Source organism: Kitasatospora sp. NPDC051914 (genome assembly GCF_040680995.1).
In the GTDB taxonomy this organism is placed as follows: domain Bacteria; phylum Actinomycetota; class Actinomycetes; order Streptomycetales; family Streptomycetaceae; genus Kitasatospora.
Map to the genome: position 1 here is coordinate 1 of NZ_JBFAXX010000009.1, position 115,343 is coordinate 115,343.

At 72.8% G+C, this 115,343-nt stretch carries 96 protein-coding genes, 3 tRNA genes and 3 pseudogenes (1 of these 102 running past the window's edge); 60 read left to right on the forward strand and 42 right to left on the reverse strand.

All coding sequences use genetic code 11. The features are described 5' to 3' along the window. Positions 1–140: 140 nt before the first annotated feature. From AB0M03_RS08260 to AB0M03_RS08270, 3 genes are all read right to left on the reverse strand, one after another. On the reverse strand, positions 141–1,019 hold the full coding sequence (locus AB0M03_RS08260) for a sigma-70 family RNA polymerase sigma factor (RefSeq protein ID WP_363489779.1): 879 nt from the start codon (positions 1,017–1,019) through the stop codon (positions 141–143). Between the two features lie 160 nt (positions 1,020–1,179). Further along, positions 1,180–3,078: an ABC transporter ATP-binding protein gene (locus tag AB0M03_RS08265; protein ID WP_363490044.1), complete on the reverse strand. Its 1,899-nt coding sequence runs from the start codon at positions 3,076–3,078 to the stop codon at positions 1,180–1,182. An 80-nt stretch (positions 3,079–3,158) separates the two neighbouring features. Next, on the reverse strand, positions 3,159–4,892 hold the full coding sequence (locus AB0M03_RS08270) for an ABC transporter ATP-binding protein (protein ID WP_363489781.1): 1,734 nt from the start codon (positions 4,890–4,892) through the stop codon (positions 3,159–3,161). 282 nt (positions 4,893–5,174) lie between these two features. On the opposite strand from AB0M03_RS08270, the gene AB0M03_RS08275 reads away from it, so the two are divergent. Both AB0M03_RS08275 and hemW read left to right on the forward strand, forming a co-directional pair. After that, positions 5,175–7,073, forward strand: a complete 1,899-nt coding sequence (locus AB0M03_RS08275; RefSeq protein ID WP_363489783.1) for an AMP-dependent synthetase/ligase — start codon at positions 5,175–5,177, stop codon at positions 7,071–7,073. A gap of 57 nt (positions 7,074–7,130) precedes the next feature. Further along, the gene (gene hemW, locus AB0M03_RS08280; protein ID WP_363489785.1) at positions 7,131–8,360 is read left to right on the forward strand and encodes a radical SAM family heme chaperone HemW; all 1,230 of its coding nucleotides are present in this window, start codon (positions 7,131–7,133) and stop codon (positions 8,358–8,360) included. Between the two features lie 56 nt (positions 8,361–8,416). Here hemW and AB0M03_RS08285 read toward each other — a convergent pair whose 3' ends face one another. The 3 genes from AB0M03_RS08285 to htpX all read right to left on the reverse strand — a co-directional run bounded on the left by AB0M03_RS08285 (position 8,417) and on the right by htpX (position 10,842). Further along, a complete protein-coding gene (locus tag AB0M03_RS08285; RefSeq protein WP_363489787.1) occupies positions 8,417–9,244 on the reverse strand; it encodes a DUF3097 domain-containing protein in 828 nt (275 codons plus the stop codon). Between the two features lie 73 nt (positions 9,245–9,317). Then, positions 9,318–9,902, reverse strand: a complete 585-nt coding sequence (locus AB0M03_RS08290) for a hypothetical protein (RefSeq protein WP_363489789.1) — start codon at positions 9,900–9,902, stop codon at positions 9,318–9,320. Positions 9,903–9,921: 19 nt separating this feature from the next. Next, on the reverse strand, positions 9,922–10,842 hold the full coding sequence (gene htpX / locus AB0M03_RS08295; protein ID WP_363489791.1) for a zinc metalloprotease HtpX: 921 nt from the start codon (positions 10,840–10,842) through the stop codon (positions 9,922–9,924). Between the two features lie 258 nt (positions 10,843–11,100). Between htpX and hrcA the strand changes: the two genes are divergently transcribed. The 18 genes and pseudogenes from hrcA to AB0M03_RS08385 all read left to right on the forward strand — a co-directional run bounded on the left by hrcA (position 11,101) and on the right by AB0M03_RS08385 (position 29,065). Next, a complete protein-coding gene (gene hrcA, locus AB0M03_RS08300) occupies positions 11,101–12,141 on the forward strand; it encodes a heat-inducible transcriptional repressor HrcA (RefSeq protein WP_363490046.1) in 1,041 nt (346 codons plus the stop codon). Between the two features lie 72 nt (positions 12,142–12,213). After that, positions 12,214–13,353, forward strand: coding sequence for a molecular chaperone DnaJ (gene dnaJ / locus AB0M03_RS08305; protein WP_363489793.1), 1,140 nt, complete (start codon positions 12,214–12,216; stop codon positions 13,351–13,353). Between the two features lie 50 nt (positions 13,354–13,403). Further along, positions 13,404–14,153: a 16S rRNA (uracil(1498)-N(3))-methyltransferase gene (locus AB0M03_RS08310; RefSeq protein WP_363489795.1), complete on the forward strand. Its 750-nt coding sequence runs from the start codon at positions 13,404–13,406 to the stop codon at positions 14,151–14,153. A 104-nt stretch (positions 14,154–14,257) separates the two neighbouring features. Further along, on the forward strand, positions 14,258–17,497 hold the full coding sequence (locus AB0M03_RS08315; RefSeq protein ID WP_363489797.1) for a PDZ domain-containing protein: 3,240 nt from the start codon (positions 14,258–14,260) through the stop codon (positions 17,495–17,497). Between the two features lie 136 nt (positions 17,498–17,633). After that, positions 17,634–17,993 carry a histidine triad nucleotide-binding protein gene (locus tag AB0M03_RS08320; protein ID WP_363489799.1) on the forward strand — a complete coding sequence of 120 codons (360 nt, stop codon included), beginning with the start codon at positions 17,634–17,636 and terminating at the stop codon, positions 17,991–17,993. A gap of 1 nt (position 17,994) precedes the next feature. Further along, a complete protein-coding gene (locus tag AB0M03_RS08325; protein ID WP_363489801.1) occupies positions 17,995–18,915 on the forward strand; it encodes a ribonuclease Z in 921 nt (306 codons plus the stop codon). Between the two features lie 304 nt (positions 18,916–19,219). Continuing rightward, positions 19,220–20,233 (forward strand): PhoH family protein, encoded by a 1,014-nt coding sequence (locus AB0M03_RS08330; protein ID WP_363490048.1) that lies wholly within the window; start codon positions 19,220–19,222, stop codon positions 20,231–20,233. Between the two features lie 14 nt (positions 20,234–20,247). Continuing rightward, the gene (gene ybeY / locus AB0M03_RS08335) at positions 20,248–20,742 is read left to right on the forward strand and encodes an rRNA maturation RNase YbeY (RefSeq protein ID WP_095874941.1); all 495 of its coding nucleotides are present in this window, start codon (positions 20,248–20,250) and stop codon (positions 20,740–20,742) included. Between the two features lie 12 nt (positions 20,743–20,754). Continuing rightward, on the forward strand, positions 20,755–22,083 hold the full coding sequence (locus tag AB0M03_RS08340; protein ID WP_363489803.1) for a hemolysin family protein: 1,329 nt from the start codon (positions 20,755–20,757) through the stop codon (positions 22,081–22,083). A 129-nt stretch (positions 22,084–22,212) separates the two neighbouring features. Continuing rightward, a complete protein-coding gene (locus AB0M03_RS08345) occupies positions 22,213–22,449 on the forward strand; it encodes a hypothetical protein (protein WP_363489805.1) in 237 nt (78 codons plus the stop codon). 19 nt (positions 22,450–22,468) lie between these two features. Continuing rightward, on the forward strand, positions 22,469–23,005 hold the full coding sequence (locus tag AB0M03_RS08350) for a DUF4383 domain-containing protein (RefSeq protein WP_363489807.1): 537 nt from the start codon (positions 22,469–22,471) through the stop codon (positions 23,003–23,005). A 145-nt stretch (positions 23,006–23,150) separates the two neighbouring features. Continuing rightward, on the forward strand, positions 23,151–24,149 hold the full coding sequence (locus AB0M03_RS08355) for an aldo/keto reductase (protein ID WP_363490050.1): 999 nt from the start codon (positions 23,151–23,153) through the stop codon (positions 24,147–24,149). Positions 24,150–24,220: 71 nt separating this feature from the next. After that, the gene (locus tag AB0M03_RS08360) at positions 24,221–24,574 is read left to right on the forward strand and encodes a cytidine deaminase (RefSeq protein ID WP_363489809.1); all 354 of its coding nucleotides are present in this window, start codon (positions 24,221–24,223) and stop codon (positions 24,572–24,574) included. Between the two features lie 126 nt (positions 24,575–24,700). Continuing rightward, entirely contained in the window at positions 24,701–24,856 is a 156-nt protein-coding gene (locus tag AB0M03_RS08365; RefSeq protein WP_363489811.1) for a hypothetical protein, read from the forward strand. A gap of 56 nt (positions 24,857–24,912) precedes the next feature. Next, the gene (gene era, locus AB0M03_RS08370; protein ID WP_363489813.1) at positions 24,913–25,842 is read left to right on the forward strand and encodes a GTPase Era; all 930 of its coding nucleotides are present in this window, start codon (positions 24,913–24,915) and stop codon (positions 25,840–25,842) included. 639 nt (positions 25,843–26,481) lie between these two features. Continuing rightward, positions 26,482–26,844: pseudogene (locus AB0M03_RS08375) on the forward strand (ATP-binding cassette domain-containing protein); the annotation flags it as partial. A 68-nt stretch (positions 26,845–26,912) separates the two neighbouring features. Next, entirely contained in the window at positions 26,913–28,391 is a 1,479-nt protein-coding gene (locus AB0M03_RS08380; RefSeq protein ID WP_363489815.1) for an insulinase family protein, read from the forward strand. Between the two features lie 98 nt (positions 28,392–28,489). Then, positions 28,490–29,065: a hypothetical protein gene (locus AB0M03_RS08385; protein ID WP_363489817.1), complete on the forward strand. Its 576-nt coding sequence runs from the start codon at positions 28,490–28,492 to the stop codon at positions 29,063–29,065. Positions 29,066–29,124: 59 nt separating this feature from the next. On the opposite strand, the gene AB0M03_RS08390 is transcribed toward AB0M03_RS08385, so the two are convergent. Further along, entirely contained in the window at positions 29,125–29,391 is a 267-nt protein-coding gene (locus tag AB0M03_RS08390; RefSeq protein WP_363489819.1) for a protealysin inhibitor emfourin, read from the reverse strand. A 62-nt stretch (positions 29,392–29,453) separates the two neighbouring features. Then, positions 29,454–30,482, reverse strand: a complete 1,029-nt coding sequence (locus AB0M03_RS08395) for a M4 family metallopeptidase (RefSeq protein ID WP_363489821.1) — start codon at positions 30,480–30,482, stop codon at positions 29,454–29,456. A 311-nt stretch (positions 30,483–30,793) separates the two neighbouring features. Between AB0M03_RS08395 and leuA the strand changes: the two genes are divergently transcribed. From leuA to AB0M03_RS08415, 4 genes are all read left to right on the forward strand, one after another. After that, positions 30,794–32,575, forward strand: a complete 1,782-nt coding sequence (gene leuA, locus AB0M03_RS08400) for a 2-isopropylmalate synthase (RefSeq protein WP_363489823.1) — start codon at positions 30,794–30,796, stop codon at positions 32,573–32,575. Positions 32,576–32,836: 261 nt separating this feature from the next. Continuing rightward, positions 32,837–33,514 carry a TerB family tellurite resistance protein gene (locus AB0M03_RS08405; RefSeq protein WP_363489825.1) on the forward strand — a complete coding sequence of 226 codons (678 nt, stop codon included), beginning with the start codon at positions 32,837–32,839 and terminating at the stop codon, positions 33,512–33,514. Between the two features lie 275 nt (positions 33,515–33,789). Next, entirely contained in the window at positions 33,790–34,536 is a 747-nt protein-coding gene (recO, locus tag AB0M03_RS08410; protein ID WP_363489827.1) for a DNA repair protein RecO, read from the forward strand. 2 nt (positions 34,537–34,538) lie between these two features. Next, a complete protein-coding gene (locus AB0M03_RS08415; RefSeq protein WP_363489829.1) occupies positions 34,539–35,384 on the forward strand; it encodes an isoprenyl transferase in 846 nt (281 codons plus the stop codon). Positions 35,385–35,480: 96 nt separating this feature from the next. Here the strand turns inward: AB0M03_RS08415 and AB0M03_RS08420 are convergent, their stop codons facing one another. From AB0M03_RS08420 to AB0M03_RS08435, 4 genes are read right to left on the reverse strand one after another with little or no spacing between them, the layout of a single operon-like run. Further along, complete coding sequence (locus AB0M03_RS08420) at positions 35,481–35,891, reverse strand: transcriptional repressor (protein ID WP_363489831.1); 411 nt, start codon at positions 35,889–35,891, stop codon at positions 35,481–35,483. 35 nt (positions 35,892–35,926) lie between these two features. After that, complete coding sequence (locus AB0M03_RS08425; protein ID WP_363490052.1) at positions 35,927–36,910, reverse strand: metal ABC transporter permease; 984 nt, start codon at positions 36,908–36,910, stop codon at positions 35,927–35,929. Continuing rightward, the gene (locus AB0M03_RS08430; protein ID WP_363489833.1) at positions 36,910–37,755 is read right to left on the reverse strand and encodes a metal ABC transporter ATP-binding protein; all 846 of its coding nucleotides are present in this window, start codon (positions 37,753–37,755) and stop codon (positions 36,910–36,912) included. The genes AB0M03_RS08425 and AB0M03_RS08430 overlap by 1 nt, the downstream gene beginning before the upstream one ends. 13 nt (positions 37,756–37,768) lie before the next feature. Next, on the reverse strand, positions 37,769–38,788 hold the full coding sequence (locus tag AB0M03_RS08435; protein ID WP_363489835.1) for a metal ABC transporter substrate-binding protein: 1,020 nt from the start codon (positions 38,786–38,788) through the stop codon (positions 37,769–37,771). Between the two features lie 318 nt (positions 38,789–39,106). On the opposite strand from AB0M03_RS08435, the gene AB0M03_RS08440 reads away from it, so the two are divergent. Beyond that, entirely contained in the window at positions 39,107–40,489 is a 1,383-nt protein-coding gene (locus AB0M03_RS08440; protein WP_363489837.1) for a glycine--tRNA ligase, read from the forward strand. A 131-nt stretch (positions 40,490–40,620) separates the two neighbouring features. Here AB0M03_RS08440 and AB0M03_RS08445 read toward each other — a convergent pair whose 3' ends face one another. The 3 genes from AB0M03_RS08445 to AB0M03_RS08455 form a co-directional block, all read right to left on the reverse strand. Then, the gene (locus tag AB0M03_RS08445) at positions 40,621–41,469 is read right to left on the reverse strand and encodes a hypothetical protein (protein ID WP_363489839.1); all 849 of its coding nucleotides are present in this window, start codon (positions 41,467–41,469) and stop codon (positions 40,621–40,623) included. Between the two features lie 1,045 nt (positions 41,470–42,514). Beyond that, positions 42,515–43,093, reverse strand: coding sequence for an NADAR family protein (locus AB0M03_RS08450; protein ID WP_363489841.1), 579 nt, complete (start codon positions 43,091–43,093; stop codon positions 42,515–42,517). A 124-nt stretch (positions 43,094–43,217) separates the two neighbouring features. Then, positions 43,218–44,657, reverse strand: coding sequence for an MFS transporter (locus AB0M03_RS08455; protein WP_363489843.1), 1,440 nt, complete (start codon positions 44,655–44,657; stop codon positions 43,218–43,220). Between the two features lie 366 nt (positions 44,658–45,023). Here AB0M03_RS08455 and AB0M03_RS08460 point away from each other — a divergent pair, with 366 nt between their 5' ends. The 8 genes and pseudogenes from AB0M03_RS08460 to AB0M03_RS08495 all read left to right on the forward strand — a co-directional run. Next, positions 45,024–45,866, forward strand: coding sequence for a helix-turn-helix transcriptional regulator (locus tag AB0M03_RS08460; protein ID WP_363489845.1), 843 nt, complete (start codon positions 45,024–45,026; stop codon positions 45,864–45,866). A gap of 1,244 nt (positions 45,867–47,110) precedes the next feature. Next, positions 47,111–48,334, forward strand: a complete 1,224-nt coding sequence (locus AB0M03_RS08465) for a sensor histidine kinase (RefSeq protein WP_363489847.1) — start codon at positions 47,111–47,113, stop codon at positions 48,332–48,334. Continuing rightward, positions 48,322–48,966 carry a response regulator transcription factor gene (locus AB0M03_RS08470; protein ID WP_363489849.1) on the forward strand — a complete coding sequence of 215 codons (645 nt, stop codon included), beginning with the start codon at positions 48,322–48,324 and terminating at the stop codon, positions 48,964–48,966. The genes AB0M03_RS08465 and AB0M03_RS08470 overlap by 13 nt, the downstream gene beginning before the upstream one ends. Position 48,967: 1 nt before the next feature. After that, entirely contained in the window at positions 48,968–49,903 is a 936-nt protein-coding gene (locus tag AB0M03_RS08475; protein ID WP_363489851.1) for a DUF4097 family beta strand repeat-containing protein, read from the forward strand. A 321-nt stretch (positions 49,904–50,224) separates the two neighbouring features. Further along, positions 50,225–51,331, forward strand: a complete 1,107-nt coding sequence (dusB, locus tag AB0M03_RS08480; protein WP_363490054.1) for a tRNA dihydrouridine synthase DusB — start codon at positions 50,225–50,227, stop codon at positions 51,329–51,331. Positions 51,332–51,895: 564 nt separating this feature from the next. After that, positions 51,896–54,604, forward strand: coding sequence for a pyruvate, phosphate dikinase (gene ppdK, locus AB0M03_RS08485; protein ID WP_363489853.1), 2,709 nt, complete (start codon positions 51,896–51,898; stop codon positions 54,602–54,604). A 335-nt stretch (positions 54,605–54,939) separates the two neighbouring features. Then, positions 54,940–55,479, forward strand: coding sequence for a ribonuclease domain-containing protein (locus tag AB0M03_RS08490; RefSeq protein ID WP_363489855.1), 540 nt, complete (start codon positions 54,940–54,942; stop codon positions 55,477–55,479). Positions 55,480–55,579: 100 nt separating this feature from the next. After that, a pseudogene (locus tag AB0M03_RS08495) lies at positions 55,580–56,512 on the forward strand (ADP-ribosylglycohydrolase family protein); the annotation flags it as partial. A gap of 394 nt (positions 56,513–56,906) precedes the next feature. On the opposite strand, the gene AB0M03_RS08500 reads toward AB0M03_RS08495, so the two are convergent. Further along, positions 56,907–58,211 carry a C2 family cysteine protease gene (locus AB0M03_RS08500; RefSeq protein ID WP_363489857.1) on the reverse strand — a complete coding sequence of 435 codons (1,305 nt, stop codon included), beginning with the start codon at positions 58,209–58,211 and terminating at the stop codon, positions 56,907–56,909. Positions 58,212–58,443: 232 nt separating this feature from the next. Here AB0M03_RS08500 and AB0M03_RS08505 point away from each other — a divergent pair, with 232 nt between their 5' ends. Next, entirely contained in the window at positions 58,444–59,130 is a 687-nt protein-coding gene (locus tag AB0M03_RS08505; protein ID WP_363489859.1) for an MOSC domain-containing protein, read from the forward strand. An 85-nt stretch (positions 59,131–59,215) separates the two neighbouring features. Here the strand turns inward: AB0M03_RS08505 and AB0M03_RS08510 are convergent, their stop codons facing one another. Then, positions 59,216–59,935 (reverse strand): GNAT family protein, encoded by a 720-nt coding sequence (locus AB0M03_RS08510; protein WP_363489861.1) that lies wholly within the window; start codon positions 59,933–59,935, stop codon positions 59,216–59,218. A gap of 692 nt (positions 59,936–60,627) precedes the next feature. On the opposite strand from AB0M03_RS08510, the gene AB0M03_RS08515 reads away from it, so the two are divergent. Together AB0M03_RS08515 and AB0M03_RS08520 are read left to right on the forward strand one after the other, a co-directional pair. After that, positions 60,628–61,572, forward strand: coding sequence for a PAC2 family protein (locus AB0M03_RS08515; protein WP_363489863.1), 945 nt, complete (start codon positions 60,628–60,630; stop codon positions 61,570–61,572). 166 nt (positions 61,573–61,738) lie between these two features. Beyond that, the gene (locus AB0M03_RS08520) at positions 61,739–62,722 is read left to right on the forward strand and encodes an SGNH/GDSL hydrolase family protein (RefSeq protein WP_363489865.1); all 984 of its coding nucleotides are present in this window, start codon (positions 61,739–61,741) and stop codon (positions 62,720–62,722) included. Positions 62,723–62,899: 177 nt separating this feature from the next. On the opposite strand, the gene nirD is transcribed toward AB0M03_RS08520, so the two are convergent. The 5 genes from nirD to AB0M03_RS08545 all read right to left on the reverse strand — a co-directional run bounded on the left by nirD (position 62,900) and on the right by AB0M03_RS08545 (position 71,245). Beyond that, complete coding sequence (gene nirD, locus AB0M03_RS08525; RefSeq protein ID WP_363489867.1) at positions 62,900–63,253, reverse strand: nitrite reductase small subunit NirD; 354 nt, start codon at positions 63,251–63,253, stop codon at positions 62,900–62,902. Continuing rightward, positions 63,250–65,871, reverse strand: coding sequence for a nitrite reductase large subunit NirB (gene nirB, locus AB0M03_RS08530; protein ID WP_363489869.1), 2,622 nt, complete (start codon positions 65,869–65,871; stop codon positions 63,250–63,252). The genes nirD and nirB overlap by 4 nt, the downstream gene beginning before the upstream one ends. Then, positions 65,868–67,187, reverse strand: coding sequence for an FAD-dependent oxidoreductase (locus AB0M03_RS08535; protein WP_363489871.1), 1,320 nt, complete (start codon positions 67,185–67,187; stop codon positions 65,868–65,870). Before AB0M03_RS08535 ends, nirB begins: the two co-directional genes overlap by 4 nt. A gap of 103 nt (positions 67,188–67,290) precedes the next feature. Further along, positions 67,291–69,057 (reverse strand): ABC transporter ATP-binding protein, encoded by a 1,767-nt coding sequence (locus tag AB0M03_RS08540; RefSeq protein WP_363489873.1) that lies wholly within the window; start codon positions 69,055–69,057, stop codon positions 67,291–67,293. 106 nt (positions 69,058–69,163) lie between these two features. Then, positions 69,164–71,245, reverse strand: a complete 2,082-nt coding sequence (locus AB0M03_RS08545) for a molybdopterin oxidoreductase family protein (RefSeq protein ID WP_363489875.1) — start codon at positions 71,243–71,245, stop codon at positions 69,164–69,166. 203 nt (positions 71,246–71,448) lie between these two features. On the opposite strand from AB0M03_RS08545, the gene AB0M03_RS08550 reads away from it, so the two are divergent. After that, positions 71,449–72,258 (forward strand): CbiX/SirB N-terminal domain-containing protein, encoded by an 810-nt coding sequence (locus AB0M03_RS08550; protein ID WP_363490056.1) that lies wholly within the window; start codon positions 71,449–71,451, stop codon positions 72,256–72,258. 153 nt (positions 72,259–72,411) lie between these two features. Here AB0M03_RS08550 and AB0M03_RS08555 read toward each other — a convergent pair. Further along, positions 72,412–73,614: pseudogene (locus AB0M03_RS08555) on the reverse strand (MFS transporter); the annotation flags it as partial. Continuing rightward, entirely contained in the window at positions 73,611–74,192 is a 582-nt protein-coding gene (locus AB0M03_RS08560; RefSeq protein ID WP_363489877.1) for a helix-turn-helix domain-containing protein, read from the reverse strand. The pseudogene AB0M03_RS08555 and the gene AB0M03_RS08560, both read right to left, overlap by 4 nt. A 93-nt stretch (positions 74,193–74,285) precedes the next feature. Between AB0M03_RS08560 and AB0M03_RS08565 the strand changes: the two genes are divergently transcribed. The 4 genes from AB0M03_RS08565 to AB0M03_RS08580 all read left to right on the forward strand — a co-directional run bounded on the left by AB0M03_RS08565 (position 74,286) and on the right by AB0M03_RS08580 (position 79,297). After that, positions 74,286–74,687 carry a hypothetical protein gene (locus AB0M03_RS08565; RefSeq protein ID WP_363489879.1) on the forward strand — a complete coding sequence of 134 codons (402 nt, stop codon included), beginning with the start codon at positions 74,286–74,288 and terminating at the stop codon, positions 74,685–74,687. A 48-nt stretch (positions 74,688–74,735) separates the two neighbouring features. Next, complete coding sequence (locus AB0M03_RS08570; protein ID WP_363489881.1) at positions 74,736–76,016, forward strand: deoxyguanosinetriphosphate triphosphohydrolase; 1,281 nt, start codon at positions 74,736–74,738, stop codon at positions 76,014–76,016. Between the two features lie 36 nt (positions 76,017–76,052). Beyond that, a complete protein-coding gene (dnaG, locus tag AB0M03_RS08575; protein ID WP_363489883.1) occupies positions 76,053–77,963 on the forward strand; it encodes a DNA primase in 1,911 nt (636 codons plus the stop codon). A 239-nt stretch (positions 77,964–78,202) separates the two neighbouring features. Beyond that, on the forward strand, positions 78,203–79,297 hold the full coding sequence (locus tag AB0M03_RS08580; protein WP_363490058.1) for an RNA polymerase sigma factor: 1,095 nt from the start codon (positions 78,203–78,205) through the stop codon (positions 79,295–79,297). A gap of 15 nt (positions 79,298–79,312) precedes the next feature. Here AB0M03_RS08580 and AB0M03_RS08585 read toward each other — a convergent pair whose 3' ends face one another. After that, entirely contained in the window at positions 79,313–80,746 is a 1,434-nt protein-coding gene (locus AB0M03_RS08585) for an FGGY family carbohydrate kinase (RefSeq protein ID WP_363489885.1), read from the reverse strand. 113 nt (positions 80,747–80,859) lie between these two features. Then, complete coding sequence (locus AB0M03_RS08590; RefSeq protein ID WP_363489887.1) at positions 80,860–81,153, reverse strand: hypothetical protein; 294 nt, start codon at positions 81,151–81,153, stop codon at positions 80,860–80,862. Between the two features lie 289 nt (positions 81,154–81,442). On the opposite strand from AB0M03_RS08590, the gene AB0M03_RS08595 reads away from it, so the two are divergent. After that, positions 81,443–81,515, forward strand: a tRNA-Asn gene (locus AB0M03_RS08595). Positions 81,516–81,561: 46 nt separating this feature from the next. Then, a tRNA-Asn gene (locus tag AB0M03_RS08600) sits at positions 81,562–81,634 on the forward strand. A 90-nt stretch (positions 81,635–81,724) separates the two neighbouring features. Here AB0M03_RS08600 and AB0M03_RS08605 read toward each other — a convergent pair. Further along, positions 81,725–82,465: a trypsin-like peptidase domain-containing protein gene (locus AB0M03_RS08605; RefSeq protein ID WP_363489889.1), complete on the reverse strand. Its 741-nt coding sequence runs from the start codon at positions 82,463–82,465 to the stop codon at positions 81,725–81,727. A 258-nt stretch (positions 82,466–82,723) separates the two neighbouring features. Here AB0M03_RS08605 and AB0M03_RS08610 point away from each other — a divergent pair. After that, a tRNA-Ile gene (locus tag AB0M03_RS08610) sits at positions 82,724–82,797 on the forward strand. A gap of 170 nt (positions 82,798–82,967) precedes the next feature. Here the strand turns inward: AB0M03_RS08610 and AB0M03_RS08615 are convergent. Continuing rightward, the gene (locus tag AB0M03_RS08615) at positions 82,968–83,795 is read right to left on the reverse strand and encodes a polysaccharide deacetylase family protein (RefSeq protein WP_363489891.1); all 828 of its coding nucleotides are present in this window, start codon (positions 83,793–83,795) and stop codon (positions 82,968–82,970) included. A gap of 282 nt (positions 83,796–84,077) precedes the next feature. Between AB0M03_RS08615 and AB0M03_RS08620 the strand changes: the two genes are divergently transcribed. From AB0M03_RS08620 to AB0M03_RS08630, 3 genes are all read left to right on the forward strand, one after another. Next, the gene (locus AB0M03_RS08620) at positions 84,078–84,542 is read left to right on the forward strand and encodes a hypothetical protein (RefSeq protein ID WP_363489893.1); all 465 of its coding nucleotides are present in this window, start codon (positions 84,078–84,080) and stop codon (positions 84,540–84,542) included. A gap of 141 nt (positions 84,543–84,683) precedes the next feature. Continuing rightward, positions 84,684–85,388, forward strand: coding sequence for a class F sortase (locus AB0M03_RS08625; protein WP_363489895.1), 705 nt, complete (start codon positions 84,684–84,686; stop codon positions 85,386–85,388). A gap of 33 nt (positions 85,389–85,421) precedes the next feature. Beyond that, complete coding sequence (locus AB0M03_RS08630; RefSeq protein WP_363489897.1) at positions 85,422–86,330, forward strand: pyridoxal-phosphate dependent enzyme; 909 nt, start codon at positions 85,422–85,424, stop codon at positions 86,328–86,330. On the opposite strand, the gene AB0M03_RS08635 is transcribed toward AB0M03_RS08630, so the two are convergent. Together AB0M03_RS08635 and AB0M03_RS08640 are read right to left on the reverse strand one after the other, a co-directional pair. Beyond that, entirely contained in the window at positions 86,317–87,855 is a 1,539-nt protein-coding gene (locus tag AB0M03_RS08635) for an LCP family protein (protein WP_363489899.1), read from the reverse strand. The two genes, AB0M03_RS08630 and AB0M03_RS08635, sit on opposite strands and share 14 nt — an antisense overlap. A 175-nt stretch (positions 87,856–88,030) precedes the next feature. Next, complete coding sequence (locus AB0M03_RS08640) at positions 88,031–88,477, reverse strand: MarR family transcriptional regulator (protein WP_363489901.1); 447 nt, start codon at positions 88,475–88,477, stop codon at positions 88,031–88,033. A gap of 101 nt (positions 88,478–88,578) precedes the next feature. Here AB0M03_RS08640 and AB0M03_RS08645 point away from each other — a divergent pair, with 101 nt between their 5' ends. Together AB0M03_RS08645 and AB0M03_RS08650 are read left to right on the forward strand one after the other, a co-directional pair. Continuing rightward, positions 88,579–89,598, forward strand: a complete 1,020-nt coding sequence (locus AB0M03_RS08645) for an NADP-dependent oxidoreductase (RefSeq protein ID WP_363489903.1) — start codon at positions 88,579–88,581, stop codon at positions 89,596–89,598. 354 nt (positions 89,599–89,952) lie between these two features. Next, complete coding sequence (locus tag AB0M03_RS08650; RefSeq protein ID WP_363490060.1) at positions 89,953–90,447, forward strand: DUF3145 domain-containing protein; 495 nt, start codon at positions 89,953–89,955, stop codon at positions 90,445–90,447. A gap of 128 nt (positions 90,448–90,575) precedes the next feature. Here AB0M03_RS08650 and fabF read toward each other — a convergent pair whose 3' ends face one another. From fabF to AB0M03_RS08675, 5 genes are all read right to left on the reverse strand, one after another. Further along, positions 90,576–91,844 carry a beta-ketoacyl-ACP synthase II gene (gene fabF / locus AB0M03_RS08655; protein WP_363489905.1) on the reverse strand — a complete coding sequence of 423 codons (1,269 nt, stop codon included), beginning with the start codon at positions 91,842–91,844 and terminating at the stop codon, positions 90,576–90,578. 116 nt (positions 91,845–91,960) lie between these two features. Next, positions 91,961–92,203, reverse strand: coding sequence for an acyl carrier protein (locus tag AB0M03_RS08660; protein ID WP_095874994.1), 243 nt, complete (start codon positions 92,201–92,203; stop codon positions 91,961–91,963). Positions 92,204–92,278: 75 nt separating this feature from the next. Continuing rightward, positions 92,279–93,310: a beta-ketoacyl-ACP synthase III gene (locus AB0M03_RS08665; protein WP_363489908.1), complete on the reverse strand. Its 1,032-nt coding sequence runs from the start codon at positions 93,308–93,310 to the stop codon at positions 92,279–92,281. Next, on the reverse strand, positions 93,307–94,248 hold the full coding sequence (locus AB0M03_RS08670; RefSeq protein WP_363489910.1) for an ACP S-malonyltransferase: 942 nt from the start codon (positions 94,246–94,248) through the stop codon (positions 93,307–93,309). The genes AB0M03_RS08665 and AB0M03_RS08670 overlap by 4 nt, the downstream gene beginning before the upstream one ends. 90 nt (positions 94,249–94,338) lie before the next feature. Then, complete coding sequence (locus AB0M03_RS08675) at positions 94,339–95,535, reverse strand: helix-turn-helix domain-containing protein (protein WP_363490062.1); 1,197 nt, start codon at positions 95,533–95,535, stop codon at positions 94,339–94,341. 238 nt (positions 95,536–95,773) lie between these two features. Between AB0M03_RS08675 and AB0M03_RS08680 the strand changes: the two genes are divergently transcribed. Beyond that, the gene (locus AB0M03_RS08680) at positions 95,774–96,550 is read left to right on the forward strand and encodes a pirin family protein (protein WP_363489912.1); all 777 of its coding nucleotides are present in this window, start codon (positions 95,774–95,776) and stop codon (positions 96,548–96,550) included. Positions 96,551–96,616: 66 nt separating this feature from the next. Here AB0M03_RS08680 and AB0M03_RS08685 read toward each other — a convergent pair whose 3' ends face one another. Further along, positions 96,617–97,450, reverse strand: coding sequence for a serine hydrolase domain-containing protein (locus AB0M03_RS08685; protein WP_363489914.1), 834 nt, complete (start codon positions 97,448–97,450; stop codon positions 96,617–96,619). 172 nt (positions 97,451–97,622) lie between these two features. On the opposite strand from AB0M03_RS08685, the gene AB0M03_RS08690 reads away from it, so the two are divergent. Next, positions 97,623–98,087 (forward strand): MerR family transcriptional regulator, encoded by a 465-nt coding sequence (locus tag AB0M03_RS08690; RefSeq protein ID WP_363490064.1) that lies wholly within the window; start codon positions 97,623–97,625, stop codon positions 98,085–98,087. Next, positions 98,084–99,088: an aldo/keto reductase gene (locus AB0M03_RS08695; RefSeq protein WP_363489916.1), complete on the forward strand. Its 1,005-nt coding sequence runs from the start codon at positions 98,084–98,086 to the stop codon at positions 99,086–99,088. The genes AB0M03_RS08690 and AB0M03_RS08695 overlap by 4 nt, the downstream gene beginning before the upstream one ends. Before the next feature lie 61 nt (positions 99,089–99,149). Here AB0M03_RS08695 and AB0M03_RS08700 read toward each other — a convergent pair whose 3' ends face one another. Continuing rightward, positions 99,150–99,728, reverse strand: a complete 579-nt coding sequence (locus AB0M03_RS08700) for a TIGR03086 family metal-binding protein (protein ID WP_363489918.1) — start codon at positions 99,726–99,728, stop codon at positions 99,150–99,152. A gap of 88 nt (positions 99,729–99,816) precedes the next feature. On the opposite strand from AB0M03_RS08700, the gene AB0M03_RS08705 reads away from it, so the two are divergent. Beyond that, positions 99,817–100,809, forward strand: coding sequence for a YafY family protein (locus tag AB0M03_RS08705; protein WP_363489920.1), 993 nt, complete (start codon positions 99,817–99,819; stop codon positions 100,807–100,809). Here the strand turns inward: AB0M03_RS08705 and AB0M03_RS08710 are convergent. The 3 genes from AB0M03_RS08710 to AB0M03_RS08720 form a co-directional block, all read right to left on the reverse strand. After that, positions 100,790–101,971, reverse strand: a complete 1,182-nt coding sequence (locus AB0M03_RS08710; protein ID WP_363489922.1) for an alpha/beta hydrolase — start codon at positions 101,969–101,971, stop codon at positions 100,790–100,792. The genes AB0M03_RS08705 and AB0M03_RS08710 overlap by 20 nt on opposite strands. 153 nt (positions 101,972–102,124) lie before the next feature. Beyond that, positions 102,125–102,475, reverse strand: a complete 351-nt coding sequence (locus tag AB0M03_RS08715) for an MmcQ/YjbR family DNA-binding protein (RefSeq protein WP_363489924.1) — start codon at positions 102,473–102,475, stop codon at positions 102,125–102,127. Positions 102,476–102,536: 61 nt separating this feature from the next. Then, complete coding sequence (locus AB0M03_RS08720; RefSeq protein WP_363489926.1) at positions 102,537–103,229, reverse strand: TetR family transcriptional regulator; 693 nt, start codon at positions 103,227–103,229, stop codon at positions 102,537–102,539. Positions 103,230–103,440: 211 nt separating this feature from the next. Between AB0M03_RS08720 and AB0M03_RS08725 the strand changes: the two genes are divergently transcribed. Together AB0M03_RS08725 and AB0M03_RS08730 are read left to right on the forward strand one after the other, a co-directional pair. Beyond that, entirely contained in the window at positions 103,441–105,054 is a 1,614-nt protein-coding gene (locus AB0M03_RS08725; RefSeq protein ID WP_363489928.1) for an MFS transporter, read from the forward strand. Positions 105,055–105,242: 188 nt separating this feature from the next. Further along, positions 105,243–107,249 carry a serine/threonine-protein kinase gene (locus AB0M03_RS08730; protein WP_363489930.1) on the forward strand — a complete coding sequence of 669 codons (2,007 nt, stop codon included), beginning with the start codon at positions 105,243–105,245 and terminating at the stop codon, positions 107,247–107,249. A gap of 66 nt (positions 107,250–107,315) precedes the next feature. Here AB0M03_RS08730 and aceE read toward each other — a convergent pair whose 3' ends face one another. Continuing rightward, positions 107,316–110,066 carry a pyruvate dehydrogenase (acetyl-transferring), homodimeric type gene (aceE, locus tag AB0M03_RS08735; RefSeq protein WP_363489932.1) on the reverse strand — a complete coding sequence of 917 codons (2,751 nt, stop codon included), beginning with the start codon at positions 110,064–110,066 and terminating at the stop codon, positions 107,316–107,318. 522 nt (positions 110,067–110,588) lie between these two features. Here aceE and AB0M03_RS08740 point away from each other — a divergent pair. From AB0M03_RS08740 to AB0M03_RS08760, 5 genes are all read left to right on the forward strand, one after another. Further along, entirely contained in the window at positions 110,589–111,026 is a 438-nt protein-coding gene (locus AB0M03_RS08740; RefSeq protein ID WP_363489934.1) for a DUF3052 domain-containing protein, read from the forward strand. Between the two features lie 235 nt (positions 111,027–111,261). Beyond that, positions 111,262–111,720 carry a peroxiredoxin gene (locus AB0M03_RS08745; RefSeq protein WP_363489936.1) on the forward strand — a complete coding sequence of 153 codons (459 nt, stop codon included), beginning with the start codon at positions 111,262–111,264 and terminating at the stop codon, positions 111,718–111,720. A gap of 183 nt (positions 111,721–111,903) precedes the next feature. Further along, the gene (locus AB0M03_RS08750; protein ID WP_363489938.1) at positions 111,904–112,479 is read left to right on the forward strand and encodes a TerD family protein; all 576 of its coding nucleotides are present in this window, start codon (positions 111,904–111,906) and stop codon (positions 112,477–112,479) included. A gap of 242 nt (positions 112,480–112,721) precedes the next feature. Then, a complete protein-coding gene (locus AB0M03_RS08755) occupies positions 112,722–113,297 on the forward strand; it encodes a TerD family protein (RefSeq protein WP_363489940.1) in 576 nt (191 codons plus the stop codon). Positions 113,298–113,351: 54 nt separating this feature from the next. Next, complete coding sequence (locus tag AB0M03_RS08760; protein WP_363489942.1) at positions 113,352–114,446, forward strand: DUF475 domain-containing protein; 1,095 nt, start codon at positions 113,352–113,354, stop codon at positions 114,444–114,446. Positions 114,447–114,531: 85 nt separating this feature from the next. On the opposite strand, the gene AB0M03_RS08765 is transcribed toward AB0M03_RS08760, so the two are convergent. Beyond that, on the reverse strand, positions 114,532–115,343 hold the 3' portion of the coding sequence (locus tag AB0M03_RS08765) for a DUF2637 domain-containing protein (protein ID WP_363489944.1). The gene runs 253 nt beyond the window's last position; 812 of the gene's 1,065 nt are visible here — the last part of the coding sequence; the start codon falls outside the window, past its right edge — the gene reads right to left on this strand; its stop codon occupies positions 114,532–114,534.

The window sequence follows — 115,343 nt, forward strand, 5'->3', positions numbered from 1 at the left end:
CTAACCGGATTGACAATCCGCTCCGGGGTTGTTTAATAGGATAAGTAATCCGCTTAGCGCCGGGAGAACCCGTGGATCACGCCGATCCGCCGTTCCCGTCCGCGGGCCGTTTCCGTCCGCGGGTCGGGTCCTGCCGGGGCTCAGTGCACGTGGGTGAGCTTCTCCGGGTTGACGACCACGTACGTCTCGGTGATCAGACCGTCGACCACCGTGAAGGCCACCACGCCGCCGACCACCCCCGGCGAGGAGTACACGACCATGCCGGGCTCGCCGTTGACCGTGGCGAGGACGATCGAGCTCTCCGGCGTGAACCACTTGGCCACCAGCCCGACCACCAGCCGGGAGACCTTGTCGGCGCCGACGATCGGCCGCACCCCGGCGGTGACCACGCCGCCGCCGTCCGAGTGCCAGACCACGTCCGGGTCGAGCACCGCCAGCAGCGCCTGGAGGTCGCCGCCCGCGGTGGCCGCGGCGAAGGCGCTCACCGCCTGCCGGTGCTCGGCCGGGTCGACGGTGCCCCGCCGGCTGCCCTCGCGCACCCGCCTGCGGGCCCGGGAGGCGAGCTGCCGGGCGGCCTCCGGGCTGCGCTCCAGGGTCGCGGCGATCTCGTCGAAGCCGACCGCGAAGACGTCGTGCAGCACGAAGGCGGCGCGTTCGGCCGGGCTCAGCTGTTCCATCACCGTCAGCACCGCCATCGACACCGACTCGCCGAGCTCCGCGAGTTCGGCGGGGGTGGGCTCCTCGGCGACCACCGGCTCGGGCAGCCACTCGCCGTAGTACTCCTCGCGCCTGACCCGGGCCGAGCCGAGCTGGTCGTAGCAGAGCCGGGTCACCACGGTGGTCAGGAACGCGCGGGGCTCCTCCACCCGGGAACGGTCCGCGGCCTGCCAGCGCAGCCACGCTTCCTGCAGCACGTCCTCGGCGTCGGCCACCGAGCCGAGCAACCGGTAGGCGACGGCACCCAGATAGCGCCGATAGGTCTCGAACGGGTCGGCGAGCGCCGCATCGGTGTCGGTCACCCCGCCACGCTAGCGCGGCCGTCCCGGGCCCGGTGCGTACACCACCCCGTGCACACCGGCCCTTGCCCGCACCGGGCACGAACGCCGAGGGGGAGGCCCGGTGCACCGGACCTCCCCCTCGTGGCACGTCCGCCGACGCGGGCGGCGCGACGACGCCGTATCAGTCGACCTCGGCGACCGCCTCGGCGAACTGCGCCTGGTAGAGGCGCGCGTACGCGCCCTCGGCGGCGATCAGCTCGTCGTGCGAGCCCTGCTCGACGATGGAGCCGTTCTCCATCACCAGGATCACGTCGGCGTCCCGGATGGTGGAGAGCCGGTGCGCGATCACGAAGCTGGTGCGGCCCGTCCGCAGCCGGGCCATCGCCTTCTGGATCAGCACCTCGGTGCGGGTGTCGACGGAGCTGGTCGCCTCGTCCAGCACCAGGATCGACGGCTGGGCGAGGAACGCCCGGGCGATGGTGATCAGCTGTTTCTCGCCGGCGCTGACACCGGTGCCCTCGTCGTCGATGACGGTGTCGTAGCCGTCCGGCAGGGTGCGCACGAAGCGGTCCACGTGGGCGGCCTTCGCGGCCTCGACCACCTGCTCGCGGGTGGCGCCGTCGGCGCCGTACGCGATGTTGTCGGCGATGGTGCCGCCGAACAGCCAGGTGTCCTGGAGCACCATGCCGATGCCGGAGCGGAGCTCCTCGCGGGACATCGCGGCGATGTCCACCCCGTCCAGGGTGATCCGGCCGCCGCTGACCTCGTAGAACCGCATCAGCAGGTTGACCAGGGTGGTCTTGCCGGCGCCGGTCGGGCCGACGATCGCGACCGTGTGGCCCGGCTCGACCTTCAGCGACAGGCTGTCGATGAGCGGCTTCTCCGGCTCGTACCGGAAGGAGACGTCCTCGAAGGCGACCCGGCCGGCCAGCTCGGCGGGGCGCTCCGGCATGGCCGGCTCCGGGGTCTGCTCGGGGGCGTCGAGCAGTTCGAAGAGGCGCTCGGCGGAGGCCACGCCGGACTGCACCAGGTTGGACATCGAGGCGACCTGGGTGAGTGGCTGGCTGAACTGGCGGGAGTACTGGATGAACGCCTGCACGTCGCCGATGGACAGCGCGCCGCTCGCCACCCGCAGACCGCCGACGACCGCGACCAGCACGTAGTTCAGGTTGCCGATCAGCATCATCGCGGGCTGGATGATGCCGGAGATGAACTGCGCCCGGTAGCTGGAGGCGTACAGCGCCTCGTTCTCCTTGCGGAAGATCTCCGCGGCCTCCTGCTGGCGGCCGAAGACCTTCACCAGGGTGTGACCGGTGTACATCTCCTCGATGTGCGCGTTCAGCGCGCCGGTGCTCTTCCACTGGGTGACGAACTGCGGCTGCGCCCGCTTGCCGACCTTGGCCGCCACGACCACGGACAGCGGCACCGAGATCAGCGCGATCACGGCCAGCAGCGGCGAGATCCAGAACATCATGCCGAGCACGCCGACGATGGTGAGCAGGGAGTTCACCACCTGGCCGGTGGTCTGCTGCATGGACTGGCCGATGTTGTCGATGTCGTTGGTGACCCGGCTGAGCACCTCGCCGCGCGGCTGGCGGTCGAAGTAGCTGAGCGGCAGCCGGGCGATCTTGGACTCGACGTCCTGGCGCAGCCGGTAGACGGCGCGCTGGATGGCGGTGGTGGCCAGCCGGCCCTGGGCGATGCCGAAGACGGCGGAGACCGCGTAGATCGCCAGGACCCAGAGCAGGACGGTGCCGATGGCGTTGAAGTCCATGCCCTGGCCGGGGGTGAAGGGCACGGCGGAGAGCATGTCGGCGATGCCGCCCTTGCCGTCCAGGCGCAGGCCCTCCAGCGCCTGTTCCTTGCTGATGCCGGCCGGGGCCTGGGCGCCGACCACGCCGGCGAAGATCAGGTCGGTGGCGTGGCCGAGCACGTACGGGCCGGCGACCGCGCAGCCGATGCTGACGGCGCCGAGGGCGAGCACGCCGTAGAGCAGGGTGCGCTCGGGGCGGAGCAGGCCGAGCAGCCGCTTGCCGGAGCCCTTGAAGTCCATGGACTTCTCCGCGCCCTGGCCGCCCATGAAGCGGCCGGGGCCGGCCGGGCCGCGCCGGGCGGCGGCCTCCTGCGAGGCGCTGCGCTGGGCCTTGGGGCCGGGGGTGGTCACGCCGCCTCCTGTTCGGTGAGCTGGGAGAGGACGATCTCCCGGTAGGTCGGGTTGCCGGCCATCAGCTCGTGGTGGGTGCCGCTGCCGACGACGGCGCCCTCGTCGAGCACGATGATCCGGTCGGCGTCGCGGATGGTGGAGACTCGCTGGGCGACGATGACGACGGTGGCGTCCGCGGTCTCGGCGGCCAGAGCCCGGCGCAGCCTGGCGTCGGTGGCGTAGTCGAGGGCGGAGAAGGAGTCGTCGAAGAGGTAGATCTCCGGCTTGCGGACGAGGGCCCGGGCGATCGCCAGGCGCTGGCGCTGGCCGCCGGAGACGTTGGCGCCGCCCTGGGAGATCGGGGCGTCCAGGCCCTCGGGGAACATCTCGACGAACTCCTTGGCCTGGGCGGTGGCCAGGGCCTGCCAGAGCTCGTCGTCGGTGGCCTCGGGCCGGCCGTGGCGCAGATTGCTGGCGACGGTGCCGGAGAACAGGTAGGGCTTCTGCGGGACGACGCCGACCGCCTCGGAGAGCCGCGCCGGGTCGATCTCGCGGACGTCCACGCCGTTGACCAGCACCTGGCCGCCGGTGGCGTCGAACAGCCGGGGGACGAGCCCGAGCAGGGTGGACTTGCCGGAGCCGGTGGAGCCGATGATCGCGGTGGTCTCGCCGGGGCGGGCGAGGATGTCGATGCCGCGGAGCACCGGGGCCTCGGCGCCGGGGTAGCGGAACTCGACGTCGCGCAGCTCCAGCCGGCCGCGGCCGTCGAGCTCGGTGACCGGCACGGCGGGGGCGGCCAGGCTGGGCTCGGTGGTGAGCACTTCCTGGATGCGCTCGGCGCAGACCTCGGCGCGCGGCACCATCATGAACATGAAGGTGGCCATCATGACGCTCATGAGGATCTGCATCAGGTAGGACAGGAAGGCGGTCAGGGCGCCGATCTGCATCTCGCCGCTGTCGATCCGGTGGGCGCCGAACCAGAGCACCGCGACGCTGGAGACGTTCACCACCGACATCACGGCGGGGAACATGAACGCCATCAGGCGGCCGACCCGCAGCGAGACGTCGGCGAGGTCCTGGTTGGCGCCGGCGAAGCGGTCCTGCTCGTGGCCGTCCTTGACGAAGGCCCGGATGACCCGGATACCGGTGATCTGCTCGCGCAGGATGCGGTTGACGCCGTCGATGCGCTCCTGCATGCCGCGGAACAGCGGGCGCAGCCGGCGGACCAGCAGCACGACGACGATGCCGAGCAGCGGTACCACGGCGAGCAGCAGGGCGGAGAGCGGGACGTCCTGGTTGAGGGCCATCAGTATGCCGCCGACGCACATGATGGGTGCTGCCACCATCAGGGTGAACGCCATCAGCACCAGCATCTGGACCTGCTGGACGTCGTTGGTCGTGCGGGTGATCAGGGAGGGCGCGCCGAACTGGCCGAGCTCCCGCGCGGAGAAGCTCTGCACCCGGTCGAAGACGGTGGCGCGGATGTCGCGGCCGACCCCCATGGCGGTGCGGGCGCCGTAGTAGACGGCGATGATCGAGCAGACGGCCTGGGCGAGCGAGACGACGATCATCACGCCGCCGATCCGCAGGATGTAGCCGGTGTCGCCCTTGATCACGCCGTTGTCGATGATGTCGGCGTTCAGCGTGGGCAGGTACAGGGCTCCGAGGGTGGAAACGAGCTGGAGGAGCACCAGCAGCAGGATCGGTTGGCGGTAGGGCCATAGGTGGGCCCTCAAGAGTCTGATCAGCACCGTGACACTCTCGTCCTCGACGCGGATGCGCGCATCCTCATTTAGGTCTACTCGCGACTGGGTATTTCGTGCTAGGACCGCCCTTATCGCCGGGGCGGACCGCGTCTGCACTGCAGGTCCGAAGGTGTGCCAGCTGTCCCGACCCCCTTACGGAACGGCCGCTCACGCCCTAGGCTGCTGCCTGGTTTCTTGTTACTTGCTGGTTAACAAGGCGGGCCGGTTCGGCTGCCCCCACGGCCGCCCGTCCCTCACCCTCGGCCACCCGCCCCCCGGAGGTCCTCGTTGAGTTCCGCGCAGTCCATGATCGAGCGGCGTCCGCCCTCTGTGGCCCACCTCTTCCTCAGCAGGGTAAAGGCCACACCCGACGGTGAGGCGTACCGCTACCCGGTGCCGGTCGACGAGCACGCCGCGGACGGTGCGCCCGGCGCAGAGCAGTGGCGCTCACTCACCTGGGCGCAGACCGCGGAGCGGGTCAGAGCAGTGGCGGCAGGCCTGATGTCGCTGGGTATCGAGTCCGAGGACTGCGTCGCGATCTCCTCGACCACCCGGGTCGAGTGGATCATCGCGGACCTCGGGAACATGTGCGCCGGTGCTGCCACCACCACCGTGTACCCCAGCACCAACGCCGACGAAACGGCGTTCATCCTCCGCAACTCGGCCAGTCGGGCGATGTTCGCCGAGAACGAGAAGCAGCTCGCCAAGGCGGTCGAGGAGAAGGCCCAGCTGCCCGAGCTGGAGACGGTGATCCTCTTCGACGCCCCGGCCGGCACCCCGGAGACCGCCGGACTGACCGTCATCACCCTGGCGGAGCTGGAGGAGCGCGGCGCGGCCTACCTCGTCGACCACCCGGACGCCGTCGAGAAGGCCGTCGACGCCCTGGAGCCCGAGCAGCTCGCCACCCTCATCTACACCTCCGGCACCACCGGCCGCCCCAAGGGCGTGCGCCTGGTGCACGACTGCTGGGCGTACGAGGGCCTGGCCCAGGAGCAGAGCGGGCTGCTGCGCTCCGACGACGTGCAGTTCATGTGGCTGCCGCTGTCGCACGTCTTCGGCAAGACGCTGATCTCCGGCCAGATCGCCACCGGCCACGTGATGGCCGTGGACGGCCGGGTCGACCGGATCATCCACAACCTGCCCGCGATCCGGCCCACCCTGATGGCCTCCGCCCCGCGCATCTTCGAGAAGGTCTACAACGGCATCGCCGGCAAGGCCCGCGCCGAGGGCGGCGCCAAGTACAAGATCTTCATGTGGGCCGCCAAGGTCGCCCGCGACTACGCGCGCACCACCCAGGCCAACCAGATCGCCACCGGCAGGGCCACCGCCCCGTTCGGGCTGACCCTGCAGCACAAGGTCGCCGACAAGCTGGTGTACGCCAAGATCCGCGCCGCGTTCGGCGGCCGGATGCGCGGCTCGGTCTCCGGCAGCGCCGCGCTCGCCCCCGAGATCGGCTTCTTCTTCATGGGCGCCGGCGTGCCGATCCTGGAGGGCTACGGCCTCTCCGAGACCTCGGCCGGTTCCACCGTCAACCGGGACGGCGCGACGCGCGTCGGCACGGTCGGCCTGCCGCTGCCCGGCACCGAGGTCCGGATCGCCGAGGACGGCGAGATCCTGCTCCGCGGCCCCGGCGTCATGCGCGGCTACCACCAGCTGCCCGAGCAGACCGCCGAGGTGCTGGAGCCGGACGGCTGGCTCCACACCGGCGACATCGGCGAGCTCGACAAGGACGGCTACCTGCGGATCACCGACCGCAAGAAGGACATGTTCAAGACCTCCGGCGGCAAGTACGTCGCGCCGAGCGAGGTCGAGGGCAAGTTCAAGGCGGTCTGCCCGTTCGTCAGCAACGTCCTGGTCATCGGCAACCAGCGCAACTTCTGTACCGCGCTGATCGGCCTCGACGAGACGGTCATCATGCCGTGGGCCGCCGAGCACGGCCTGGCCGGCAAGTCCTACGCCGAGGTGGTCGCCGCACCGGAGACCAACGAGCTGATCAACGGGTTCGTCCAGCGCCTCAACGGCGAGCTCCAGCGCTGGCAGACGATCAAGAAGTTCACCCTGCTGCCGCGCGACCTCGACGTCGAGCACGGCGAGCTGACCCCGAGCCTCAAGATCAAGCGCCCGGTGGTCGAGCGCGAGTACGCCGACGCCATCACCGAGATGTACGCCGGCTCCAACGAGGCCTGACACCCGCCGTCCCGTACGGCTCCGGGGCAACCCGGGCCGTACGGGACAATGGGGGGTATGCCCTCCGCTCTCCCCGACGGCGAACCGGTGCCGTCCGACGGCTCCCTGCCCGCGCACGCCCTCACCGGGCTCGGCAGCCGGCCGTTCGGCTTCTACCTGCACGTGCCGTACTGCGCCAGCCGCTGCGGCTACTGCGACTTCAACACCTACACCGCCACCGAGTTGCGCTCCTCCGGCGCGGTCGCCTCGCAGGAGACCTACGCCGACAACGTGATCGCCGAGATCCGGCTCGCCCGGAAGGTCCTCGGCGACACCGACCTGCCCGTGCGGACCGTCTTCCTCGGCGGCGGCACCCCCACCCTGTTGCCCGCCCACGACCTGGTGCGGATGCTCGCCGCACTGCGCGAGGAGTTCGGGCTCGCCCCGGGCGCCGAGGTCACCACCGAGGCCAACCCGGAGTCGGTCGGCCCCGCCTACCTGGCCGAGCTCCGCGAGGGCGGCTACAACCGGATCTCCTTCGGCATGCAGAGCGCCCGCAGGCACGTCCTGCAGGTCCTCGACCGCCACCACACCCCCGGCCGGCCCGAAGCCTGCGTCGCCGAGGCCCGCGAGGCCGGCTTCGACCACGTCAACCTCGACCTCATCTACGGCACCCCCGGCGAGTCCGACGACGACTGGCGGGCCTCCCTGGACGCCGCGATCGGCGCCGGCCCCGACCACGTCTCCGCCTACTCCCTCATCGTCGAGGAGGGCACCCGGCTCGCCGCCCGCGTCCGCCGCGGCGAACTCCCGATGATCGACGACGACGTGCACGCCGACCGCTACCTCATCGCCGAGGACGCCCTGAGCCGGGCCGGCTACTCCTGGTACGAGGTCTCCAACTGGGCGACCACCCCGGAGGGGCGCTGCCGCCACAACGAGCTCTACTGGACCGGCGCCGACTGGTGGGGCGCCGGCCCCGGCGCACACAGCCACGTCGGCGGCGTCCGCTGGTGGAACGCCAAGCACCCCGCCGCCTACGCCCGGGCCCTCGCCGAGGGACGCACCCCCGCCCTCGGCCGCGAGGTCCTCGCAGAGGAGGACCGCCGGGTCGAGCGCATCCTGCTGGAGCTGCGGCTGGTCGACGGCTGCCCGCTCGACCTCCTCACCGAGGACGGCCGCAAGGCCGCCCTGCACGCCCTGGAGGAGGGCCTGCTCGACCCCGCCGCGCACGCCGACGGCCGCGCCGCCCTCACCCTGCGCGGACGCCTCCTCGCCGACGCCGTCGTCCGCGACCTGGTCGACTAGCCGGGCCCGCCCTCAGGGGCGCGGGGACCGCGCCCCTGAGGGGTCCGCCCACTCGGTCAGTCCGTGGCGGTCACGAAGTCGATCAGTTCCTCGACGCGGCCCAGGAGGGCGGGATCGAGGTCCCGGTACGAGTCGACCGAGGCGAGGATGCGGCGCCAGGCCGCGGGCGGGTCCACCGGCCAGCCCAGACGGCGGCAGACGCCCTCCTTCCACACCTCCCCGCGCGGCACCTCCGGCCACGCCGGAATGCCCACGGAGGCGGGCTTCACGGCCTGCCAGACGTCGATGTACGGGTGGCCGACCACCAGCACCGAGCCGCCGGAGACCTGCTCCGCGATCCGGTGCTCCTTGGTGCCCGGCAGCAGGTGGTCGACCAGCACGCCGAGCCGGCGCTCCGGGCCGGGCCCGAACCGGGCCACGATCGCCGGCAGGTCGTCCACGCCCTCCAGGTACTCCACGACGACGCCCTCGATCCGCAGGTCGTCGCCCCACACCCGCTCGACCAGTTCGGCGTCGTGCCGCCCCTCGACGTAGATCCGCGACTCCCGGGCCACCCGGGCCCGTGCCTCCGGCACCGCGACCGACCCGGAGGCGGTGCGGCCCGGCGCCCGCGCGGGGGCCGGCCCCGCGGGCCGCACCAGGGTCACCACGCGGCCCTCCAGCAGGAAGCCGCGCTCCACCATCGGGAACACCCGGTGCTTGCCGAACCGGTCCTCCAGGGTGACCGTCGGGCCCTCCGCGGTCTTCTCGCAGCGCACCACCGCCCCGCAGAACCCGGTCGCGGCCTCCTCGACCACCAGGTCCCGCTCGGCAGCCACCTCCGGGGCCGGCTGCTGCCGCTTCCAGGGCGGGGTCAGGTCGGGGCCGTACTGCCTGCTGCGCATGGACGGAGTGTACGAGCCCGACGCCCGCGCATCCCCCGTCCGGCCTACGGCGCGCCGGGCCGCCGTGCGCCCGTCACAGCCCCGGTGCGCCCCAGACCGGGAACCACCGGGACAGCTCCTGCTCGATCCGCAGGTCGTTGCCGAGCATCGCCTTCACCTGGAGCTCCAGCGGGCTGTTCCGCTTCTCCCCGCCGCCCGGCACCGGCGCGAACGGGTAGAAGCTGCCGCGCTTGTACAGGTACACCAGCGCCAGCGACCGGCCCTCGGCGTCCTTGAAGCCCACCAGGGAGCACAGCAGCTGCGGGCCGAAGCCGTGCGCCTCCAGCTCGCTGTTGACGGCGTGCAGGTCGTTGACCAGGTCCGGCAGCTCCTCCGGCGTGTGCCGGGCCAGCAGCCACGAGTACCCGTAGTCGTCGCGGGAGGCCTCCACCGGGACGCCGCCGCGGTCGGTGTCCGCGTCCAGCAGCGCCCGGACCTGCCGCTTCACCTCCTCGAAGGCACCGCCCTCGACGGCCGCGAAGCAGACCGAGCCCAGCCCGGTCGGCAGGAACCCGGCCGCCGCCTCCAGCGTGAGCGCGGCGGACGGGATGCCGAACAGCTGGTCCAGGTCCGGCTTCACCGGCTTGCTCCGCCCGAGCAGGGTGTCCAGGAATCCCATGACCGTCCTCTCCGGGCCGTCAGCGGCCGAGCTCGGCGGAGATCTTCGCCAGCTGCGCCAGCCGCTGCTCCAGCGACGGGTGGGTGGAGAACAGCTGGGACGCGGCCTCCCGCGCGTTCAGCGCCGGGGCGAAGTAGAAGGCGTTGTACGGCTGCGCCTTGCGCAGGTCCTCGGTCGGGATCGCGGCGATCTGCCCGGTGACCTTGGTCAGCGCGGAGGCCAGCGCGCTCGGCCGCCCGGTCAGCTGCGCCGCCGAGCGGTCGGCGGCCAGCTCCCGGTAGCGCGACAGCATCCGGGTCAGCAGGAAGCTCAGCGCGTAGACGACCATGCTGACCAGCGGGACGACGATCAGCGCGATCGCCGTGTTCGGGTCGTTGCTGTTGCGGTTGCCGCCCAGGAAGCCGCCGTACAGCGCGACCCTGGTCATCACGCCGGCCAGGACGCCGAGGAAGCCGGCCACCGTCATGACGGCCACGTCCCGGTGCGCGACGTGCGACAGCTCGTGCGCGAGGACGCCCTCCAGCTCCTCCGGCTCCAGCCGGCGCAGCAGCCCGGTGGTCACGCAGACCACCGCGTTCTGCGGGTTGCGGCCGGTGGCGAAGGCGTTGGGCATGTCGTTGCGGGCGACCGCCACCCGCGGCTTGGGCATGTCGGCCAGCGCGCAGAGCCGGTCGATCGTGCCGTGCAGTTGCGGGTACTCCTCGGGCGACGCCTCGTGGGCGCCCATCGCCTTCTCGGTGATCCTGTCGCTGAACCAGAACTGCGCGACGAACAGGCCGCCGGACAGCACCAGGATCAGCGGCCAGGCACCGCGCAGCAGGACGATCAGCAGCCCGGTGAACCCCACGTAGACCAGGCCGATCAGGAACATGGTGGTGACCATCCGGCCGGTCAGGCCGCGGTCCGGTGCGAAGCGGGAGTGCTGCCGTGTCGACGACATCGCTGCTCCTTCGGTAACTCGCTCGCCTTCGATGCTGCCACCGGCCGCCGGGCGGGGCACGGGACGCGCCCGCCGGATCGGTCGAGGATCACGTGGGAGGCCCGTTCCAGCCGTCGGGGTCGGGCACTTACACTGGCAGGTACGGTCCTGGCACTCTGCCATCCAGAGTGCCAGGGAACCGGACGGTCACCAGGTCCAACGGGCGAAGACGGAGGTGCGTGCCCCGTGGCCAACGAGCGCAGGGTCGACGAGCGTCTCATCGACACGCGTCCAAGCGTCCGCCCGCTCGACGAGCGCAGGCTCGCCGTGCTGCGCGCGATCGTCCAGGACTACGTGGGCACCGAGGAGCCGGTCGGCTCCAAGGCCCTCGTCGAGCGGCACAACCTCGGCGTCTCCCCGGCGACGGTGCGCAACGACATGGCGGCGCTGGAGGAGGACGGCTTCATCCACCAGCCGCACACCAGCGCCGGCCGCATCCCCACCGACAAGGGCTACCGCCTGTTCGTCGACCGGCTGGCCGAGGTCAAGCCGATGACCGCTCCCGAGCGCCGGGCCATCCGGCACTTCCTGGAGGGCGCCGTCGACCTCGACGACGTGGTCGCCCGCACCGTCCGGCTGCTCGCCCAGCTGACCCGCCAGGTCGCGGTCGTGCAGTACCCGTCGCTGACCCGCTCCACCGTCCGGCACGTCGAGCTGGTCGCACTGGCACCCGCGAAGGTGATGCTCGTCCTGATCACCAACACCGGCCGGGTGGAGCAGCGCATCGTCGACTGCCCCGGCACGGTCGGCGAGAGCGTGCTGGCCGACCTGCGGGCCAGGCTCAACGCCCAGGCCGCAGGCCGCCGGCTGCCGGACGTGCCCTCCGTCCTGGACGACCTCCCCAACGCCTTCGAGCCCGGCGACCGGCCGATCGTCTCCACCGTGCTGGCGACGCTCTTCGAGACCCTCGCCGAGCAGAACGAGGAGCGGATCATGCTGGCCGGCACGGCCAACCTGACCCGCTTCGGGCACGACTTCCCGCTGACCATCCAGCCGGTGCTGGAGGCACTGGAGGAGCAGGTGGTGCTGTTGCGCCTGCTGGGTGAGACCGCGGAGTCCGGAATGACGGTCAGGATCGGCCGGGAGAACGAGTACGAGGGCCTCAATTCCACGTCCGTCGTCTCCGTCGGTTACGGTTCGGGCGACCAGAGCGTGGCAAAGCTGGGTGTGATCGGTCCGACCCGGATGGATTACCCGGGCACAATGGGGGCGGTGCGGGCGGTGGCACGGTACGTGGGTCAGATCCTGGCCGAGTCGTAACAGCGGGCTGCGCAACGAGCGCAGCCGGTCGAACGCAAGCACCTTCTAGAGGCGGAACAAGCGGAGCATTTGGTGGCCACGGACTACTACGCGGTACTCGGCGTCCGACGGGATGCGGGGCAGGACGAGATCAAGAAGGCGTTCCGTCGCCTCGCGCGTGAGCTGCACCCGGACGTCAACCCGGACCCGAAGACCCAGGAGCGGTTCAAGGAGATCAACGCCGCCTACGAGGTGCTCTCCGACCCGGCCAAGCGCCAGGTCTACGACCTCGGCGGCGACCCGCTGTCGCCCAACGGCGGCGGCGCGGGCGCGGGCGGCTTCGGCGCCGCGGGCTTCGGCTTCTCCGACATCATGGACGCCTTCTTCGGCGCCGCCGGCGGCCAGCGCGGCCCGCGCTCGCGGACCCGCCGCGGCCAGGACGCCATGATCCGCCTGGAGATCACCCTGGAGGAGGCCGCGTTCGGCACCACCAAGGAACTCCAGGTCGACACCGCCGTCACCTGCACCACCTGCTCCGGCGAGGGCGCCGCACCGGGCACCTCCGCCCAGACCTGCGACATGTGCCGCGGCAAGGGCGAGGTCTCCCAGGTCACCCGGTCCTTCCTCGGCCAGGTCATGACCTCCCGCCCCTGCCCGCAGTGCCAGGGCTTCGGCACCGTCGTGCCGACCCCGTGCCCGGAGTGCGCCGGCGACGGCCGCGTCCGCGCCCGCCGCAACCTCACCGTCAAGATCCCCGCCGGTGTCGACAACGGCACCCGCATCCAGCTGGCCGGCGAGGGCGAGGTCGGCCCCGGCGGCGGCCCGGCCGGCGACCTGTACGTGGAGATCGCCGAGACCAGCCACGCGGTGTTCCAGCGGCGCGGCGACGACCTGCACTGCACCGTCACCATCCCGATGACGGCGGCCGCCCTCGGCACCCAGGTGCCGCTGCAGACCCTCGACGGGCTGGAGGAGGTCGACATCCGGCCCGGCACCCAGTCCGGGCAGTCGATCCCGCTGCACGGCCGCGGCATCACGCACCTGCGCGGCGGCGGCCGGGGCGACCTGATAGTGCATGTCGAGGTGCAGACGCCGACCAAGCTCGACCCCGAGCAGGAGGAGCTGCTGCGGCGGCTCGCCATGCTGCGCGGCGAGGAGCGCCCGTCCGGCCAGTTCGCACCGGGCCAGCAGGGCCTGTTCTCCCGCCTCAAGGACGCCTTCAACGGCCGGTAGGAGCCACCGCGCGCCCCTTCGGTACTCACTCTCGTAAGGAAGCCCCCGTCATGACTGCGCCGGTGTTCGTCGTCGAGAGTGCGGTGCTGGCCGGGGCCGTGGCCGGTGCGGTGGTGCGGCTGGACGGGCCCGAGGGACGGCACGCGGTCGCGGTGAAGCGGCTGGAGGCCGGTGAGGCGATCACCCTGGCCGACGGGCTGGGCCTCGGCGTCGACGGCACGGTGACCGCCGTGCACGGCAAGGACGCGCTGGACGTCACCGTGGACACCGTCCGCGAGGAGCCCGAGCCGGGCCCGCGGATCGTCGTCGTCCAGGCCCTCCCCAAGGGCGACCGCGGCGAGCTCGCGGTGGAGACCATGACCGAGGTCGGCGTCGACGCGGTGATCCCGTGGGCGGCCTCCCGCTGCATCACCCAGTGGAAGGGCGACCGGGGGGCCAAGGCCCTCGCCAAGTGGCGGGCCACCGCGCGGGAGGCCGGGAAGCAGTCCCGGCGGCTGCGTTTCCCCGGGGTCCACGACCTCGTGACCACCCGTCAGCTGGCGCCGGTACTGTCGGCGGCGGCCTTCGCCGCCGTGCTGCACGAGGACGGCGCCGAGCCGCTGGCCACCGCGGCGCTGCCGGAGAAGGGCGACATCGTGCTGGTGGTCGGCCCGGAGGGTGGCGTCTCGCCGGAGGAACTGGCCGCCTTCGCCGGGGCGGGCGCCGCACCGTACCGGCTGGGCCCGTCGGTGCTGCGCACCTCCACGGCGGGCGTGGCGGCCGGCGCCCTGCTGCTCGGCCGCACCGGCCGCTGGTCCTGACTCCTCCCCGCCTGCGGGGCGCGCGGGCGGCCGGTTCGCGCCGGGTTCGTACGCTCAAGAAGAAACCCCCTGCGGGGTGGCGCGGCGGTGCCTAGGGTGCTGCTGTGACCGAACCGCAGAGCACCTCCCAGGGCGCCTACCTGCGCCACCCCCACCTGCACGGCGACCTGGTCGCCTTCGTCGCCGAGGACGACGTCTGGCTCGCTCCGCTGGACGGCGGCCGGGCCTGGCGGCTGACGGCGGACCAGACGCCGGTCAGCCACCCGCGCTTCTCGCCGGACGGCAGGCACGTCGCCTGGACGTCCACCCGGGACGGCGCACCGGAGATCCACGTCGCCCCCGCCGACGGCGGCCCCTCCCGGCGGCTCACCCACTGGGGCAGCGCCCGCACCGCGCTGCGCGGCTGGACGGCCGACGGCCGCCCGGTCGCCGTCACCACCGCCGGCCAGGCCACCCTGCGCCGCACCTGGGCCTTCGCCGTCCCGCTGGACGGCGGCGAGCCGGCCCGGCTGCCGTACGGGCCGGTCGGCGGGCTCGCCTTCGAGCCGGAGGGCGACCGCGTGCTGCTGCTGTCGGCCTTCAGCCGGGAGCCCGCGCACTGGAAGCGCTACCGCGGCGGCACCACCGGCAAGCTGTGGATCGGCGAGCGGGACTTCGAGCGGCTGCACACCGGCCTGGACGGCAACATCGAGTCGCCGCTGTGGGTCGGCGGGCCCCACGGCTCCAGGATCGCCTTCCTCTCCGACCACGAGGGCACCGGGCAGCTGTACTCCAGCCTCCCCGACGGCTCCGACCTGCGCCGGCACAGCGACGGCGGGTTCTACGCCCGCAACGCCACCACCGACGGCACCCGGGTGGTCTGGCACAGCGGGGGAGACCTCTGGCTGCTCGACGACCTGGACGGCGCCGAACCGCGCCGCCTGGACGTCCGGCTCGCCGGTCCGCGCACCCGCCGCCAGCCGCACCCGGTCTCGGCCGCCGGCCGGCTCGACGCCGTCGCCCCGGACCGCACCGGCCGGGCCAGCGCGGTCGTCGTCCGCGGCACCGTGCACTGGCTGACGCACCGTGAGGGCCCGGCCCGGGTGCTGGACGCCACCCCCGGCGCCCGCGCCCGCCTCGCCCGCGTGGTGCCCGGCGCCGACGGCACCCAGGGCGCCGTCTGGGTCACCGACGCCGAGGGCGACGACGCGCTCGAGTACGCGCCCGCGGTGCTCGCCGCCGACCGGCGCCGGCTGGCCGCGGGCGGCCTCGGCCGGGTCCTCGACCTGGCCGTCTCGCCGGACGGCCGGCAGCTCGCCGTCGCCTCGCACGACGGCCGGGTGCTGCTCGTCGCGCTCTCCGACGGCACCGTGCACGAGCTCGCCCGCAGCGAGAACGGCGAGGCCACCGGCCTGGTCTTCAGCCCGGACTCCAACTGGCTGGCCTGGTCCAGCCCGGCGCTCGGCGCCTGGTCGCTGCGCCAGATCATGCTCGCCGACCTGACCAGCCGCAGCGTCAGCGAGGCCACCCAGCAGCGGTTCGTCGACTACGCGCCGGCCTTCACCTCCGACGGCAAGCACCTGGCCTTCCTGTCGGTGCGCAGCTTCGACCCGGTCTACGACGCGCACTCCTTCGACCTGTCGTTCCCGACCGGCTGCCGCCCCTACCTGATCACCCTGGCCGCCGACACCCCGTCGCCGTTCGGCCCGCAGCGGGCCGGCCGCCCGGTCGGCGGCGAGGAGGAGGACGGCAGGCCGTCCGGCAAGGACGCCAAGGAGGGCGCGGACACCGAGGACGGCGCCCCCGCCGCCACCCGGGTCGACCTGGAGGGCATCGCCGACCGCATCCTCCCCTTCCCGGTCGAGGGCGGCTCCTTCGGCAGCCTGAGGGCCACCAAGGAGGGCGTGGTCTGGACGCGGCTGCCGCTGCTCGGCGAGCTCGGCGACACCGCGGCCTCGCTGGAGGAGGACCACCCCCGCCCGGTGCTGGAGCGCTTCGACTTCAAGAAGCGCCGCGCCGAGGAGCTGGTCGGCGCCCTGGACGGCTACGCGGTCAGCGGCGACGGCTCCCGGCTGGCGGTGCTGGACGAGTCCCGGCTGCGGATCGTCCCCGCCGACCAGAAGGCCGGCGAGGACGACGAGGTCGACGTCGACCTCGCCCGGGTCCGGGTCACCGTCGACCCGGCCGCCGAGTGGCGGCAGATGTTCGACGAGAACGGCCGCATCATGCGGGACAACTTCTGGCGCGCCGACATGAACGGCGTCGACTGGGCCGGCGTCCTGCAGCGCTACCGCCCGCTGGTGGAGCGCCTCGGCAGCCACGACGAACTGGTCGACCTGCTGTGGGAGACCGTCGGCGAACTCGGCACCTCGCACGCCTACGTCACCCCGCCCGGCCGCGGCACCGAGTCCGCCCGCCGGCAGGGCCTGCTCGGCGCCGACCTCGTCCGCGACGGCGACCTCTGGCGGATCGGGCGCATCCTGCCCGGCGAGTCCTCCGACCCGCGGGCCCGCTCGCCGCTGGCCGCCCCCGGCGCCGCCGTCCGCCCCGGCGACGCCGTCCTCGCCGTGGACGGCCGCCCGGTCGACCCGGTCACCGGCCCGGCCCCGCTCCTCGCGGGCACCGCCGGCCAGCCGGTCGAGCTCACCGTGGCCGGCAAGGACGGCGTCCACCGCCACCCGGTGGTCGTCCCGCTCGCCGACGACGAGGCGCTGCGCTACCACGACTGGGTGGCCGGCCGCCGCGCCGAGGTCCGCGAGCGCTCCGGCGGTCGGCTCGGCTACCTGCACGTGCCCGACATGGTCTCCTCCGGCTGGGCGCAGCTCCACCGCGACCTGCGGGTCGAGCTGGCCCGCGAGGGCGTCGTCGTCGACCTGCGGGAGAACCGCGGCGGCCACACCTCCCAGCTGATCGTCGAGAAGCTCAACCGGCGGATCGTCGGCTGGGACCGCGGCCGCGACCTGGCCAACCCCGAGCCGTACCCCGGGGACGCCCCGCGCGGCCCGGTGGTGGCGCTCGCCAACGAGTTCTCCGGCTCCGACGGCGACATCGTCAACGCGGCGATCCAGGCGCTCGGCATCGGCCCGGTGGTCGGCACCCGCACCTGGGGCGGCGTCATCGGCATCGACAGCAAGTACGCGCTGGTCGACGGCACGTCCGTCACCCAGCCCAAGTACGCCTTCTGGCTGGAGGGCTACGGCTGGGGCGTGGAGAACCACGGCGTCGACCCGGACGTGGTGGTGGACTGCGCGCCGCAGGACTGGGCGGACGGCCGCGACCCGCAGCTCGCCGAGGGCGTCCGGCTGGCGCTGGAGGCGCTCGCCGAGCGGCCGGCGAAGACCCCGCCGGCGATCCCGGAGCTGTAGCGGCAGGCCCGGCCGTGCCCGGGGCACGGGGAGCCTCCCTCCCCGCGCCCCGGGGCGGCCGCTGCCCTCAGGGCCACGGCGGATGCCCTAGGCTGCGGACCGTCAGAAGGACCAGCACCACCGCAAGGAGAACGCCATGGCCGGCGAGGCCCAGCCCGACTGCCTGTTCTGCAAGATCGTGGCGGGGGAGATCCCGGCGACCGTCGTGCGGGAGACCGAGCGCACCGTCGCCTTCCGCGACATCCACCCGCAGGCGCCGACCCACGTGCTGGTCATCCCGAAGGTGCACTACCCGAACGCGGCCGCGCTCGCCGCCGCCGAACCGGAGATCACCGCCGAGCTCCTCGTCGAGGCCGGCCGGGTCGCCGAGGACGAGAAGATCGACGGCCACGGCTACCGGATGATCTTCAACACCGGCTCCGGCGCCGGCCAGACCGTCTTCCACGCCCACGTGCACGTGCTCGGCGGCGTGCAGCTGCGCGAGGGCATGGTCTGAGGTGTCCCAGCGCGAACTCGTCGTCCTCGGCACCGCCAGCCAGGTGCCCACCCGGCACCGCAACCACAACGGCTACCTGCTGCGCTGGGACGGCGAGGGCCTGCTCTTCGACCCGGGCGAGGGCACCCAGCGGCAGATGCTGCACGCCGGGGTCTCCGCCACCCAGATCACCCGGATCGCCGTCACCCACTTCCACGGCGACCACTGCCTGGGGCTCGCCGGCGTCGTCCAGCGGATCAACCTCGACCGCGTCCCGCACCCGGTGGACGCCTACTACCCGGCCTCCGGCCAGGTCTTCTTCGACCGGCTGCGGTACGCCTCCGCCTTCCACGAGACGGCCGAACTCCGGCAGCGCCCGATCCTCGACCCCGGCCCGCTGCCGGCGCCCGGCGCCCCCTTCGAGCTGTCCGCCGTCCGGCTGTCGCACCCGGTGGAGTCGTTCGGCTACCGCCTCGCCGAACCGGACTCCCGCCGGATGCTGCCGGAGCGCCTCGCCGCCCTCGGCCTGCGCGGCCCCGCCGTCGGCACCCTCCAGCAGCAGGGCCGGATCGAGGTCGACGGCCGCACCGTCACCCTGGACGAGGTCAGCGTGACCCGCCCCGGCCAGCGCTTCGCCTTCGTCATGGACACCCGGCTCTGCGACGGCGTCGGAGAACTCGCCGAAGGCGTCGACATGCTGGTCATCGAGGCCACCTTCGTGGACGCCGACGCCCACCTCGCCGGCGAGCACGGGCACCTCACCGCCACCCAGGCCGCCCGGGTCGCCGCCGCGGCCGGCGTCCGCACCCTCGTCCTCACCCACTTCTCGCAGCGCTACCCGGTCCTCGACCAGCACCTCGCCGAGGCCCGCAAGCACTTCGACGGCGAGATCGTCGTCGCGGAGGACCTGGCCCGCATCCCGGTCCCCCGCCGCCGGTCGTAGGGGCACGGGACACCCCTGATGGGACACCTCGGAGCGGAAAACCATTCGCGTGGTCCGGACGAGTGGCCCACCATCGAATCCGGCCGCCGCGGGCGGTGCCGCACCGCCCCTGCCCTCCGGCGGAGGGCCCGTGCGGCGTACCCTGGTGACCTCGGAGACCCCGAGCTGCACCCCGAGACGACGGATGGGGATGAGGCAGGCCGCGCGCCGACCCATGAGTGACACACCGCAGACCCGTACCAACGGACAGCCGCGCCGCGAGGCGGAGGCCAGCACCCGGATCGTGATCCCTGAGAAGCACCCGATGGTGACTCTGCTGGGTGCCGCCGACTCGCTCCTGCGAGTGATCGAGCAGGGCTTTCCGCAGACCGACATCCATGTGCGCGGCAACGAGGTGACGGCCACCGGAGACCGCTCCGAGGTCAGGCTGGTCGAGCAGCTCTTCAACGAGATGATGCTGGTGCTGCGCACCGGCCAACCCCTGACGGAGGACGCCGTGGAGCGCTCCATCGCCATGCTCAGGAGCGCCGCCGAGGAGCCGGGCCACCCGGCGCCCTCCGAGGTGTTCACGGCGAACATCCTGTCCAACCGGGGCCGCACGATCCGCCCCAAGACGCTCAACCAGCAGCGCTACGTCGACGCGATCGACAAGCACACCATCGTCTTCGGCCTCGGCCCCGCCGGCACCGGCAAGACCTACCTGGCCATGGCCAAGGCCGTGCAGGCCCTGCAGGCCAAGGAGGTCAACCGGATCATCCTGACCCGGCCGGCCGTCGAGGCGGGGGAGCGGCTGGGCTTCCTGCCCGGCACCCTCTACGAGAAGATCGACCCGTACCTGCGCCCGCTCTACGACGCGCTGCACGACATGATGGACCCGGACTCCATCCCCCGGCTGATGGCCGCCGGCACCATCGAGGTCGCGCCGCTCGCGTACATGCGCGGCCGCACCCTCAACGACGCCTTCATCATCCTCGACGAGGCCCAGAACACCTCGCCCGAGCAGATGAAGATGTTCCTGACCCGGCTCGGCTTCAACTCCCGCGTGGTGGTCACCGGAGACACCAGCCAGATCGACCTGCCCGGCGGCACCCGCAGCGGCCTCAAGGTCGTCCAGGAGATCCTCGCCGACGTGCCCGACATCCACTTCTCGGTGCTGACCAGCACCGACGTGGTGCGGCACAAGCTGGTCGGCCGGATCGTCGACGCCTACGAGCGCTGGGACGCCCAGCAGGAGGCCGACGACACCGCGCCCGCCCGCAAACCCGTCCAGCGCCGGGGCGCCCGTGCCCCGCGCCAGTCCCATCGCACCGAAAGCTGAGTCACAAGCCCTCCATGTCGATCGACATCGCCAACGAGTCCGGGTGGGACGTCGACGAGGAAGCCATCCTCGACGTCGCCCGCTACGCCCTCGACAAGATGCGGATCCACCCGCAGTCCGAGCTCTCCGTCATCCTCGTCGACAGCGACGCGATGTCGGAACTGCACGTCCAGTGGATGGACCTGCCCGGGCCCACCGACGTGATGTCCTTCCCGATGGACGAGCTGCGCCCCGGCAAGGAGGGCGAGGAGCTGCCGCAGGGCCTGCTCGGCGACATCGTGCTCTGCCCCGAGGTCGCCCAGCAGCAGGGCAAGGCCGCGCCCTCGCAGCACTCCATGGACGAGGAGCTGCAGCTGCTCACCGTGCACGGCGTGCTGCACGTCCTCGGTTACGACCACGAGGAGCCGGACGAGGAGAGGGAGATGTTCGGGCTGCAGAAGCGCATCCTGGACGACTGGCGCTCCGGCCGCGGCCTGTCCGGGATCTCCCCGGCGCCGACCACCCACTGAGGCCGGCCGTCCGTGAGTGGTGATAGTACGAGCTTCCTCGTCGGGGCTCTGCTGCTGGTGGTGGTCGGCTGGCTCGCGGCGTGCGCCGAGGCCGGCATCTCCCGGGTGTCCCGGTTCCGTGCCGAGGAGGCCGTCCGGGCGGGCCGGAAGGGGTCCGCCCGGCTGCTGACCGTGGCCACCGACCCGATCCGCTACCTCAACCTGGCCACCCTGATCCGGGTGGCCTGCGAGATGGCGGCGGCCGTCCTGGTCACCGTGGTCTTCGTCCGGAACGTCGACAAGACCTGGCAGGCCGTGCTCTCGGCGATCGCCGTGATGGTGCTGGTGTCCTTCGTCGCGGTCGGCGTCTCGCCGCGCACCATCGGCCGCCAGCACCCGCTGACCACGGCGACCGCCGCCTCCTTCGTGCTGCTGCCGCTGGCCCGCATCCTCGGGCCCATTCCCAAGATGCTGATCCTCGTCGGCAACGCGCTCACCCCGGGCAAGGGCTACAAGGAGGGCCCGTTCGCCTCCGAGGCCGAGCTGCGCGCGCTGGTCGACCTCGCCGAGAAGGACGACCTGATCGAGGACGAGGAGCGCCGCATGGTGCACTCCGTCTTCGAGCTGGGCGACACCATCGTCCGCGAGGTGATGGTGCCGCGCACCGACCTGGTGATGATCGAGCGGCACAAGAGCGTCCGGCAGGCGCTCACCCTGGCGCTGCGCTCCGGCTTCTCCCGCATCCCGGTGGTCGGCGACAACGAGGACGACGTGGTCGGCATCGTCTACCTCAAGGACCTGGTGCGGCGCACCCACGTCAACCGGGAGGCCGAGTCCGAGCAGGTCGGCACCGTCATGCGGCCGGCCGTCTTCGTCCCCGACTCCAAGCCGGCCGGCGACCTGCTGCGCGAGATGCAGCAGATGCGCTCGCACGTGGCGATCGTCATCGACGAGTACGGCGGCACCGCCGGCCTGGTCACCATCGAGGACATCCTGGAGGAGATCGTCGGCGAGATCACCGACGAGTACGACCGGGAGATCGCCCCGGTCGAGGACCTCGGCGACGGCTCGTACCGGATCACCGCCCGCCTGCTGGTCGAGGACCTCGGCGAGCTGTTCGGCCTGGAGCTGGAGGACGAGGACGTCGAGACCGTCGGCGGCCTGCTCGCCAAGCACCTCGGGCGGGTGCCGATCCCGGGTTCCTCCTGCGACATCCCCGTCCCGGACGAGACGGCCACCGACCTGGTGGCGATCCGCCTGAACGCCGAGAGCTCCGCCGGGCGCCGCAACCGCATCGACACCCTGGTCGCCGCCCCCGTCCGCGCCGACGCCGACGCCGAGGACGCCCTCGCCGACCACTAGGCAGGTACCACCAGGGGCGCGGGGCCGCCCCTGGTGGTGCCGCCGACCGCCCTCGACGGAGGCCGTTCGTGCGAAGAGGTGCCGTGCCGCGTTTGCCGGGCGTGCCCGGACGTTTGCACCATGGAGGGTATGACGCACCAACTGCGCGCGGAGTACGGCCCGGCGGGTCCGTCCGGCGAGGTGAGCAGGTGGCACATCGTCCGGACCGCCAACCCCAGCGAGGGCATGTGCGGCGCCAAGATCGAACCCGATGCCGAGACCAGGCCGGAGACGGACTGGGGGACGGGACTGCGGACCTGCCAGCAGTGCGGCTCGCTCTACCTGCACGAGATCCCCTATCACCGCGACTACCACGGCCACGGCTGACGCACGGCGGGAGGCAGCGATGAAACTGCAAGACGAACTTCCCGTGGACCACAAGCTCGCCCAGGTCTACCGCTGGGGCGCCGGTCTCGGCGGCGTGTTCCTGGTGGTCTTCGGCATCCTCGGACTCTTCGACACCGTGGGGTTCTTCGACACGGACGGCAAGGAGACGCTGGGGCTGTCCAGCAACGGCGCGCTCAGCGTGCTGTCGATCGTGGTCGGCGGCATCCTGATCATCGGCGCCGTGATCGGAGGGAACTTCGCGTCCACGCTCAACATGATCGTCGGTGTGGTGTTCATCCTCGCCGGCTTCGTCGGCCTGATGGTGCTCGACAGCACGGCCAACCGGCTGGCGTTCCAGATCCCCAACGTCATCTTCAGCTTCGCCTTCGGCTTCGTCGTCGTCACCTTCGGCATGTACGGCAGAGTGAGCAGCCATCTGCCGCAGGACAACCCGTACTGGCGCCAGCGCCACAGCGGGCCGCAGACCGCGCCCGACGGGCCGCAGACCCTGGTCAAGGTGCTCAAGCCCGGACCGCCCAACCCGGTCGGCCACTGAGCCGCCACCCCGCGGGCCGGGACCGCCGCGCCGCGGTCCCGGCCCCGCCCTGCCCGGCACCCGTCCGGGGTGCGGAATGCACTTGACTGCCCGTCAGATCCGCGGCAGCGTCGAACGGTCCGCACGCGACCACGAGGGGGACCGGATGAGCGAGCGCTCGCTCGGCGGCCTGACGACCGCACCCGTCGGCTTCGGAGCCATGGTGCTCTCGCCCGGCATGTACGGGGAGACCGACGACGACCGCGGCACCGCCGCACTGCACGCCGCGCTGGACGCCGGCGCCACGATGATCGACACCGCCGACGGCTACGGCGCCGACGGCCACAACGAGGCCCTGGTCGGCCGGGCGGTGGCCGGCCGCCGCGACGAGGTGGTGATCGCCACCAAGTTCGGCTTCCGCATCCCGGAGGGCGCCGAGCCGCACGGCTTCCCGGTCGGCTACGCCTTCGGCGAGCTCGCCGTCAACGCCGAGCCGAAGTACGTGCGCGGCTACGCCGAGCAGTCGCTGCGCAACCTCCGCACCGACGTCATCGACCTGTACTACCCGCACTTCCCCGACCCGCAGGTGCCCTTCGAGGACACCGTCGGCGCCGTCGCCGACCTCGTCGGGGCCGGGCTCGTCCGCCACCTCGGGCTCTCCAACGTGACCGCCGCCCAGCTGCGCGCCGCCCACGCCGTCCACCCGGTGGCCGCCGTCCAGACCCAGTGGTCGATGTGGCAGCCGGTCGACCCGGAGCTGCTGGCCGCCGCCCGCGAACTCGGCGTCGGCCTGGTCGCCTGGAGCCCGCTCGGCGGCGGGTTCCTCACCGGCACCGTCAGGCGGCTCGGCGACGACGACTTCCGCCGGCACATCCCGCGCTTCGACGAGGCCAACCTGCAGGCCAACAACGACCGCTACGCCCCGCTCAGGGGCATCGCCGCCGACCTCGGGCTCACCCCCGGGCAGCTGGCGCTGGCCTGGCTGCTGCATCAGGACGAGCACGTGGTGCCCATTCCGGGCAGCCGGACGCCCGGCCACATCGCCGAGAACACCGCGGCGGCCGGGATCACCCTGGACGCCGACGCGCTGCGGCGCGTCGACGAGGCCCTGGCGCTCTTCGCCCCGGCCGGCCGGGGCTCGCTGCTGGGGGAGGCCGACGGCTGAACGGGCGGGCGGGTGTCCGCCCCGCGGTCCGGCGCGGACGGCGGGGGCCCGCCCGCCTATGCTCAGGGCCCATGAGTGAGATCACCGAACTGGACCCCGAGGACAAGAAGCTCATCACGCTGGCCCGTTCCGTCCGCGCCCGCAACGGCGTGGCGGAGGGTGCCGCGGTGCGCGACGAGACCGGCCGAACCTACACGGCCGGCACCGTGGCGCTGGAGTCGCTGCGCCTCAGCGCGCTGCAGACCGCCGTGGCGATGGCCGTGGCCAGCGGCGCCAAGGGCCTGGAGGCGGCCGCCGTGGTCGGGGAGGCGGACGAGCCCGCCGAGGCCGACCTGGCGGCCGTCCGGGACCTCGGCGGCGCCGGCACCCCGGTGCTGCTGGCCGGCCCCGACGCCGTCCTGCGCACCCGCGCCGAAGCGCGCTGAGACCCGCCCGCCGGGCCGGCCGCGCCCGATAGTCTGATGACCGGTCCGGCGGGGGGCGCGGGGCCGTCCGGGCGTCGCCGTCCCGGCGCGCAGGATCGGTGCACGGGGTCGTGCAGGGGAGGGGACATGGGCGTACTGGCGTTCTTCGCCGGGCTGCTGCTCACCGTGATGGGCTTCGGCCGCTGGCGGGAGACCGGGTCGCCGTACTGGCTGATCGGCTCGCTTGTCCTCCTGGTGGTGGTCCTGGTCGGCGCGATGACCGGCGGCAGGAAGAGCGGCTGACCGCCGCCGCCGGGCGGCGTCCGTCCGGGCCCGGGTGATCAGGGAGAATGGTGGCCATGAATGCCCCTTCCTCCCCGTACCGCTCCGGGTTCGCGTGCTTCGTCGGCCGTCCCAACGCGGGCAAGTCGACCCTGACCAACGCCCTGGTCGGGACGAAGGTCGCGATCACCTCCGACCGACCGCAGACCACCCGGCACACCGTGCGCGGCATCGTGCACCGGCCGGACGCGCAGCTCGTCCTGGTCGACACGCCCGGCCTGCACAAGCCCCGTACGCTGCTCGGCGAGCGGCTCAACGACCTCGTCCGCACCACCTGGGCGGAGGTCGACGTGATCGGCTTCTGCCTGCCCGCCGACCAGAAGCTCGGCCCCGGCGACAAGTTCATCGCCAAGGAGCTCGCCGAGATCCGCAAGACGCCCAAGGTCGCCGTCGTCACCAAGACCGACCTGGTCGACTCCAAGCGGCTGGCCGAGCAGCTCATCGCCGTCCACCAGCTGGGTGAGGAGCTCGGCATCGAGTGGGCCGAGATCATCCCGGTCTCCGCGGTGGGCGACCAGCAGGTCGGCCTGGTGGCCGACCTGATCACCAAGCTCCTCCCGGAGGGCCAGCCGCTCTACCCGGACGGCGACCTGACCGACGAGCCCGAGCAGATCATGGTGGCCGAGCTGATCCGCGAGGCCGCCCTGGAGGGCGTCCGGGACGAGTTGCCGCACTCGCTCGCCGTGGTCGTCGAGGAGATGCTGCCGCGCGAGGGCCGGCCCGCCGACCGGCCGCTGCTGGACATCCACGCCAACGTCTACATCGAGCGGCAGAGCCAGAAGGCGATCGTCATCGGCGCCAAGGGCTCGCGGCTCAAGCACGTCGGCACCACCGCCCGCAAGCACATCGAGGCGCTGCTGGGCACCCCGGTCTACCTCGACCTGCACGTCAAGGTCGCCAAGGACTGGCAGCGCGACCCGAAGCAGCTCCGCAAGCTCGGCTTCTGACCGACCAGGGGCACCCGGCACCCCCGAAGGCCCGCAGGCAGCCGCCTGCGGGCCTTCGGCGCGTCCGCCCGTCCCCGTTCCCGGGCCGGTCATCGGCGGTGTACGGACGGTGTGCAAGTCGTGGAGGGATCGCGCACCGTCCGTTCACATGCCCCGTGTCCGCCCTTCATGTCTCGGCACCCGGTCATCCCCCGGGGACCGAGACGGTCTCTTCCGGTCGACGAGCGCTCCGGAAGGCGAAGAACGGGCATGGGACAACCGAGGTTCCTGATCGTCAGCAGACCCGCCGGGCCGGGCGCTGCACGCGGTGACGCCGTCTGGCGGCTGCTCGGCGCGAACAACCGCCATCTCGGCCAGGGCGGTGAACCCTTCCGCGACGTCACCGACTGCCTCGCCGCCATCGAACGGCTGCGGCTCGGACTGGACCGCGGCCGGCCCTCCGTCGCCCCGGTCGACCACGGCCAGCTCTGGCGCTGGCGCCTCGACCTGGACGGCGCGACCGTCGCCTGCTCCACCCGCGCCTACCGCCGGCAGCGCGAGTGCCAGTACAGCCTGGTCGGCGCCCGCGGCGCGTTCGGCCTGAAGTCCGCCCGCACCCTCGCCGCCGGCACCGGGCTCGGCACCGCCAAGCTCGGCGCCGACCTCGACCGGCTCCGCCAGCCCGGCGGCGCCCTCTCCGGCGGACAGCAGTAGCGCCTGTGCATCGCCCGCTCGCTCGCCGTCCGCCCCAAGGTGCTGCTGATGGACGAGCCCTGCTCCGCCCTCGACCCCACCTCCACCCGGCGGATCGAGCGGACCATCCGCGAACTCGTCGCGGAGGTCACCATCGTGATCGTCACCCACAACATGCAGCAGGCGCAGCGGGTGTCCGACCGGTGCGCCTTCTTCCTCGCCGAACAGGGCACCCCCGGCGGCATCGTCGAGCACGGCCCGACCGCCGCCATGTTCAGCACCCCGACCGACCGCCGCACCGAGGACTACGTCAACGGCCGCTTCGGCTGAGCGCCCGGCACGTGCTTCGTCATCAAATCGTCACAAGAGGACGGCCTGATTCCATTTATGATCGGCCGGTGAATCACGAGGTCATCGGCGGTATACCCGTTCTGTGGGCGGATGCGCCCGGACCGCTGGAAGCGGTCCTCATGTTCGGCTGCGGCGTGCAGGACGAAACCCTGCGCACGCTGGGCACGACCCACATGGTCGAGCACCTGGCGATGAGCACCCTGCCGAGGCTGCACCACGAACACAACGCCTCCGTCGACCTGCTGACCACCCAGTTCACCTGCACCGGCCGGCCCGAGCAGGTCGTCGCCTTCCTGGCCGCGGTCTGCGAGGCGCTCACCGCGCTGCCGCTGGAGCGGATCGAGCAGGAGGCCGGCGTGCTGGCGGCCGAGGACGGCCGGGTGGCCGACCCCGCCACCGCCGAACTGCTCTCCCACCGCTACGGGGTCCAGGGCCTCGGCCTCGCCGCCTACCGCGGCCCGGGCGCCGACCGCATCCCGGTCGAGGCGGTGCAGGAGGCCGTCGACCGCTTCTTCCACCGCGGCAACGCCGTCCTCGTCCTGACCGGCCCGCCCCCCGCGGACCTGCGCCTGCCGCTGCCCGACGGCGAACGGCCCGACCGCAGCGCCGCCCTGCCCGTCCTGCGCACCGGCCCGTCCTGGCGCGAGGAGGACGTGCCCGGCCCCGGCCTCGCCCTGCACGGCGACCTCGACGACCCTGCGCTGCAGCTCGCCTGCAAGCTGCTCTCCCAGCGCCTGCGCGACACCGTCCGGCACCGGCACGGCCTCTCCTACGACGTAGGCGGCGACGCCGTCCTCGCCGGGCCCGGCCACGGCGAGCGCACCCTCTGCCTGGACGCCCGCGAGGGCCAGGAGCAGCGGGTCGCCGAACTCCTCTGGGAGGAGGCCCTCCGCCTGGCCCGGGAGTGCCCGACCGAGGACGAGCTCGCCGAGGAGATCGCCGAGCTGCGGGAGGTCTACCAGGACCCGCGCTCCACCACCTGCGAACTCGGCGAGGCCGCCGGCGCCCTGCTCTTCGGCGGCACCTACCAGGACCCGCAGACCCGCCTCGCCGTCCTGGAGAAGGTGACGCCGGACGAGGTGCGGCAGGCCTTCGCCGCCGCACTGGAGACCGTGCTGCTCGTCGTCCCCTGCGGCACCGAGGTCGACCCGAAGCTGCCGGACGGCCGCCCGCTGCCCCGCCGGGCCTGCGGCACCGAGGGCGAACTCCCGCCCGGCGCAAAGGTCTTCCGCCCACCGCTGGTCGACCGGCTGCGCTCCTCGGACGCCCGCCGGGCCCGCCTCGCGGTCGACGGCCGCGGGCTGTGGGCGCGCGAGCCCGACGGCACGGTGCACCACGTGCCCTTCACCGAGGTGGTGGGTGTGGAGATGCGCGGCCCGGGCCGGGTCGTGTTCGGCCGCGACACCTGCGTGATCCCGGTGGTGCCGGAGCTGTGGGCGGGCATCGGCCCGGCCGTCGACGCGGTCGACGCCGCCGTGCCCGGGCAGCTGCGCTACCCGGCCTCCGCCTTCCGCCCGGCCGACTGAGCCCCGGGGCGTGTCTTCGGATCCTGCCGGGCCCGCCAGGATCCGTAAGACACGCCCTCGCCCCTTCCACTAGTTCCACCGTTCCGAGGAGTACCGCCGTGCCCACGTACGCCGCCGTCACCGCCGTCCACCCCGACCGGGTCCGGGCGGCCCTCGGCCGCTCCAAGCTCGGCGGCTACCTCTACCCGGGGGCGGACGGCGGCACGGCGGTCCTCTTCGACCCGCCGAAGCCGCGGTTCGGCCGGATCTCCCGCTCCCGGCTGCTCGACCCGGCCTGGGACCTCGCCTTCGAGGTGAAGGCCGCCGTCTGGCTGCTGGAGGACGACGGCCGCTGCGCCTCCGCCACCGCCTGCTACTCCGGCGGCGGCTACCGCGAGCTGGGCTGGTCCGCCGACTGGACGCCGCCGGCGGACCCGGCCGAGTACGCCGCCCACCGTGCGGACTGGGACGCGTACTGCGCGAAGATCGCGCAGAAGACCGGACTGCGGGACGCCGCCGCGCTCGCCGCGGTCCGCAACGACCCCGCGCCGGACGGCAGCCGGCCGAGCGGCGAGGAGGTGCTGCGCCGGCTGTGCGCGGTGGTCGGCGCCCCCGACACGGCGGTCGGGCAGTCGCTGTTCGCGCAGGCCGGGCCGCGCGGCCGGGACTTCGTCCGCTTCGAGGGCCGCCGCTGAGGCCGACGGCCGGGGCGGGCCGGTCGGCGTGTGCGATCGGCGTGCGGTGGGCCGGGGAGTCAGGCGCCTTCGCGGAGGACCAGCCCGACCAGTTCGCGCTGGGAGTCGCTGAGCTTCGGGTCGGCGCAGTAGACGGTGCGGCCGTCGACCGTGATCTCGTAGTGGAATCCGTCGGGCACGCCGTACGTGGGGGCGCGCAGCCCGCCGGCCACGGCCTCGCGGGCCAGCGCGTGCACGTGCGGCGCGTCCGGGCGCTCGGCGGTGTCCAGCTCGGCGTGCTGGGCGTGGCCGGCGAAGCCGCCGGTCCTGGTGACCTGGATACGCATGGTTGTCAGTGTGCTACGCAGGACGGTCTTTTCCGAGGTCTTTCACAGAGTCCACCCCTCCCTCAGGTTGTGGTGATACCGACCTGTGCCCATGCGTCGGCGACGGCGTCCGCGACCCGGGTGTACGCGGGGTAGTGGGAGCTCGCGGTGGCGACGGTGGCGCGGGCGAAGGCGGCGAAACCGGTGTTCGGGGCGAGCCGGCCACTGGTGAGGGTGTCGTACCAGATCCGCCCGGCGCCCTCCCAGGCGTGGCCGCCGAGGGCGGTGGCCGCCAGGTGGAAGGCGCGGTTGGGGATGCCGGAGTTGATGTGCACGCCCCCGTTGTCGCGGCGGGTGCGGACGTAGCCGTCCATGTGTCCGGGCTGGGGGTCGGTGCCGAGCCGGTCGTCGTCGTACGCCGTGCCGGGGGCCTTCATCGAGCGCAGGGCGACGCCGCGCACGCCGGGGGCGAGCAGCCCGGCGCCTATCAGCCAGTCGGCCTGGTCGGCGGTCTGGCCGAGCGCGTACTGCTTGACCAGTGAGCCGAAGACGTCGGAGACGGATTCGTTGAGTGCCCCGGACTGGTCCCGGTACTCCAGGTCGGCGGTGAACTGTGTGACGCCGTGGGCGAGTTCGTGGCCGATGACGTCCAGGCAGACGGTGAAGTCGACGAAGATCTCGCCGTCCCCGTCGCCGAAGACCATGCGGCTGCCGTTCCAGAAGGCGTTGTCGTAGCGGTCGCCGTAGTGGACGGTGGCGTCCAGCGGCATCCAGGCGTCGTCGATCGAGGCGCGGCCGTACACCTCGCGGAAGAGCGCGTAGGTGGCGCCGAGACCGTCGTAGGCGCGGTTCGCGGAGTCGTCGGCGACCGGGCCGCCGCCCTCGGAGCGGACGGTGCGGCCGGGCAGGATCTCGTCGTGTCCGGCGTCGGCGACCGTGCGCACCAGCCGCTGCACCACGGCGGTGGGGGCCGCGGCCAGCAGCCGCTGCTCGCGCAGGGCGGAGTCCAGGACGACCGAGCGGCGGGCCGGCGCATGGCCCAGCTCGGCGAGCCGGTCGAGGATGTGGGGCGGGACGATGGCGCAGAACGGGGACGTTGAAGTCGCAGCCATGTCGCCCAGGGTGACGCATGCATGACGAGATGTCACCACCCCTGCAGAAATCGAACTGTCTCAGTGGGTGGAATCGTGGCGGGCTTCACTTCGTGTGCCCGATGGGCTGGGTTACGCTGGGGAGCATCATGCGTTACGGGCTGCTTCTTCTTAGCTGCCGCGGCGAGGGCCTGTAAGTCCATCGGAGGCCGATTCCCTCGCCGCGGGGAGTCGTGTTGCGCCCTTTTCTGGATGCGGCACACCAGTCGGCCGAGTTCGGGTGTCCTAGCCCCGATCAGCCCGCAATCGACATGGAAGCCGAGAGTCACCCCATGACCGAGCAGTCGTCCGTCGCCCGCGCGTTCATCGACCGCCCCACCCCGATCACGGCGAACACGGTTCAGCAGAAGCCCTCCGGGATGCCGTTCCACCGCTACGTACCCTTCGGCACCGTCGACCTGCCGGACCGCACCTGGCCGAGCAAGGTCATCACGCAGGCCCCGCGCTGGCTGTCCACCGACCTGCGGGACGGCAACCAGGCCCTGATCGACCCGATGTCGCCCGCCCGCAAGCGCAAGATGTTCGACCTGCTGGTGCGCATGGGCTACAAGGAGATCGAGGTCGGCTTCCCGTCCTCCGGCGCCACCGACTTCGCCTTCGTGCGCTCCCTGATCGAGGAGAACGCGATCCCCGAGGACGTCACCATCTCGGTGCTGACCCAGGCCCGCGAGGACCTGATCGAGCGCACCGTGGAGTCCCTGAAGGGCGCGCCGCGGGCCACCGTCCACCTGTACAACGCCACCTCGCCGCTGTTCCGCCGGGTGGTCTTCAAGGGCAGCAAGGACGACATCAAGGCGATCGCCGTGGACGGCACCCGCCTGGTGATGGAGTACGCCGAGAAGATCCTGGGCGACGAGACCGTCCTGGGCTACGAGTACTCGCCGGAGATCTTCATCGACACCGAGCTGGACTTCGCCCTGGAGGTCTGCGAGGCGGTCATGGACGTCTGGCAGCCCGGCGAGGGCCGCGAGATCATCCTGAACCTGCCGACCACCGTCGAGCGGTCCACCCCGAACGTCTACGCCGACAAGATCGAGTGGATGTCGCGGAACCTGTCCCGCCGCGAGTTCGTCTGCCTGTCCACCCACCCGCACAACGACCGCGGCACCGGCGTGGCCTCCGCCGAGCTGGCGGTGATGGCCGGCGCCGACCGCGTCGAGGGCTGCCTGTTCGGCCAGGGCGAGCGCACCGGCAACCTGGACCTGGTCAACGTCGGCATGAACCTGTTCTCGCAGGGCGTCGACCCGATGATCGACTTCTCCGACATCGACGAGATCCGCCGCACCGCCGAGTACTGCAACCAGATGGGCGTCGCCGAGCGCCACCCCTACGCCGGCGACCTGGTCTACACCTCCTTCTCCGGCTCGCACCAGGACGCGATCAAGAAGGGCTTCGACGCGCTGGAGGCCGACGCGGCCGCCGCCGGCGTCCCGGTCTCCGAGTACACCTGGGGCGTCCCCTACCTGCCCATCGACCCCAAGGACGTCGGCCGCTCCTACGAGGCCGTGATCCGGGTCAACAGCCAGTCCGGCAAGGGCGGCATCGCGTACGTCCTGAAGAACGACCACAAGCTGGACCTGCCGCGCCGGATGCAGATCGAGTTCTCGAAGAACATCCAGTCGAAGACCGACGCCGAGGGCGGCGAGGTCACCCCGGCCGAGATCTGGGCGGTCTTCCAGGACGAGTACCTGCCGACCCCGGACAACGCGTGGGGCCGCATCTCGCTGGACGGCCCGCGCAGCCTGACCACCGAGAACGGCCGCGACGTGCTGCACGCCGAGGCCGTGGTGGACGGCGAGCGCACCGCGCTGACCGGCTCCGGCAACGGCCCGGTCTCCGCCTTCGTCGACGCCCTGGCCGGCATCGGCCTGGACGTCCGCGTCCTGGACTACGCCGAGCACGCGCTGAGCGAGGGCGGCGACGCCCAGGCCGCCGCCTACGTCGAGTGCGCCGTCGACGGCAAGGTGCTGTGGGGCGTCGGCATCGACGGCAACACCGTGCTGGCCTCGCTGAAGGCCCTGGTCAGCGCCGTCAACCGGGCGCAGCGCGGCTGACCCGGCCGGACGACACGCGCGAGGCGTCACCCGCAGGGGTGGCGCCTCGCCGCGTTCCGGGGCCGTTCCCGGGCCGTAGCGGGGCGTGTGTCCTGCGCCACATTTTTTCGCCCCGGCACCCGTTCGGGGTGCTGACACGTGCCCTTAACCGTGGCAACATCGACGCACCGGAACCGGGGTCGGTGGGACGACCCGCGGAGTCCGGTCGCGTGACCTGCCCGCAGATGTGCAGGCCGCCTGCCATGTCTGGGGAGTGGCGCCGTGACAGGGTTGTGGGGTGTCCGTCCTCGCTGGCGGACAGACGTCCTCGGTGACTTCTTCTGCCCGGGCTGCGGCGGCGACCGCAACTACCGCCGCCAGCACGGCCGGCGGTGGCTGCGGTTGCTCGGCACCCCGGTGCTGCCGCTCGGCCCGGTGATCGGCAGCGTGCAGTGCACCAGCTGCCACGGCCGCTACGGCGTCGAGGCGCTGGAGCAGCTCACCTCCGTCCGGCTCGCGGCGATGCTCCGCGACGCCCAGTACACCGTCGCCCTCGCCGTGCTCGCCGCCGGCGGCGCCGGCAGCCGGGCCGGCCGGGACGCGGCCTGCGCCGTCATCCGCGAGGCGGGCTTCGACGACTGCGGCGAGGCCCAGGTCCTCGCCTCGCTCGCCGCCCTCACCGGCCGCAGCAGCGGCGAACCCCAGGACGTCGACGACACCGCCGCCAGCGGCGCCGGCGGCCTCGCCATCGAACTCCACGCCGCCCTCGAACCGCTCGCCCCGCACCTGGCCCCCGCCGGCCGCGAGCGGCTGGTCATGCAGGGTGCCTGGATCGCCCTCGCGGACGGCGGCTACCTGCCGCAGGAGCGGGCCGCGCTGGCCGCCGTCGGGCGCTGCCTGCGGCTCGGCCCCCCGCAGGTCGAGGACCTGCTGGAGGCGGCCACCCGCGCGCCGCGTTGAACCGTTCCGGCCCGGCCGGCACCGACGCCCCTGCTGCTCCCAACCCCCTGCTGGTTCCGACACCGCTGCCGCCGGCACGTGCCCGATCCGTGACGCCCCTCGACCGGGCCCGACTCCCCCTCCCGGGCCCGCTGTGACCCGCACCGACTGGGCAACCCCCGGCCCCCGGTGCGGGCTCACGGCTGCCCGCGACACGCCGCCCCCGGCCCGCCCGGCGTGCGCGAGAATGGGGGGATGCCCATACTGCCCGCCGCCGTCGCCCGGAGTGCCGCCGCATGAGTCTGTTCCGCGACGACGGCGTGGTGCTGCGCACCCAGAAGCTCGGCGAGGCCGACCGGATCATCACCCTGCTCACCCGCCAGCACGGCAGGGTGCGCGCGGTCGCCCGCGGGGTGCGCCGCACCAAGTCGAAGTTCGGCGCCCGGCTGGAGCCGTTCTCGCACGTCGACGTCCAGTTCTTCAGCCGCGGCAGCGACCTGGTCGGCCGCTCCCTGCCGCTGTGCACCCAGGTCGAGACCATCGCCCCGTACGGCGGCCGGATCGTCGGCGACTACGCCCGCTACACCGCCGGCACGGCCATGCTGGAGACCGCCGAGCGCTTCGCCGAGAACGAGGGCGAGCCGGCCGTCCAGCAGTACCTGCTGCTGGTCGGCGGCCTGCGCACGCTCGCCGCGGGGGAGCACGAGTCGCACCTGGTGCTCGACGCCTTCCTGCTGCGCTCGCTCGCGGTCAACGGCTACGGCGCGAGCTTCACCGACTGCGCCAAGTGCGGCCTGCCCGGTCCGAACCGTTTCTTCTCGCTCCAGGCGGGCGGTGTGCTGTGCGCCGACTGTCGGGTCCCTGGAAGTGCCGTACCCTCCCCTGAGACACTGGTCCTGCTCGGCGCACTGCTGTCCGGGGACTGGCAGACGGCGGACTCCTGCGAGCCGCGGTACTGGCGCGAGGGCAGCGGACTGGTGGCCGCCTATCTGCAGTGGCACCTGGAGCGGGGCATCCGCTCGATGAGATACGTGGAGAAATGAGCATGGCAGCACGACGGCTCTTCGGCAGCAAGCAGCGGGCCTACGAGTCCCCGGCCCCGCACCCCAGCGGTGCCCGGCCGCCGAAGATCCCGGCTGACCTGGTGCCCAACCACGTCGCCTGCGTGATGGACGGCAACGGCCGCTGGGCCAAGGAGCGCGGCCTGCCCCGCACCGAGGGCCACAAGGTCGGCGAGGGCGTCGTCCTCGACGTGCTCCGCGGCTGCCTGGAGATCGGCGTCAAGAACCTCTCCCTCTACGCCTTCTCCACCGAGAACTGGAAGCGGTCCCCGGAAGAGGTGAAGTTCCTGATGAACTTCAACCGGGACGTCATCCGCCGCCGCCGCGACGAGATGGACGCCATGGGCATCCGCATCCGCTGGGCCGGCCGCATGCCGAAGATGTGGAAGAGCGTCGTCCAGGAGCTCCAGGTCGCCCAGGAGCAGACCAAGGACAACACCGCCATGACGCTGTACTTCTGCGTCAACTACGGCGGCCGCGCCGAGATCGCCGACGCCGCGCAGGCCATCGCCCGCGACGTCGCCGCCGGCCGGCTCGACCCCAAGAAGGTCAACGAGAAGACCTTCGCCAAGTACCTGTACTACCCCGACATGCCGGACGTCGACCTGTTCCTGCGGCCCAGCGGCGAGCAGCGCACCTCCAACTTCCTCGCCTGGCAGTCCGCCTACGCCGAGTTCGTCTTCCAGGACGTGCTCTGGCCGGACTTCGACCGCCGCGACCTGTGGCGCGCCTGCGAGCAGTACGCCCGGCGCGACCGCCGCTTCGGCGGGGCCATCCCCAACGAGGTGGCCGCCGACGACGCCGCGGCGGAGGTCCCGGCGCAGCGCTGACGGCCGCACCTGCTGCCGGATGCATGCGAGAGGCCCGGGTCGACCGACCCGGGCCTCTCGTGCGTTCAGGTGCCGTGTGCAGGCCCGTTCGCCTGTTCAGGCCTTCCGGGCGCAGATCCCGCAGGTGCCGAAGATCTCCAGGGTGTGCGCGATGTTGCTGAAGCCGTGCTCGGCGGCGACGGCGTTCGCCCAGTGCTCCACGGCCGGGCCCTCGACCTCGACGGTGGCGCCGCAGCTCCGGCACACCAGGTGGTGGTGGTGACCGCTGCTGCACCGCCGGTAGACCGCCTCGCCCTCGGCCGTCCGCAGCACGTCCACCTCACCGGCCTCGGCGAGGGACTGCAGCGTCCGGTAGACGGTGGTCAGGCCCACCGAGTCGCCCCGGTGCTTGAGCATGTCGTGCAGCTCCTGCGCGCTCCGGAAGTCCTCGATCTCGTCCAGCACCGCCGAGACGGCGGCTCGCTGCCGAGTGGATCGGGCGCGCGGCGTCGGGCCTGCGGTGGTCACCGTGGGTCCTCCAGGGGGTGGGATGCTGTCGCACCTCATTGTGCCAGCCCCCGGCCCGCCGAAGGCTCGCTCCCGCGGGGCTCGTTCCGCGCCGGAGGCACCGTCGCACGGCCCTCCTCAGGGGCGGACCCGGCAGCGTCCCCACCCTCCGGCCGGCCCGGCAGCACCACGTCGCAGACCTCGGGACCGGCATCCGGAGAAGTGCGGTTCCGGCGCCCGGCCAGCGGCCCGGCCACCGCCCCGAGCAGCGCGAAGGCCGCGATGGCCAGCAGCACGATCGCCGGGCCGGACGGCACGTCCGCCTCGTACGAGCCCGCCACACCCAGCACCGCCACGGTGACGCCCAGCCCGACCGCCGCGGTCTGCGTCGCCCGGAACGACCGCGTCACCTGCTGCGCCGCCGCCACCGGCACCACCATCAGCGCGCTCACCAGCAGCAGGCCGACGACCCGCATCGCGACCGTGACGGTGACCGCGGCCATCACCGCGAGCAGCAGGTTCAGCAGCCGCACGGGGATGCCGGTGACGCGGGCGAACTCCTCGTCCTGGCAGATCGCGAACAGCTGGCGGCGCAGCCCGAAGGTCACCGCGACGACGATCGCCGCCAGCACGGCGATGGTGGTGAGATCGCCCGGCGACACGGTGAGGATGGAGCCCCACAGGTAGCTCTCCAGATTGCCGCTGCCCGCCTGCGCACTCATGCTGACCAGCAGTTTTCCGCAGGCCATGCCGCCGTAGAAGAGCATCGCGAGGGCGATGTCGCCGCGCTGGTTGCCGCGGGAGCGGACCAGCTCCATCACCACGGCGCCCAGCACGCAGACCAGGACGGCCATCCAGACCGGGTTGGCCTGGAAGAGGAAGCCGAGGCCGACACCGGTGAGCGCGACGTGCCCGATGCCGTCTCCCATCAGCGCCTGTCGGCGCTGCACCAGGTAGACGCCGACGGCCGGCGCGGTGATCCCGACCAGCACGGCGGCGATCAGCGCCCGCTGCATGAAGTCGAATTCGAGCATCTCGATCATGCGAGCAGTCCCCGGGTGTGCGAGTGGGTGTCGTCGGCGTGCGGGTGGACGTGGTCGTGGCCGGGCAGCGCGTGCTGTCCGACCCCCTCGGGCGGCGGGCCGTCGTGCGCCACGCAGCCGTCCCGCAGCACCACGGCGCGGTCGATCAGCGGCTCCAGCGGGCCCAGCTCGTGCAGCACCAGCAGGACGGCGCAGCCGCGCCCGGCCTCCCGCCGCAGGATGTCGGCGAGCACCTGCTGGCTGGCGACGTCCACGCCGGCCATCGGCTCGTCCATGATCAGCAGGTCGGGCTCGCCGACCAGCGCCCGGGCGATCAGCACCCGCTGGTGCTGGCCGCCGGAGAGACCGGCCACGCCGTCCTCGGCCCGGTCGAGCATGCCGACCGCGGCCAGCGCCCGGTCGACCGCCAGGCGGTCGCCGCGGCGGAACGGCCGCAGCCGGTGCTGCGGCAGCCGTCCGGTCGAGACGACCTCGCGGACGGTCGCGGGCACGCCGCCGGCGGCGGTGGTGCGCTGGGGCACGTAGCCGATCCGCTGCCAGGCGCGGAAGCGCCCGAACGGGGTGCCGAACAGTTCCAGCTCCCCGCGCTCCAGCGGCACGCCGCCGATCACCGCCTTGACGGTGGTGGACTTGCCGGAGCCGTTGGCACCGAGCAGGGCGACCACCTCGCCGGGGCGGACGGTCAGGTCGACGCCGCGCAGCACCGGGCGGCCGCCGACGGAGGCCACGGCCCGGCTCAGCCGGACGGCGGTCGGCTGCTCGGGGGCGGCTGCTTCGGAGGAGGCGGCGGGGGTCGGCGTGGGGGCCTCGGGCGCGGTGCGCCGGGGGAGGACTGGGCTCATGGGTGGTGTCCCGTCAGCTGGTGGCGCCGAGCGCGGTCCGGAGGTTGGTCAGGTTCTGCCGCATGACGGAGAAGTAGTCGCCCTTGCCGTCCTTGATGCCTTCCAGCGGGTCGAGCACGGCGGTCTGCAGCTTCAGGTCCTTCGCGACGGTGGTGGCGAGCGCGGGGCTCACCAGGCTCTCGAAGAAGACGGTGGTGACGCCGTGCTCGCGGGCGGCCTTCTGGATCTCGGCGAGTCGTGCCGGGCTGGGCTCGGCCTCCGGGTCGACGCCGCTGATGGCGATCTGCTCCAGGCCGTAGTGGTCGGCGAGATAGCCGAAGGCGGCGTGACTGGTGACGAAGGTCTTGCTCCCGGAACCCTTCAGGCCGTCCTGGAACTCCTTGTCCAGCGCGGTCAGGCGGGCGACCAGATCGGCGGTGTTCTTCTCGTAGTCGGCGGCGTGCGCCGGGTCGGCCTCGGCGAACTCGGCACCGACCGCCTTGGCGACCGCCGCGTACCGGGTCGGGTCGAGCCAGATGTGCGGGTCGCCGGCCGGGCCGGAGGCGTGCTCGTGGCCCGCGTGCTCGTGGCCGTCCGCCTCCTCGCCGCCGTGCTCGCCACCGTCCTCGTCGAGGTGGTGGTCGACCAGGGGGGAGATCGCCGCGGCGTCCACGACGTGCTTCGAACGGGACTGCTCGACCGCCTTGTCGACGGTCGGCTGCAGGCCCTTCAGGTAGAGCACGGCGCCGGCCTTCTGGACGGTGCCGACCTGCTTGGCGGTCAGCTCGAGGTCGTGCGGCTCCACGCCGGCGGCCGTCAGGTCGGTCACCTTCACGTGCTCGCCGCCGATCTGCGAGGCGAGGAACTCCATCGGGTAGAACGACGCGACCACCGAGAGCCTGCCGCCGGCGTCCTGCGCGCTGCTGTTGCCGCCGCAGGCGGTGAGCGTGAGTGCCGCGGCGAGGGCGGTGGCGGTGAGGGCCGCTGCCTTGGCGGACCGGCGGAGGCCGCCGAGGGGACGAGTGGGGCCTTCGGCAGATCGGGGGAGCGTCATGACAACCATTCTCATCTTATGTGGAAATGATTGTCAACTCACCCGATTGGGTGAGCGTCGTCCGCCGGGAGCGTGAGCTCTGCTGCGCCGTCCGTGTGCTCGCCGAGCCTGCGGGGTGTACCGGCGGATGCGGCGAGGGTGGTGAGGGATGCGGCGGGGCGCGGTGCTGGACACGGCGGGGTGCGGTGGCGGAGCCGCGGGGTGCGGTGGCGGCCAATACCGATTTGAACGTCCTACCCGCGTGCCCGGTAACCTGAGGTATTCGGGTGCGCGCAACCAGCCGTGCCCAGACCGTGCCGTCGTACTGAAGAGAGCACTGTGGCCGCCGACAAGATCGACACGATCGTTAGCCTGAGCAAGCGCCGTGGCTTCGTCTACCCCTGCAGCGAGATCTACGGCGGTACCCGCGCCGCCTGGGACTACGGTCCGCTGGGCGTCGAGCTCAAGGAGAACATCAAGCGCCTGTGGTGGCGGGCGATGGTCACCGGTCGGGAGGACGTCGTCGGGCTCGACTCCTCGGTGATCCTCGCGCGCGAGGTCTGGGAGGCCTCCGGCCACGTCGCCACGTTCAACGACCCGCTCACCGAGTGCCTCTCCTGTCACAAGCGCTTCCGCGCAGACCACCTGGAGGAGGCGTACGAGGCCAAGCACGGCAAGCTGCCGGCCAACGGCCTCGCCGACATCAACTGCCCGAACTGCGGCAACAAGGGCGCCTTCACGGAGCCCAAGGAGTTCTCGGGCATGCTGAAGACGCACCTCGGCCCGGTCGAGGACGGCTCCGGTCTCGCCTACCTCCGCCCGGAGACCGCGCAGGGCATCTTCACCAACTTCAAGGCCGTCCAGACCACCTCGCGCAAGAAGCCGCCGTTCGGCATCGCCCAGGTCGGCAAGAGCTTCCGCAACGAGATCACCCCCGGCAACTTCATCTTCCGCACCCGCGAGTTCGAGCAGATGGAGATGGAGTTCTTCGTCAAGCCGGGCGAGGACGAGAAGTGGCACGAGTACTGGCTCGAGCAGCGCTGGAACTGGTACCGCGACCTCGGCCTGCGAGAGGAGAACATGCGCTTCTTCGAGCACCCGAAGGAGAAGCTCTCCCACTACGCCAAGCGCACGGTCGACATCGAGTACCGCTTCAACTTCGGCGGCACCGAGTTCTCCGAGCTCGAGGGCATCGCCAACCGCACGGACTACGACCTCACCGTGCACAGCGAGCACTCCGGCCAGGACCTCAAGTACTTCGACCAGGAGTCCGGCGAGCGCTACTTCCCGTACGTCATCGAGCCGGCAGCGGGCCTCAACCGCGCCATGCTGGCCTTCCTGATCGACGCCTACTTCGAGGACGAGGCGCCCAACGCCAAGGGCCAGATGGAGAAGCGCGTCGGCATGCGGCTCGACCCGCGCCTCGCCCCGGTCAAGGTCGCGGTGCTCCCGCTCTCCCGCAACGCCGACCTCTCCCCGAAGGCCCGCGGCCTCGCCGCCGACCTGCGCACCGCGTGGAACGTCGACTTCGACGACGCCGGCGCCATCGGCAAGCGCTACCGCCGCCAGGACGAGATCGGCACGCCTTTCTGCGTCACCGTCGACTTCGACACCCTCGAGGACAACGCGGTGACCGTTCGCGAGCGCGACACCATGGCGCAGGAGCGCGTCTCGCTCGACCAGGTGAAGTCCTACCTGGCCGCCCGCCTGATCGGCTGCTGACACCGGTCGGTGTGAGCCACCGGGTGGTGTGAGCCACCGGGTTGTACGACTTCCGGCCCCCTTGCCGCGGACTCCGCGGTGAGGGGGCCGCGTTGTTTCCGGGGTGGGCCGTCTCCGGTGCGAACCGGGGGTCAGCGGCGGCCGCGTGCCCGGGTGGTCGGTGGTTCGGTGGGGAGCCCGGCCGAGCGGAGGGCGGCGAGCGCACCCCGCGAACGGCTCTCCTCCAACACGGCGACCGCGCCCAGGAGGACTTCGTAGAACTCGCGCTGCGGCAGAAGCGCATGCCCGAGCTGGGCCAGATCGGCCGGGGAACGCATCCCGGCGGCCTCCCTGACCAGCACGGCCGACAGCTGCGGGGCCGGCGCGCCAGCCGCCGGGGCGGCCAACTGCTGTACGACGGCCACGACATCGCCGATCGGCCGACCCGCGGCCTGGCGCAGCAGATGCCGTACGTCGCCGGTGCGCCCCGCGGCCGACAACCCGACCGCCAGCGCCGCCAGTTCGGCGGGCGGCGCCGAGGCCCACTCCCACAGCAGGGTCTGCCCGTCCGCGGACTGGCCTGCCCGCTCCAACGCCGCGAGCAGTGAGGGCAGGGCGGAGGCGGGTGCGCCCCACAGGGCGTGGAACAGCTCGCTCGCCTCGTCCACCAGCCCGGTGCGGCGGAGCTCGGCAAGGGTGCCGGCGGCTTGATCGGCAGAGCCGTGCGCCGTCGCGCGGGCCAGGTAGGCGGCCGCGCCGTAGGGCCCGTGGGAGCGCAGCAGGCCGGCCAGCTGCGCCACGTTCTCGGGCGCCAGTGTCACGGCTGCCTGCGCCACCACTGCCGCCGACTCGTGCGCCGCACCGCGGCGGTGCAGCTCACCGATGCGCCCGGCGACGGCCGCGATCTCCTCGGCACTGCGCAGCGGCGGAACGGCGGCCTCCGCCGCTTCGGCCGCGGCCCGGCCTGCCCGGTGGTCCTGGACGTGCTCGGGATGGTCCATGGAGCCGGCCGGTGCCTGTGGGGAGTTTTCGGCCGGGGACTCCGCGGACCCCTGTATACCGCCGAAGCGCGCACCCCGGACCGGCGCCGGCCGGGCCGCGGGAGTCGCACCCGCCCGGGCATCGGCGCCCTGGGACCGCGGAGCCACGGCCGGTGCCGGCTCGGGCTCGGGCTCGTCCAGGAAGGCCCCGCCGAAGCGTGCACCGGTGGGGCGCTTCCGCTTCGGGGGCTTGGGTGGCGCGGGCGGACTCGCGGATGTCCTCGGCGTTGCGGATGTCGGTGGTGTGGGGGCGGGTGCCGGTGCCGCTGGCGCCGGTGCTGCGATGGGTGTCGTCGGCGGGGTGGGTGCTGCCGGTGAGGCCGACCCCACCGGCTGGACCCCGACCGGACCGGACCCCCGGGCGCCGCGGACCCGGGCGTCCCCGGTGCGGTCGGCCGCGTTCTGCTGGGGCGGGACCGAATCCCGCGGTGCTGCACCGGCCGGTCCGTACGGCTGCCGGTAGCCCGGGCCACCGGTGGCGCCGCCGTTCTGCCGAGCCAAGTCCTCCAGGGCGAGCAGCCGTTCACTCAGTTCGAGGCAGCGGGCGCCCAGGCCCTCCCTGAGGGTTTGCGCCTGGGACAGCCGTCGCAGCAGTTCCGGGTCCGGGTGGCGTTGCGGCTGGGCGTAGGCGTGTGCACGGTCCGGTTCGCTTGCGGCACGTACTGCCTCGGCGAGACGACGCTCGCGCTGCGCCGCGTACTGCCGCGCCCGGAGCAGTTCGTCCAACTCCGTGCGCAGCATGTGGATGTCCGCTGCCGTGGGCCCCAGCTCTTGCACTGCCATCCCCGCCCGACCAGCCCTCTCCGCCGCGGGGTCGCCGAGTCGGCCCCTGGCCCTGACTTCGAGCCATCCTTGCGAAGCCATACGGCGACGGTGTTACGGGCGTGAGTCCGCCGGTTTTCGCCGAACGGTTCCTGCTGTGGGGAAGGCCAGCGAATCCGGATGCGGCGCTCGCGCGAACTGCGCTGCAGGGCAGCAGGGTTCACACCTGTACGTGCCCGGCGGATCAGCCGGTGAGCCTGGCCCGGGCCTCCATGAGGGCGAAGCCGAGCAGGTTCAGGCCTCGCCACTCGTGCGGCAGGGTGGCCCGGTCGTCGTCGGCTGCGAGGCCGATGCCCCACAGCCGGTCGAGCGGGCTCGCCTCCACCAGCACACGCTGGGACGTGCCCACCAGGTAGTGCCGCAGGGCCTCGTCCTGGCTGAACTTCGCAACGTTGCCCTCGACGACCAGGTCGAACCGCTCGGCGACCCAGCGCTGCTCGTCGAAGCCGCGGACCATGCGCCCCAGCTTCTTCGCTTCGCCCGGTGTACGAGCGGCAAGGATGCGGGCCAGGGTCTCCTCGTCACCGAAGAGCCTGGCCTTCCCGGCCATCATCCAGTGCTCGGCCGTCTTGTACGTCACGCCGTCGACGGTGAACTCGCCCGGCCACCACTGGCTGAGCGACCCGGGCCCGATCCGGCCGTCCGGCTCGGGCCGGTGGCCCCAGAAGAGCAGGTAGCGGGGACGCGCGCCGGCCTTCACCAGAGCGACCAGCTGTTCGCGGGTGCGGGACTCGGGAGGTGTGGTGGGCTCGGTACTCGTCATGACCCCCATGCTCCCATTCGAAGCCGACAACCTGCTTCCGGTTTTCCGTCCAGCCGATCGACCGAGTCCAGCCGACCGATGGGCGCGCCGGGATTGGGCGAGTGCCCCTGCAGCGGACCTGCGGTCAGGCGACCGAGCGGGGGAGCCGCAGGCTGAGCGCCGCAATGGTCACCGACCCTCCGAACTGGATGGCCAGCACCAGTGCCAGCGCGTGGGCGAACCCCATGGTGGGCGCGACGGAGAGGAACAGGGTGCCGAGTGTGGCGACTCCCAGGGCGAGGCTGGACTGTTGAGTCGTTGCCAGCACCCCACTGCCGACACCCGCTCGCTCGGCGGGGACCTTGGACAGCACAACGCGGAAGAGCGGCGTGCCGACCAGGCCCTGCCCGATGCCTGCCAGTGCGACTCCGGGGAGCATCCGCAGCGGTGAGAAGTGCGCCCAGTCGGCGAGAACGGTCGCGACCAGTGTGATCAGGCCGAGGCCCTGGACGACGGCGCCGGCAGTGATGATCCGACTGCCGTACCGCCCGGTGAGCCGCGGGCCGGAGAGCGACGCCACGAAGTAGCCGACTGCCATCGGCACCAGTGCCCAGCCGGCCGCGACCGGGTCCAGCCGGAGTCCGTGCTGCAGCAGGATGGCGACCACGAACATGAAGCCGCCGAAGCCGGTGAAGTACGGCAGCGCGATGGCGAGTCCGCGGCGCATCTCCGGGATGTGCAGCAGTGAGAGCGGCACCAGCGGCGTCCTGCCCATCTCTTCGGCGCGGCGCTCGACGACCAGGAAAGCGGCCGCCAGCAGCGAGAACGCGCCCAGCAGCAGCCACGTCCAGAGCGGCCAGCCGACCGCGCGGCCTTCCATCAGCGGGACGAAGAGGGAAAGGAGGGCGGCCGTGAGCAGAGCCGTCCCCGGCATGTCGACCCCGGCCGCGTGCGGCGCCCGGGTCTCCGGGACGTACCGCACGGCGAGCAGCGCGGTCAGCAGGGCGAACGGCACATTGAGCAGGAACACCGCACGCCAGCCGGTGCCGAACAGATCGGCCGACACGAGCATCCCGCCGAGGACCTGCCCGATCACCACGGATATCCCGCCGACCGCGCCGTAAATGCTGAGGGCGCGGGCCCGCTGCGCACCACCGCTGGCGGCGGTGATCGTCGCGAGCACCTGGGGGAGCAACAGGGCTGCCGAGGCGCCCTGGGCCACCCGGGCGGCCACCAGTGTCCAGGCGGTCGGGGCGAGACCGCAGGCGAGGGAGGTCAGGGCGAACGCCGCGGCGCCCGCAACGAAGAGCCGGCGGCGTCCGAGGGCGTCGCCGAGGCGGCCACCCAGAACGAGGAGGACGGCGAAGGCGATGCCGTACCCGGCGGCGACCAGCTCCAGCACGGCAGGGCCCGCCGCGAGGCCGTGGTCGATGGTGGGCAGCGCGACGTTGACGATGAAGAAGTCGAGCATCGGCAGGAACGCACCGAGCAGGACGGTGACGAGGCCGGCGACACCCAGGGTGGGGGTGGCTGCGGCGGCGCCGACGGAGGATGTGGTCCTTGGAAGCGTCAGTTGCTGGGTCACGGCCCCTACGATCCGCCCCTCCTCACCCTGGTACCAGAGAGGGTTTATCCGGGTATAACGACTACCTGGCAACAGGATCAGCCGTGGAGCATGCTGGGGAGCATGGCTACCAGCATTGCTTCCGCAGGCAGCACCGCCAAGGCCCCGCGGCGCGGGCCGACAGGGGACGGGCCGGCCGGGGTCGAGCCGGGGAACGGCACCGGTAACGGCGGCCCGGATCAGGGCGTGCCCGCCTCGCCTTCCGGGCCGGTGTCCGCCAGTGGCCCCGGGCGCGCCGCTGCGGGGAATCCCGTTCCCGCGGGGGATCGCCCGACGGCGGCCCCGTCGCGGCCGGGAACGTTGTCCGGGCCCGCGGCCACGGGTGAGGTGGCGCCGGCTGCTGCCCGGCGCCGGGAGCTGGCGGCTTTCCTCCGTAGCCGGCGGGAGCGCATCTCTCCCGAGCAGGTCGGCCTGCCCGACACCGGCCGGCGGCGCACCCCGGGCCTCCGGCGCGAAGAGGTGGCGCAGCTCGCCACCGTCGGGGTCACCTGGTACACGTGGCTGGAGCAGGGGAGGGACATCCAGGTCTCCGCGCAGGTGCTGCAGTCGGTGGCCCGGGCGCTGATGCTCGACCCGACCGAGCGGGCGCACCTGTTCGTTCTGGCCGGGGCGGAGGACCCGGCGCCGATCGTCGAGTGCGCCACGGTCACTCCGGCTGCGCGGACCCTGCTTGCGCAGCTGGAGCCGATGCCGGCCGCAGTCATGAACAGCCGGTACGACATCCTCGCGCACAACCGCGCGTACACCTGGATCGTCGGCGACCTTGACGCACTCCCGTTCGAGGACCGGAACCTGATGTGGCTGGCCTTCACCGGATCGGACTTCCAGCGGAGCCTGGTCGACATCGAGGAGGCACGGCCCAGCATGGTGGCGAGGTTCCGCACCGCCATGGCGGATCACGGCGCCGAGCCTGCGTGGAAGGCGCTGCTCGCCCGGCTGCGGAAGGCCTCGCAGGAGTTCGATGAGATGTGGCAGCAGCACGAGGTCGCAGGGCTGGGCAACGGCCTGAAACGATTCCTGGTGCCCGGGGCGGGCCTGCTGCGGTTCGAGTACACCAACCTGTGGCTCGGCCCGAGGCCCGGCCCTCGGCTTGTGGCGTACACACCCCAGGACGACGACACCCGCCGGAAGTTGGAAGAGCTGGCGTCGGGCCTCCGAGGGTGCCGCTGACACTGCCACTTGCCCCACCCCTCCTGGCAGGACGTGTCCGTCGGCACGTCCTGCCGGTGCGGTGGCCCAGCCCTTCCGAGTGGTGGGGCGACGGGCGGAGAACGGCACGGGTGGGCACGGCCGACGGTGGCCGGGTCGCGGTGAGGCCGTGGCAGTCGCCCGGTCTCCCCGGGGCGTACGGTCGAGGGCTGCAAGGGCGCACAGCCATGCCAAGGGAAGCTCTGCGGCCAGGGCCATGGTGACGGCCGCTGCGAGTTCCGGCCCGGCGGCGGTCGTTGCGACATCGACCAGGGCGTCGGTCGTGAGAAGGACGGCCGCAACAGCTGCGGGCAGACCGTGGGAGGGCCCGTCCCCGTCCATCCGGTGCCCGGCGACGAGCAGTGCCGCCACCTCGACGACATCCAGCAGCGCCCACCCGGCGAGCCCGGAAGCGGCAAGGGCCACTGCCCACGGGATCAGGACGAGCCCGCAACCGATCAACAGCCGGCCGGGAGTCATGCGGCAACTCCTGCCCGCAGCCGGATCGGTGCGCCGTCCTGGTCGGCGACCAGGACTCCGGTCGCAGGCACCGGGCACCAGGCCAACCAGAAGGCGCCCAGCAACGTGGTCACGCCTGCGGGAATCCGCTGCCTGCCGCGGCGCCCCCTGGTGAAGGCCACCCCCGGCGGAGAGCCGTCGGCGCAGAGACGACCCCATGCCACGGCACCCGGATGCCCCGGGCCCGGTCGCCTCCGTGCACCCCGCAGCACACCATGGGCGAGCGTCGAGGCGACGAGGACATCGAGCAACTCACCGTGCTCGAGGACCTCCAGCGTGGGCCGGCGCCCGCGCCCCGCCGAACCCCGCACCGACCAGGGCCACAACACGGGTAAGGCCAAGGACCGGTTGCCGATGGGTGGCAGCCACGGCTCGCGCCGGCCTCCTGCAGCTCGGGCCGCTCGAATCGTGCGACCGGTGCCGCCCGTGGCGCGTGCCTGCCCCACGCCGTCGAACGCGATCGGCTGCGCATCGGTGGTGAGCCGTCGTCCATCGGTGCCGGTGCCAGCATCAGTGCTGGTGTCGTTGCCGCAGTAGCGGCCGTTCCTGCCGTACGTCCTCGGATTCGTCATGCCGACAACACTCGTGCTTCGGACACCGAGCGTCGTTAGTGCACACTTCAGTCTTGATGGTGTAGCTAGGTACACCATCAAGACTGAAGGCCGCTTCATGGTGGAGCTGATCGAGCGCCAACTAATGTTGCCGCCATGTCCGATTCCGAGCTCCGCCTCCTTGCGCCGGTCGTCCGGCGCATGCCCTGGTCGGCCTCGGTTCGGCGGGATTCCCTGTTCATTGCGGCGGGAGTACCGCTGGGCCTGCCGCCCCTCCTCGTTCTTATCGACGTCAAGTCCTTCGCAGTCCTCCTTCTCCTCCTCCCTTTCTGTTCGGATCTGCTGACGACAGCTCAACGCAGTCGCCTGCGGACCCTTCGGGACGTGGAGGTGCCGAGCCGCCTTCCGGCCGACGCAGGCTGGCTGGTCAGAGTGCGCTCGGGACTGACCTGGCGTCAGGCGTCCTACCACTTCCTGGTGGCGCCACTGGCAGCATGCGGCGCCCTGCTGCTCGTCGCGGCGTGGGGAGCCGGTCTCGCCATGGCCACGATCTTCGCCTGGATCTGGGTGATGCCGCTCGACAGCCCGCTGCGCTCCGGCTACGGCTGGTCGACGACCGACGGATGGATCACGGCTGCGGGTGCGGCGTTCCTGCTCGTCGTTCCGTGGCTGGCCGGATGGCTCACCCGGGCCGACGAGCAGGCCGCCCGCTCCCTGCTCGGCCCCAACCGGGCCGAGGTGCTCGAGAAACGGGTGGAGCGCCTCGCGGTGAGCCGCGCCGGCGTGGTGGACGCGGCAGACGCAGAACGGCGCCGGATCGAGCGCGATCTGCACGACGGAGCCCAGCAACGCCTTGTGTCGCTCGCCATGAATCTCGGGCTCGCCCGTCGCACCTTGACCGACATCCCCGCGGAGGCCATGCAAGTGATCGTTGAAGCACACGAGGAGGCCCAGGCAGCCATCGAGGAGCTGCGCGATCTCGTTCGGGGGCTTCACCCGGTCGTTCTGGAAGACCGAGGGTTGGACGCAGCCCTCTCCGGCATCGCCGCCCGCAGCCCGGTGCCCGTCCACCTGGACGTGGACCTGCACGGCCGAGTGGCGCCGGCGGTCGAGGCTGTCGCCTACTTCACGGTCTCCGAAGCACTGGCGAACGTGGCCAAGCACTCCATGGCGTCCCGCGTCGATCTCACCGTCCGCCGGATCGGCAATCTGCTGCACATAGTCATCGACGACGACGGCATCGGCGGAGCCGACCCGTCCCGTGGCAGCGGCCTGACGGGCCTGCGCAAACGCGCGGCCTCCGTCGACGGAACGCTCTCTGTCCTGAGCCCCCTCGGGGGTCCCACCACTCTCACCGTGGAGCTGCCGTGCGAGCTGTGATTGCCGAGGATTCCGTTCTCCTGCGAGTCGGTCTGATCAAGGTGCTGGAATCCGTTGGCTACGAGGTGCCGGCCGCGGTCGGCGATGCCGAAGCGCTGCTGGCAGCAGTGGAGGAGCACAAGCCGGACATCGTGGTCGTCGACGTCCGGATGCCGCCGGGCTTCACGGACGAAGGAGTGAAAGCCGCCCTGGTGATCCGGCGGCAGTGGCCCGATGTGGCGGTGCTGATGCTCTCCCAGTACGTGGAGGAGCGCTATGCGGCGGACCTCCTGTCGACCAACACCAGCGGCGTCGGCTATCTGCTCAAGCAGCGCGTCGCCAATGTCGACGACTTCGTGGAGGCCCTCCAGCGCGTGGCGGACGGCGGCACCGCACTCGACCCGGAGGTGGTGGCCCAGCTCCTCGTACGCAAGGACCGTGATCCGCTGCGCAAGCTGACCCCGCGCGAGCGCGATGTTCTGGCACTGATGGCCGAGGGCAGGTCCAATTCCGCGATCGCTGCGGCCCTGGTGGTGAGCGACAGCGCCGTGGCGAAGCACATCAACTCCATACTCACGAAGCTGGACATGCCGCAGACGGATCTTGTCCACCGTCGGGTGCTGGCCGTCCTCCGATTCCTGGAGGTGGGGTGACATGCCTGCCGCGGGCAAGTCCACCCGTACCAATGGCGCCACCGGCAGCAGGACTGCCACCACCGTACCGGCGACCGGCACTACCGCATCGGCGACCGGCGCCGCTACAACAGGGCCACCGATCACTGCCACCGCCGCCGCAACAACCGCGACCGAGCGCGAGCGCAAGGTCTGGCGCGTCCTGGCCGTCGCTGTCCTGGTGCTCGCGGTCCTCACCGGTTGCGGAACAGCCTGGGGAGTCCTGGCCCACCGGACCAATACGGCCAGCAGGACGTACACCGAGCCGGTGACTGCCCTGGAGCTGAACACCGGAGAAGCCCAGGTCCGAGTCTCGGCGGGGCCGGCAGACCGGGCCACCGTGGTGCAGCGGGCCGACTGGGCGGTGCGGCGGTCCTCGGTGGAGCAGAGTCTGGACAAGGGGACGCTCCGCATATCCACCCACTGCCGCAGCATCGTCGGGCCGGTCGGTCCCACCGGTTGCGGTCTCCTGCTGGACATCCGCGTCCCGGCCGGCGTGCCGGTCCACGCCAGGGCGACCTCAGGCGAAGTCACCACCCGGGGCATGGCCGGTGACATTCGGGTGGAGACCACGTCCGGCGCGATCCGGCTGGATTCCGTGAGCGGGCGGGTGTGGGCCAAAGCATCCTCCGGCCAGATCACAGGAGAGTCGCTGACATCGGCGAACGTCCGGGCCGTGCTGACCTCGGGGCAACTGCTGCTGATGTTCGCCCGGCCTCCGGACACGGTCTCGGTGACTGCCACATCCGGGGAGATCGACGTTGAACTGCCGACCGATTCCACCGGCTACCGAATAGACGCGCGCAGTGTGTCCGGTGCAGTGGACGTCAACCCCGCCCTTCGGTCCGACACCGCCACCCGCCGGGTCGACGTGGCCACGAGCTCGGGTCAGATCAGTGTGGCGAAGTCCACCGAGTGACCCGAATCCCGAAGGGCACCCGACAGCCACCAGCCGTGGGTACCCCACACCACCCACCAGCCGGGTTGCCCCACACCACCCACCACCCACCCCGGGCCCTCCCGAGGGCGCCCGGGGCGGCCGTCCGAGTGGGGGACAATGGAGAGTCCCGAATCCCATCAGCCGAGGACTCTGCCGCGCATGACCACCACGCCCAGCACGCCTGACATCGTCGGGAGCGCCGACGCCACCGGTGCGCCCACCACCGCCGCTGGTGCACCCGCGACCGGCGCGGATCCCACCGCGCTCGACGCAGAGTTCGCACCCCTCAACATCGGGCCCATGCAGGTATGGCCGCCCGTGGTGCTGGCGCCGATGGCGGGGATCACCAACGCTCCGTTCCGGACGCTCTGCCGGGAGCAGAGCAGCGGCAAGGGGCTGTACGTCTCCGAGATGATCACCACTCGTGCCCTGGTCGAGCGCAATGCCAAGACCATGCAGTTGATCAAGTTCGACCCGAGCGAGAAGCCGCGGTCGATCCAGCTGTACGGCGTGGATCCGGTCACGGTCGGCAAGGCGGCGCGCATGATCGCCGACGAAGGCCTCGCCGACCACATCGACCTGAACTTCGGGTGCCCGGTCCCCAAGGTCACCCGCAAGGGCGGGGGCTCGGCGCTTCCGTACAAGAGGAACCTGCTTCGGGACATCCTGCGCGAGGCGGTCTCCAACGCGGGTGACCTGCCGGTGACGATGAAGATGCGCAAGGGCATCGACGACGACCACCTCACCTTCCTGGACGCCGGGCGGATCGGCGCCGAGGAGGGTGTGGCGGCGATCGCCCTGCACGGCCGTACTGCCGCGCAGCACTACGGGGGCACCGCCGACTGGTCGGCGATCGCCCGGCTCCGCGAGTCGGTGCCGGCGGAGATCCCGGTCCTCGGCAACGGCGACATCTGGTCGGCCGACGACGCGCTGCGGATGATGCGCGAGACCGGATGCGACGGTGTGGTGGTGGGCCGTGGTTGCCTGGGCCGGCCGTGGCTGTTCAAGGACCTGGTGTCGGTCTTCGAGGGTGACGTCGACTACGCCCGTCCGACGTTCGGCGAGGTGGCCCGGGCCATGGTGCGCCACGCCCAGCTGCTCGGTGAGTGGCTCGGGGACGAGGCCCGGGGCGTCATCGATTTCCGCAAGCACGTCGCCTGGTACACCAAGGGGTTCTCGGTCGGTTCCGAGCTGCGCGTTCGGCTGGCGAATGCCGCTTCCCTCGCCGAGTTGGACGAACTTCTCCAGCAGATCGACCAGGACCAGACGTGGCCGATCGGTGCGGACGGCCCCCGTGGTCGGACGAGCGGAAACAACCGGGTCGTACTGCCCGAGGGCTGGTTGGACGATCCGTACGACTGCGCCACCCCCTCCGCTGACGCCGAATCGGACACGTCCGGCGGCTGATCTGTACGCGAGGTCGAAATAGTGCCGGATCGGTCATCTGCCGGTGCGGCCCAGCCCTCTTGGACGATCTGGCCAAGAGGGCTCCTTTCTGGCAGATTTTGGTTACTGCCTGCTCGACTATCAATCACTCAGAGTGGCATCGTGGATGATCGACCGCGCCCGCAGGCTGAGATGCGCTCGTGACGCTTGCCACATAGCCTGGGTGGTTGACGGCCGGTCAGGTCGCCGTGGAGTGTCGACAGTGTGAATTGCTTCCCGAAGGGGCTGTCGGGCCGAACGGTGTACCTGACTGCAGGAAATCAAGCCGGGGCAACAGAGTCGACGATCGGCCATCACTCTCTGTCCGGTTCGTATGATCTTCAGGTTTCGTTGCGTTCACTACTTGAACGGTCGCTAGCGTCAACCGGACGATTTCAGCAACACAGGTGAATGCCTACCCGGGCATTCGATCTGCTGGGTCCTGAGTGGTTCTCAAGCACGTACGGCCTATTGGCGGCACGAAAGCGCCTTTGAAATGGGTATGTTCTCCGGCGTCAGGGCAACCGTGTGCGAGGAGACCGACCCGTGGCGGCGAAGCAGAAGTTTGTTTACTCCTTCACCGAAGGAAACAAGGACCTCAAGGATCTTCTTGGCGGCAAGGGTGCGAACCTGGCCGAGATGACCAACCTGGGTCTCCCCGTCCCTCCGGGGTTCACCATCACGACCGAGGCCTGCAAGGTCTTCCTGGAGACCGGCAGTGAACCCGCCTCGCTGCACGAGGAGATCAGCAAGCACCTGACCGCCCTCGAGGCCGAGATGGGCAAGACGCTCGGGCAGCACGACAACCCGCTGCTGGTCTCGGTCCGTTCGGGCGCCAAGTTCTCCATGCCCGGCATGATGGACACCGTTCTGAACATCGGTCTGTCCGACGCTTCGGTGGCCGGCCTCGCCGCCCAGTCCGGCAACGAGCGTTTCGCCTGGGACTCCTACCGCCGCCTGGTCCAGATGTTCGGCAAGACCGTGCTGGGCGTGGACGGCGAGCTGTTCGAGGAGGCCCTGGACGAGGCCAAGCACGCCAAGGGCACCGAGAACGACCTCGACCTGACCGCCGAGGACCTCAAGGGCCTGGTCGAGACCTTCAAGGGCATCGTCCAGCGCGAGACCGGCCGGGAGTTCCCGCAGGAGCCGCGCGAGCAGCTCGACCTCGCCATCTACGCCGTCTTCCACTCCTGGAACGGCGACCGCGCCCGGCTGTACCGCCGCCAGGAGCGCATCCCGAACGACCTCGGCACCGCCGTCAACGTGTGCACCATGGTCTTCGGCAACCTCGGCGAGGACTCCGGCACCGGCGTCGCCTTCACCCGTGACCCCTCCACGGGCACCCAGGGCGTCTACGGCGACTACCTGCAGAACGCCCAGGGCGAGGACGTCGTCGCCGGCATCCGCAACACCCTGCCGCTGGCCGACCTGGAGCAGCTCGACAAGAAGTCGTACGACGAGCTGATGACCATCATGCAGACGCTGGAGACGCACTACCGCGACCTCTGCGACATCGAGTTCACCATCGAGCGCGGCAAGCTCTGGATGCTGCAGACCCGCGTCGGCAAGCGCACCGCGGCCGCCGCCTTCCGCATCGCCGTCCAGCTCGTCGACCAGGGCCTGATCGACCTGGACGAGGCGCTCAGCCGGGTCACCGGCGGCCAGCTGGCCCAGCTGATGTTCCCGCGCTTCGCACCGACCTCCGAGACCAAGCCGGTCGCCTACGGCATCGCGGCCTCGCCGGGCGCCGCGGTCGGCCGGGTGGTCTTCGACTCCTACACCGCCGTCAAGTGGTCCCGTTCCGGCGAGAAGGTCATCCTGGTCCGCCGTGAGACCAACCCGGACGACCTCGAGGGCATGATCGCGGCCGAGGGCATCCTGACCTCGCGCGGCGGCAAGACCTCGCACGCGGCCGTCGTCGCCCGCGGCATGGGCAAGACCTGTGTCTGCGGCGCCGAGGAGCTGGAGGTCGACACCAAGAACCGCAAGTTCACCACCGCCGACGGCCAGGTCGTCCACGAGGGCGACGTCGTCTCCATCGACGGCGCCAACGGCAAGGTGTACCTGGGCGAGGTCCCGGTGCTGCCGTCCCCGGTCGTCGAGTACTTCGAGGGCACCCTGCACGCCGGCGCCGACGTCCAGGGCGGGCTCGTCCAGGCCGTGCACCGGCTGATGGCGCACGCCGACGTCCGTCGCCGCCTCGCCGTCCGGGCCAACGCCGACAATGCCGAGGACGCGAACCGCGCCCGCCGGTACGGCGCCCAGGGCATCGGCCTGTGCCGCACCGAGCACATGTTCCTCGGTGAGGAGCGCCGCAAGGAGGTCGAGCACCTGATCCTCGCGGACAACGACAAGGACCGCGAGCTCGCCCTGTCCTCCCTGCTGCCGCTGCAGAAGGGCGACTTCCTGGAACTCTTCCAGTCGATGGACGGCCTGCCCGTCACCGTCCGGCTGCTCGACCCGCCGCTGCACGAGTTCCTGCCCGACATCACCGAGCTGTCGGTGCGCGTCGCCCTCGCCGAGGCCCGCAAGGACCCGAACGAGAACGACCTGCGCCTGCTCCAGGCCGTGCACAAGCTGCACGAGCAGAACCCGATGCTCGGCCTGCGCGGTGTCCGCCTCGGCCTGGTCATCCCCGGTCTGTTCGGCATGCAGGTCCGGGCCATCGCGGAGGCCGCGGCCGAGCGCAAGCTGGCCGGCGGCGACCCGCGCCCCGAGGTGATGATCCCGCTGGTCGGCACCGTCCAGGAGCTCGAGCTGGTCCGCGACGAGTGCGAGCGCGTCCTCGCCGAGGTCGCCAAGTCCACCGGCGTGCAGCTGGACATCAAGCTCGGCACCATGATCGAGCTGCCGCGCGCCGCGGTGACCGCCGGACAGATCGCCGAGGCCGCCGAGTTCTTCTCCTTCGGCACCAACGACCTGACCCAGACCGTGTGGGGCTTCTCCCGCGACGACGTCGAGGCCAGCTTCTTCACCGCGTACCTGGAGAAGGGCATCTTCGGCGTCAGCCCGTTCGAGACCATCGACCGGGACGGCGTGGGCTCGCTGGTCAAGCACGCCGCCGAGGCCGGCCGGGCGACCCGCCCGGACCTCAAGCTCGGCGTCTGCGGCGAGCACGGCGGCGACCCGGACTCGGTCCACTTCTTCCACGAGGTGGGGCTGGACTACGTATCCTGCTCTCCCTTCCGGATTCCGGTGGCGCGCCTGGAGGCAGGTCGCGCCGCCATCGAGACGGCGGGCAGCGATTCGCGCTGACACGAAGCAGCGCGGTCCCATCGCTGACCGCACCCCTCCACCGGGGAGGGGCGTTCGACGGAGCTCGGCGCAGGAGAGCCGTCGGACGTAGCGAGCCGGGGCGGGAACGGACAATGGCGTCCGTTCCCGCCCCGGCGGCATTTCTGCATCCGATGGCCACCAGGTCGAAGATGCCCTGCTGCAGCCGGTTCCTGACGGATCATCGACCCGGCCCGACTGTCCCCGGACGGGCCCCGCCGGCCCCGTCCGCACATGTGCTCCGCCTGCGGCCGAACGGGTGAGAGCGGTGCGAAGCTCGGCCCGGCGCGCTCCGCCGAGCGGGCAAGCTGTCGGCCATGACCAGCCGAAACCATGTGATCGTCGTCGCCGTCCTGCTGGTGTGCGCGATCGTAGCCGCGGCCGCCTACGCACTCGGCGACCGCAGCGGTTCGACGAGGACTCCCACCACCGGCACGACGCCCGACCGTACGACCGGCCCCGGCACACAGAACCCGGGCGCGCAGAAGCCCGGTCCACAGGACTCCGGCCCACAGAACCCCCGCTCGCGGACGCCGGGTACGGCGAGCCCGGGGTGGGTGCCCAGCGACCCGGCCATCGCCGATGTCTGCCGCAGCAGGCTCCCCGCCCAGGCCGGCAACACCCTCGCCCTGATCGCCGCGGGCGGACCCTACCCGTACCGCTCGGACGGCATCGTCTTCGAGAACCGCGAGGGGCTGCTGCCCCGCCACTCGACCGGCTACTACCACGAGTACACCGTCGTCAGCCCGGGTTCGGACGACCGCGGGACCCGACGGATCGTCACCGGCACCGCCGGCGAGCGCTACTGGACCGCCGACCACTACGCCAGTTTCCGCGAGATCGACGCCCGCTGCTGACCGGGTGCGCAATCCCTCCGGGCCGACCGCCCCGAGGGCCGGAAACCGCCTCGCCGCCCACCGGTCCCGGCTGCCACGATGGACGGCGATGACCGACCGCATGGAGACCACTCCGCCCGCCGGGCCCACGGAAACCACCGGACCAACGACAACCGCCACCGCCGCCGCCTGTCTCGACGCCCTGCAGGGGCTGTCCGTCGGCGACGCCCTGGGTGCCCAGTTCTTCGTCCCCGCCAACCGCCCGTACCTGGACCGCCGGAAGGCCCCGCCCGGCAGGTGGCCGTGGACGGACGACACCGAGATGGCCTGTGCCGTCCACGCGGTACTCACCGAGCGGGGCCGCATCGACACCTTCGACCTCACCCATTCCTTCGCCCGGCGCCACGACTTCGACCGCGGGTACGGTCCGGCCGCCAACCGGATGCTCCGGCTGATCCGCGAGGGCGGCGACGCTCGGCAGCTGGCGGCCGAACTCTTCGACGGCCAGGGCTCGTACGGCAACGGCGCGGCCATGCGCGTCGCCCCGCTCGGTGCCGCGTACGCCGACGACCCGGCCGCCGCGGTCCGCCCGGCGGCGGACACCGCGCTCATCACCCACACCCATCCGCAGGCGGTGGACGGCGCGATCGCCGTCGCGGTGGCCGCCGCACTCGCGGTACGGGCCAGGGGCGGGCGTCCGGCGCCGGAGGACTTCCTGGCCGAGGTCCGCCGGCTCACCCCGCACGGCGCGGTGCGGCGCGGGATCGGCGAGGCCGTCGGGCTGCTCGGTTCGGGCGACCCGCACACCGCCGCGAAGGTGCTGGGGAACGGCAGCAGGGTCAGTGCCGCGGACACCGTGCCGTTCGCGCTGTGGGCGGCCGCACGCCACCTCGACGACTATCCGGCCGCGATCTGGGACACCGTCACCGCAGGCGGGGACGTCGACACCACGGCCGCCATCGTCGGCGGGGTGGTCGCCGCGCACACCGGCACCGCCGGCATTCCGACCGCCTGGCTCGCGGCCCGCGAAGCACTGCCCGCCTGGGCGACCCCCGTCCCCGGCAGCGTCGCGGATCCCCGCACGGCGCTTCCGGAGGCCCCGCAAGGCCCGATCCTGCTGCCCCGGCCGCTGGCGCTGCCCGATCTGCGCTGGTCGGACGAGGACTGGCAGCGCATCAGAACGGCCCGCACCGACCGCACCGGCGAACTGCTGACCCACACCGCCGAGGGTGTGCTCCACCTGCACCACCGCAGGTCCGGGTACCGCGTCCTCGACGTCCGGGTGGAGCCGCTGCCGCGGACGGGGTGGCGTCCGGTCTCCGCCGAGCTCGAGGCCCACCCCGTCCGCTGCCCGCACGACCCGGCCGACCTCGTGGCGGCACTTCGCCTGCTCTGACCGCCCCGGCCTCCGGTCGAAAGGGGGAGGCGCAAGGCGGACGGCGGGCAGCTCACCAGGTGTCGACGGCGTTCATCCTCCGCAGGCAGTGCGGGATCTCCTGGAGCGTCAGCCAGCACTCCCACATCCGCCGGTCGGCGCCGTCGCCCCAGGGGTTGCCGAGGCAGATCCGGCCGCCGGCCACGTCGACGTCCTTGATGAAGTAGGCGTGGCTGGCGGCCAGCCGTCCGCCGTGTATCCGCTCGGTGTCGTCCCCGCGTCCGTGGGTACTGGCGGTGAGTGCCTGCCCGCGGGCGCGGCGGTCGGCGAGCTCGTGGCAGAGCCACGGGTTGCCGAGGTCGATCTCGCCCTCGCGTGAGGGACGGCCGGTGAGCAGGCTCAGCGCGTCGCTCGGGTGGCCGCCGTCGGCGATGGCCGGGTAGCCGCCGAAGAACCGGGCGGCGGCCTTCTCGTAGTAGCCGGGCCAGGTCTCGGCGTACCGGGCGTCGTCGCTGTGGCCCTTGGCGCCCCACAGTACGCCGTGGCCGTACGGCAGGTCGGGCACCATGGTGATGTCGATCGGCCGGCCCTGGTCGTAGAGGGTGCAGGTGACGGTGCCGTTGGCCTCCTGGCGGAGGTGGCGCGGCGCGTGCTGCGGATTGACCTGCACGACGGCCTGCACGCTGGTCAGCAGCCAGCAGGTGCCGAACCGGCCCTGGTCCATGTCCTGCCAGCTCATCGCCTCGGTCGAGCCGGAGACCCGCTGCCACTTCTCGGTGAAGTAGGTGCCGTCCACCTGCGCGAACGGACCCTGCGGCAGTACCCACCCGTGGTCGGCGCAGTCGCAGCCGGCGTCGTAGTCGGGCTGGCTGCAGGGCATGGCGGTGCCGATCAGCATGGCCGAGTACGGGCTGACCGAGCGCAGCAGCCAGCCGAACAGCTCCTGCTGGCGACGCCAGTCGTACGCGGAGCGGCCTTCGGCGTCCTTGACGTGGGTGAGCGCGTCCCAGCGGTCCAGGCCCTGCTGGCCGAAGCGGCGGACGACCAGGTCGAGTTCGGCCGGCGGCAGCGGCATCAGCAGGTTGCCCACGTGGTCGAGCAGGGCGCGGGCGCCGTACCGCTGCTCGTCGCCGAAGAGCAGGTCCCAGGCCTGGCGGCCGACGGCGTCGGCGCGGTGCGGGTCCGCCGGCGGACCGGGCGGCTGCCAGGGCAGTTCGACGAGCGGACGGCCGCCCTGGACGTACTGGACCGACCGCCGGCCGACGGTGTCCCGCAGCCGGTTGGCGGCGTCGACCGTGCCGAGGATCGCCCGGCCGCCCGGGATGAAGGGCGCGGCCGCTCCCGCGACCTGGCGCCAGTTGTTGCGGTGGTAGCCCATCCGGTCCCCCTCGTCCGTTCCACCCGACCCACGAGGGTAGGCGTTCGGCCGGAGGGGGGTGGGCACCGGGCCCGGACTGACGCGCAGTGAACACCCGGTGAGCAGCGCGGGGTGGCGTCCCGTCAGCGGATCGACACGAGGCGTGGGACAGTCACGGGACAGGTGCGGGACCGGCACGGGCCCGGCGTGAAATTCGGCTGCGCCCCTCGGCGCTCCCGCCTACGCTGCGTGCGTGCCCCTACTCCTCTCCGTGAACCTCGCCCGACCGCGACCCAACCCCGCGAAGCCCGGCGTCGGGGAGACGGGGATCGACAAGCGCCCAGTCGACCACCCGGTGGAGCTGCGGGCGCCGGGCCCCAAGCACACCGGGCTGCACAGCGGCCTGGTCGGCGATGCGATCTTCGACACCCGCAACCACGGCGGCGACGACCAGGCCGTGTACGCCTACGCCCGGGAGGTGCTGGACCGGTGGGCGGCGGAGCTCGGCCGCGAGCTGCCCAACGGCAGCTTCGGCGAGAACCTGACCACCACCGGCCTGGACGTGGACGGCGCGCTGATCGGCGAGCGCTGGCGGATCGGCGACGAGGTGCTGCTGGAGGTGTCCGTGCCGCGCATCCCGTGCTCGACCTTCGCCCACTGGCTGGACGAGCGGCGCTGGGTGCGGCGGTTCACCGAGGCGGCGCTGCCCGGTACCTACCTGCGGATCGTCGAGCCGGGCCGGATCGGTGCCGGCGACCCGATCACGGTCGAGCACCGGCCGCAGCACGGCCTGACGGTGGAGCGCTGCTTCCGCGCGCTGACCGGCGACGCCTCGCTCCTGCCGCAGCTGGTCGACGTCGCCGAGCTGCCGGAGGACGTACGCGAGACGGCCCGCCGCCGCACCGACCGCCCGCCCTACGCACCCGCGCCGGAGGACTGAGCACCCCCCGATCGCCCGGCGCCCCGCACCGGGCACACGGCGTCCGGCCCGGAGCGCAGCGGGGCACCCGGGCCGGGTCGTGCCGTCAGGCGGGGATCAGCGGGCCGCCGTGTCTAAGGCACTCCTGGTTGAGAGCCGGGTCCGGGGCGCTCGGCGAGGTCGCGGCGGCGATCCGCAGCTCGATGATGTCGCGGACGGCCGGCCACTCCTCGTCGAGGATCGAGTAGAAGGCGGTCGAGCGGACCACCCCGTCGAGCCCGCGCGAGTGGGCGCGGCGGACGCCCTCGCAGGTGGCCCCGAGCCGCTCGATGGCGGCCCGCGAGCGCAGGTTGCGGGCGTCGGCGCGCAGCGAGATCCGCTGCACCCTCCACTCCTCGAAGGCGTACCGCAGCATCAGCAGCTTCGCCTCGGTGTTGATGCCGGTGCCCTGCGCGCGCGGGGCCAACCAGGTGTTGCCGATCTCGGCGGCGTCCGGCACCGCCTCGCGCGGATCGCCGAACGGCACGCCGGGAACCGGCGGCCACACGAGCGGGCCCTGCCAGTAGTCGAGCTCCAGGAACCGGGTCGAGCCGACCACCCGGTTGTCCGCGGTGCTCACGGTCGCGAACGGCAGCGACCGGCCCGCGGCCTGGTCTGCGAGGGCACGCCCGATGTACTCGCGGGCCGCTTCCAGGCCGTGCGGGACAGGCGTGAAGGCGTAGGTCGTACGGTCTTCTGCACCTGCCTCGGCCAGTGCCTCCGCGTGGTGCTCGGCGAGAGGCTCCAGCCGCACGGTGCGGCCGATGAGGGTGACGGGTACGGGCACGGAATCCTTCGGTCCTTCGGCGATCGGAGGGACCCTCGTTCCGGGATCACGGCGTCGAGGGCGGGGTCTTTCGCCCCGCTCCGGGGCCTCCGTCGCCCGGTCGGCGCACGCCGGTGCAGGACCGGTCGGGCGGCGGAGGCGACGGCCCGGAGGCGGGCAGCGCGGTGCCGGAACGGGAACGGGTCGACGACCCGGTCCGGCGGGATGGGCGAGGGGACAGTGTGCGTCCGCGAGATGGCCGAGAGAGAAACGAGATCACGAAGGGAAGCAGGCGGCCAGGTGAAGGCAAGGTGCGCGAGGGATGACTGGCCGCGCACCTGTTCGGGGCATGGCCGGCGCCGTGACGAACGGCGTGGCGACGACGCGACGGTGCGAGGCAGCGAGAGGACGATACCCGCAAGAAGGCGGTGCGTCACTTCGCGGCACGCGATCGGGGGCGTGCGCGTGTCGACGGCACGCCGTGGCGGCCGCCGGACGGGCCCCGAAATGCCCTCCGGACACCTCCCACCAGGGGCTTTCGCGGTGGGTGAGGATATTCTGCAAGAGGGGTGGGGACATGCGGCAGCTGCGGGAATTCCAGCGGCCCCGGGCACGCTGGAGTGATCGGAAGGGCGTCCTGGGGGCGCCCGCAGGGCCGCCGGCATGGGCCGGCCCCGGTAGGACGAACGAGACGGAACGGGGTTGGGTGCGCCGTGCGTGATCCCAAGAAGCTGTACGAGCTGGAGCCGGCGGGCGTCGCGGCGGTCGCCGCCGCGCAGGAGGCCGCCGCCTCGGCCGACAGCGGGTTGGTGCTGCTGTACCACTTCGAGGGCTTCATGGACGCGGGCGAGGCCGGCACCCAGGTGGTGTCGCACCTGCTGGAGCACGGCGGCCCGCAGGTCGTCGCGCGCTTCGACCACGACCGCCTGGTCGACTACCGCGCCCGCCGCCCCGCGATGGTCTTCGACCGGGAGCGCTGGACGGACTACGACCCGCCGGAGATCCTCCTCCAGCTGGTGCACGACTCCGTCGGTGCGCCCTTCCTGGTGCTCTCCGGCCCCGAGCCGGACACCGAGTGGGAGCTGTTCGCCGTCGCCGTGCGCGGCCTGATCGAGCGCTTCGACGTCCGCCTCTCGGTGGACTTCCACGGCATCCCGATGGGCGTCCCGCACACCCGCCCGGTCGGCCTGACGCCGCACGGCACCCGGCTCGACCTCGCACCCGGCTACCCGCGCTGGTTCGACCAGGCCCAGGTGCCGGGCAGCGCCCAGGCCCTGCTGGAGTTCCGCCTCGCCGAGGCCGGCCACGACGTGCTCGGCTTCGCGGTCCACGTGCCGCACTACATCGCGCGCTCCGCCTACCCGGCCGCCGCCGTCCTGATCCTGGAGGCCGTCCAGTCGGCCACCGGCCTGGTGCTGCCCGGCACCGAGCTGAAGCTGCGGGTGGACGAGGTGCACGCCGAGATCGAGGAGCAGCTGGAGCAGGGCGACGGCGAACTGCGCTCCGCCATCCGGGGCATGGAGGGCCAGTACGACGCGGTGGCCGGCGCGGAGGGCAGGGAGAGCCTGCTCGCCCGGACCACCGACCTGCCCTCGGCCGACGAGCTGGGCCGGCGCTTCGAGGAGTTCCTCGCCGAGCACGAGCGCGACACCGACTGACCCGGCCCCGGGAGTCCGTGGCGCCGACCGACCCGGCCCCGGGGGTCCACGAGGCCGACCGGGGGCGCCGCGGGCCCGGCGCGACACGGCGCGGTCACCCGGAGTGGGGAGCTTCCGGGCAGGTCCCGTACGTTGGGACGACCAGGAACGGACTCGGGGGGATCGCATGGGACTCAGGCGCGGCGGCACCGGGCTCGCCCTGGCCGCGCTGCTGCTGGCGGCCGGCTGCAGCGGGGGAGCGGCCGACGGCCCCGGGCAGCAGTCCGCCGGGTTGGCCGGCCCTGCCTCGTCCGCAGCCCCCACGCCCTCGGCGCCCGCCGGGCCGTACGTGGCCCTCGGCGACTCGTACACCTCCGGCCTGAAGGTGCCGCCGCAGGGCGGCACCCCGGCCGGCTGCTACCGCTCGGGGGCGAACTACCCGTCCCTGGTGGCCGCGGGCCTCGGCCTGACCGGGGACGCCTTCCGGGACGTCAGCTGCAGCTCCGCACGGGCCGGCGAGCTGGCCCGCCCCCAGCACACCCCCGACGGCACCAACCCGCCCCAGCTGGACGCCCTCTCCCCGGCCACCCGGCTGGTCACCGTCGGGATCGGCGGCAACGACGCCGGCTTCATGGAGGTCGTCACGCACTGCGCCAGGGAGAGCCTGCTGCACACGATGTCCTCCCCGGGCCCCGGGGACGCGGCGGTCACGGCCTCCGCCTGCCGTGCCTCCTACGCCGCGACCGGCGGCGGCCCGGACGAGGTGGAGCAGCGGGTGGCGGCGGCGGGCGAGAAGGTGGCCGCCGTCCTCGCGGAGATCCGCCGCCGGTCGCCCTCGGCGCGGCTGTACGTGGTCGGCTATCCGGCGCTGCTCCCGTCGGACCCGGCGCGCTGCCGGGTGGCCCTCGGCGAGGGCATCGCCCTGCCCGACATCGCCTTCCTCACGGAGAAGATGGACCAGTTGAACGAGATGCTGCGGGCCCGGGCCGCCGCGGCAGGGGCGGTCTTCGTGGACACCGCCGCGGTGTCCGCGGGCCACGACATGTGCGCGGGGGAGTCGCAGCGCTGGGTCGAGCCGGTCGCCGCCGCGTCGGGTGCGGCCCCGCTGCACCCCAACGCCCGCGGTGAGCGCGGTATGGCGGAGGCGGTGCTGGCGGCCGTCCGCCGCTGAACGCCGGCCCGCCACCGGCCGGACCGGGCAGCAGAGCCGCCCGGGGCGGGCAGCACGAAGCCCCTGAACAGAGCACCGGCCGTCCGCGGGTCAGGGCAGGGACTGCGGACGGCCGGGCCGATCGGGGGCGGTGGTGGGGCGCTGCGGGCAGGCCCCGGGGTTCAGGCGCTCAAGGGCTCAGCTCTCGCCGAGGCGGGCGGTGTGCACCGGGATGCGCACCGTCTCGTCGTCGAGGCACTCGCCGGTCGCCAGGTCGAAGCGCTGCTTCAGGAGCGGCGAGGCGACGTACATCCGGCCGTCGGCGGTGGAGCCGACCAGGCCGCGGGAGAGCACGTACGCCCCGGTGAACGGGTCGCGGTTGGCCACCGCGTAGAGGCGGTCGGCGTGGTCGCGGAAGACGGCGGCCTGGGTGCCGTCCGGCAGCAGGACGGCGACGCCGCGGCCGGGGACGAGCAGCTCCCAGTCGCAGACGGTGGTCCAGGACCGGCCGGTCAGCAGCTCGACGCGGGTGGTGGTGGCGACGGTGGTCATCGGGTCTCCAGAAGCGCGTTGTCGGGGTCGAGGGCGGCGAGCAGTTCCTCCTCGGTGGCGAGGAGCACCAGGTCGGGCTTGATCTGGTCGCGCTCCGGGGTGAACCGGATGCTCGGGTCCGGGACGCCGGGGGCGTTGACGAAGGAGACGAAGCGCCGCATCCGGTCCGGGTCGGCGAGGGTGGCGGCCCACTCGTCCTGGTAGTCGGCGACGTGGTGGGCCATCAGGGCCTCCAGGTCGGCGCAGATGCCCAGCGAGTCGTTCACCACCACGTCGCGGACGTGGTCGAGACCGCCCTCGATGCGCTCCAGCCAGGTGGAGGTGCGCTCCAGCCGGTCGGCGGTGCGGATGTAGAACATCAGGAACCGGTCGATCAGCCTGATCAGCTGCTCGTCGTCGAGGTCCTGGGCGAGCAGGTCCGCGTGGCGCGGGGTGGCGCCGCCGTTGCCGCCGACGTACAGGTTCCAGCCGTTGGAGGTGGCGATGATGCCGAAGTCCTTGCCGCGGGCCTCGGCGCACTCGCGGGCGCAGCCGGAGACGGCCGACTTGAGCTTGTGCGGGCTGCGCAGGCCGCGGTAGCGGAGCTCCAGCTGGATCGCCATGCCGACGGAGTCCTGCACGCCGTAGCGGCACCAGGTCGAGCCGACGCAGGACTTCACGGTGCGCAGCGACTTGCCGTAGGCGTGGCCGGACTCGAAGCCGGCCTCGACCAGGCGGGACCAGATCTGCGGGAGCTGGTCGACGCTGGCGCCGAAGAGGTCGATCCGCTGACCGCCGGTGATCTTGGTGTAGAGGCCGAAGTCGCGGGCGACCTCGCCGATCACGATCAGCTTGTCCGGGGTGATCTCGCCGCCGGGGATGCGCGGCACGACCGAGTAGGAGCCGTTCTTCTGCAGGTTGGCCAGGAAGTGGTCGTTGGTGTCCTGCAGGGCGGCCTGCTCGCCGTCGAGGATGTGGCCGGAGGCCTCCAGCTCGGGGGCGAGCGAGGCGATGATCGAGCCGACGGTCGGCTTGCAGATCTCGCAGCCCTCGGCGCCCTCGGGGGCGCGGCCGTGCTCGGCGAGCAGCTGCCGGTGGGTGGCGATCCGCTTGACCCGGACGATCTCGTACAGCTCGGCGCGGGTGTGCGCGAAGCAGGGGCACAGGCCCTTGTCGACCTCGACGCCGGAGGCCTCCAGCTCGTCGGTGACGATGGTGGAGAGCAGCTTGATGCAGGAGCCGCAGCCGGTGCCGGCCTTGGTGCACTTCTTGACCTCGGGCACGGTGGTGCAGGAGTGCTCGGTGACGGCCGAGCGGACCTGGCCCTTGGTGACGTTGTGGCAGTTGCAGACCACCGCGTCGTCCGGCAGGGCGGAGGAGCCGAGCGAGACGGGGGCGCCGGCGCCGGCCGGGAGGACCAGCGACTCGGCGGGGACGGGCAGCGGGTTGCCGGTTCCGGCCAGCGGCCGGAGCGAGGAGTACGCCTCGGCGTCGCCGACCAGGATGCCGCCGAGCAGGGCGCCGTCGGCGGTGACGACGAGCTTCTTGTAGATGCCGGAGCGGGAGTCGGAGTAGACGACGTCCAGGGAGCCCTCGGTGGTGCCGAAGGCGTCGCCGAAGCTGGCCACGTCGACGCCGAGGAGCTTCAGCTTGGTGGAGAGGTCGGCGCCGGTGAACGGCTTGCAGGCCTCGTCGGCGAGCTGCTGGGCGACGGCCTGCGCCATCTCGTAGCCGGGGGCGACCAGGCCGTAGACCCGGCCGTCGACGGCGAGCGCACACTCGCCGATGGCGAAGACGTTCTCGTCGGAGGTCCTGCAGAGCTCGTCGACCGCGATGCCGCCGCGCTCGCCGACGGTGAGGCCGCAGTCGCGGGCCAGCTGGTCGCGGGGGCGGACGCCGGCCGAGAAGATCACCAGGTCGGTCTCCAGGTCGGAGCCGTCGGTGAAGGTCATGCCGCGGGCCTTGCCGTCCTCGACCAGGATGGTCTTGGTGCCGACACCGGTGTGCACGACGACGCCCATCTCCTCGATGGTGCGGCGCAGCGCCTCGCCGCCGCCCTCGTCCACCTGGACGGGCATCAGGCGGGGCGCGAACTCGACCACGTGGGTCTCCAGGCCGAGGCCCTTGAGCGCGCCGGCCGCCTCCAGGCCGAGCAGGCCGCCGCCGACCACCGCGCCGACGTTCGCGGTCGCCGCGTACGCCTCGATGGCCTCCAGGTCCTCGATGGTGCGGTAGACGAAGCAGCCCTCGGCGTCCTTGCCCTCGACCGGCGGCACGAACGGGTAGGAGCCGGTGGCCAGCACCAGGGTGTCGTAGCCGATCGTGTGGCCGGCCGCGGTGGTGACGGTCTTCGCCGCCCGGTCGATCGAGGCGACGGGGGAGGAGAGGTGCACCTCGAACCCGTGCCTGTCGGTGAAGCCCTCCTCGGCGAGCAGCAGGTCGTCGGCGGACTTGCCGGAGAAGTACGAGGTCAGTGCGACGCGGTCGTAGGCGTGCCGGGGCTCCTCGGCGAGGACGACGACCCGGTAGCGGTCGGCTGCGCCGGTGTCGGCCAGGGCTTCCAGGAAGCGGTGGCCGACCATGCCGTACCCGACCAGGACGACGGTCGGCTTGGTGGTGCTCATCGGGCTGGTGGTCATCGGGCGGGCCCTCCGGTGGTCGTGCTCTGGGTGGTGAGCAGGTGCAGCGGGTGTGCTGACAGGGCCTCGTCGCCCTCCCAGGTGCCGGCGAGGTCGCCGACGGTGTCGAGGTCGCCGAGCAGGACGCCGCCGACCAGGCGGTCGCCCCCCTGCTCGTCGCGGCGGACGATGACCTTGCGGTAGGTGCCGCGGCTGGCGTCGGCGAGCCGGACGACCCGGTCGTCCGGGCCGGCGGGCGCGGTCTCGCCGAAGGCCGCGAGGTCCAGCGGGGCGGAGTCCGGGCCGGTCAGGGTGAGCCGGGTGAGCAGCCGGCTGCCCCGGTACGGGGCGTCCTGGCCGGCCAAGAGGCGGGCGAGGTGGTCGGCCTGCGCGAGGGCGGGGCCGGCCAGTCCGTAGACGGTGCCGCGGTGTTCGGCGCAGTCGCCGAGGGCGTGGATCGCCGGGTCCGAGGTGCGCAGGTGGTCGTCGACGACGATGCCACGGCGGACTTCGAGCCCGGCGGCGGCGGCGAGGCCGGCGCGCGGCCGCACCCCGGTGGCGATGACCAACAGTTCGGCGTCCAGCCGGAAGCCGTCGGCGAGTTCGACGCCGGTGATCCGGCGGTCCTCGGTGAGCGCCGAGCGGACGCGGCACTCGGTGTGCACCTCGACGCCGAGTTCGGCGAGGTGGGCGCGGAGCAGTTCGGCGGCCTCCTCGTCGAGGTGGCGCTCCATCAGGTGCTCGCCCTGGTGGGCCAGCACCACCTGGACGCCGCGGGCGGCGAGCGCCCGGGCGGCGCTCACCCCGAGCAGTCCGCCGCCGACGACCACGGCCTGCCGGACGCCCGGCAGGTAGGCGTCGATCAGCTCGCAGTCGGCCATGGTGCGGAAGGCGAACACCCCGGTGGGGAGTTCTCCCCCAGCCTTGGCGGCTGGGAGGTGCCCCCATCGCTCGCGGCCGGTCAGGGCGTCGTCGAACAGGCCGCGCAGCGGCGGCAGCACCGGGTTGGAGCCGGTGGCGAGGACCAGGTGGTCGTACCCGACGGCGGCGCCGTCGTCGCACTGCACCAGGCGGTGCTCGCGGTCGATCCGGACGGCCCGGGCCTGGCGGCGCTCCACCTGCGGAGGGAGCGCCGCCAGGGCCGCGATGTCCGGGGCGTAGCGGCCGGCCAGCACGTCGGCGAGCAGCACCCGGTTGTACGGGGCGTACTCCTCCTCGGCGAGCAGCGTCACCCGGCCTGCGCCGTGGGCGGTGAGCTGCTGGGCGAGCCGGTGGCCGGCCATGCCGCCGCCGATCACCACGATCCGCGGCTCCGCTGTGCTGTCCGTTGCTGTCATGCCCTTGAGCATGCTTCCCGGAAGTTACCCGGCCGGGGCCGCTCTGTTTCACGAGCGGAAAGTCGAGCTCAGCGGCGTGCAGGCCCGGCTGTGAGCCCCCGGATCAGGCGAGCTGGGCGGCCTGCAGACCGGCGTACGCCCCGCCGCTGCGCAGGAGTTCGGCGTGCGAGCCGATCTCGGCGATCCTGCCGTGCTGCATCACCACGATCCGGTCGGCGTTCCTGATCGTGGAGAGCCGGTGCGCCACCACGAACACGGTGCGGCCCTTGACCAGCCGGGCGAGCGCCTGCTGCACCAGCGCCTCGGAGCGGGAGTCCAGGGCGGAGGTCGCCTCGTCGAGGATCAGCACCCGCGGGTCGCGGATCAGCGCGCGGGCGATGGCCAGGCGCTGCTTCTGGCCGCCGGACAGCCGGGCGCCGCGCTCGCCGACCACGGTGTCCAGGCCCTGCGGCAGCCGGTCGATGAACTCCAGCGCGTTGGCGTCCCGCAGCGCGTCCCGCACCGTCTCCTCGGGCACGTCCTTCATGCCGTAGGTGACGTTCTCCCGGATGCTGCCCTCGAACAGGATCGACTCCTGCGGCACCACCGACAGGAACTTGCGGTAACTGCGCAGGTCCAGCTGCTCCATGTCGGTGCCGTCCAGCAGGATGCTGCCCTCGCTGGGCCGCAGGAAGCCGATCAGCAGGTTCAGCACGGTGGACTTGCCCGCACCGGAGCCGCCGACCAGGGCGATCGTCTCGCCCGGCCGCACGGTCAGGTCGAAGCCGCTCACCGAGGGCTCCTCGCCGCCCGGGTAGGTGTGCCCGACGCCGCGGAACTCGATCCGGCCGGCGACCCGCGCGACCTCCGCCTTGCCGGAGTTCTCCTCCAGGTCGGGGGCCTGCAGCACCTCGCCGGCCGAGCGGACGGACTCCAGCCCCTTGCCGAGCTGCGGGGTCAGCGTCAGCAGGGTGGTGACCGAGCCGGTCAGGCTGGAGAAGTACGCGCTGAGCATCACCACCGCGCCCGGGGTGACGTCCAGCCAGCCGTAGTAGGCGACCAGCGCGGAGCCGGCCAGGCAGCCCACCCCGATCGCGTTGAGCAGGATCCAGGCGAGCGAGCCGAAGCGGCCGTTGAGCAGGTCCAGGCGCAGCCCGGCGTCCAGCACCCGGCCGAGGGTGCGGTCCACCCGGCGCAGCGCGGTGCGCTCCAGACCGTGCGCCCGGGTGATCGGGATCAGCGTGGTCATCTCGCCGATCCGGGAGGAGAGCTGCTCGACCTCCTGCCGGAAGGACTCGTTCTGGCTGCGCAGCCGCTCCCGGAGCCGGACGACCAGCAGCGCCGCGGCCGGCACGACCACCAGGAAGACCGGCAGGAAGGCCGGGGTCTGCACCCCGATGACGACCAGGCCGCCGGTGAGGGTGGCGATCGCGGCGAGCCCGTTGTCGGCGGTCTGCTGGGAGGCGTTCTCGATGCCCTCGACGTCGCGGATCACCTTGGCCTGCAGCACGCCGGCGCTGACCCGCGAGTGGTAGCCGATGGACAGCTGCTGCATCCGGTGGCACAGCGCGGAGCGCAGCCGGGTGCCCGTCCGCCGGATCGAGCCGTGCATCCAGTGCACGTACAGCAGGTGCAGCGGCAGGTTGAGCAGCAGGATCACCAGCAGCACCGCGGAGTTCCACCACAGCACGGACACCGGCCGGTGCCGGACCACCACGTCCACGATGTTCGCGGTGATCAGCGGCAGCAGCCAGACCGGCGCGTGCTTGGCGAAGAACACGGCGACCGCGAGGGCGACGCGCCCCCGGTCGGGCCGGAAGAGGTAGAGGAGGGTGCGGACGGGGTGCTCGCCGCGGTAGCGGTGGCTGAGCGGTCCCTGGGGCAGCGCCATGGACGGTTTCCTGGGGGAGGAGTTCGGTGCGGGGGATCGCACCATCCTGTCAGCGCCGCCGCGCCGCGGGGTGGCCGGAACCGGACACCCCCGGCCCCGGCACGCCTCACTCCGCCGCCGCCAGCGGCTCCACCCGCACCGCGCACGCCTTGAACTCCGGCATCCGGGAGACCGGGTCGAGCGCCGGGTTGGTGTGCAGGTTGGCGTTGGCCTCGCCCGGCCAGTGGAACGGCATGAAGACGGTGTCCGGCCGGATCGCGGTGGTGAGCCGGGCGGGGGTGACGGTCCGTCCGCGCCGGCTCACCACGGCGACCTGCTCGCCGTCGCGCACCCCGAGCTTCTCCGCGAGCCTCGGGTGCAGTTCGACGAACGCACCGGGGGCGGCCGCGTTCAGCTCGGCCACCCGGCGGGTCTGCGCGCCGGACTGGTACTGCGCCAGCACCCGGCCGGTGGTCAGGCGCACCGGGTACTCCTCGTCCGGCTCCTCACCCGCCGGCCGGTGGTGCACTGCGGTGAACCTGGCCCGCCCGTCCGGGGTGGCGAACCGGTCGAGGAACAGCCGCGGCGTCCCCGGGTGCTCGGACGACGGGCAGGGCCAGAACACCCCGTCCTCGGCGGCGATCCGCTCGTAGCTGATCCCCGCGTAGTCGGCGACGCCCCCGGCCGAGGCCCGGCGCAGCTCGTCGAAGGCCTTCTCCGGCTCGGTCGGGAAGCCCTCCCCGTGGCCCAGCCGCCCGGCGAGCGTGTGCATCACCTCCAGGTCGCTGCGCACACCCTCCGGCGCGTCCACGGCCTTGCGGCGCAGGATGACCCGCCCCTCCAGGTTGGTCATGGTGCCGGTCTCCTCGGCCCACTGGGTGACCGGCAGCACCACGTCCGCCAGCGCCGCCGTCTCGGAGAGCACCACGTCGCTGACGGCCAGGAAGTCCAGCGACCGCAGCCGCTCCGCCACGTGCGAGGAACGCGGCGCCGACACCACCGGGTTGGAACCCATCAGCAGCAGCGCCTTCACGTCCGTGCCGAGCGAGTCCAGCAGCTCGTACGCGCTGCGCCCGGGCCCCGGCAGCGAGTCCGGGTCGACGCCCCAGACCGCGGCGACGTGCGCGCGGGCCGCCGGGTCGTCCAGCTTGCGGTAACCGGGCAGCTGGTCGGCCTTCTGGCCGTGCTCGCGGCCGCCCTGGCCGTTGCCCTGCCCGGTGAGGCAGCCGTACCCGGCGTGCGGCCGGCCGGCGTTGCCGGTGGCCAGGCACAGGTTGATCCAGGCGCTGACGGTGTCGGTGCCCTTCGCCTGCTGCTCGGGGCCGCGCGCGGTGAGCACCATGCCGGTCGGCGCGTCGCAGAACAGCCGCACCGCCTCGCGCAGCTGCGGCAGCGGCACCCCGGTCACCGACTCGACGTGCTCGGGCCAGTGCGCCATCGCGGCCGCGCGGGTCTCCGCCCAGCCGGTCGTCCGCTCGGCGATGAACGCCTCGTCGGTGCGGCCCTGGGAGACCACCAGGTGCAGCATGCCGAGGGCCAGCGCCAGGTCGGTGCCGGGCCGCGGGGCCAGGTGCAGGTCGGCGAGGTCCGCGGTGCGGGTGCGCCGCGGGTCGACGACGATCAGCTTCCCGCCGTTCTCCTGCAGCTCGCGCAGGTAGCGGACGAACGGCGGCATGGTCTCCGCCGGGTTGCCGCCGACCAGGATCACGCAGCCGGCCCGCGGGATGTCCTCGACCGGGAAGGGCAGCCCGCGGTCCAGGCCGAAGGCCCGGATGCCGCCGGCCGCCGCCGAGGACATGCAGAACCGGCCGTTGTAGTCGATGGCGGAGGTGCCGAGCACCACCCGGGCGAACTTGCCCAGCAGGTACGCCTTCTCGTTGGTCAGCCCGCCGCCGCCGAACACCCCGACGGCGTCCCTGCCGTGCGTCTCGGCGGTGCCGGCGAGCGCCCCGGCGATCCGGTCCAGGGCCTCCTCCCAGGAGGCGGGGCGGAGCTCCCCGCCCGCGCGCACCAGCGGTGTGGTGAGCCGGGCTCCGGGGGCGAGCACCGCGGCGGCGTTCGCACCCTTGCCGCAGAGTGCGCCCAGGTTGACCGGGAACGCGGGCCGCTCCACCACGGAGACCGGCACGGGCCCGTCGGTGCGGCGCAGCCCCATTCCGCACTGCAGCGCGCAGTACGGGCAGTGGGTGTCGGTGGCGGCATCGTTCATGTCCGCCACTGTGCTACGGCGCTGTTTCACGGCGGCGGCCCGCAGGTTACGGCCCCCGCACACCGCCCTCACCGGCCGCCCGACCCGCTGTGAGGCCGCCCGTGCGGCCTCTCACCAGCACCGTCCGCGACTGTGAGGCCCGGGAAACCAGTCGTGACCACCGGGCAACGGCGGGGAAACAGCCGTGGGTGACGCTGGACGGCATGACGCCGCCCCCCACCCTCGCCGCCGCCCCCACGCCGCAGGCCACCGCAGAGCAGGCAGCGCCGCCGCGCGCCGCCGCCGTGCGGGTCCTGCACGCGCCCCGCCGCCCGGCCCTGGTGCTGGTCGCGCACGGCTCCCGCGACTCGGCCGCCGGCGCGGAGATCGCCCGTCTGCTGGACCGGCTGCGTGCCGCCAGACCCGAACTCGACATCCGCCTCGCCCACCTCGGCCTGAACGCGCCCCTCCTGCCCGAGGTGCTGGACGGGCTGAGCGGCCGGGCCGTCCTGGTGCCGCTGCTGCTCAGCCGCGGGTACCACGCCAAGGTCGACATCCCGGTCTCGCTCGCCGCCGCGCCGCAGGTCAGCGGCATGATCGCGGCCCCGCTCGGCCCGCACCCGCTGCTGGCGGAGGCACTGGCCGCCCGGCTGGCCGAGGCCGGCTGGCGCCGCGGCGCCGACGGCCGGGACGCGGTCGTCCTGGCCGCCTCCGGCTCGCGCGACGCCGAGGCCGCCCTGGACACCGAGGAGCAGGCCCGGCTGCTGGCACTGCGGCTCGGCGTCCCGGTGCGCCCGGGGTACGTCGCCGCAGGCGGCCCGAGCGTCGCGGAGGCCGTCGCCGGCTTCCACGCGGACGGCCTGCGGGTGGCCGTGGCCGGCTACTTCACGGCCCCCGGCGACTTCGCCCGCCTCGCCGCAGCGGCCGGCGGCGACCTCGCCTCCGAGGCCCTCGGCGCCCACGACGCCGTGGTCCGCCTCGTCCTCGAACGCTACCGCTCCTGCGTCCCGGCCCTGCTCCCCGCCGCAGCCTGACCCCGGGCCCGGCCCGACGCCGAGGGGGTTCGCCTCCCGCAGTTCCTCCGCCTCGCGCAGTTCCCCGCGCCCCTGAGCGGTGACCCCGCAGTCCGGGTGCGGCGCTGCGGCCTTCGGTCCGGTCGGCAGGTCGCGGCAGCCCCGTACCGGGGAGAACCAGAGGATCAGCCCCGCCAGCGGCACCCCCGCCGTCATCAGCCACATCGCCGGCCGCAGGCCGAGTTCGGTGCCGAGGAGCCCGGCGAGCACCGCACCGACCGGAATCGCCCCGAAGTTGAGCACCGCACTGCTGGCACTGAGCCGCCCGAGCAGCTCCGGCGGGCAGTACCGCTGCTGGAACGTCGACTTGACGACATTTCCGGCGACCACCCCGGCGGACACCGCGAACGCGCCGACCAGGTAGCACGCCAGTCCCGTACCCGGCGAGGTGAGCGGTACGAGCAGGGTGAGCAGCGGCAGGCCGATCTCGAACACCAGCATGGCCCGGGCGGTGCCGATCGCGGCGGCCACCCGCCGGGCGACGGCCGCGCCGGCGATCCCGCCCACCGAGCCGACCGCCACCAGGCTGCCCACCGCGCCGGGCGGCAGGTGCACCTCGCGGACGAGGAAGACCACCAGGATCGACTGGAAGCCGGTGAGGGCGAGGTTGCCGGCGGCGCCCCACAGCGTCAGGGTCCGGAACCAGACGTCGCCGAAGACCAGCCCGAGTCCGTCGCGGACCTCGCGCAGGAGCGAGCGCTCGCGGGCCGGCGGCAGGATCTCCCGGTGCCGGATCCGCGCGGTGCACCACAGCGAGAACACGAAGGTGACGGCGTTGGCGACCAGACCGCCGACCGGTCCGGCGAGTTGGGAGATCAGGCCGCCGGAGCCGAGTCCGGCGATGCCGGCGGCGGAGGCGCTGCCGTGCAGTTTGGCGTTGCCCTCGGCCTGGTCCGCCGCATCGAGCAGACCGGGCAGGTAGGCGGTGTACGCGGTCTGGAAGAAGACGCCGGCGATGCCGGTGCCGACCGCGACGGCGAGTAACTGGGCGAGGGTGAGCACGCCGGCCGCGGCGGCCGCGGGCACGGTGAGCAGCAGGGCCAGCGAGGCGGCGGAGGAGGCCAGCATGACCGGCCGGCGCCGCATCCGGTCCACCCAGACGCCGACCGGGAGGCCGAGGACGAGCCAGGGCAGCCAGCCGGCGGCGCCGAGCAGCGCGACCTGGAAGGTGGTGGCGTGCAGGGCGGTGACGGCGATCAGCGGCATCGCGAGTCCGGTGACGGCGGAGCCGAAGCGGTTGGCGGTCTCGCCGCCCCACAGCAGGCGGAAGTCGCGGTGGCGGCGGAGCAGTCCGCCGCGGCGGTCGTCGGCGCTCATTCGGCACCGCCCTCGGCCCGCGGGAGGGCCTGGATCTGCACGACGACGGGCCGGGCCAGCGGGTCGGGTTCGGCGTCGGGGTCGGGGGTGTGCCGGGCCACCACCTCGGTCAGCTCCTCGTGCAGGGCGCGGAGCTGGGCGGGGGTGAGCCGCAGGTTGTTCCAGTCGGTGATGGAGCCTGCGCCGCGCCATTCGCCGGTCCATTCGGCGGCGAGGGAGTCGGTGACCCGCCGGAACTGCGCCCGCAGCATCTCGTCGAGGTAGAGGGCGGCGGCGTCGCGGGCCTCGGGGTCGTCGGCGAAGTCGGTGGTGCTGAGCACGTTCCGGCTGCGGACGCGCCGCCACCAGCGCTCGCGGCGGGTGCCGCGGTCGGCGTCCTCCTCGATGAAACCGCGCTCGGCGAGCAGTCGCAGGTGCCAGCTGATGGTGCCGGTGCTCTCGCCGAGGCGCTCGGAGAGCCGGGCGGAGGTGGCGGGGCCGTCGGCGGCGAGGGCGTCGAGGATGCGGACGCGCAACGGGTGGGCGAGGGCACGGAGGCTGCGGGCGTCGATCCGTCGCGAGGGGTCGGGTGCGGTCATGGCTCCACCGTACATTGCAGAGGACTCTCTGCAAAGACTTCTCTGCAACATTGGACGGTGCGTCATCCGCCACCGCCGTGCGAGAGTTGGCCCATGGCCGACCCCGCAGGCACCGCCCCCGCAGGCACCGGACCCACCCGCCGCGCCGACCCCGTCCGGCTGCCCGACGCGCTGCGCTTCCTCACCGAACTCGTGGCCTGGGTCGCCGCCCCCTGGGCGCTCGCCGGCGTCTCGCCCTGGCTCTCCGCCGCCGCCCTCCTGCTGCTGATCGGCCTGCCGACCGTCCTCGCCACCCCCGGCGACAAGAAGCAGGTGATCGTCGCCGTCCCCGGGTACGTCACCGTCGGCCTCGTCCTGCTCCAACTCGCCGCCGCGGTCGCCGGGGCCTGGGCGGCCTGGCCCGCGTGGGCGGCCGTCCCCGCCACGGTCCTCGCCGCCGCCTGCCTGGTCACCGAGCAGCCCCGGTGGCGCCGCCTGCTGGCCGCCCGGCCGTAGCGCGGCGCATCCCTGGATGTCGGTCAGCGGGCGTACCGTGGCGGGTATATGGACGACACCACGCCGTACGACCCCAACGCCGAGGCCCGCTGGGTGCCCGAGCCGGACAAGCGCCCCGGCCGCACCTCCTTCCAGCGCGACCGCGCCCGGGTGCTCCACTCGGCCGCGCTGCGCCGACTCGCCGGCACCACCCAGGTGGTCGCCCCGCTGCAGAGCGACTTCCCGCGGACGAGACTGACCCACTCCCTGGAATGCGCCCAGGTCGGCCGCGAACTCGGTGCCGCCCTCGGCTGCGACCCGGACCTGGTGGAGACCGGCTGCCTCGCCCACGACATCGGCCACCCGCCGTTCGGCCACACCGGCGAGGAGGCGCTCGACCAGGCCGCCCGCGACTGCGGCGGCTTCGAGGGCAACGCCCAGTCGCTGCGCATCCTCACCCGCCTCGAACCCAAGCGCTTCGCCCCGGCGGACGAGACCCCCGTCCGGCTCGCCCCCCGGCCCGGCCGCAGCGTCGGCCTCAACCTCACCCGCGCCGCGCTGGACGCCGCCACCAAGTACCCGTGGGCCCGCGGCGAGCACCCCGCCGACCCGTCCTCCACCAAGTACGGCGTCTACGGCGACGACCTGCCGGTCTTCCGCTGGCTGCGGGCCGGCGCACCGGACGGCCGCAAGTGCTTCGAGGCCACCGTCATGGACTGGTCCGACGACGTCGCCTACTCCACCCACGACGTCGAGGACGGCCTCCAGGCCGGCCACATCGATCCGGACGCGCTGCGCTCCGCCGAGGAGCGCACCGAGCTGTTCAAGATCGCCGAGCGGTACGCCCCCGACGCCGCCCCCGCCGAGCTCGCCGAGGCCCTCGACCGGCTGCAGTCCCAGGAGTGGTGGCCGCGCAGCTACGACGGCAGCGCCCGCGCCCGGGCAAGTCTGAAGGACCTCACCAGCCAGCTCATCGGCCGCTTCTGCCTGGCCGCCGAGCAGGCCACCCGGGCCCGCTACGGCCCCGGCCGGCTCACCCGCTACGCCGCCGAACTGGTCGTCCCGCGCCCCGTCCGCCTGGAGTGCGCGGTGCTCAAGGCCGTCGCCGTCCGCTACGTCATGCAGCGCGACGAGCAGGCCCAGCTCCGCTCCCGGCAGCGGATCGTCATCGCCGAGCTCGCCGACGCGCTCACCCGCAGCGCCCCGCACGGCCTCGACCCGGTCTTCGCCGCCGTCCACGAGGAGGCCGAGGACGACCGGGCCGCGCTGCGCGCCGTGATCGACCAGATCGCCACCCTCACCGACGCCTCCGCCCTCGCCCTGCACGCCCGGCTCGTCGGGCCCCGCTGACCCCTCCGTTCCCGCCCGGTCGCCTACACTTCACGGATGGCCGGGCGGATCAGGGACGAGGACGTGCAGGCGGTGCGCAGCGCACTGCCGATCGACGCCGTGGTCGGCGACTACGTGCAGCTCGTCAACGGTGGCGGTGCGCAGCTGAAGGGCGTCTGCCCGTTCCACGACGAGAAGTCCGCCTCCTTCTACGTCCATCCGGGCAAGGGCGTCTTCAACTGCTTCGGCTGCGGCGAGGCCGGCGACACCATCTCCTTCCTGATGAAGATCGAGCACTGCTCGTTCGCCGAGGCCGTCGAGCGGATGGCCGCCCAGGCCGGCATCACCCTGCGCTACGAGGAGGGCGGCTACTCGCCGCGCCACCAGCAGGGCGAGCGGACCCGCCTGGTCGAGGCCCACAAGGCCGCCGCCGCCTGGTACGAGGAGCAGCTCGCCTCCCCGGAGGCCGAGATCGGCCGCCGCTTCCTCGCCGAGCGCGGCTTCGACGAGACCGCCGCCAAGCGCTTCGGCGTCGGCTACGCCCCGGCCGGCTGGGAGCACCTCGTCCGGTACCTGCGCGGCAAGGGCTTCAGCGACAAGGAGATCCTGCTCGGCGGCCTGGCCTCCAAGGGCCAGCGCGGCGGCCTGATCGACCGCTTCCGCGGCCGCCTGATCTGGCCGATCCGGGACACCGCCGGCGAGGTCATCGGCTTCGGCGCCCGCCGCCTGCGCGAGGACGACAACGGTCCCAAGTACCTCAACACCCCCGAGACGCCGCTCTACAAGAAGTCCCAGGTGCTGTACGGCATCGACCTGGCCCGCAAGGAGATCGCCAAGTCCGGCCGGGCGGTGGTCGTCGAGGGCTACACCGATGTGATGGCCTGCCACCTCGCGGGCGTGGAGACCGCGGTGGCCACCTGCGGCACCTCCTTCGGCGAGGAGCACATCAAGGTGATCCGCCGCTTCCTGATGGACACCTCCCAGTACCGAGGGGAGACGGTCTTCACCTTCGACGGCGACGCCGCCGGCCAGAAGGCCGCGCTGCGGGCCTTCGAGGACGACCAGAAGTTCGCCGCCCGCACCTCGATCGCCATCACCCCCGGCGGCATGGATCCGTGCGAACTGCGCCTCGCCAAGGGCGACGACGCCGTCCGCGAGCTGGTCGAGAACCCCGTCCCGCTCTTCGAGTTCGCCCTGCGGCAGGCCGTCGCCCGGCACCGGGTGGACACCGCCGAGGGCCGGGCCGCCGCCCTGGAGGAGGCCTCCCGGATCATCGTCCGGATCAAGGACCGCTCCATCCAGCACGAGTACGCCGTCCAGCTCGCCGGCATGCTCGGCATCCTCGACGAGCAGTTCGTCGTCCGCCGGATCGGCCAGCTCGCCCGCTGGCAGCGCGAGAACCAGCAGAACGGCCAGACCCGCCCGGGTGCCCGCCGAGCCGAGCCCGCACCGCAGCCCGTCCGCCCGGCCGAGCCCGCGTACCGGCTGAACCCGCGCGACCCGGCCCAGTTCGTCGAACGTGAACTACTCAAACTCGCCCTCCAGCACCCCGAGTTGGTCAGCCCGGCGTTCGACCAGTACGGCGAGGACGAGTTCCCCACCCCGCCGTACCAGGCGGTGCGACGGGCGATCGGCCAGGCCGGCGGCGCGGCGTACGGCGCCGCCCTGCCGGACTTCACCGGATCCGTCCGCGAGGTCTGCCCGGACGACGAAGTGCGGCGCCTGGTGCTGGAGCTGACGGTCGAGCCGATCCGCTCGCGGCGCAAGGCCGACGAGATCTACGCCGGCGAGTTCCTGGTGAAGCTCCGCCTGCAGGCCGTGGACCGCCGCGTCACCGAGGTCCGCGCCCACCTCCAGCGCCTCGGCAACCGCGCCTCCGCCGAGGAACTCAACGCGGTGCAGAGCGAGTTGTACGCCCTCCAGCAGTACGGCCACCAACTCCGCTCCCGCGGCACCGCGGCACTCTAGGGCTGCCGCCACGACAGCCGCGCCCCTTGTGGCGGGCCGACGGCGACCCGGGTGTCCGTACATCTTCACGAAAGCCGCTGCACGACTCTCGGTCCCGCGTGTGGCGTGGCCCACACTGGTGGGTATCCCAGTCCCGTGTGGCGCGGCGTCCTCCAGCTGCCGCGCGCGGCCCCGAAGGGATTCCCGTGGAGCTTGCCGCAGTCCGCCGACCCCAGGCCCTCGCGAACGAGGACGGCACCGTGCACGACCGCGCCGGAGGACCGCCCGACGCACAGACCAGGGTGCCCCCGCAGGCCGGGCCGCCCGAGGCCGAGGAGGCCGTCCGGAGCGGGGCCGCGCAGACCGGCACCGGGCACGACGAGGCCGAGGAGCCCGACGCCGCCCCCGTCCCGGCCCTGGACGACACCACCGGCCCCGCCGCCGACCTGCTCCGCCAGTACCTCCGCGAGATCGGCCGGGTCCGCCTGCTCACCGCCGAGGAGGAGGTCGAGCTGGCCCGCCGGATCGAGGCCGGCCTCTTCGCCGAGGAGGCGCTGGACCGCGCCGCCGCCGCGGGGGAGCCGGTCGGTGCCGCCCTGGCCGACGACCTGGACCGCCTGGTGGTGATCGGGCGGATCGCCAAGCGCCGCCTCATCGAGGCCAACCTCCGCTTGGTGGTCTCGGTCGCCAAGCGGTACGTCGGCCGCGGCCTGACCCTGCTTGACCTGGTGCAGGAGGGCAACCTCGGCCTGATCCGCGCCGTGGAGAAGTTCGACTACGCCCGCGGCTACAAGTTCTCGACGTACGCCACCTGGTGGATCCGCCAGGCGATGAGCCGGGCGCTGGCCGACCAGGCCCGCACCATCCGCGTCCCGGTCCACGTGGTCGAGCAGATCAACCGCGTCCTGCGGGTCAAGCGGGCGATGCTCCAGGAGCACGGCAGGGAGCCCACCGCGGCGGAGGTCGGGCTGGCCGTGCAGCTGCCCGAGGAACGGGTCCGCGAGGTGCTGCGGCTGGCCCAGGAGCCGGTCTCGCTGCACACCCCGGTCGGCGAGGAGGAGGACGTGGCCCTCGGCGACCTCATCGAGGACGCCGACGCCGCCTCGCCCGCCGAGAGCGCGGCCCTGTTACTGCTCCGCGAGCACCTGGACGCCGTGCTGGCCACCCTCGGCGAGCGGGAGCGCCAGGTCGCCCGGCTGCGCTACGGCCTGGACGACGGCCGGCCGCGCACCCTGGAGGAGATCGGCCTGCTCTTCGGCGTCACCCGCGAGCGCATCCGGCAGATCGAGTCCAAGGCGCTCGGCAAGCTCCGCGCGCACGCCTACGCCGACCAGCTCCGGGCGTACCTCGACTGACGGCTCCCGCCCCGGTCAGCCGGCCGTCTCCGGGTGGATCTGCTCGCGCACGGCCTTGAACTGCTGGCGCACCGCGTTGCCGATCGCCAGGTCCGTCTCCGGGTCCGGGGTCAGGGCCACCACGTCGGGCAGCTCCCACACGGGGGGCTCGGGGGTGCCGGCCAGCGCCCAGGCGGCCTGCCGCGCCGCACCGCGCGCCGCGTGCGCGCCGGCCGGCGGGACGAGCACCGGCACGCCGAACAGCAGCGGCGCGATCTCGCGGACGGCCTGCAGCCGCCCGACGGCGCCGAGCAGGAACACCCGGTGGACGGCGACGCCGTGCGCGCGCAGCACGTCCAGCGCCTCGGCGACGTTGCAGAGCATGCCCTCGACGGCGGCGCGGGCCAGGTGCTGAGGGCCCATCGACTCGGCCCGAAGGCCCGTCAGGGTGCCGGCCGCGTGCGGCAGCTTGGGGGTGCGCTCACCGTCCAGGTAGGGCAGCAGCACCAGCCCGTAGGCGCCGGGGGAGGACTGCAGGGCGAGGTCGCTGAGCGCCTCCAGGTCGCAGCCGAGCATGGCGGCGGTCGAGCGGAGCACCTGTGCGGCGTTCAGCGTGCCGGCCATCGGCAGGTGGCGCCCGGTGGCGTCGGCGAAGGAGGAGACGGCGCCGGTGACGTCGACCACGGCCTGCTCGTGCACGGCGAAGATGGTGCCGTTGCCGCCGAGCGAGACCACCGCGTCGCCGGGGCGCAGGCCGAGCCCGAGGGCGGCGGCCATGTTGTCGCCGGTGCCGGCCGAGATCAGCAGGCCCTCGGGGGTGTGCCCGGCGGCCTCGGCCGGGCCGAGCACGTCCGGGACGTGCAGCTCGTGGCCGAGCGCGAGCTTGATCAGGTCCTGCCGGTACTCGCCGGTGACCGGCGACCAGTACCCGGTGCCGGAGGCGTCGCCGCGGTCGGTGGTGCGCCGCCTGGGGTGGCCGAGCAGCTGCCAGACCAGCCAGTCGTGCGGCAGCAGCACCTCGGCGATCCGCTTCGCCGAGACCGGCTCGAACTCGGCAAGCCAGCGCAGCTTGGCGATGGTGTACGTCGGCGAGGGCACCGAGCCGATCGCCTCCACCCACGGGGCGGGGCCGCCGAGCGCGTCGATGAGCGAGGCGGCGGCCCCGGCCGAGCGGGGGTCGTTCCACAGCAGTGCGGGGCGCACCAGCACTCCGCCCGCATCGAGCCCGATCAGGCCGTGCTGCTGGGCGGAGACGCCGATCGCGGTGACGCCCTCCAGCAGGCCGCCGGTGGCCGCCACGCCGAGGGAGTGCAGCCAGGTCTGCGGGTCGACCTCGGTGCCGCGGGCATCGGCGCCCTCCGGGAGCGGGTGCGGCGCCCGGCCGTCCCGCAGGACGGCGCCGGTCTCGGCGTCGCACGCGACGATCCTGGTGCGAGTGGTGGAGCTGTCGATGCCCACAACGATGGCCATGATGCGATCATGCCTCAGCGGACGGCCGGTACGCGGCCGACCGCGTCAAGTGTTGCCCAGTCGGTACAGGACCTGCGGAGGTCCCGTGTCCGTCGCGCGCCGCGGGGCGTGTCCTACGGGCGGACGGTGCCCCAGCTGTCGTCCGTCGCGTGCTGGCGCTGGAAGTACGAGACGCGGTCGGTGACGGCGTTCGGCAGCCGGTCGCCGACCTTGTCCGCGACGGCCCCGGCCGCCTTGCCGGCCACCGCGCCCGCCTGCTGCTTGGCCTTGCCGGCGGCGTCCTGGACCTTCGGGTTCTGCGAGACCTTCTGGGCGGTGCGGACGATCTGTTCGTACCGCTGCCGGCCCGCCTTGGCGCCGAGGACGTAGCCGACCCCGGCCCCCACGATGAACGTCAGCTTCCACATGCTCTGCTCTCCGCCCTTCCACGCGGTCGTCTGCCGCGTTGCGCCTACCCGTCGATCCCGGCGGCGAACCGCCCCGGAGGCAGCTGCCCGCAGGGGCGGGCGCGGCCGTGGCACCAGCATCCCCGGCCGCGCGGACGGCCGCGCGCGGGGCGCGCCGGGCGGGGCGGGCGGCCCGCGGCCGGGAGCCCGGGGGAAAGCGATTGGCGGACCACCCCCCACAGTGCGCTAATGTATGTCCCGCAGCGAGCGCCGAGAGCCCGGGAGATCCGGGGGCGAGGCGGAAGCTCGATCCCCCATAGCTCAATTGGCAGAGCAGCCGACTGTTAATCGGCAGGTTATTGGTTCGAGTCCAATTGGGGGAGCCCCGGACGGCCCTCGCGGCCGCCCGTTCGTTTGCGGTAACAGCAGTCCCCCATAGCTCAATTGGCAGAGCAGCCGACTGTTAATCGGCAGGTTATTGGTTCGAGTCCAATTGGGGGAGCTTCACCCCGAGTGGCGGGTGATCAGCGCAGAGCGAAGGCCCTTCGGTCCCACCGAGGGGCCTTCGTGTTTCCCCGGGGCGGCCGGCCGTTCAGGCGGTGGCCCGGCGGTACAGCTCGGCGACCCGCGCGTCGAAGGCGACGCTGTAGGAGACCTGGTCCTCGAACCCGCCCTGCTGGTAGCCGCCGATCACCCCGATCACCGCGCCGTCCGCCGTGAGCCACGGGCTGCCGCTGGTGCCGACGCTGTAGCCGGTGCAGCGGAAGCTCTCCTGGGTCGGGCTGTGCGAGGCCGTCCGGGTGCTGCAGGTGATCGGCTCCTCACTGTCGTTCGGGTAGCCGGTGACCGATACGGGCAGGTCGAAGCCGCGGCCGGTGCCCAGGCGGTTGCCGCCGAGCACGTCCTCGATCTCCTGGCCGTCCACGCCGGCGACGGTGAGGAAGGCCACGTCGTACTCCGGGTCCTCGGCGGCCGTCCAGCGCCCGTCCACCGTGATCCCGGTGAGCGGCCAGGTGCCGTAGGGGGTGCGGCCGTCGCGGAAGCCGGGGGCGAAGACCAGGCCCTCCTCGCGGCCGCGGTCCAGGGTCTCCACGCAGTGGGCCGCGGTGACCAGCAGGTTGCGGTGCGGGCTGCTGACCACGCTGGCGGTGCACATCCGCGGGCCGTCCGCGCTGCCGAGGAAGAGGGCGCCGATCCGGTCGTTGGCGGCGTCCCGCGGCGCCGGGTGCGAGCTCGGGATCTCCGGGGTGCCGCCGGGCCAGGCGCAGGCCGACGCGGTCAATTGGACGGCTGCGAGCAGTACCAGCGCGCCGGTTCGCCGCCTGCCTGCCATCAGCCCGTCTCGCTTCCGTCGGTGGCCGGCCGCCGGATGCGGGCCCCCTACAAGATCTATCAGCACCCGGGCGGGCCGCGCCAGAGATGCCGAGGGCCGGACGGAGGGGGCGGGTGGGTCGGGCGGAGTGCGCGGGCGTACCCGGATGCGCACCCGGCGCGCATTCAGGCTGATCGACCGGCTATGCTGCCGGTGACGGCCCTGAGGGGCCGTCTGCTGCTGCAAGGGCCTTCGCGCCGGCGCGGCAGGCCGGATCGGGGGGCGGTAGCTCAGCCGGTTAGAGCAGGGGACTCATAATCCCTTGGTCGTGGGTTCGAGTCCCACCCGCCCTACCTCCGACGGTCCGTGAAGCAGCCGGGCAGGGCTGTCCCCGCTGCCGAGAACCCTAGGGCACGCCGTCCGCGACAGGCCTGCGACAGGCCGTGATTCACCTGAACGGGGCCGCCTCCGGGCGTGATTGACCCCCGGGCGGCCCGTCACCGCACTGCCGCCGGTACCGCCGTCACTGCGGGGCCGTGAAGCGGTAGCCCTCGTCGATCAGTACGGGCAGGTAGGTCTGCAGCGCGGCGACGGTCTGCGAGCGGTCGCCGCCGCCGTCGTGGTTGAGCACGATCGAGCCCGGGCCGATGGCCTTCAGCACCCGCTGGGTGATCAGGGACTCGCCGGGGCGGGCCCAGTCCTGGGGGTCCACCGACCAGCCCATCGGACGCATGCCGAGTTCGGCGCAGATCCGCAGCGAGGCGTCCGACCAGTCGCCGCCGGGGGCGCGGAACCAGGTGGGGGCGCGGCCGGTGGCGCTGCCCAGCAGGTCCGAGGTGCGCAGCAGTTGGTCGTGGACGGTGGCGTCCGGGATGCCCCGCAGGTCGGGGTGGCTCCAGGTGTGGTTGGCGATGTGGTGCCCGCGGGCGGCGATCTCCCGGACGAGGCCGGGCTGCCGGGCGGCGTTCTCGCCGATCAGGAAGAAGGTGGCGCGCAGGTGGTAGCGCTCCAGGATGTTCAGCACGATCGGGGTGTGCACCGGGTCCGGGCCGTCGTCCAGGGTGAGTGCCACCAGCCGGTCGCCGGAGGTGAGGGAGAAGAGCGGGTTGCTCATCCGGCGTGGCTGCGGAGACAGCGGCCCGGACGGGGTGGCGGAGGCGGACGCGGTTGCGGAGGGTGCGGCAGAGGCGGAGGGTGCGGTCGGGACGGGGTCGGAGGGCAGCAGGCCGGCCGGGGCCGCCCCGTCGCCGCCGTCGTGGGAGGCCAGCTGGCACCCGGCCGCGGAGAGCAGGCCCATCCCGGCGACGCTCAGAAGCAACCGGCGGGTGATGATCTGATGATGTGACAGCATGGCGGATGCATGCCCGAGGCCGACCGAATGGCGCGGCCGATTGCCGCAGCTACACCCCAACGGCCCAGTGCCTCCCCCGGCTGCCGCACAGCCCCTCTTCCGCGACACTCCGGTGCAAGCTGCCGGGACGTCCCGGCTGACGGTCCGTCGGCCCCCCGGTGCCCCCCGACCAGCGGTGGCGGGCTGACGGCGCGTGAACCACGGTGGGGAAGGCGCGTCCGCGATCCCCTGCGCCGGCACCCAGGCCGGCTGTCGCACGGAGGCGCCGGAAGGACCGGACCCATGCTGCCCAAGCGCATCCTCCTCGCCGGAGCGGCCGCCGCCGCCGCCCTGGCCGTCGCCATTCCGGCCGCGTACGCCGACCCGCCCACTGGTCCCGGGGCCGACGACCAGAGGGTGTGGCAGGAGCAGGCACCGACGGAGAAGGCCCCGGAGAAGGCCCCCTCCGGCCGGACGGCCGAGGAGAAGTCCGCCACCCAGGACCACAAGTCCGACGCCAAGTCCGACCCCAAGTCCGGGAGCACGACGGACGGCTGGAAGGGCACCAAGGAGGGCAAGGACTCCGGCACGGAGACCAAGGCCGAGGGCTCCTGGACGGGCAAGGCCCCGCACGGCGGCGTCCACACCGGCGGCGGCGGGCTCGCCGTCTCCGGCGGCGGACTGGCCACCGGTGCCGCCCTGCTCGCGGGCGGCCTGGGCGTGGGGACGGTCGTCCTGCGCCGCCGCCGCGGCACCGACGCCGCATAACCACCCCCCGAGCGCGGCGCGGTTCCGACCCCGTGGAACCGCCCGCCCACCGGCCGCGTCCGGCCGTGTCCGCCCCGGAAGCCGGGCGCGGCCGGACGCGTCCTTCCCTTCTGAACAGGACCCCGTGAGAGGCGGCCGTCCATGGGCCAGCAGACGTCCGGCACCGACTCCCCGTCCGGGAAGCGCACCGGAGGCGAGGGCAAGAACGCGCTGCGCTGGGCGATGGGCCTCGCCGCGGTCGGGCTGCTCGTCATGTACCAGTCCGTGGAGACCACCCCGGCGGCCCCCCGCTCCACGGACAGCGGCCCCGCGGCGGTCGCGAGCGCCTCCCCGACGCCGCTCGTCCAGCCCAGCCGGGCGGCCTCGGCCGCCCCCGCGATGTCCCGCTCCAAGCCGGTCAAGCTGCGCATCCCGCAGCTGTTCGTCGAGGCCCCGTTCACCGAGCTCGGTCTCACCCCGGAGGGCGGCCTGGCCGCTCCGCCGCCCGAGGACCGCAACCTCGTCGGCTGGTACAAGGACGGCCCCACCCCCGGCCAGCGCGGCCCCGCCGTGGTCGCCGGCCACGTCGACACCACCAAGGGCCCGGCGGTCTTCCTGATGCTGTACGTGATGCGCCCCGGCAATCCGGTCGAGATCACCCGCGAGGACGGCTCGGTGGCGGTCTTCACCGTCGACTCGGTGCAGACCTTCCCCAAGAACGCCTTCCCCGACCAGCTGGTCTACGGGGACACCCCGGACGCCCAGCTGCGGCTGATCACCTGCGCCGGCGAGTACAACCGCGCCACCCACGACTACAGCGACAACGTGGTGGTCTTCGCCCACCTCAGCTCCACGCGGCCGGCCTGATCCGGCCCCCGCGCGGCCGCCTATCCTGGCGGGGTGCCGCTGCCCGCCGACCTGCCCACCCCGCTCACCGCGGTCGACGACCCGGTGCTCGCCCGGGCCGGCGTCGAACTCCGGCTGAAGCGCGACGACCTGCTGCACCCCACCGTGCCCGGCAACAAGTGGCGCAAGCTCACCCCCAACCTGGAACGGGCGCTGGCCGAGGGGCACACCCGGCTGGCCACCTTCGGCGGCGCGTACTCCACCCACCTGCGGGCCACCGCCGCCGCGGCCCGGGCGCTCGGGCTGGCGTCGGTCGGCATCGTCCGCGGCGAGGAGCTCGCCGACCGGCCGCGCAACCCCTCGCTGGCGGCGGCCGAGGCGGACGGCATGGAACTGGTCTTCGTCGCCCGCAGCGCCTACCGGGAGCTGGTCCGGGCCCGGGGGCACCCGCTGGTGCAGCGCTGGGGGCGCTGCCTGGTGCTCCCCGAGGGCGGTTCGAACGCGCTCGCCGTCCGCGGGACGGCGGCCCTGCCGGCGGAGTTGGGGGGCCTCGGCGAGCGGGACGTGGTGTGCTGCGCGGTCGGCACCGGCGGCACCCTGGCCGGCATCGCGGCCGGACTGCCGCCCGGTGCCCGCGCCCTGGGGGTGGCCGTGCTCCGCGGCGAGGGCTACCTGGAGCAGGAGGTGGCCGCGCTGCACCGGGCCGCGTACGGGCGGGAGTTCGACAACTGGCGGATCGACCACGGCCACCACGGCGGTGGCTACGGGCGGGTGCCGGCCGCACTGGAGGAGTTCGCGGCCGGCTTCGAGCAGCGACACGGCATCGGCCTGGAGCGCCGGTACGTGGCCAAGGCGCTGCGGGCCGTCCACGGGCTGGCCGCGGGTGGCGGGATCGCGCCCGGCAGCCGGGTGACGCTGGTGGTCACCGGGCTGCCGGACGGGCCGGCCGTCAGCCGTAGCTGAGGTCGGCGCAGAGGTCGCTGTCGGCCGGGCGGGCGTTGCCGGTGATGCCGGTCGGGATGCTGCTCGGCAGGGCGGCGACGGGGCCGGAGGTGTCGCCGGACGCGTGGTCCTGGCCGAGGGTCAGCACCAGGCCGTCGGCGTCCGCGTCGGGCCGGACGGTGGCGCCGGGGTAGAGCGCGGCGAGCTGCTCGGCGGCCGCCCGGTGCCCGGACGAGTATCCGACCGTGGTGGTGGACCGGCCCTTGGTGTTCGCCCCGACCACGACGTCGCGGTAGCCGTGGGCCCTGAGCGCGGTGGCGGCCCGGCCCGCGCTGCCGGCCGCACCGGAGGCGTTGTGCACCGTCACCTGCACGGCCGTCGCGACCGGCTCGGGCGCCCGGGTCTGGCCGGGGGAGGGCGACGGGGCGACGGACTGCGGGGCCGAGGCCGACGGCGAGGCCGGACCGCCCGACGGGGCGCCGGGCGAGGGGGTGCCGGTGGTGGCCGGGGCGGTGCTGCGGCCGTCCAGGGTGCGGTCCTGGCGGAGCAGCTCCCAGAGGGTGTCGACGTCCGGGTGGACGAGGGCGACCCGCGCGCCCGCGTACTCCCAGGGCACGGTGACGAAGGTGATGTCGGCGAGCTTGATGCCCTGCAGCGACTGGGCGAAGGTGGCCAGCTTCATGGCGCTGCCGAGCTCCTGGTCGACGGTGAGCGACTTGGTCGCGGCGTCGGCGAGCGGCAGCAGGGTGGTGAGGTCGAAGCCCTGCCCCTGCACCTTCTTGATCAGTGAGGAGAGGAAGGCCTGCTGGCGCTTCATCCGGCCGATGTCGGAGCCATCGCCGAAGCCGTGCCGGGCGCGGACGTAGTCCAGCGCCTGCCGGCCGCTCAGCGTCTGGCGGCCCTTGGTGAGGTGTATGCCGTAGGAGTCGACGTCGCCCGGGACGCACACGTCGACGCCGTGCACCGCGTCGGTCATCGCGGCGAAGCCCTTGAAGTCGATCACGATCGTGTGGTCGATCCGCAGGCCGGTCAGCGCCTCCACGGTGTTCTGGGTGCAGGCCGGGTTGCCCTCGGGGGACAGGCCCACGGTGAACGCCGAGTTGAACATCTGGTTGGTGCGCTCGCTCGTCCAGGAGCCGTTCGGCAGCTTGCACGGCGGGACGGTGACCAGGGTGTCGCGGGGGATGGAGACGCCGACCGCGTGCTTGTGGTCGGCGTACACGTGCAGCAGGATCGCGGTGTCCGAGTGGCCCACGCCCTCCTCGCCGCCGCCCAGCGAGCTGTTCCCGTCGGTGCGGGTGTCCGAGCCGAGCAGCAGCACGTTGACCGAGCGGCCGCCGCCGGACGCGGTGGGGCCGGCCGGAGGACGGCTGGTGGCGACGCCGTCCGCGGAGAACGTGCTGATGTTCTGGTCCAGCCGGTGGTAGAACCAGGCGCCGGCGCCGGCGGTCGCCAGGACCAGGACGGCGGCGGTCGCGCCGGCGATCCGCGCCAGGCGGCGGCCCGTGCTGCGGGAAGCCGCGGCAGGTCGGCTCTTGTCGGTCATCACACAGTTGCTCTCTGTACGGCCGTGCCCGGCCCGAAAAGCGGAATGGCCGGCACTCCTGTGTGCCCCCACCTCTGAGACGGCCTGGCGGGCCGTTCGGTTACACGCCGACCGGATCAGGTGCGGATTTTCTCCGCGCGAACCCGTCCGGCACCCCCTCGGCGGCGCTGCGCCCTCACGCGGACGGCGTGGCGCCCTCCAGCATCCGGCGGAGCAGGTCGCGCAGCTGGAGGCGCTCCTCCGGCGCGAGGGCGGCGAGCGGCTCCCGGGCGAAGTGCAGGGACTCCCGCAGCTCCACGGAGGCGGCCGTGCCGGCACCGGTGGCGGCGACCAGCTTGACCCGGCGGTCCTGCGGGTCGGCCTCGCGGGTGACGAACCCGCGGGACTCCAGCCGGTCGACGATGCCGGTGATGTTGGACGGCTCGCAGCTGAGGGTCTGCGCGATGTGCCGCATGGGCATCGGGCCGCGGCGCAGCAGGGCGAGGACCTTGGCCTGCGCGCCGGTCAGCGAGCGGGCGGCGGCGGCCTCCTCGTACTCGCGGTGGAAGATCCCGACCAGGCTCGCCATGAGGTCGGTGACCTCCAGCGTGACGGGGTCGATGGGCGGCTGCTGCGTCTCCATGGGGTCCATGGTACCTGAACATTTGACAATGTGAACTATTCATGTCCACGATTGCTTCAGTAGGTCAACATTTCAGGTCGCCACGACATGGAGGCAGCGCAATGGCAGAGCAGGACATCCCGACCACCGGCCGCGAGTGGCACCTGGCGGCCCGCCCCGTCGGCACCCCGGTGCCGACCGACTTCGCACTGGTCGAGGCTCCCGTCCGGCAGCCCGGCCCGGGCGAGATCCTGGTCCGCAACACCTACCTCTCGGTGGACCCGTACATGCGCGGCCGGATGAACGACACCAAGTCGTACGTGCCGCCCTTCGCGATCGGCGCGGCCATGGACGGCGGCGCGGTGGGCGAGGTCGTCGCCTCCGCCGCCGAGGGCTTCGAGGTCGGCGACACCGTCCTGCACGGCCTCGGCTGGCGCGAGTACGCCACCCTGCCCGCCGCGCACGGCGTCAAGGTCGACCCCGCGGCCGCACCGCTCTCGTACTACCTCGGCGTCCTCGGCATGCCCGGCCTCACCGCCTACGCCGGACTCCTCGAGGTCGGCTCCTTCAAGGAGGGCGACACCGTCTTCGTCTCCGGCGCGGCCGGTGCCGTCGGCTCGCTGGTCGGCCAGATCGCCCGCCTCAAGGGCGCCGCCCGGGTCGTCGGCTCGGCCGGCTCCGCGGACAAGGTCGCCAAGCTCGTCGGCGACTACGGCTTCGACGCCGCCTTCAACTACAAGGACGGCCCGGTCGCCGAGCAGCTCGCCGCGGCCGCCCCCGAGGGCATCGACGTCTACTTCGACAACGTCGGCGGCGACCACCTCGAGGCCGCCATCGGCGCGCTCAACCTGCACGGCCGGGCCGTGCTGTGCGGCGCCATCGCCCAGTACAACGAGACCTCCGCGCCCGCCGGCCCGCGCAACCTGGCGCTCGCCATCGGCAAGCGGCTGCGCCTCCAGGGCATGATCGTGCGCGACCACGCCGCGCTCCAGCCGCAGTTCGTCGCCGAGGTCGCCGGCTGGCTGAAGGACGGCAGCCTGCGCTACGACGAGACCGTGGTCGAGGGCGTCGAGAACGCCGCCGAGGCCTTCCTCGGCCTCCTCCGCGGCGACAACACCGGCAAGATGGTCGTCAAGCTCTGAGCTCCTGACGCCCCGTCATGGTCCACCCCCGCGGCACGTCGCCGCGGGGGTGGTTCGTGTGCGGGCGGAAGGTGCGTCCGCCCTGGTGCACGGCCCGACGGGGTGTCATCACCCGCCGCTCGAGGGGGTGATGGTGCGTCTCCGGACGGAATAGGTCCGTTCGGGGGAGTGCATGGGCAAGGGGGTGGACCTCATGGTGGATTCGACTAGCATTGGGTGAAAGCTTGTCCGTTTTGCTCAATTTGATTACCTAATGTCGAGTAAGTTGAGCTTCACGGTGGTACGGAGTACCTGCCGGTGACAGGTACGAGGCAGCTGGGGAAGGCGACCCTCGTCCACAGCCTGGAGGTCCCGGTGACGACACGTGGTGTCCTGTACATCCACTCCGCGCCCCGCGCGCTGTGCCCGCACGTCGAGTGGGCGGTCGCGGGGGTGCTCGGCGTGCGGGTCAGCCTCGACTGGATCCGCCAGCCCGCCGCGCCCGGGCACTGGCGCGCCGAGCTCTCCTGGCAGGGGGAGCCCGGCACCGCCTCGCGCCTGGCCTCGGCGCTGCGCGGCTGGCAGCTCATCCGGTTCGAGGTCACCAGCGAGCCCTGCGCCACGGCGGAGGGCGAGCGCTACAGCTCGACCCCGAGCCTCGGCATCTTCCACGCCGTCACCGGCATCCACGGCGACATCCTGATCCCGGAGGACCGGCTGCGGGCCGTCCTGCTCCGCACCAAGAACGAGGGCAGTGACCTGGAGACCGAACTCGCCCGGCTGCTCGGCAAGCCCTGGGACGACGAACTCGAGCCCTTCCGCTACGCGGGCGAGGGCGCGCCGGTCCGGTGGCTCCACCAGGTGGTGTGACCGGAAACCACGAGGGGCGCGGGGAACCGCGCGTGGCGGAGAGCACATGAAGTGCCCTTCCGTCCCGTGCGGTTCCCCGCGCCCCTGAGGCGAGCCGCCCGAGCGGGCGGCTCGTTCGGCTGCTGCCGTCAGACGGTGCGGAAGGCGAGGACCACGTTGTGGCCGCCGAAGCCGAAGGAGTTGTTCAGGGCGGCGATCCGGCCGTCGGCGGGGAGCTTGCGCGCCTCGCCGCGGACGATGTCCGCGTCGATCTCGTCGTCCAGGTCGTCGACGTTGATGGTCGGCGGGACTGTGCGGTGGTGCAGCGCCAGCACGGTCGCGACGGTCTCGATGCCGCCGGCGCCGCCCAGCAGGTGGCCGGTCATCGACTTGGTCGCGGAGATGGCGACGTGCTCCAGGTGCTCGCCGAGCTCCTTGGCGAGGGCCTTCACCTCGGCGGTGTCGCCCTGCGGGGTCGAGGTGGCGTGCGCGTTGACGTGCACGACCTCGGCCTTGTCCAGGTCGCTGCGCTCGAACAGGTCGGCGATCGCACGGGCGACACCGGCACCGGTCGGCTCCGGCTGGGCGATGTGGTGGGCGTCCGAGGACAGGCCCTGGCCGACGGCCTCGCAGTAGACGCGGGCACCGCGGGCGGCCGCGTGCTCGGCCGACTCCAGCACCACGACGCCGGCGCCCTCGCCGAGGACGAAGCCGTCGCGGGCCTTGTCGTACGGGCGGGAGGCGCGCTGCGGGTCGTCGTTGTTCTTGGACATCGCCATCATGTTGGCGAACGCGGCGATCGGCAGCGGGTGGATCGCCGCCTCGGTGCCGCCGGCCACCACGACGTCGGCGCGGCCGGTGCGGATCATCTCGATCGCGTAGCCGATCGCCTCGGCGCCGGAGGCACAGGCGGAGACGGGGGTGTGCACGCCGGCGCGCGCGCCGACCTCCAGGCCCACGTTGGCCGCGGGGGAGTTCGGCATCAGCATCGGGACGGTGTGCGGGGAGACCTTGCGGACGCCCTTGTCCTTCAGCACGTCGTACTGGTCGAGCAGGGTGGTCACGCCGCCGATGCCGGAGGCGATCACGGCGCCCAGGCGCTCGGGCGCGAGCTTGGAGGACTCGTCGGTGGCCGGGGTCTCGTAGCCGGCGTCGGCCCAGGCCTCGCGCGCGGCGATCAGCGCGAACTGCGCCGAGCGGTCCAGCTTGCGGGCCAGCGGACGGGGCAGCACCTCGGCCGGGTCCACCGCCGTGCGGGCGGCGATCCGGACGGGCAGGTCCGCGGCCCACTCCTCGGTCAGCGCGGCCACGCCGGAACGGCCCTCCAGCAGGCCCTCCCAGAACGAGGCGGCGTCGCCGCCCAGCGGCGTGAAGGCGCCGATACCCGTGACTACCACGGTGCGGTTTTCAGCGGTCACTGGTTCTTCTTCTCTCACGTGTGCAAGGGGGCGGAGGAGCCGTGGGGGATTCGGCCGGCCGGGGCGGGATGACGCCCCGGCCGACCGTGGCGGCCGGTCCTGCCGGCCGCGGGGGCTCAGCTGTTGGCGAGGATGTAGTCCACCGCGTCGCCGACGGTCTTGAGGTTCTTGACCTCGTCGTCCGGGATCTTCACGTCGAAGCGCTCCTCGGCGGCCACGACGACCTCGACCATGGACAGCGAGTCGACGTCCAGGTCGTCGGTGAAGGACTTGTCGAGCTCGACGTCCTCGGCCGGGATGCCGGCGATCTCGTTGACGATCTCGGCGAGACCTTCCAGAACCTCGTCCTTGGTAGCCATAACGGCTGCTCCTCTTCGGTGTTGACAGCGAGCGGTCCGGCGGACCGTCGCAGGTTTCAGGGGTGGGCGTGATGCCTAGGGGAGAGTAACGACTGCGGAGGCGTACACGAGACCCGCCCCGAAGCCGATGATGAGGGCGAGGTCGCCGCTCTTGGCTTCACCGCTCTCCAGCATGCGCTCCATGGCCAGCGGGATGGACGCGGCCGAGGTGTTGCCGGTCTCGGCGATGTCGCGGGCGACCGGCACCGACTCGGGCAGCTTCAGCGCCTTGATCATGGCGTCGGTGATCCGCATGTTGGCCTGGTGCGGGATGAAGGCGCCGAGCTGGTCGGCGGTGATCCCGGCGGCGTCCAGCGCCTGCTGGGCCACCTTGGCCATCTCCCAGACCGCCCAGCGGAAGACGGACTGACCCTCCATCCGCAGCGCGGGCCACTTGGCCTCGTCGCCGGCGCCGTTGACGGCGTCCTCCTTGGCGAACGCGGTGTCCCAGGCCTGGGTCTGCGAGATGACGTCCCGCTGGGAGCCGTCCGAGCCCCATATCACCTTGCCGATGCCGGGGGTGTCGGACGGACCGACGATCGCCGCGCCCGCGCCGTCGCCGAAGATGAACGCGGTCGAACGGTCCGAGGTGTCGGTCAGGTCGCTGAGCCGCTCCACGCCGATCACCAGCACGTACTCGGCGCTGCCGCCGCGCACCATGCCGTCCGCCAGGCCCAGGCCGTAGCCGAAGCCGGCGCAGGCGGCCGAGATGTCGAACGCCGGGGCGGTGCCGCAGCCCAGCCGGTCCGCGATCTCGGTGGCGATCGCCGGGGTCTGCTTGAGGTGCGAGACCGTGGCCACGATCACGCCGCCGATCTGCTCCGGGCGGATGCCGGCCTGCGCGATCGCCTTGCCGGCGGCCTGCACCGACATCTCGGCGACGGTCTCCTCCGGGCCGGCCCAGCGGCGCTCGGCGATGCCGCTGCGGGTGCGGATCCACTCGTCCGAGGACTCGATCCAGTTCAGGACCTCGGCGTTGGGGATCACCCGGACGGGTCGGTAGCCGCCGACCCCGAGGATGCGCGAGTGGGCGGCACCGGCCGCGGGCTTGATCTGGGGCGCTGTCATCCGTTGTTCTCCTGAGCGCCGTGCTCGGCGACCAGCCCGCGGGCCTTGTCGAGATCGGCAGGGGTCTTGAGGGCCAGCGTCGCCACGCCCTTGAGGTTGCGCTTGACCAGGTTGGTGAGGGTGCCGGCGGGCGACAGTTCGATCACTGCCGTCGCGCCGAGCTGCTGGAGGGTCTCCATGCACAGGTCCCAGCGGACCGGGTTGGACACCTGCGACACCAGCCGGGCCAGGACCTCGGCTCCGGAGGCGACGACACCGCCGTCCTTGTTGGAGACGTACGCGACGGTCGGGTCGGCCACCGACAGGGTCGGCGCCAGCTTCTCCAGCCGGGCCACACCCGGGGCCATGTGCTCGGTGTGGAACGCGCCGGCCACCTTCAGCGGGATCAGCCGGGCGCCGGCCGGCGGGTCCGCCTTCAGCGCCTCCAGCTGCTCCAGGGTGCCGGCCGCGACGATCTGCCCGCCGCCGTTGTTGTTGGCCGCGGTCACGCCGTGCTCGGCGAGCTTGGCGGCGACGACGTCCGGCTCGCCGCCGAGGACGGCGGTCATGCCGGTCGCGGTCACCGCGGCGGCCTCGGCCATGCCCAGGCTGCGCTCGCGGACGAAGGCCAGCGCGTCGTCGGCGCTCAGCACGCCAGCCAGCGCGGCCGCGGTGATCTCACCGACGCTGTGGCCGGCGACGCCGGACACCAGCGAGCCGAAGTCGGAGTCGGCGAACAGTACGCCGGAGGTCAGCAGACCGGCGGCCACCAGCAGCGGCTGAGCCACCGCGGTGTCCTTGATCTCTTCCTCGGAGGCCTCGGTGCCGTAGCGGACGAGGTCGAGACCGGCGACCTGAGACCACTGCTGCAGCCGGTCGGCGGCGCCGTCCAGCTCGAGCCAGGGGCTGAGGAATCCGGGGGTCTGAGCACCCTGTCCAGGGGCGACGATTACGAGCACGGTTCAACCCTCTCTCGCCAGGCACCCGTGGGCGGGTAGGCGACGACAACGAAGAAAAGCACGCCGGGTTGTGCAGTCCCTACAGCGCGGTCAGCCCTGCTCGCCGACCGTTCCGAGACGGCCCAGCGCAAGGGCGATGCGCAGGGTGAACGCCGAACGTACGTCGGACGGAGCATAGCCCGTGACGTCAGTCACACGACGCAGCCGGTAGCGCACGGTATTCGGGTGGACGAAGAGCATCCTGGCCGCCCCCTCCAGCGAGGACGCCTGTTCCAGATAGACACTCAGCGTCTCCAGGAGTGCCGAACCCGCCTCGTCCAGCGGTGTGTAGATCTCCTCCACCAGCTGGCGTCTCGCCGCCTGGTCCCCGGCCAGCGCCCGTTCGGGCAGCAGGTCGTCGGCCAGCACCGGCCGCGGCGCGTCCGGCCACGCGGCGCACGCCTTCAGACCGGCCGCGGCGGCCTGCGCCGACCGGGTCGCCGACAGCAGGTCCGGCACGCTCGGGCCCACCACCACCGGACCCGGCGCGAACTGGCCGATCAACGCCTTCGCGGTGTGCACCGGCTCCTTGTCGCCGCCCACCACCACGACCAGCCGGCGCCCCAGCACCCCGGTCAGCACCTGCAGCTTGGCGTACCTGGCGGCCCGTCGGATCGCCTCCACCACCGCCTCGCTGTCGCCGTCCGGCGCGCTGCCCATGACCACCCGCACCTGGCTGGGCTGCCCCCAGCCGAGTGCGGCGGCCCGCGACAGCACACCCTCGTCCGCGTCACCCGACAGCAGCGAGTTGACGACCAGCGCCTCCAGACGGGCGTCCCACGCGCCGCGGGCCTCCGCCGCCTGCGCGTACACCTGCGCCGTCGCGAAGGCGATCTCCCGGGCGTACACCAGCACCGACTCGCGCATGCCGGCCTCGTCGCCGGGGGCGGCCACCTCCTCGATGGCCTCCTCCATCACCTCGATCGTGGTGCGGATCAGCTCGACCGTCTGGCGCAGGGTGATCGCCCGGGTCAGCTCGCGCGGCGCCGTCCCGAAGACGTCGGTGGAGATGGCCTGCGGCGCCTCCGGGTGCCGGTACCACTCCGTGAACGCGGCGATGCCGGCCTGCGCGACCAGCCCGATCCACGAGCGGTGCTCCGGCGGCATCCGGCGGTACCAGGACAGCTGGTCGTCCATCCGCGAGATCGCGGCGGTCGCCAGCTTGCCCGAGGACTTCTCCAGCCGTTTCAGCGTCGCCGCACGCAACTCGGCCCGCTCGGCGGCAAGTCGGCGCTCCTGCGCGGTCAGCCGGCCGCCTCTCGGCGGGCGCGGCGGCTCCGCGGCCGGAGCCGCCTTGCGGGCGGCGGCCTTCTTGTCGGCCCTCGCACTGTCGGGCTTTGCACTGTCGGGTTTTGCTGAAGCGGCTGGCACAGGAACAAGACTGCCTCACCTGACGGCGTGCTCGTGCACACCCCCCGCCGCTCGCCCTCCCGGCGCGCCGGGCCGGACCGGCCGCCGGACACCGCCGACCGGCTACCGTAGGCGCGTGACCGAGACCCGTGACCGCGGCCGCGCCGACCTCCGCCGGGCCCCCGAGCGCTACCGCTCCACCCCGGCCGAAGGCATCGAGACCAGGCACGCCTTCTCCTTCTCCGGGCACTACGACCCGAAGAACACCCACTTCGGCGCCCTGCTCGCCTGCAACGAGGAGACCCTCGCGCCCGGCGCGGGCTTCGACGAGCACCGCCACCGCGACACCGAGATCCTCACCTGGGTCCTCGAGGGCGCCCTCGCCCACCGCGACAGCGACGGCCACGCCGGGATCGTCCGGCCCGGCATGGTCCAGCACCTCAGCGCAGGCTCCGGCGTCAGCCACACCGAGCGCAACCCCGGCGGTGCCGACGCCCCCGTCCGCTTCGTCCAGATGTGGCTCCAGCCGGACGCCTTCGGCACCGAGCCCGCGTACGGCCTGCGGCGCGTCGAGCCCGCGGCGGACGGACTCACCCTGCTGGCCTCCGGCATGGAACGTGACGCCGCGTCGGACGCCCTGCGGCTGCGCCGCTCCGACGCCGCCCTGTACCTCGTCACCGCCGGGCCCTGGCAGTCGCTGCCCGCCCTCCCCGAGGCCCCGTACCGGTACGTCCACCTCACCGCGGGCTCGCTCGGCTACCGCACCGTCCCCGGCCCGCACGGCGCCGGCCGCTCCCTCGAACCCGGCGACGCCGTCCGCATCACCGGCGACGCCTTCGCCGACCCCACGGCCGGCCCCGACGGCGCCGAACTCCTCCTCTGGGAGATGCACACACCACTGCAGTTCGGCTGAAGCACACCCTCACGCGCCCCTGGTGGCGCACCCGTACTGCCCCGCGCCCCTGGGGGGCCTGCCGCTTCAGCCGCGGAGTTCGGCGAGGACGGCGTCGGTGAAGCCGGGCCACACTTCGGCGGCCCAGGGGCCGAAGTCGCGATCGGTCAGGGCCACGGCGGCGACGCCGGCCGCCGGGTCGACCCAGAGGAAGGTGCCGGACTGGCCGAAGTGGCCGAAGGTCTCGGGGGAGCTGGTGACGCCCGTCCAGTGCGGTTCCTTGGTGCCGCGGATCTCGAAGCCGAGGCCCCAGTCGTTCGGGCGGCGGTGGCCGAAGCCGGGCAGGACGCCGCCGAGGCCCGGGAAGGCGACCTCGCGGGTGGCCCGGTGCAGCGTGGACGGGTCGAGCAGCCGCGGCGCCTGCAGCTCCGCGGCGAACAGCGCCAGGTCCGCGACGGTCGACAGACCGCCCGCGCCGGCCGGTGCCCGGTGGGCGGTGTTGATCAGCGTGGCGTGCATGCCCAGAGGCCGGAAGACCGCCTCCTGCGCGTACTGGGCGAAGGGGATGCCGGAGGCCTTCTCCAGGGTGTCGGCGAGGACGTCGAACCCGGCGTTGGAGTAGAGGCGGCGGGTGCCGGGCCGGGCCATCACCCGGTGCTCGTCGAAGGCGAGGCCCGAGGTGTGGGCGAGCAGGTGGCGCACGGTCGAGCCCTCGGGCCCGGCCGGGTCGTCCAGCTCGAAGACGCCCTCCTCGACGGCGACCAGGGCGGCGTACGCGGAGAGCAGCTTGGTCACGGACGCCAACGGGAACAGGTGTTCCTGCAGTCCGTGCGCGCCCAGCACCGCGCCGTCCGCGCCCTGCACCACCGCGGCCGCCGCGTTCGGCACCGGCCAGTCCTCGATCATCCGCAAGCTCTGCATGCGCCGACGATAGCCGTCCGCCGGACCGGGGCGCGTGGCAGGCTTGCTTGGAGTGCGCTCGAACTCAGTAGCGTCGTAGCCGTCGCCGACCACCGAGGGGTCCACCGTGGCAACGTCCGCATCTTCCACCGCCGTTTTCCGGGACCCGCTCTCCTGCAGTCACGAGGAGCCGGTGGCCGAGGAGCCGCTCGCCGCGGAGCGCCCGGAGTGGCACACGATCAGCGAGGTCTCCGCGGCCACCGGGCTGACCGCCCACACGCTGCGCTGGTACGAGCGGATCGGTCTGCTGGACCCGGTGGACCGCTCGCACTCGGGCCAGCGCCGTTACAGCGAGGCCGACCTGGCCCGGCTGGCCTTCCTGGGCCGGCTGCGGCTCACCGGGATGCCGGTGGCGGACATGCTGCGCTACGTGGAGCTGGTCAGGGAAGGCGACCACACCATGGGCGAACGGCGGGACATCCTCGTCGCCCAGCGCGAGGAGGTCCGGCAGCGGATCGCGGACCTGCACGCCACCCTCGCGGTGCTCGACTACAAGATCGACATCTATTCGTCCCGCACGTCCGGCGACGGCACGTTCGGCCCCCAGGCCGGACGGCCCGCGGACGCTGCGGCCGACAGGAAGCAGAAGAGCGCATGACCCTCCCCACCGCACCGCTCGGCACCAACGGCCCCGTCGTCGGCATCCAGGGCCTCGGCTGCATGGGAATGAGCGAGTTCTACGGCCCCACGGACACCGCGGAGGCCCTGGCCACCCTGGACGCCGCACTCGACCTGGGCGTCACCCTGTTCGACACCGCCGACGTCTACGGCTCGGGCCACAACGAGGAGCTGATCGGTCCCTTCGTCCGGGCCAACCGCGACCGCGTCGTGCTGGCGACCAAGTTCGCCATCGAGCGGCGCGCCGAGGACCCGACGTACCGGGGCGTCCGCAACGACCCGGCGTACATCCGCAGCGCCGTGGACGCCTCGCTGCAGCGGCTCGGCGTCGACGTCATCGACCTCTACTACATGCACCGCCGCGACCCGCAGGTGCCGCTCGCCGAGTCGGTGGGCGCGATGGCCGAGCTGGTGCAGGCCGGCAAGGTCCGGCACCTGGGGCTCTCCGAGGTCACCGGCGCCGAGCTGCGCGAGGCGCACGCGGTGCACCCGATCGCCGCCCTGCAGTCCGAGTGGTCGATCTTCTCCCGGGACGTCGAGCGCTCCGCGGTGCCGGCCGCCGCCGAGCTCGGGGTCGCCTTCGTGCCGTACTCGCCGCTCGGCCGCGGCTTCCTGACCGGCGCGTTCACCGCCGCCGAGCAGCTCAGCGCGGACGACTACCGGCGCTACCACCCGCAGTTCTCCGGCCCCAACGCGGAGGGCAACGCCGCCCTGGTGGCCCCGATCCAGAAGATCGCCGCGGACCGCGGCGCCACCGCCGCGCAGGTCGCCCTCGCCTGGGTGCACCAGCGCGCCGAGGTGCACGGGCTGACCGTGGTGCCGATCCCCGGCACCCGCAAGCGCAGCCGCCTCGCCGAGAACACCGCCGCGGCCGGCCTGCGGCTGACCGCGGAGGAGCTCGCCGAGCTGGAGCCGATCGCCGGCCGGGTGACCGGCACCCGCTACGCCGACATGACCTTCACCTCGGCCGGCCGGGAGTAGCCCCCGCCCGTGCGGCGGCCGCGCCCGACGGCGCGGCCGCCCACGGCCCGGACCGCAGGGTTCAGACCGAGCGGCCCAGCCAGGCCGCCATCCGCGCGTACACCCCGGCGTCGTCCGGAACCGGCTGCGCCTGGCCGAACGGCACACCCTCGCCGCGGCCCTCCGCCGGCAGGACCTGCCGGGCGGTGCCGAGCACCACGTGCGCCAGCTCCTCGTCCAGGGCGGCCTCCGGGTCGACGACCTGCGCGATGTCCCAGGAGTGGGTGACGGCCTCCATCAGATAACCGCCCACCGCGAGCCGCCCCGGCACCCGCCCCCACGGGACCTCCACCACGCGCTCCAGCGCGGCGTCCTCGCGCCAGGCCGCCGCCCACCGCTCCCGGGCCCGGCCGAACGCCCCCACCCAGTCGTCGTCCGCGACCGCACCCACCGCGGTGGCCACGTCCATCCCCCGGCCGCCCTCACCGGTGTACGCGCTGCGGTGCACCCCGCCCACGGTGTGGCCGAGCAGCGCCCGCAGGTCGTACGCACTGCACGGGGTCGGCCGCTCCAGCATCTCCGGGGTGACGGCGGCGGCGAGCTTCTCCAGCTGGCCGAGCGCGCGAAGGTACAGCGGGCGGGGGTCTGCGGTGGTGTCCATGGCACAACTCCTCGTCGGAGGGACGTTCTGACGGCGGACACTCTCCCCGCGATACCTGACATCCCCCGTCAGGTTTATTCTTCGGCCGGTGAAAGCCGACCGACTGCTGTTGATCCTGCTGCTCCTGCAGACCCGCGGGCGGGTCACCGCACCCGAGCTCGCCGCGCGGCTGGAGGTCTCCGTCCGCACCGTCTACCGGGACGTCGAGGCGCTCTCCGCGGCCGGCGTCCCGGTCTGGGCCGAACGCGGCCGGCACGGCGGCATCCACCTGCTGCCCGGCTACCGCACCGACGTCACCGGCCTGACCGGCGACGAGGCCCGCGCACTGTTCGTGCTCTCCGCCCAGGGCGCGCACGAGGCGCTCGGCCTCGGCGAGGCGATCGGCTCCGCCCTGCGCAAGGTGATGGCGGCACTGCCCGCGCCGCACCGCCCGGCCGCCGAGGCCACCAGCGAGCGCATCCTGGTCGACCCGGCCCGCTGGCTGCGCCCAGAGCCCGCCGCCCGGGCCGACCTCGGCGCCCTGCAGAGCGCCGTCTTCGCCGACCGGCGGCTGCGGCTCGGCTACCGCCACAGCGGCGCGAGCGGGCCGAGCGACTACACCCTGGACCCGTACGGCCTGGTCAACAAGGCAGGCGTCTGGTACCTGGTGGCCGACCTGGACGGGGCGCCGCGGCTGTTCCGCGCCGAGCGGACGCTCACCGCCGAGGTCCTCGACGAGCCGGTGCGCCGGCGTCCCGGCCTGCAGCTCGCCGAGGTGTGGGAAGGACTGCGGGAGCAGGTGGAGCGGATACCCGACGAGGTCGAGGTGGCCGTCCGCATCCGGCGCGAGCGGGCCGATCTGGTGCTGCGCATCCACGCCAACCACGTGCTCGCCCCGGTGGTCCCGGTCGGCGACGGCGCCTGGCTGCGGACGGTGCTCGGCTTCCGGGCCCTGCCCGCGGCCCGCTCCCTGCTGGCCTTCGGCGCCGACGTCGAGGTGCTCTCCCCGCCCGGGGTCCAGGACGAGCTGCGCCGGGCGGCCGCCGAGGCGCTCGCCCTGTACGGGCCGCCGGAGGCGGGTGCTACGGCTGGCGGCGGGTGACGTCCCCGTAGTCGCCGAGGGCGATGGCACCGAAGTTGTGCAGGCTCTGCGTGCCCTCCGCGAAGTAGCCGGTGTGGCCGTTGGAGCCCTGCGAGGAGACCTCGACGGCGCCGAACTCCTGCGTGGTCGGGTCCGCGCCGTGCCCGAACCCGCCGAACTCCAGGTACGGCACGTTGCCGATCCAGTCGGTGGGGTTGCGGGTCGCCCACACCCGGACGCCCGGGCCCAGCTCGCCCGCCGTCTCCACGCCCATTCCGGGGCTGCCGAAGACCACGATGTCCGTGGTGCCGCCGGCCCGGACGGCAGGGGCTGCGGTGCCGCAGACCACCGAGCCGTAGGAGTGGCAGAACAGGGTGGGCGGCGCCGAGGCGCGGCCGGTCTCCTTCAGGCCGGCGAGCAGCCGCAGCAGCCGCGGGGCCGCCGCCTCGGCCAGCCGCGCGGTGACGGCGTCGGGGCCCAGCCCGGACGGGGTCACGTAGCCGGTCCAGGCGATCACGGCCGTCCGGCTTCCGGGGGCCTGCCTGCGCTCCTCGGCGAGCAGCGCCCGCGCCATGCCGGTCACCGCGCGCAGCGGGTCCGCGGACTGGTCGAAGTGGGCGAGGTCGGCGTCCGAGCCCGGCACCAGGACGGAGACCCGGTCGGCCGTCGCGAGATCGCCGTAGACCTCGCTGACCAGGCCGCGGCCGCGCGGGTCGAAGGCGAGGAGCTGGCGGCCGGGCTTCAGCAGCCGCTCGGTGTCGTCGGCGCGCACACCGGCCGCGGCCCGCTCGGCAGCGGTGAGGCGCTCGTCCAGGGAGCGGGCCCGGGCGGCGTCCCGCTCGGCGGTGACCGCGATCCGGTTGGCACGGTAGCGGAGCTCCACCGGGACGCCGTCGAGGTTGCCGACGACCAGCGGGTACACCTCGGCGAGGCGGTTCTGCTCGGCCTCGTCCAGGCCCGCGAAGAAGGCGGCCACGGCGGGTGCGCTCGCGGTGGCGGGGTCGGGCAGCGGGCGGCCGAGGGACTCGTCCTCGACCCAGGCGGCGCTGCCGGCCGGGGGAGTGGTGATCGCGACCTGCTCGTTGGAGGCGGCTGCCTGTGCGGCGGCCGCCCCGGCGTCCAACAGGACGGCGGAGGCGGCGAAAGCGCCTATCAGCATGCGCTTGACCCGCCTGCGCTGCATGGGCGTACTCTCCCTCGGGCCGGTGACCGTGACAGCGGGCCTTGCCCGACGGTGGTACGACTGCAATGCCAGCCAGGGTAGAACGCCCGAGCTGGAGGTGAGCAGAGTCTAAACCGTGCGATGGGTCACACACACGAGGGACCTGGTGTGGCGTCAGGTTGCCCGCTCGGCGTCGAACGCCCGGACCAGCCGCTTGGGCGCGGTGCTGCGCCACGCCTCGGTGACCAGCTCGCGCAGCTCCTCGGCGCCGACCCGCGTGAGATCCACCAGTACCCAGCCGTGCCGGCCCACGTACGGAGCCACACCGTACGTCTCCGGGGCCTCGGCGAGGAGGGCGGCCTGCTCCTCCTTGGTGGCTTTGACACAAACCCGGCCGGAGTCGGGCGAGGCCATCGCGAAGATCTTCTCGCCGACCCGCAGCGTCACCTCGGTCTCCCAGGTCAGCCGCTCGGTGGCCGAGGGCAGGGCCAGGCCCATCTCCAGGAACTGATCGAACGTCACCATGCCGCCCAGCCTAGGCGCGGGGGCCGACAGGCAGCCGTGCCCCTCGTCGGCCCCGTGGGTCTCAGCTGCGCCAGGGACCGGCGAGGGCGGGGCCGAGCTGGTCGAGGTGGCGTTCGATGATGGCGATCATGCCGTCGGGGCCGGCGGCGTGGGCGGCGGTGTCCGCCGTCCAGGACAGGTGGGAGACCCGGATGACCGCGCCGAAGGCCGCCGCCAGCACCCGGGGCCGGACGTCGGCGGCCGGGTCGAGGCCCTCGCGCTCGGCGAGGATCGCCGTCACCACACCCTCCTGCTCGATGGTGCGCCGCAGGTGGGCGGCGAGCAGGACGGGGGTCGACTCGATGAGGTCGATCAGCTCCAGGGCGGCCTGGACGCCGCCGGGCGCGCTGCCCTCGTCCAGGCTCAGCACCTGCCAGGTCTGGGTGATGGCGGCCCGCATGGCCTGCAGCGGCGTCTCCTCCGCGGGCCGGTGCCGCAGGCAGTCGACGAAGTAGTCCTCGGCGTCGGCGAGGACGGCGAGCGCGACCTCCTCCTTGTTGGCGAAGTACCGGAAGAAGGTGCGCTGCGAGACGTCCACGTTCGCGGCGATCTCGTCGACGGTGGTGCGGGCGTAGCCCTGGCTGAGGAACAGCCCGTGCGCGGCCGCCACCAGGGAGTCCCTGGTGCGCTGCTTCTTCCGCTCGCGCAGTCCGAGGACCCGGCAGTCGGACGGGGCCTGCTTGCCGGTGCGGGAGGGGGTGAGCGGCAGGGCCATGCAAGGGGCCTTTCTGGCAGGGCGGGACGGGTACCACGATAGCGGCTCTGCCATATGTCAGTTCCAGGCGTACGGCATGAATTGCCTAATGTCAGCGACTGACATAATGTTCCCGCGAGTGGCGCCGCAGGGCCGGACAGCCGTGGGGACGGGTGGGCCCGCGGCGCCACACCCCGTCACCCTCGTCCGACCCGGCCCCCGGAGGGCAGTCATGAGTTCGTCCGTCGTCAAGACCGGGAAGGCGGACGCGCCCCCGCAGTCCGCCGGGGCACCGCCGAGCGGTGCCCGAGGCCTCCAGGGCCACCCCTGGCTGACCCTGCTCACCGTCGCCGTGGGCGTCATGATGGTGGCCCTCGACGGCACCGTCGTGGCCATCGCCAACCCGGCCATCCAGGCCGACCTCGGCGCCTCGCCGGCCGACATCCAGTGGGTGACCAGCGGCTACCTGCTGGCGCTCGCGGTCTTCCTGATCACCGCCGGCAAGATCGGCGACCGGTTCGGCCACAAGTCGACCTTCCTGGTCGGCGCGGCCGGCTTCGCCGCCACCTCGGCCGCCATCGGCTTCGCCGGCAGCATCCAGACGGTCATCCTGTTCCGCGTGCTGCAGGGCCTGTTCGGCGCGCTGCTGCAGCCCGCGGCGCTGGGCCTGCTGCGCGGTGCCTTCCCGGCCGAGAAGCTCAACATGGCGATCGGCATCTGGGGCGGCGTGATCGGTGCCTCCACTGCGGCCGGCCCGATCGTGGGCGGCCTGCTGGTCGAGCACGTCAACTGGGAGTCGGTCTTCTTCATCAACATCCCGGTCGGCGTGCTCGCCCTGGCGCTCGGCCTGTGGATCCTGCGCGACGTGAAGGTCGAGAACGCGGCGAAGTCCTTCGACATCCCCGGCATCGTGCTGCTCTCCGGCGCGATGTTCATGCTGGTCTGGGGCATCATCAAGGCCCCGGTCTGGGGCTGGGGCGACCCGGCGACGCTGGTCTTCCTCGGCGGCGCGGTGCTCGCGATGGCGGCCTTCGCGTTCTGGCAGACCAAGGCCAAGGAACCGCTGATCCCGCTCAGCCTGTTCCGCTCGGTGCCGCTGTCCGCCGGCACCCTGCTCATGGTGCTGATGGCCTTCGCCTTCTTCGGCGGCGTCTTCTTCGTCACCTTCTACCTGCAGAACGTGCACGGCATGGCCCCGGTCGACGCGGGCGTCCACCTGCTGCCGATGACCGGCATGATGATCGTCGGCGCCCCGGTGGCCGGTGCCGCGATCGGCAAGCTCGGCCCGCGCATCCCGATCGTGGCCGGCATGCTCTTCACCACCGCCGCCATGCTCGGCATGTCGACCCTCGACACCGACTCCGGCACCGGCGTGATGTCGCTCTGGTTCGTGCTGATGGGCCTCGGCCTGAGCCCGGTCATGGTCGGCGCGACCGAGGTCATCGTCGGCAACGCCCCGCTGGAGCTCTCCGGCGTCGCCGGCGGCCTGCAGCAGGCCGCCATGCAGGTCGGCGGCAGCCTCGGCACCGCCGTCCTCGGCGCGGTGATGGCCTCCAAGGTCACCGACGTCCTGCCGGAGAACTGGGCGAAGGCCGGCCTGCCGCCCGTCCAGGGCGCCCAGGCAGAGGGCCTCAGCCAGGCCGCCCAGCTCGGCATCGCCCCGCCCGCCCCGGCCGGCACCCCGCAGCAGGCGGTGGACGCGATGGCGAACGCCGTCCACACCTCCTTCGTCAGCGGCATGTCGCTCGCCTTCGTGGTGGCCGCCGTGGTCGCGGTCGCCGCGGCCGCCCTCGGCCTGCTCACCAAGCGCGGCGCCAACGAGGCGGGCCCGGCCGTCCACATCTGACGCCCGCGCACACCCTCGTACGACCCACTCCGCACCCGGCCGGGAGCCCGCACCCGGCCGGGTGCGGTGCGTTACAGCCCCGCCGCTCCCGGTCGCCGGGCCCGAGCACCGGCCCCAGACTGGGAGCCGGGCGGGGCCGTCCGGCCGGAGCGGCGGGACGGACTTCGGACGGGGCACAGGGGACGGCCATGCACCCAGCGGACGGCGGCCCGGGCGGAGGCTCGGACGAAGGGCCCGCGGACACCGAAAGGACGGACCGCGGGAACGAAGCCCCGCCCCGAGCCGAAGAGCCCGCCGGCGCGGCAGGGGGGACGAGCGCGGGAGCGACACCGCCCCGAGCCGAAGGGCCCGCCGGTGCCGAAAGCGAGGAGCGCGGGAGCGAAGCGACGGAGCGACGACCGTCGGCGCCGGGTTCAGAGGGCCCGGAGGCGAGCGGGCGACAGAACAGCCCGGAGGCGAGCGGGCGACAACCAGAGCCGGGCGGCCGCCTTCTCGCCGGGCGCTACCGGCTCGGACGCCGCCTCGGCCGCGGCGGCATGGGCACCGTCTGGGTCGCCCACGACGGCAAGCTCGCCCGCGAGGTCGCGGTGAAGGAGCTGAGCGTCGCCGGCCTCCCCGAGGAGGACCTCCCCGCCCTCCAGGCCCGCATGGAACAGGAGGCCCGGGCGGCCGCCATGCTCAACCACCCCTCCGTCATCACCGTCTACGACGTGCTGGAGGAGGACGGCCGGCCGTGGATCGTCATGGAGCTGGTCGACGGCCGCTCGCTCGCCGAGGTGATCGGCGACGAGGGCACCCTGCTGCCCCGGGACGCCGCCAGGATCGGCGAGCAGGTGGTCGCGGCCCTGGACGAGGCGCACCGGCACGGCGTCCTGCACCGCGACGTGAAGCCCGCCAACATCCTGCTGGAGCGCAGCGGCCGGGCCGTCCTCACCGACTTCGGCATCGCCGTGCTGGCCGGCTCGCCCGGCCTCACCCGCACCGGCGACATCGTCGGCTCGCCGGACTACGTCGCCCCCGAGCGGGTCACCGGCCACCGCCCCGGCCCCGAGTCCGACCTCTGGTCGCTCGGAGCGACGCTCTACGCGGCGGTCGAGGGGCAGTCGCCGTTCCACCGGACGACCACCATGAGCACCCTGCAGGCGGTGGTCGCCGACCCCCTGCCCGAGCCGCGGAACGCCGGGGCGCTCGCCCCCGTGCTGACGGCGCTGCTCCGCAAGGACCCGGCCGAGCGCCCCACCGCCGGCGAGACGCTGGCCGTGCTGCACGAGGTGGCGGGCACGGGCGGACACTCCGGCCACCTGCCGACCGAGCGGGCCACCCCGGTGCTCGGCCTGCCCACCGTGCAGACCCCTCCGACACCCGTGCCCGCCCCACCGCCGCCGCCGTCGCTCGCGGTGCCGCTCGCGGCCGGAGCGGCGGCCGCCGGGGCGTCGGCGGCGGGCCCGCCGCCGGAGGAGGCCGAGGCCGCCAGGGCCAGGCGCCGCAGGAGGGCACTGATCATCGGCGCGGCGGTACTGGTGGCGGCGCTCGCCGGCGGGCTCGCCTTCGCCCTGCTCGGCGGCTCGGACAACCCGACCCCGCCCGCCGCCGGCACCACGACCTCCGCGGCGCCGACCCCCACCCCCACCCCGACGCCGACGCCGACGCCCACGCCGACTCCCACCCCCACGCCGAGCCCCACTCCCACCCCGACTCCCACTCCCACTCCCACTCCCACCCCCACGCCGACCCCGACGCCCGCACCCGCCGGCACCCCGGCGCCGGCGGGCTTCCGCTGGAGCGACGACCCGGCGGGCTTCCGGGTGGCCGTCCCGCAGGGCTGGACCCGGAGCGAGTCCGGCGGCCAGATCGACTACTCGCCGGACGGCGGCGTCCACCTGCTGCGCTTCGGTGTGACGCCCGGCGCCACGCAGTCCCCCGAGGCGCACTTCCTGGAGCTGGAGCAGACCGTCTCCGCCCAGCCCGACTACACCCGCCTCGCCCTCCGGGCGAACGTCTACCAGGGCTACGAGGGCGCCCTGTGGGAGTTCACCTTCAGTGACCGGCAGGGCGGGACCCGGCACGCGGTCGACCAGGCCTTCGTCGCCCCGGACGGCACCGAGTACGCGATCTACATGTCCTCGCCCGAGGACGACTGGACGGCCACCAGACAGCAGTTCTCCACCGTCCTCAACACCTTCACGGTCTCCTGAGGCGGTAACGCCGGAGGGCCGGCCACCCCGTGCGGGGTGGCCGGCCCTCCGGACCGGATCGGCGGATCAGGCGTCGCCGCCGGCCGCGCCCGGGTCGGCCGCGGCCACGTCGAGCAGCTGGTAGCGGTCGATCGCGGACTTCAGCACGCTGCGCTCGACCTTGCCCTGCTTGGCGAGCTCGGTGAGCACCGCGAGGACGACCGACTGCGCGTCGATGTGGAAGAAGCGGCGGGCCGCACCGCGGGTGTCGGCGAAGCCGAAGCCGTCCGCACCCAGCGACTGCCACGCACCCGGCACCCAGCGCGAGATCTGGTCCGGCACCGCGCGCATCCAGTCGGACACGGCGACGAACGGGCCCTCGGCGCCCTGGAGCTTGGCGGTCACGTACGGGACGCGCTGCGGCTCCTCCGGGTGGAGCAGGTTGAACTCCTCCGCCTCGACGGCGTCGCGGCGCAGCTCGTTCCACGAGGTCGCGGACCACACGTCGGCCTTGACGTTCCACTCCTCGGCGAGGATGCGCTGGGCCTCCAGGGCCCACGGCACGGCCACGCCGGAGGCGAGGATCTGCGCCGGGATGGCGCCGGCCTCGCCGCCCTTGAGCCGGTACAGGCCCTTGAGGATGCCGTCGGCGTCGACGCCCTCCGGCTCGGCCGGCATCTTGATGGGCTCGTTGTAGACGGTGAGGTAGTAGAAGACGTCCTCGCCGTTGGGGAACTCCGCGCTGGAGCCGTACATCCGGCGCAGGCCGTCCTGCACGATGTGCGCGATCTCGTAGCCGTACGCCGGGTCGTACGCGACGACGCCGGGGTTGGTCGAGGCCAGCAGGTGCGAGTGGCCGTCGGCGTGCTGCAGGCCCTCACCGGTCAGCGTGGTGCGGCCGGCGGTGGCGCCCAGCACGAAGCCGCGGGCCAGCTGGTCGGCCATCTGCCAGAACTGGTCGCCGGTGCGCTGGAACCCGAACATCGAGTAGAAGACGTACACCGGGATCAGCGGCTCGCCGTGCGTGGCGTAGGACGAGCCGGCGGCGATCAGCGAGGCGGTGCAGCCCGCCTCGGAGATGCCGTCGTGCAGCATCTGGCCGGTCGGGGACTCCTTGTACGCCAGCAGCAGCTCGCGGTCGACCGACTCGTAGGTCTGGCCGAGCGGGTTGTAGATCTTGGCGGACGGGAAGAGCGAGTCCATGCCGAAGGTGCGGTACTCGTCCGGCGCGATCGGCACGAAGCGGTTGCCGATGCCCTTGTCCCGCATGAGGTCCTTGAGCAGCCGGACGAACGCCATGGTGGTGGCGATGGTCTGGTTGCCGGAACCCTTCTTGACCGCCTTGTACGCGTCGTCGCCCGGCAGCTCCAGCTTGCGCGGGCGCACCTTGCGGGTCGGCACGTAGCCGCCGAGCTCGCGCCGGCGGTCGTGCATGTACTGGATCTCCTCCGAGTCGCGGCCCGGGTGGTAGTAGGGCGCGTAGCCCTCGTCCAGCTGCTTGTCGGTGATCGGCAGGTGCAGGCGGTCGCGGAAGCGCTTCAGGTCCTCGACCGTCAGCTTCTTCATCTGGTGCGTCGCGTTGCGGCCCTCGAAGTTCGGGCCGAGCGTCCAGCCCTTGACCGTCTGGGCGAGGATGACCGTCGGCTGGCCCTTGTGCTCGCGGGCGGCCTTGAACGCGGCGTAGACCTTGCGGTGGTCGTGGCCGCCGCGGCCCAGGTGCTGGATCTCGTGGTCGGACATGTTCTCGACCATGGCGCGCAGGCGCAGGTCGCCGCCGAAGAAGTGCTCGCGGATGTACGCGCCGGTCTCGGTGGCGTAGGTCTGGAACTGGCCGTCCACCGTCGTGTTCAGCTTGTTCACCAGGACGCCGTCGCGGTCCTGCGCGAGCAGCGGGTCCCAGCTGCGGTCCCAGACCAGCTTGATCACGTTCCAGCCGGCGCCGCGGAACTGCGACTCCAGCTCCTGGATGATCTTGCCGTTGCCGCGGACCGGGCCGTCGAGGCGCTGCAGGTTGCAGTTGACCACGAAGGTCAGGTTGTCCAGGCCCTCGCGGGCGGCCAGGGAGAGCTGGCCGAGCGACTCGGGCTCGTCCATCTCGCCGTCGCCGAGGAAGGCGTAGACGTGGCTGTCCGAGGTGTCCTTGATGCCGCGGTGCTCCAGGTACCGGTTCATCCGGGCCTGGTAGATCGCGCCGAGCGGGCCGAGGCCCATCGACACGGTCGGGAACTCCCAGAAGTCCGGCATCAGCCGCGGGTGCGGGTAGCTGGACAGGCCGTAGGGAGCCTTGGACTTCTCCTGGCGGAACGCGTCGAGCTGCTGCTCGGTGAGTCGGTCCAGCAGGAAGGCGCGGGCGTAGATGCCGGGGGAGGCGTGACCCTGGAAGAAGATCTGGTCGCCGGACTCGCCCTCGGCGTCCTTGCCGCGGAAGAAGTAGTTGAAGCCCACGTCGTACAGGGACGCGGAGGAGGCGAAGGTGGCGATGTGGCCGCCGACGCCGATGCCGGGACGCTGCGCCCGGGAGACCATCACGGCCGCGTTCCAGCGGGTCGCGTTGAGGATCTTGCGCTCGATCTCCTCGTTGCCGGGGAAGAACGGCTCGTCCTTGGTCGCGATGGTGTTGACGTAGTCCGTGCTGCGCATCTCGGGCACGGCGACACGCTTCTCGCGGGCGCGCTCGATCAGGCGGAGCATCAGGTAGCGGGCGCGCTCACGCCCCCGCTCGTCGATGGCCGCGTCGAGCGACTCCAGCCATTCCGCGGTCTCCTCGGGATCGAAGTCCGGGACCTGACTCGGAAGGCCGCCAATGATGATCGGGTTGCGATCGGATCCGGAAGCCACGCTGTTCCTTCACTGTCGGTCGAAACTGAGGTGTGTCGCGCCGCCTCCATCGTGTACCGCGACTCGGAGATCCGTCATCTCTACCGATCGGTAACCGTTCCGCCTGGTGGGCGGGCCGGTCGGGGGGTGTGCGGCGGGCTTCGTCGCCCGTTCTGCGCACCCCCGGGTGTGGTGTTACGAAGAGGTGGTCCGACCTGGTGTCCTCCCGCCCCGGAAGGGCGGTCGGGCTGAGGGCCAACAGGAGACTCTACGCCCGCCGGAGCGGTGACCCCGAATGCCGTTCGCATCTCGGGCACGCGTGCGGCGCCTGCTGGACCAGGGGTGGAGCCCGAAGCATGATTGGTCGGGACAGAGAAGGGCAAACGGGTGTGATTCACACCACATCACTCGGCGTGTCCCCCTTCCACACGTCAACCTTTGGGTGGGATCGGGTGTCGGGTACTTGCGCGAACCGCCGCGCACGTGTGGACTACGCCCACAGCCTCGGCATGGATGCCGAGCCGAATACTGGAGGTTATTCCCGTGAGCGCGACCGCGGACCCCGCGGACAAGTCCAACCCGGCAGCTCGTCTCGGCTTCGAAGAAGGCCAGATCATCCAGGAGCTCGGGTACGACGAAGACTGTGACCAGGAGCTCCGCGAGGGCATCGAGGACATCACTGGCAGCGATCTCGTCGACGAGGACTACGACGACGTCGCCGACGGCGTCCTGCTGTGGCACCGCGAGGAGGACGGGGATCTCACCGACGCCCTCGTCGACGCGCTGGAGTACCTCGCCGAGGGCGGCCTGATCTGGCTGCTGACGCCCAAGACCGGCCGCGACGGCCACGTCGAGGCGCACGAGATCGCCGACGCGGCCAAGACCGCCGGCCTCTCGCAGACCAGCTCGGTCGCGGTCGCCAAGGACTGGGCCGGCACCCGCCTGGCCACCCCGAAGGCCGCGCGCACCGGGAAGCGCTGACCGCACGGCACGACCTCGGAAGGGCCCCGCTGGAGCATCCTCCAGCGGGGCCCTTCCGCATGCCACCGCACCTTGTGGCTGCCGCCGGTGCGGATGTTCACCGAGGGCGAAACCATGGGGCCGGGCCTCCGCGACCCTCACCCGAACGGCCGAAGCCACCCGGACGGATGCGAGGATGCCCCTGTCCCGCAGCCGCGCACCGCGGCTGCGGCACCACGATGAGGAAGGTCCCACCATGGCCATCGAGGTCGGCACCCAGGCTCCGGACTTCGAGCTGAAGAACCAGCACGGCGAGCTGGTGAAGCTCTCCGACTTCCGGGGCGAGAAGAACGTCGTCCTGGTCTTCTACCCGTTCGCCTTCACCGGTGTCTGCACCGGCGAGGTCTGCGCGATCCAGAAGGAACTGCCGCGCCTGCAGAACGACGACGTCCAGGTGCTGGCGGTCTCCAACGACTCGCCGTTCTCGCTGCGGATCTTCGCCGACCAGGAGGGCCTGGACTACCCGCTGCTCTCCGACTTCTGGCCGCACGGCGAGGTCTCCCGCGCCTACGGCGTCTTCGACGAGACCAAGGGCTGCGCGGTGCGCGGCACCTTCGTGATCGACAAGGCCGGCGCGGTGCGCTGGACGGTCGTCAACGGCCTGCCGGACGCCCGCGACGAGCAGGAGTACCTGGCCGCCCTCGGCGCGCTCTGAGCCTGAACGCCCCCGGCCCCGGCGCGTTCGGACGGATGTCCGGGCGCGCCGGTCGTTATCGGTGACCGACGGGGAACCCGGCACTACGATCGGGCCGTTGGCAGGACGGGTGCCCGTACAGCGGCACCCGGTCCCGCACCACCGGGGGCACCGGCACGTGCCTCCCGCACCTTTGGAGGACTAGTGGGTGTCAGCCTGAGCAAGGGCGGCAACGTCTCCCTCACCAAGGAGGCCCCGGGCCTGACGGCCGTCATCGTCGGCCTCGGCTGGGACGTCCGCACCACCACCGGCACCGATTTCGACCTGGACGCCAGCGCCATGCTCTGCACCGACCAGGGCAAGGTCCGCTCCGATGCCGACTTCGTCTTCTTCAACAACCTGACCAGCCAGGACGGCTCGGTCGAGCACACCGGTGACAACCTCACCGGTGAGGGCGAGGGCGACGACGAGCAGATCAAGGTCAACCTGGCCGGCGTCCCCGCCGAGGTCGCCAAGATCGTCTTCCCGGTCTCGATCTACGACGCCGACAACCGTCAGCAGAACTTCGGCCAGGTCCGCAACGCCTTCATCCGCGTGATCAACCAGGCCGGCGGCGCCGAGATCGCCCGGTACGACCTCTCCGAGGACGCCTCCACCGAGACCGCCATGGTCTTCGGCGAGCTCTACCGCAACGGCGCGGAGTGGAAGTTCCGTGCCATCGGCCAGGGCTACGCCTCCGGCCTGCGCGGCATCGCGCAGGACTTCGGCGTGAACGTCTGACCGCGGAGGCGGTTGCATACTCTTGGCCGGGGCCGGTACGGGTGCACTCCCGTACCGGCCCCGGCCGCTGCCTGTCCGCGGCGGTGCGGGCGGGTAGTTCAGGAAGTTCAGGTCGGCGTGCGGGATCGCGCGGCGGTGCGGGGGCGTAGTTCTGGGGTACGTCCCGTCGTGCCGGCCGCGGGGCCGGAGCCGGCCCGGCATCGAGGGAGCCCCGGGGACGGGGGGACTGGGAGGAACCACAGATGACAGTCACGCTGGCCAAGGGCGGCAACGTCTCGCTGACCAAGGCCGCGCCCAACCTGACGCAGGTGCAGATCGGACTGGGCTGGGACGCCCGTTCGACCACCGGCGCACCGTTCGACCTGGACGCCAGCGCCCTGCTGTGCTCGGGCGGGCGGGTGCTCGGCGACGAGTACTTCATCTTCTACAACAACCTGCGCAGCCCCGAGGGCTCGGTCGAGCACCAGGGCGACAACCTCACCGGCGACGGCGACGGCGACGACGAGGTCGTCCAGGTCAACCTCGACCTGGTGCCCGTCCACGTCGACAAGGTCGTCTTCGCCGTGTCGATCTACGACGCCGACGCCCGCCTGCAGAACTTCGGGCAGGTGTCCAACGCCTACATCCGCGTGGTCAACCTGACGGACGGCCGGGAGATCGCCCGGTACGACCTCACCGAGGACGCCTCCACGGAGACCGCGATGATCTTCGGCGAGCTGTACCGGTACCAGGGCGAGTGGAAGTTCCGCGCGGTCGGCCAGGGCTACGCCTCGGGCCTGCGCGGCATCGCCCTGGATTTCGGAGTAAACGTCCAGTAAAGTCCGCCGCCGAAAAGTCGCCCGTGTACATGAATTCGAAAGGTAACTGACCCCGTGTTCCTCCGCACATTCGGATGGTCCTTCGCCATCACGATCGCCGGCCTGATCGCCGCCGGCCTGATCTGGGGGGCCGAAGGGTTCGGCGTCGTGCTGATCCTCTCGATCCTCGAGATCTCCCTCTCGTTCGACAATGCCGTCGTCAACGCCACCGTCCTGAAGCGGATGAACCCCTTCTGGCAGAAGATCTTCCTGACGATCGGCGTCCTGATCGCCGTCTTCGGCATGCGCCTGATCTTCCCGCTGCTGGTGGTCGGCCTGACGGCCCACCTGGCCCCCGGCACGGTGATCGAGCTCGCCCTCGACTCCAGCAAGACCTACAACGGCCAGACCTACGCCGACTACCTGGAGGCGGCCAACCCGGCCATCGCCGCGTTCGGTGGCATCTTCCTGCTGATGATCTTCCTCGACTTCATCTTCGAGGAGAAGGACTTCAACTGGCTGCGCTGGCTGGAGAAGCCGCTGGAGAAGATCGGCAAGCTGGACGCCCTCTCCTCGGTCATCGCGCTCGTGGTGCTCGCCGTCTCCGCCCGCCTCTTCGCGGGCGAGCACGCCGAGACCGTGCTGCTGGCCGGCCTGATGGGCCTCGCCACCTACCTCGCCGTCAACGGCCTCTCCAGCGTCTTCGAGCACGGGCTGGAGGCGCAGGAGGAGGCCGAGGAGGAGGCCGAGAAGACCGGCAAGTCGATCGTCCAGGTCGGCGGCAAGGCCGCGTTCTTCCTCTTCCTCTACCTGGAGGTCCTGGACGCCTCGTTCTCCTTCGACGGCGTGGTCGGCGCGTTCGCCATCTCCCAGGACATCTTCATGATCACCCTGGGTCTGGGCATCGGCGCCATGTACATCCGGTCGCTGACCGTCTTCCTCGTCCGCAAGGGCACCCTGGACGACTACGTCTACCTGGAGCACGGCGCCCACTACGCGATCGGCGCGCTGGCGGTCATCCTGCTGGCCTCGATCGAGTACCACATCCCGGAGATCGTCACCGGCCTGATCGGCGTCGGCTTCATCGGTGCCGCGCTGGCCTCCTCGGTGGTCCGCAACAAGCGCGAGCAGGCGCTGGAGTCGCCCGCCCCGGAGACCACCTCCGTCTGACCCCGCCGACCGGCCGCCCGGGCCGGCCCGGCAGACCGAAGGGCCCCGCACACGGTGTGTGCGGGGCCCTTCGCGGTGGAACGGGTCAGCCGAGCTGCTGCTCGATCGCGCGGAGCTTGCGCTCCAGCGAGTCCAGCTTCGGCATCGCCAGGGTGTCCTCGTCCACGGTCAGGTCGATGCTGGACGAGCTGCCGACCGCGGCGCGGGGGCGCCGGCCGGCGGTGAGGGCTGCGGGCTCCAGGGCGGAGGGGCCGACCTTGGCCATCGGGTCCTCGTCGGCTAGAGCAGGCTCCGTAGCGGAGGAGTCGGCCGAGCCGGCCGCGGTCAGCGCCGGGACCTGCCGGCCGCCGCGGGCCCGGGACAGCATGCCGCCCTGCGAGCGGGCGATCGCCTTCAGCTCGGCGCGCTCCCGGCGGTCCGCCGAGCGGGCCCGCAGCTTCGCCTCCTGCTTCGCCTGACGGTCCTCGCGGACCTCCTCGACCGCCTCGTCGAGGCTGCGCACGTTCTCCAGCAGCATCAGCGACCAGGCCGCGTAGGTCTCGCGGGGCGCTCGCAGCCAGCGGACGATGCGGATCTGCGGCAGCGGCCGCGGGATCAGGCCCTGCTCGCGCAGCGCCGCCCGGCGGGTCTGCTTCAGCGCCCGGTCGAACAGCACCGCCGCCGAGATGGACATGCCGGCGAAGAACTCCGGTGCGCCGTCGTGCGAGCCTCCGCGCGGGGCGTGCACCCAGTTGAACCACGCCGAGGCGACCGCGAACAGCCACACCAGCAGGCGCGAGCCGAGCGCCGCGTCACCGTGGCTGGCCTCGCGCACCGCGAGCACCGAGCAGAACATCGCCGCACCGTCCAGGCCGAACGGCACCAGGTACTCCCAGCCGCCGGACAGGCCGAGGTTCT

Coding starts and splice junctions, on each gene's coding strand:
- AB0M03_RS08715 (WP_363489924.1), bottom strand. CDS start 102,475: ATGGTGACGTTCGATCAGTTCCTGGAGATGGGCCTGGCCCTGCCCTCG.
- AB0M03_RS08585 (WP_363489885.1), bottom strand. CDS start 80,746: ATGGCCATCGTTGTGGGCATCGACAGCTCCACCACTCGCACCAGGATC.
- htpX (WP_363489791.1), bottom strand. CDS start 10,842: ATGTCGTCGACACGGCAGCACTCCCGCTTCGCACCGGACCGCGGCCTG.
- AB0M03_RS08625 (WP_363489895.1), top strand. CDS start 84,684: ATGGGCCAGCAGACGTCCGGCACCGACTCCCCGTCCGGGAAGCGCACC.
- AB0M03_RS08615 (WP_363489891.1), bottom strand. CDS start 83,795: ATGCTGTCACATCATCAGATCATCACCCGCCGGTTGCTTCTGAGCGTC.
- AB0M03_RS08590 (WP_363489887.1), bottom strand. CDS start 81,153: ATGTGGAAGCTGACGTTCATCGTGGGGGCCGGGGTCGGCTACGTCCTC.
- dusB (WP_363490054.1), top strand. CDS start 50,225: ATGCAGGTATGGCCGCCCGTGGTGCTGGCGCCGATGGCGGGGATCACC.
- AB0M03_RS08710 (WP_363489922.1), bottom strand. CDS start 101,971: ATGCAGCGCAGGCGGGTCAAGCGCATGCTGATAGGCGCTTTCGCCGCC.
- AB0M03_RS08700 (WP_363489918.1), bottom strand. CDS start 99,728: ATGGACACCACCGCAGACCCCCGCCCGCTGTACCTTCGCGCGCTCGGC.
- AB0M03_RS08365 (WP_363489811.1), top strand. CDS start 24,701: ATGGGCGTACTGGCGTTCTTCGCCGGGCTGCTGCTCACCGTGATGGGC.
- AB0M03_RS08430 (WP_363489833.1), bottom strand. CDS start 37,755: ATGAGCCCAGTCCTCCCCCGGCGCACCGCGCCCGAGGCCCCCACGCCG.
- AB0M03_RS08665 (WP_363489908.1), bottom strand. CDS start 93,310: ATGACAGCGCCCCAGATCAAGCCCGCGGCCGGTGCCGCCCACTCGCGC.
- nirB (WP_363489869.1), bottom strand. CDS start 65,871: ATGACCACCAGCCCGATGAGCACCACCAAGCCGACCGTCGTCCTGGTC.
- AB0M03_RS08640 (WP_363489901.1), bottom strand. CDS start 88,477: ATGGAGACGCAGCAGCCGCCCATCGACCCCGTCACGCTGGAGGTCACC.
- AB0M03_RS08550 (WP_363490056.1), top strand. CDS start 71,449: ATGACGCCGCCCCCCACCCTCGCCGCCGCCCCCACGCCGCAGGCCACC.
- AB0M03_RS08355 (WP_363490050.1), top strand. CDS start 23,151: ATGAGCGAGCGCTCGCTCGGCGGCCTGACGACCGCACCCGTCGGCTTC.
- AB0M03_RS08535 (WP_363489871.1), bottom strand. CDS start 67,187: ATGACAGCAACGGACAGCACAGCGGAGCCGCGGATCGTGGTGATCGGC.
- AB0M03_RS08725 (WP_363489928.1), top strand. CDS start 103,441: ATGAGTTCGTCCGTCGTCAAGACCGGGAAGGCGGACGCGCCCCCGCAG.
- AB0M03_RS08415 (WP_363489829.1), top strand. CDS start 34,539: ATGGCAGCACGACGGCTCTTCGGCAGCAAGCAGCGGGCCTACGAGTCC.
- AB0M03_RS08660 (WP_095874994.1), bottom strand. CDS start 92,203: ATGGCTACCAAGGACGAGGTTCTGGAAGGTCTCGCCGAGATCGTCAAC.
- AB0M03_RS08745 (WP_363489936.1), top strand. CDS start 111,262: ATGGCCATCGAGGTCGGCACCCAGGCTCCGGACTTCGAGCTGAAGAAC.
- AB0M03_RS08620 (WP_363489893.1), top strand. CDS start 84,078: ATGCTGCCCAAGCGCATCCTCCTCGCCGGAGCGGCCGCCGCCGCCGCC.
- AB0M03_RS08695 (WP_363489916.1), top strand. CDS start 98,084: ATGACCCTCCCCACCGCACCGCTCGGCACCAACGGCCCCGTCGTCGGC.
- AB0M03_RS08330 (WP_363490048.1), top strand. CDS start 19,220: ATGGTGACTCTGCTGGGTGCCGCCGACTCGCTCCTGCGAGTGATCGAG.
- AB0M03_RS08685 (WP_363489914.1), bottom strand. CDS start 97,450: ATGCAGAGCTTGCGGATGATCGAGGACTGGCCGGTGCCGAACGCGGCG.
- AB0M03_RS08445 (WP_363489839.1), bottom strand. CDS start 41,469: ATGGACCATCCCGAGCACGTCCAGGACCACCGGGCAGGCCGGGCCGCG.
- AB0M03_RS08540 (WP_363489873.1), bottom strand. CDS start 69,057: ATGGCGCTGCCCCAGGGACCGCTCAGCCACCGCTACCGCGGCGAGCAC.
- AB0M03_RS08290 (WP_363489789.1), bottom strand. CDS start 9,902: ATGGGATTCCTGGACACCCTGCTCGGGCGGAGCAAGCCGGTGAAGCCG.
- recO (WP_363489827.1), top strand. CDS start 33,790: ATGAGTCTGTTCCGCGACGACGGCGTGGTGCTGCGCACCCAGAAGCTC.
- AB0M03_RS08285 (WP_363489787.1), bottom strand. CDS start 9,244: ATGCGCAGCAGGCAGTACGGCCCCGACCTGACCCCGCCCTGGAAGCGG.
- AB0M03_RS08565 (WP_363489879.1), top strand. CDS start 74,286: ATGGCCGACCCCGCAGGCACCGCCCCCGCAGGCACCGGACCCACCCGC.
- AB0M03_RS08490 (WP_363489855.1), top strand. CDS start 54,940: ATGACCAGCCGAAACCATGTGATCGTCGTCGCCGTCCTGCTGGTGTGC.
- hemW (WP_363489785.1), top strand. CDS start 7,131: ATGCCCTCCGCTCTCCCCGACGGCGAACCGGTGCCGTCCGACGGCTCC.
- AB0M03_RS08730 (WP_363489930.1), top strand. CDS start 105,243: ATGCACCCAGCGGACGGCGGCCCGGGCGGAGGCTCGGACGAAGGGCCC.
- AB0M03_RS08500 (WP_363489857.1), bottom strand. CDS start 58,211: ATGGGCTACCACCGCAACAACTGGCGCCAGGTCGCGGGAGCGGCCGCG.
- AB0M03_RS08360 (WP_363489809.1), top strand. CDS start 24,221: ATGAGTGAGATCACCGAACTGGACCCCGAGGACAAGAAGCTCATCACG.
- AB0M03_RS08720 (WP_363489926.1), bottom strand. CDS start 103,229: ATGGCCCTGCCGCTCACCCCCTCCCGCACCGGCAAGCAGGCCCCGTCC.
- AB0M03_RS08395 (WP_363489821.1), bottom strand. CDS start 30,482: ATGGCTGCGACTTCAACGTCCCCGTTCTGCGCCATCGTCCCGCCCCAC.
- AB0M03_RS08560 (WP_363489877.1), bottom strand. CDS start 74,192: ATGACCGCACCCGACCCCTCGCGACGGATCGACGCCCGCAGCCTCCGT.
- nirD (WP_363489867.1), bottom strand. CDS start 63,253: ATGACCACCGTCGCCACCACCACCCGCGTCGAGCTGCTGACCGGCCGG.
- era (WP_363489813.1), top strand. CDS start 24,913: ATGAATGCCCCTTCCTCCCCGTACCGCTCCGGGTTCGCGTGCTTCGTC.
- AB0M03_RS08475 (WP_363489851.1), top strand. CDS start 48,968: ATGCCTGCCGCGGGCAAGTCCACCCGTACCAATGGCGCCACCGGCAGC.
- AB0M03_RS08320 (WP_363489799.1), top strand. CDS start 17,634: ATGGCCGGCGAGGCCCAGCCCGACTGCCTGTTCTGCAAGATCGTGGCG.
- dnaG (WP_363489883.1), top strand. CDS start 76,053: ATGGCCGGGCGGATCAGGGACGAGGACGTGCAGGCGGTGCGCAGCGCA.
- AB0M03_RS08435 (WP_363489835.1), bottom strand. CDS start 38,788: ATGACGCTCCCCCGATCTGCCGAAGGCCCCACTCGTCCCCTCGGCGGC.
- AB0M03_RS08345 (WP_363489805.1), top strand. CDS start 22,213: ATGACGCACCAACTGCGCGCGGAGTACGGCCCGGCGGGTCCGTCCGGC.
- AB0M03_RS08350 (WP_363489807.1), top strand. CDS start 22,469: ATGAAACTGCAAGACGAACTTCCCGTGGACCACAAGCTCGCCCAGGTC.
- AB0M03_RS08645 (WP_363489903.1), top strand. CDS start 88,579: ATGGCAGAGCAGGACATCCCGACCACCGGCCGCGAGTGGCACCTGGCG.
- AB0M03_RS08545 (WP_363489875.1), bottom strand. CDS start 71,245: ATGAACGATGCCGCCACCGACACCCACTGCCCGTACTGCGCGCTGCAG.
- AB0M03_RS08570 (WP_363489881.1), top strand. CDS start 74,736: ATGGACGACACCACGCCGTACGACCCCAACGCCGAGGCCCGCTGGGTG.
- AB0M03_RS08310 (WP_363489795.1), top strand. CDS start 13,404: ATGACTGCGCCGGTGTTCGTCGTCGAGAGTGCGGTGCTGGCCGGGGCC.
- AB0M03_RS08520 (WP_363489865.1), top strand. CDS start 61,739: ATGGGACTCAGGCGCGGCGGCACCGGGCTCGCCCTGGCCGCGCTGCTG.
- AB0M03_RS08450 (WP_363489841.1), bottom strand. CDS start 43,093: ATGACGAGTACCGAGCCCACCACACCTCCCGAGTCCCGCACCCGCGAA.
- AB0M03_RS08605 (WP_363489889.1), bottom strand. CDS start 82,465: ATGGCAGGCAGGCGGCGAACCGGCGCGCTGGTACTGCTCGCAGCCGTC.
- AB0M03_RS08465 (WP_363489847.1), top strand. CDS start 47,111: ATGTCCGATTCCGAGCTCCGCCTCCTTGCGCCGGTCGTCCGGCGCATG.
- AB0M03_RS08755 (WP_363489940.1), top strand. CDS start 112,722: ATGACAGTCACGCTGGCCAAGGGCGGCAACGTCTCGCTGACCAAGGCC.
- AB0M03_RS08265 (WP_363490044.1), bottom strand. CDS start 3,078: ATGGGCGGCCAGGGCGCGGAGAAGTCCATGGACTTCAAGGGCTCCGGC.
- ybeY (WP_095874941.1), top strand. CDS start 20,248: ATGTCGATCGACATCGCCAACGAGTCCGGGTGGGACGTCGACGAGGAA.
- AB0M03_RS08635 (WP_363489899.1), bottom strand. CDS start 87,855: ATGACCGACAAGAGCCGACCTGCCGCGGCTTCCCGCAGCACGGGCCGC.
- leuA (WP_363489823.1), top strand. CDS start 30,794: ATGACCGAGCAGTCGTCCGTCGCCCGCGCGTTCATCGACCGCCCCACC.
- AB0M03_RS08390 (WP_363489819.1), bottom strand. CDS start 29,391: ATGCGTATCCAGGTCACCAGGACCGGCGGCTTCGCCGGCCACGCCCAG.